This window comes from Salinivibrio sp. IB872, from assembly GCF_001995345.1.
Taxonomy (GTDB): Bacteria; Pseudomonadota; Gammaproteobacteria; order Enterobacterales; family Vibrionaceae; genus Salinivibrio; species Salinivibrio proteolyticus.
In genome coordinates this window covers 115,343-222,754 of the sequence record NZ_MUFO01000004.1, presented here as the reverse complement: position 1 = coordinate 222,754, position 107,412 = coordinate 115,343, and the positions used below count along the sequence as shown (strand labels likewise).

Here is a 107,412-nt window from a genome sequence, read left to right as displayed (position 1 = left end):
AATCGCTTTGCGGACCTGTTCTGGGTACTTGAAGTACACCGATAGATTTTCCCATTTGCTGCGCCACGACTTTATGACCAGTGGATATTGAGCACCCCATTTACTTTCCAGTTCATCTAACGCTTGCTCTGCGGCGTTTTGGGTCGTCGCGCGGTAAACGCACTTCAGATCGGACATAAAGGCTTTCTGATTCTTGCTAGCCACGTACTTCACGCTGTTGCGGATCTGATGGATGATGCAGAGCTGAACCTCCGTCTTGGGATAGACAGTTTCAATGGCTTCAGGGAAGCCCTTTAATCCATCGACCGAGGCAATAAGGATGTCTTTGACGCCACGGTTTTGTAGGTCTGTCAGTACATTTAACCAGTAACGGGCACCTTCACTTTCTGAGAGATAAAGGCCAAGTAATTCCTTTTTACCCTCGATATTCAGCCCTAAGATTGTGTACAGGGCTTTAGAGACAAAGCGGCCATTTTCTTTGATTTTGTAATGGATAGCATCTAGCCAGACGAAGGGGTAAACCGCCTCTAATTCGCGCTCTTGCCAGGCGCGTAGCTCAGGCACCAAACGGTCTGTAATGGCGTTTATCGTGCCATTGGACACTTCAGTCCCATACATYTCAAGAAGGTACTCACGAATGCTTTTGTAGCTATTCCCAAGTGCAAATAATGAGATGATATTACGCTCCATCTCATCGGTTAACCGAGTCTGATACTTCTTAACGGTCTGMGGCTCGAAAGAGCCGTTGCGATCACGGGGCGTGTCTAGTTCGAACGAGCCAGAAGCGGTTTTGATGGTTTTCTGAGAGACACCGTTTTTGCGGTTAGGCTGACCCTCTTTGGTCAGGTGCTCATCCATCTCAGCAGCCAAAGCAGCTTCGGTGATCTGTTTAATCAACGGCGTTAGCAGTCCATCTTTCCCGTTGAGGCCCTGTCCAGATTGCAGTGCCTTAGCAAAAGCTTGAATATCAATTTCGTATTTGTCGGACATTGATGTATCACTCCCTGTTGAGGGTTAACTATAGGAGTGACACAGACTTTTGAACACTACCNCCATCTCAGCAGCCAAAGCAGCTTCGGTGATCTGTTTAATCAACGGCGTTAGCAGTCCATCTTTCCCGTTGAGGCCCTGTCCAGATTGCAGTGCCTTAGCAAAAGCTTGAATATCAATTTCGTATTTGTCGGACATTGATGTATCACTCCCTGTTGAGGGTTAACTATAGGAGTGACACAGACTTTTGAACACTACCCATTGATGACATCGATACCATCCGCGAACGCCTACTTGAAAAAGGCTATCAACCCAATGGTTCAATGGCGCACGAAACTTACCGTAAGCGGATGTACTTCTATGATAAAGCCGGTTTTGAGTGGGAATTGGTCGCTTATTCATCCGACAAAGCGGAAGAAAGATATCTCTACGAGTAACGCACAAAGTCGCACTGCTCGCTTTCCCAGATAGAAACACACCGCGCCATATACAACGGGGCGGTGTATGTTTATCCCAGCTTTATTACATCATAGCTTTTTCTATAAGAGAGAGGCTAGGAACAAGAAACCATCCCCAGATTCCGATGCAGTTGACCCACATAAACAACCTAAACTTTTTAGATTTAGTTGTCACTCGATGTCTTATGAACGGGTAGGCTAGCCAGTAGCCAAATAATCTAGTCCCAATAGAATAGGACATTTGATAGTTCCATCTCATATAGCCTTTTTCGTCATAGTATTTATCTAGATTCTTGGCTAACTGCTTATCGATGAGAACAATTCTTTCAATGCTTCCTCGCGAGACCATTGCGCTCATAATTACTGCAGGAACAGACCATATGATCACATATGCAGCAAATATTCCTGTAATAATAGTATAAGCGTGCCCAAAAAAGTTATTCAAAGCCAATCCTCTACAAACTATTCACTCAGCTCTTTAAGGTCGATAACCTTTTCATAAAGGATATTCTGCAACCAAAGCTATCGATAAGCCTCATGTTACAGGAATGGCGGCTAAAGCCATTCCTACCCGAATTTACATGGCTATTTTTCATTAACCTAGGGCTACAATAATTTTGCTATAATCGTTATACATAATGTTAAAAAAAACAACCAAAATCCAATGCAATTCAACCACATAAATGCATTAAACTTCCAAGAATAAACTTTCGCCCTATAACGTATAAAAGGGTACTTTAAGCAATACACCATGAATCTTGTCAAGATATTATAAGACATCATATTCTGATAATCAGAGTGAAGTTTATCAACATCTTTTGCTAACTGTTTATCCATAAAAACAATGCGTTGAGGATCTCCTAAGCTCAATACGGCTCCCGATATGGCACCTACTACACACCAAATGACAAAGTACCAAAATATGACTATTGACAATAAGGCTAAAACTAATTTAAGAGTGATCATCAAAAACTTTCCTGAATGACTTAGAGTTGCTATTGCCCCCACTGATAAGCAATATAAATAATATCACCGACATTCTTTCCTATAGTAGCACCAGCGACACCACCTACAACAAAAGCCATTAGTAAACCCGACCTCAGCCGTATAGGGTTCAGGCTCACACCCGCTTAAGAGAATCCTTAGTAAAAGAGATAAAAGGGCTGTCCATTTAATCATTGCCGAATACCTGACGTTTGGGTTGGCATCAATTGACAGCTAGATCTATTCCGGAGAGTTTGCCTTTTCCAATTGTTGTGATGTCGCAGCGTCAGCTGAAGGAAAAGGAGTCGGAGAAGATTCGCCTTTGCCATCAAAGAGCACCACGACATCTCTCACTCCTTTAGGATCTTTAACTACCCAGCCATTCGGATCTGCACCAACCTTAGGTGTGCAGTTATCAAGTGTTATAGAGCAGTCTTTGGTATAAAACACTCGCACTCTTGGGCCATCGACGATAACTTGCATCGAGCCATAGTCACGATCGAGATTTTGGTAGTAATTATCCATTGTTTTCATTTTGGCTTCGGCATCATTTGGAATGGGTGTAGATATGCGGTGATAGGAGATTAAACCGCTACTCGGCTCTGGGTTACCTTTTGCCCACTCACCTTCGATGTAAGCGGGGGCATCTATTTTTCCTCCGCCTGAGTGGGCCCCAGGATAACCACCGACAGAACCCATAGCGAAGTTTGCTCGGCCTCCTGATATCGTTGTAATCGTCATTTTGGACACGATATGCCGACCGGTAGTACTGCCATTAGTAAAGCCAGCCTCAACGGTGTAAGGTTCGGGCTTGCAACCTAAAACAGCCACTGATAAGAGCAGTGGTAAAAATGCTTTCCATTTAGTCATTACCGAATACCTGGTGTTTCGAAAATGCATCCTTGAGTGCACTCAAAGCCCCCAGAAAAAAATGGAAAACACGATTAAACTGGTAAAAGTTACATTGCCAAGATAAACAATTGATTTATACCATGTGCTCCATGATCCAAAAATATCTAAGATGCTTTTTTTCCAGTTATTCACTTCTGACTCTGGAATGCGCCAAGCATATTTTAGCATTGCTTTTCCAAACCAATAAAACGGGAAGCAGCTTGCAGCAATCCAAGATAAGTTACTTTCCATCATCATCCTAGATCTTGTAGAAAATGAGTTCGGAGCAGATAGAGAGATTTTCAATATTAACTCATACTTCTTTTTTCTCAATTTCATGGATAGGTATACTATTACACCTATCCAAGGAAAGAATGATAGTAGAGAAATCATAATGCTAATTTCGGATACGAGCTTAATCAAAGACTATCTCCTCGACAAATAAACCTACTTGCTGAGATAAGTCACCACCATACATCCCCCAGAATAAAGAGCCTCCACCAACTAAAGCCATCGATAGCCCCCCAGTTACAGGGATTGCAGCTAGAGCAATGCCTACACCAATACCTCCCAATACGTTAAAAAAACCACTTGCAGTATTGTTTACTATATTTCTATTACAAGTATCCTCAAACCAACCACTACTGTTACATGTATTTACAACGTCAGCAGCGTTTCCATATAACCCTGCTCCAATTACGAGACCGTTAGCGATACCTAATGAGCGGCTGAATGACATCGTTTGTTTATACAATGCGGTCATTTCAATACCGGAAATTGCTTTAGAAAAGTCTCTTGCTCGGTAAAGTTGGCGCTTGCCGACATTTAGGTAGTTGTTGATACGTTTTGTCTGTATGTTTCTAATATATCCAGGTTTTCCGACCTCGGTAAGTATTAACTTCATGTCTTGTTGAAACGTGCGAGCTTGTTTTCTCCATGCTTTGTAGTCGGGGTGAGAGTATAGCTTGGGGCCTGACAGTCCTTCCGTTCGAGAAGCAACGTAACGAGAGTAGTCAGCAAAAGACTTCATCTTTTTGCTTATTTTATCACCTTGGACTTGAGCACCAGCGATCACGGCGCCAGAGCCAGCCAAAAGATGGTTTAGATCTAGCTCGGCCAGCATAGATGTGTTTGCGTCCTGCTGATGAATATCTAGGCCAGATGCCGCACTCATAAGTAGTGCATTCGTTGTTGTTTCGTGATGCTCTGCGAACCACTTTTTCTGTTCGCTTGAGAGAGTGAGAAATTCACTCATTAAGTCGTCTGCCTGTTTGATGGCAAACTCTTCATCTGGGTGTTGCTCAGACCAAGGTGATATGACTAGAGGCATACCTTCAATAATCTGGCTAAAGCTACGTTTCAAATGAGGGTTTGAATTAAGAACATGTTCGACTATATGCTTTTGGTTTGATAAATATGTTTCAAGCGCAAAATCGTCCACGCTCATTCGTTTATCAGCAAAAACAAGATACACATCATCAACGTCTTGAGGGGATAACTGAGTTAAATTGACCACAGAAATTTCTGCGTTAACCATATCGTCTCGATTTATTGGTTTAACAGATGTCCCCTGTAATATTCCATCAAACGTATAGTGGGTATTGGCCGCTAAGTTGTATGTTTTTGGTTCTTCTGGTGGTAAAGAGCGAGCTATTGATTTCTCTTCGCTTTTCGTGGCTGGCTGAATAACCGTTAGGCTATCACCCACGGCTAACGACATCGGTTCAGCGTGATAGTGTGGATTTAATTCCAACAGCTGCTTAGCGGACAAGCCATATTGAGCGGCAATAGCAGGCCATGATTCACGCTGGCGGGTAGTCGGATCAAACTTAACGGTATGGGTTAATGGTTGCGCTGAGTCACGAGTTTTATCGCTATCCGACTCTGCCGGTGAGTCGTCTCGATTCGCAACGGCTTGCTTAGGGGCGGCGAGCAAATCGCTGATAGATAGCTTTACGCCGTTTTCTGCTAGCCATTCATCATCTAAATTATCGAGCTCTTCACGAGTAATGGCTTCTTTAAGATAGACGAGGTGTTGATCTTCGACGTTTTTACCACCTAACTTCCAGTAAACCAAAATAGCACTCTGGTGCTTGTTAAGGCCTTGGTCATGATTGAGTTTTTCATGGGTAGAGCGCGTGGCATAAAACTGCCACTTGCCATTGCCTAACAGCTTATATTCTTGAACAAGGCGCTTTTGGTTGAAGTGATAATAATATCCCTCTGTGGGTAAACCGAGTCGTTCACCTAACTGAATAGAGGGTGTCACCGGAATGAAGGCCTCTCGGACCACAGCGGAGCCTTCAGGCTTCATCACTACGTGGTCAGGAACACTCACWCCCATGGTGTCGGCAGAGATTTTAGCCACTAGYTTTTTAGGCTCATCAAATGCGGCGTAAGCGGTGTACTTAGTACCGTGTTCGGTAGGCTTAGTTTGCCACTGGCCAATTGTGCCTTCTTGCTCAGTTTTCGCTAATTGGAAAGTACAGCCTACGGCCTTACGAAACGTGTCGTCAGAGGCTGCAATCTCAAAGCAGTACTCATATTTCAAGGCTGGCGGCACGTCTGAACGGTCAGGCTTTACTGGCTCAGGGACATAGGTATCTTCGATACTTGTTGTCGCAGATTGCGAGCTATTACTCGCGCTACGCGAACCACTCGCTCCCGCTGCAACATTCCCAGATTGGTTCGCTCTAGCAGAAAGAGCTGATTGGGCTTGTGGCGAAAGCGTTGTGCTAGTGCTCGGAGCAACGGACCATATCTTGTTAACGCTATCATGCACCATCGCTGATTGTTTCGGCGCATCGGTCAGTAATACATATTCACCGCTATCAAGCTTTTCCTTAAACTGAGAAAAGCTCACGCCATCAGGGATGATACTGCTGACATCGCGCTCGGTCAGCGAGCTGATATCGCCCTCTACTTGACTAAACTCATACGCCATAAGTTCGGTCAATCGCACTAATTTGTAAGCCACCTTTCTGTCCGCCAGTAAATGATCATGACGCAGCATTCTACGCAACAGGCCAGAAATATGGATAGGGTTGTTGTCATCGTTAGGTTAACTCTGACCAAATCGTGAAGTGGCTCCAATAGATTATTGAACGAACCTTTAATAATCAGCGAACGTTACGGCGCATACACATGTAAGCGATTCTAATCACGCACTCAGCCACAATGAATGTGGAGAGGCGTTAGCAGAGCTCGCCTTGTCTGCAACTGCGCACTTTCCCCCTTCAAAACTGCGCAGTGTTTTGCGCACTTTTTGACTCACGGCCCGCGCCCCACAAAGGTTAGCGACGCAAAGATGTCATCGGTGTTCGGTTTTTCTTTTTTGTCTACAAGTACGCAATTCTTCGGTTTGAATTTAACCCGGCTGATACCATAACGTTTAGCCTGGTCGGGCCTATACCGTTTCCCTTTGTCGTTGGCTTTGCCGCGTACTTTAGCGAGATAAGAGAGCCAGTAGATGATCTCAGCTTTGGCGTGTAAGTCTCCTCTGGGTAGCACTTTGAAACCGCATCCTTGTACATGGCCTCCTTCAAAGGCAGCCCAGTAACCGTCAATGGTGGTTTGAATGGTATGGAAGTGATTCACTTTTGAGCCATCCAAAAAGAGCACACAATGGTAATGCTGTTGTTTAGCCTTTTCATGCTCTCTCACCCATAGATAGCCCATGTTAGGGGTTTTGTAGCGCCGCTTTAATGCTTGCACCACCAGCGAGAACAAGCGACTCACCGTTGTACTATTGTCTGTGTATTCGGTTAGGTGCAAATCAAAACGAAAACAGAACACTCTCGCGTAGAGAGATTCCATCGCCTCCAACTGGTTTACCAAACGCTGGAGAATGTCGGTGTAGAGTGGCGATAAATCTGGCCCTGTATTCACTTCCCAGCAGCGACCGTCTTTGGTTTTAAAAAATCCCGTGTTAGTGGAGTAAGCCAATGCCTGAGGCCCTTTTCATTACGGTTTGCGGTTTCAACAATACTCGTCACGCTATCGAAATTCTGACCAACCAAAATGTATTGCCCTGACTTCTCTTATCCGTGAGTGGGAGATGGCGGGAGATATTAATAAAACCCGACTCGATTTCGATATTTGAGTAAGTAATCACTATCAACTTGATATCAATTCCACCAAGCCACTCGTAGTAACCCACATCTTCGGCAAAAGCAGAAAAGCGCTTAAAAAACCTTAAAAACATATCTCACCTCATCTCACGCTTTTTAAATCAAAGAGTTAGGCGATAGTGGTCACTTACTTGTGTCATTAAAAATAAAAATGGCTGCCAACACTGACAGCCACTGGTTTGGATAACTTGCTACTATCGACGGCGCAGAAGAATATCGTCTCGACTGGCCTGCAAGTGACGTTTAGCCGTTGTAGCGAGTTCCTGGAGTGCCCATATAACTCCTTTACAATGTTGGTTATCAACCTCCTCAAAATGAGCAGTGCCAAGTACAACAGTAAGGCTTTCTAGCTGGCATAAGGCCTTATCTGCCAGTTCAGCGTGATCAACGGGATGCTTGGTTATACTCGTCATTATGCTACCTCGCCTAACGCTTGCGGCTCCGGCTGAAAAGCGGCTAGCAGCGCATTGCAGTCACGCCTTGATAGGGGCTCTGCTCCTCGTTTGGTTCGCCAGCTATTGAGCAAATCAATCGCACTTTTTGCCGCATCGAGATCAGCCAGCCAGTAGCGTTTAAACATGGCCTTGTAGCCGTGCACACTGGTAAACGGTGCGGGTTGATCGGCGATACGCACACCATGACGAATGCGGAGAAGACTCATATCCGTCGGTAACGTAATACTCCAAAACTTACCAGCTTCGTCCAGCCAATTGGCATGGGTAAGATCTCGGATATTCACATCTAGCGGATGTAGGCCAGCTCTACCACGGCGTAAAAGCTCTAATAGGCACAGTTCGGCTTTGCTTGGTGCTGGGAGTTTGCTCATTGTTGCCACTCCCCATTTAGCCACGCCTGATAGTCTGCTTCGCGCCAGCCAATGGTACGTCCGTTGATTTGAATTGGGGCAGGGAAAGACTTCTCCTTGCGCCACCAGCGCCAGAGGGTTTTTCTATTTCTCCCAACCATAGACTCCATTGCATTAGGAGCAATAATCACTTCATGCCTCATCACTTCACCTTTGGGTTACTCTTGGAATTGATGAGCCCATTAGAAACTGTGTGAGACTTGCAGTATCGACGATAGCGTTAATGTCTAAGACATTAACGCTGGTGAAGTAGATTTCTAAAAGTGTTACAAAGGGGAGATGATAGCCTAAGCTATTGTTTTACTTTGCGCCAAGCCATCTGGCGACACTTCGCGCTACATCTGTGTCTTTTCCAATGTTTCGTCTTGCTTCTTCAAACTGAGGAATTTCTAAAAGTAGCGCTTCTGCCATTTTGTGAGGGTTTTCAATCTCGTCAACGCCAAGAAGCTTCTTTGCCAGCTCTCGGATAATTAACTTTTGCGGAGCGCTAACTCTAGAGGAGGCAGTCACTTGTTTTTCTTTTTCTTTGGCTGCCATCTCTGCAGCTATATCTGAGTCATTGTATCGGTTTGGGAGAGGAGCTAAGCCATGTATTGCTTTATGCAGCTTATCTAGGTCTGATTTCATCACTACCAGTCTGTTTTTCAGGTCCGGCACTTGGATGCCCACTAACTCTGCATTTTTCAGCCCCCCTTCGTAGCCAACATGCTCTGTTTTGCTACTGCTTATTAAGTTGGGCCCTGCGATCTCCCTCGTGTCATCATCTGCCTCTATCCACACCCCATCAGCGACAGCATCATAGACGACCATTGGATTCAGTAGGCTTTCATCGATTTCCATCGGGCCAAGTCCAATCACATGTCCCACATCCATCTGAAAATTCTCACCTTCTTCTGGTTCGTAGACTTTGGATAGTTCTTCTTCAAATTTCATGTTGATTATAGTTTCCTCGTCTTCTTCACCATAAAGAAAACTAGGTTTAACGAACGCTTTGCAAGGCTCTTCATTGAGAACCGCACATAGCTTTATCGCTCCGATTTCACGCCAGTGATAGATGTCCTCTACCTCACAACCTAACAACCTCGCCGCTCGTGCCACTGAGCAGTATTCAAGAGGCAATAAGGGGGGTAACTGGGTACCTGTTTCTTTCTGTGATGACATGGCTTAATCTCTCCCTGCAAATGCTACTACATTGGTGACAGTGGTGTTTTCGTTCAGTCGTTGCTCCCATGATTCCAAAGCCCTTCGTTTCTCAGGCAGGTATTCATAGCGGTCATAGTGTTTGCTAGATACGTCATTTAGCGCATGGTTCTGAATGCGGTCTCGGAGTGATTTAGAAATGCCAATCTCGCCCATCAGGGTTTTACAGGTGCGGCGAATGTCACGGGGGATGAAGGACGAAACAAAAGGCGTTGCGTCTCGGTATCGGGTAACTGCCTGAGAGAGCGAATCCAGTCGAATATGCTCATTACGGTTTAAGCGGTGTGGAAAGATAAAGTCAGAGTCTTGGTTTACCTCGCGCAGTTGGCGAAGAATCGTCAGCGCAGATTTAGTCAAAGGAATGATGTGCTCTCGCTTATTTTTAGACAAATCACGACTTACCAATAGTGACTTTTGTTCCCAATCTATGGCCTCCCACTTAGAAGCCGCCAGTTCATAAGGTCGCTGTCCTCCGGTATAGAGGCAAAGTAAAATCAGGCACCGGATGGTATCGCCCATCTTAAACCGCTCATATTCCCCTTTTAGGTCAGCGATTAGCTGGATCACTTCGCCCATTTTCAGGTAGTGATTACCCACACGCTCTGCATCTTTCTGTTTGGGGATGGCCGTCATCGGGTTAAACACTAAGCCAAACTTAGCTTCATCAATGAAGTTAGCAGGATCGTTATCGTGTTTTAGCCCATAGTTAAACGCTGCCATTAGATAGCTGCGTACACGATTGGACTGAGTTTTCGCTCCACGCCTTATCATTTCCGCCAACACCAGTTTTAACTCGTGTGTGGTTACATCCTTGGCTTTCGTAGCAGGTGGTATAACCGGATACACTTCCTTCTCAAGAGATGCCAGAACGGCTTTGTGAGTGCGCTTACCGTCCCTTACCATTTGCGCGACATAGGCTTCAAACAATTGCTGTATAGACCCCTTCCTTGCTTCCTCGCGCTTTGCGTTTTCTTGGTCACGCTTTTTCGTCTCTATGTGCTCTTTCGGATCAATCCCCTGAATAAGCAAGTCACCCAGCTCTTTCTGTTTGGCTCTTGCATCATTCAGTGACAGAGCCGGGAACTGGCCTAACGTAATGAAGTTCGCTTTGCGGCCCACAAAGTAACGAAACACAAAACGTTTACTGCCTTTTGGGGTCACTTGTACTGCCAGCTTGCCCGTTCCGCGCTCACTATTGCTGTCCCACTCATAGTAGGGTTTAGCTTTGGGTTTTAGTCCACGAATGGCACTTACCGTTAACATCGCACACTTCCTCACTCAAAGATTCTCTTGTTTGACTACAGCGATTTTTAGTCAAACACTTAGTCAAACAAGAGCGTACCTGAACGAGACTATACGAGAAAAGATGAGTTGAAGAAATGTTTTTAACTCTCTGAATTAAAACATAAATAAACTAATTTGAGATGATGTGAGATTTTATCGAAAACAGTCATATCACGACTCATAATCGATTGGTCCCCAGTTCAAGTCTGGGAGGGGCCACCAGATTCTAGAAGGTTAGTAAGCGTAGTGTTTACTAACCTTTTTTTGTACCTGACGATTTTGGGTCAGGTAAGCCCCGATCACGCACTCTTCTCTGTCTGTTGCCAAATGTGTCCTTTTGGCAAATAAATCTCTCCCATAGCGCACAAAGATAGATTGAACTCGCAAACCAATCATAAGTAACTTAAATTGCACTTATAGGTGATTTCGTATACATTTATCGCAAAAGTGAGTTATAGTGAACTTATGTGGTGAGGCGAACTTAAAAGTAACAAAAGTACATTTAAAGGCACTTATGAAAAAAGGCAAGATGGTAAAGGCACAACCTATGCCTGATTTGAATACTGAGTTCAGTATGGAAACGCTGGGGAGCGCTATTCGCTCAAAGCGCACGGATAGAGGCTGGCGTATTGATGATCTCGCTTCAAAAGCCAACTTATCTCGTAGAACAGTCATGAAGATAGAAAAAGGCGATACCAGTGTCACCTTTGCCAATGTACTTGTCCTCATGGATATCTTAGGGCTGTCGTTACGCCTTATCGACTTAAACCTATTTGCTCGTCCACATAGCCAAATAACCTCCCAAGCTGAAAACAGCGTGATAAGCACTGAGGACGGTTGGTATGAGTAAGTTACAACAGTTAGACGTGTTTATCGGTACGAATACCAAAATTGGTCGTTTGATTCTGCCCGTCGGAACAGAAACAGAGTTCTCATTCATCTATGAAGATGAATGGAAACACACGGGGTTCCCGATTTCACCACACATCCCTTTTGATGATCAGGCTTCGCCACGTAGTATCGAGAACTATCTTAGAAACCTTCTTCCTGAAGGAGAAGCCTTTGAGGAAATGATACAAAACACCACCATCTCCAAAAGCAACACGTTCGGACTAATTCGTAAGCTTGGTGCGGAAACATCTGGTGCATTATCTTTTCGAGTGCCAGGTTCGGAGCCTCAAGAAACCAGCTTTAGACCTGTACCTAATGAGGAGTTGGTAGACCGATTAGAGCGTAACTTAGCGCCATTGGTTTATTGGGATGGCAAGGTTCGCCTTTCGGTTGCAGGTGTGCAAAATAAGTTAAACGTACTTAAGCGCGGCGATGAATGGGGGTTTGGGGAAGGCAAATTAAGTTCAAACTACATTCTGAAGTTTGAAAGCGGTAAAGCACCGTGTATTGCTGTTAATGAGTTCTTCTGCATGACATTAGCCAAGCTAGCTGGTTTGGACGTCGCTAATGTTGAGTTAACTCGCATTGGGAAGACGAGGACACTGAGCATAGAGCGGTTCGATCGAGCCTATATCGCGACTCGTGATGTCGTTCAACGAAAGCATGTGATTGATGGTTGTCAGGCAACTGACTTACCTCCAGGCTACAAATACGAGCGTCAGAATGGGGATGAAGGCGATGGCGTGTATATGCGTGATGGCGTTTCTTTCCCGCGTCTACTGAGCGTCAAAACCATAGACACGGTAACCACCAATCTAAAACTTACCCAATGGATGCTCTTTAATCTCGCAACGCTAAACTATGACGCTCATGGTAAAAATATTAGCTTCTTCGTCACCCCTAAAGGCCTAGAGCTGACCCCTTTTTATGACTTAGTGAACATAGAAGCCATTGCTCAAGAGGGAGCAAAGCGCAATTCGCGAAGCGGTAAGTTGTCTGCTGATGAGGGGCGGGCCGCCAGTATCCCTCAATATTTTGCAATGTCGATTGGCGATTGGAAAAGTGAAGACTTTCAAAATCCGCCGAAAGGCAACTTCCAACGTCCAATCACCAGCTATGATTTAGCTGAGTTCGGTGCTCTGCTCGGTTATTCAGGCACCAAAATGGCTTCCATAACGGTAGAAACCGTTGGTGCTATAAAAAATGCCCTGAAGGAAGCGGTTGACCTTACCGAAGCTCAAGGAATCGACGATGGGGAACGTGAACACATAGAGCTATGTGCGTCACTCATCCAAACAGAGTGTGCATACTTGCTAACGCAAGCCGACAGTGTTCCTGAAATGAGTGAGCTTCTTTAATGGCGAATGCAGAGTAACCAAACTCGACAAGTGCGGCTTGATGATTTTGTAACGACTTCTGTTCAGGGGTCGAGCTCAGTATGCATTCCCACGCGGGAGCGTGGGAACGAGTAAAGGTGTTTGGGTAAACGTCATTTGCACAACTTTACGCTTGTTGACCGCAACATACATTCCAAGCAGTAGAGTATAGGCTCAACTAGGAGCCAAGACCATGAAAAAACGCTATCTCACCGTTGTTACACTCGTCGTAACTTGTACGCTAATTTGGCTGCAAGCTGAGCAAAATCTATTTAATTACGACCAATTTATGCAGTGGCGTAGTGCCCTCATTCAAGGTACTGGTATTGCCTCTCTGTTATTGTTAACCCTGACGATGTTATTGGCTCTACGTTTGCCAATTATCGACCGACTCACAGCCGGATTAGATAAGTCCTACCGCTTGCACAAATGGGTCGCCATCTACGGTGTAATCCTCGGTGCGGTACATTGGCTGCTGGCTATCGTGCCGAAAAAACTGGTCCAATATGGTGTGCTAGAGCGTGGCAGTCATTCTCGACCACAGCTCGAAGCTGAATCATTCCAAGCGATGGTGATGGGCTTACGTGGCGGAGCTGAATCAATAGGCGAAATGGCGCTGTATACTTTTATTGCTTTGACACTGATTGCGCTATTTGCCCCCATTCAGTACAAACGCTTTAAGCTAACGCACAAGGCAATGGCGGTCGCGTTTGTGGTGATCGCTTATCACGCCGTCGTGTTATTAAAGCCTGCCTACTGGGGGAGCTCAATCACCCCAATCGTGCTGTTACTGGCGTTGGTTGGTATTGCCTGCGCAGTCTGGAGCCTACTTGGCAAAGTCGGCAAAAAGCGCCGCTATCAAGGTCGCGTTGAAGCACTACAATTAGATGCAGCAAATCAAACTCAGACATTACGCCTAAATGTACCTAACTGGCGTGGACACAACGCGGGGCAGTTTGCCTTCCTTAAAGTAAAAGGCGAAGAGGCACATCCGTTTACCATTAGCTCAATCAACGCCAACCCCTATATTGCGTTCACCATTAAGGGTCTGGGTGATTTCACCACTAACCTCAGCCAATACGTTGCCGTCGGTGACGATATTGAAATTGAAGGTCCTTATGGCCATTTCGAGTTTGATGATGACAAGCAACAAGTATGGATAGCAGGCGGCATTGGTATTGCGGCGTTTAAAGCGCGCTTGCAACAACTCGCTATCAATAATGCCAAGCAAGATGATGTCGAGTACCGTGAAGGAAAGCCCGTACATTTATATTACTGCACCCAAGCACCATCACCTGACTTGGTGACAGAATTGGAGCATCTCGCTAAACAAGCCAACGTGCATTTTCATCTTATCGACAATCGCACTATGCGTTTTTTGACCATTGATAAAATCAAAAGCCAGCTTTTCGGTGGCACTTCAGGCTCACTCGATAACCTGAGTTTTTGGTTCTGCGGTCCGACTGGGTTTAGCCAAGCTCTCAAAAAGCAGTTAAAACAACAACGCTTTGACTTGAACGGTTTTCATAGCGAACTATTTAACTTCCGTTAATCTCGCCAGTAAAGAGACACAAAAAAGGAGCTCAATTGGGATCCTATCACTAGTGTTCTTTGCATTTGCCTATATAACGCGCATAAAAGTGTTGAAAGCTGCATTTTTACGCGCATTTTTGTGTAATAAAAAGTCAGTTAGATAGGCACTTAAACGAGGGTAGCTTGATGAAACGATCACTTCTTTTATAGCGCTTTCCAAGTATGGCGGGGTCCGTGCGTGTAAGAACAGTGATCCGTTCAGCAGAATCAGAGTAACCAAACTCGACAAGTTCGGCTTGATAATTTTGTAACGATTTCAGTTCATGGTTCAAAATCCGTATGCATTCCCACGCAGGAGCGTGGGAACGAGTAATAGAGATCCAGGGCAGTAAAGTCACAGTGAAAAAACGCAGCCCCACGGCTGCGTTTTGTCTATCTAGCTCAATGAAACCAAGCCTGTGTTATTGAGTCGGCTCGATAGTCAGTGGCTCCCAGGTCGCGATGGCATTGCCGCCGGCGCCGTATTGATCTGGGTATGCGCGGCCTTTAAGCAGGGTGTAGTATACGTCGACAAAGTCATCATCGTTGGTGAGCCAGCCATCGGGGATGGCCTCGATGATTTTGCCGGTGATTTGCGTGACCACGCCATAGGCTTGCACTTCTAAATCAGGGATTGCTGCAATGATATCGCTAGCAATTTCGTTGAGTTTAAGCGCCAGCTCTTTGTAGTTGGTGCCGTCGTCTTGCTCCATTAAGATCACGTCTGCCGCGCCCCAGCGATAACGATCCCAATGGATCATCACTTGGTTGGGGTAATAGGTGGTTTTGTCGTAATCCAAATAAGGCATATCCACAATGTCGAGCGTCGGTTCGTCACGACTTGGGTTCACACCGGTCACAATGGCATACACTTCCGCCGCACCTGAGATCCAAGGTTCTTTGTCATCTTCAAGACGAATCGTTTTTAGCACCGTGGTGTCAATGGGTTGGGCTGGGGCTTGTGCCATCATGCGTGCACTTCGGCGCATCTGTGGTGCTGGGTTCTGCTCCGCCAAGGTGCGGCGCATCACTTCTAGGCCAGCTTTAAGTGAGGCTTTGCCATTGGTGTCGACCACTAAAACAGGACGGTCTGGCATTTGGTGGACGTCGAGCCAGTGGGTGTTGCCCTCAGTGTCAAAGGCCTCAATCTGGGTCCAGCTTTTTTCATCACCGGCCGGCTCAAAGGCAAACAAGGGCGCTTGGCCGGCTTGCCAGCGTGCGAGCATGCTTGGGTCGGCCAAGCGAACTTCGAGCAATTGGTCAGCCACTTCTTCGACGCCTTGCGCTTCACGCAATGCACGGTCGGCGCTGTATAGCTGCGAGTCAATGCTGCGTTTACTGCGCGCGCTACGCGTTTGGGGCTCGGTAAGTGATGAGAGTGACGCGCTTAAGCTGTAGCTGTTAATGCTACGGTGCAAGGTCGGCGCAATCAGCTCGTACTGTTGGCTCAGTTGTTTGGCGGTATCGCGCTTGATCGTAACCACTTGGTGATCGACATTGCCGGCAAAAGCAGGAGCAAGAACTTGAGTAAGACCGGCAAATAGCAGCGAAATCAGTGTTTTTTTATTCATCGCATGTCCTTTTTGTTGTGTTCCAACTGACGTTAGCGAGGCTAACGCTTTGTATCTTGCGATGCTTGTCTTCAAACATGCTATCCCAAATAAAAAGGGCTGTGAGTACAGTTCACAAAAAACATGAAACTCTAATGCGAAATTAGTAATTTTTGGCAGTAGAGTAAACACTCAATACAAAAAAGGAATGATAAAAGTGGGGTTTTTGTCTGGATGTTAAAAGCGAAGTGGTGATAATAACGTACTGTATTATTGAGTAATTCAATAGTTATTGGGTGATAAATCTGGCCAAAAATAAATGTCAGAAATGAGAAGGCACGCTGAGCGTAAACATGATGGTAGACGGTAAAACAGTAAGCGGTGGCCGAAGCAATCGGCCACCGTCTCGGCGCGAAAAGCTTAGAAGGTGTAATTCACACCCACAAAGGCTTGATGAGCATCATCAAACGTAATGCGCTTCTCAAACAGGTACTTGTCGTCATTTTCGAATTTTTCGTAGCGGTAGCCAAGCTCGAGGCTTAAATGATCAGTAAATTCGTGACCGATAGTAGCGCTGATCCCTGATGTTAGGCCGGAAAAATCAAGCCGTCCTTTGACTGTGTCATATTCATCACTGATCGAGTAGTTCAGTTCATTTTTGTAGTGACCGACACGGCCCCCAATGGTGAGATAGTTCCTAGGCAGAAAGCGATATAAATAATCGACGCCAATACCATATTGGTAGCCTTCGTTGCTCATGGTAAATTTGGTACCAGCGCCTAAGAGGTTGTAACAATCGAATTCAGTTGTACCGTTACCTTGAAAATAACCATAAACACGTAAGTGTTCACCAAATTGGCTGCCGATTTTAAGTGTCGTCATGTAAGCATCATCAATACTATCTATCTGTTCTTTGATGAATTTGCTTGAAGAGTCGCTGCCATAACGTAGTTCGCCGATTTCAGCGCCAATATAAAGTTGATCTGCAAAGCTTGGTGTTGCGGCGATGGCGGCTAATAGTGCAATTAGAGAAAGGGGGTTTTTCATAATTAGCTTCTTTCGTAAAAGTTAGTTTTTTATTTTCCCTCCGTTGGATGTTTACGACTGATTAAAATTTAATCCCTGTCAAGGAGGCGGGATTCTATGGCGATTTGTCGCTTTGCGCAACATATTTTTTCTATCTTTGTTAACTTCTTGTTTTTAGCCGCCGACGAGGCAGCGGCTAAACTGAAATCGGCGAGAGTTAGATACCGTCGCGTTCAAGCGGGCAGCTCATGCAGCGCGCGCCGCCGCGACCTCGTCCGAGCTGATCTCCGGGCACAGATAATACCTTGATACCGGCTTTATCATACTTTTCATTGGTGTACGTATTGCCTTCGTAGCCAATGACAACGCCAGGACGTACGGTTAGCACGTTGTTGGCGTCGTTCCATTGCTCACGCTCGGCCGCGTAGCTATCACCACCGGTGGTAATGATATTGAGTGGGCCGACATCCAGCGCTTTTTCAATCGCAGTGAGGTAGCAAGATTGCGCTTCCACGTTCAGGCTATCTTCCCCTTTGCGGGTTAAGCGCCAGCATGGCAAATCAGGACGCATCACGGTGGGGTAGACCGAGAAGGTATGCACATCCATATGGGTCATTACGGTATCAAGGTGCATACAAGAGCGGCTTTTTGGCAGTTGTACCGCAATCACTTCTTTGGCTTGTCCACTAAACAGCAGGCTTCGCGCCAATTGTTCAACCCCTTGAGGCGTGGTGCGCTCCGACATGCCAATTAAGACGGCGCCGCGGCCAATCACTAATACATCGCCGCCTTCAATCATGGCGTTGTCGTAATCACGCACTTCATCACCGAGGTAATTAATAAACTGGCTTTCTGCAAATTCGGGATGCCAGCGATAAATGGCGCGCAGGTGATTGGTTTCACGTTGGCGCGCAGATTTTGCCATTGGATTGAGTGAGACACCGCCATATACCCAGCAGGACGTATCTCGGGTAAATAAGTGGTTCGGTAGCGGCTCAATCACGAAATCGGTTTTCTCGTGCATCGCTTGCATCATTGAGGATGATTGCACGGGCAAATCAATGTAGCTTAATCCGCCGAGTAAAATGTCGGCGAGTGCATTGTGATCGATATCGGCCATGTAGGCGCGCACGTCGTTGGCAAATTGGTAGCCGAGGCGGTATTGGTTGAGTTGGGTGTCGAGTAGCCATTGTTTTGCTTCTGGCACGGCGAGGGTTTCAACCAGCAAATCATGAAGCAAATAAACCTGCACCCCTTCGTTGGTTAAGGTGCGGGCGAACATATCATGCTCTTCTCCGGCTCGTTCCACCGCCAGAACATCATCAAATAACAGCTCATGGCAGTTCGATGGCGTCAGGTGGTTTAACGCTCGTTCAGGGCGGTGAAGCAATACCCGCTTCAGTTGCCCAACTTCTGATCCAACGTAAAACTCACTCATGGTAGGTCCTCTTTTTCCTTTCTACGGGCCAGGCAATGAGACAGACTACATCGCCTTACACACGTCATTGTGTGTCACCAGTGGTGCGGGGAGTGCAGGTCTTGCTCGAGGGACGGGCGTGTCTCATGTCCTCCTTGGATGGTCGAATAATGACAACCTTCTGAAAGCAGGTCAATGTTACAATTCACTAACAATCCCAGCGAACTAGCAAGGTCACAGAAAATTCATCAACTTGGCGACTTTCTGGTCAGTTTGCCTTTTTATCAACGTGGCATTTTTTGCTAAACCGTGCCATATTGCGCCCCACATTCACTATTTGGAGTCGCGGCATGTCACTGGCAGAAATGATTCAAGAGCAACAAGAAGATACTCGCATGATTATTGAGGAGCTTCTGGCGGATGGAAGCGATCCGGATGCGCTTTACACCATTGAGCATCACCTATCGGCTGCCACGTTTGCTGAGTTAGAAGATGCCGCTGTTGAGGCGTTTAAACTGGGCTTTGAAGTGGCGGAAGCCGAAGAGCTAGAGCTGGAAGAGGGCGGAACCATCGTCTGCTTTGATGCGGTGATGGAAACGGCACTCAATGCCGAGCGTATTGATGAGCAAGTCGAAAAGCTAATGACGCTTGCTGAAAAACACGATATCGATTACGACGGCTGGGGCACGTACTTTGAGTCGGGTGAAGACGAAGACGGCGACGACAACGAATAAGTCGGCCATCCATCCTGTTTTAAAAGCCACGATATATCGTGGCTTTTTATTTAATGATGATGCCCCACATGAAGCGGTGCGGGGTTTACCGTATGACGACGCTGCCATACCTTTTCGTGGAAGAAGTAGGCAAGGGTGTTGATGCTTGGCTCAACCAGTGCCAGTGCGCCACCGACCAACCAATCGCCACTGATCACATAGCCCACTAAGAAGGCAACGTTAAAGTGCACCACCGCAAAGCTGGCGGTTTTCACCACGGGACGTGCGCGGCGGCTCAGTTGCCAGAGCTTTTCATGAAGATAAAACGCGCCGGTATTGACGGTGGGCTCTGTCATCGCAATCAAGCTACCGATGATGATATCGCCCGTCAGCACATAGGCCACGGTAAAGGCGATAGAAAAGTGGATAGCGGCAAAGCTTAATGTCTTCTTCATGGTGTAGCTCCTTCGCGGCAACACGCGTTTAATCAACACTGACAGTATGTCGTGTCTGTGTCGATAAATAAAAACGGTTCTCACTATCTTTTAGATAGGGCGGAGCTATCAAGTGTGGTGGGTTTTGGCTGCGGCGTGCTGAGTTGCGGATGGGAGAGAATAAAAAAACCACGCCAGATGGCGTGGTTTATTGCGAAGGTCTATCGATGTAAAACGTCCGACGTCAACGCTTGATTTATAGTGCCGCAATCGTGGTTTTTTGCTCACCCAGTTTGGTGAGGCTGACACGATAGTTGTCGAGTTTTTCGCGCTCTTTGGCGACCACTGCTTCAGGGGCTTTGGAGACAAAACTTTCGTTGCCGAGCTTCCCTTCGATGCGCTTTATCTCGCCTTCCACTTTGGCGATTTCTTTATCCAAGCGCGCCAGTTCGGCATCTTTGTCAATCAGACCCGCCATCGGGATCAAGATTTCTGAGCTACCGACCAAGGCAGAGGCACAGGCTGGTAAAGATTCACTGCCATCCAGTACCTTGAAGCTGCCAAGTTTGGCAAGGGCGTGCAAGGTCGCGCTGTTGGTGTTCGCACGAGTGGCATCGCGTTCATCAGCGGCTTTCAGCATCACCTCAAGCGGCTGGCTTGGCGCAATATCGTACTCAGCACGTAGGTTACGGATGCTAACGATAAACTGCTTCACCCACTCAATGTCTTCTGACGCTTGGGTGTTCACGCGGCTAGCATCAAATTGCGGCAGTGGCTGCTGCATAATGGTATCGCCTTCCACACCGTCAACCAGCGGTTTAACACTTTGCCAAATCGCTTCGGTGATGTAAGGGATCACCGGATGGGCCAGACGCAAGGTTTTTTCCAAGACCGTGATCAGGGTATAGCGGGTGGCACGTTGTTGTGCTTCGTCGCCTTTCCACAGGACAGGCTTGGTAAGTTCCAAGTACCAGTCACAGAATTGGTGCCAAATAAACTCATACAACACACCCGCCGCCATATCGAGACGATAGTTGTCGAGGTGGGTGTTGAAGTCTTTCGCCGCTTGCTGGAACTGAGATTCAATCCACTGATCAGCCAGTGAGAATTGCATCTCGCCGCCGTTCATGCCGCAATCTTGATCTTCGGTATTCATCAGCACATAGCGGCTGGCGTTCCAAAGTTTGTTACAGAAGTTGCGGTACCCTTCAAGGCGCTTCATGTCCCAGTTGATGTCACGACCGGTAGAGGCCAGCGCTGCGAGGGTAAAACGCAGTGCATCGGTGCCGTGGGCTTCGATGCCGTTTTCAAACGTTTTACGGGTCGCTTTCTCAATTTTTTCAGCCAGCTTTGGTTGCATCATGTTGCCGGTGCGCTTCGCCACCAACTCATCGATGCCAATGCCGTCAATCATGTCGAGAGGGTCAAGGACGTTACCCTTAGATTTTGACATCTTGGCGCCACTTTCGTCGCGGATAAGGCCGGTCATATAGACCGTCTTAAAGGGCACTTGTGGCTTACCATTTTCATCTTTGATGAAGTGCATGGTCATCATGATCATGCGCGCCACCCAGAAGAAGATGATGTCAAAGCCTGATACCAACACGTCGGTCGGGTGGAAGGTTTTCAGCGCATCGGTGTTCTCTGGCCAGCCTAGGGTACCGAACGTCCAAAGTGCCGATGAGAACCACGTATCCAGTACGTCATCGTCTTGGCGCAGCGTTACGTCGTCTGCCAGTTGGTTTTCACGACGGACTTCGTCTTCGTCACGGCCAACATAGACATTGCCTTGGTCGTCGTACCAGGCAGGAATGCGGTGACCCCACCAAAGCTGACGAGAAATACACCAGTCTTGTACGTCACGCATCCACGCAAAGTACATGTTCTCGTATTGCTTCGGTACGAATCGAATGTCGCCATCTTCTACCGCTTTTACGGCAGGCTCTGCCAGTGGTGCAGTACGTACGTACCACTGGTCGGTAAGCATTGGCTCAATGACGACGCCGCCACGATCGCCGTATGGGACAGTGAGATCGTGATCTTTGATTTCTTCCAATAAACCCAGCGCGTCAAATTCGGCCACGATCGCTTTACGCGCGGCAAAACGCTCCAAACCTTGGTAGTTGGCTGGAATATCGGTTGGGTAAGCATTGTTTGGCTGACCTTTGTGATCAAACACTTCAGCACTGTCGCGGATATCAGCGTTCAGCGTGAGAATATTGATCATTGGCAGCTGGTGGCGCTGGCCCACTTCATAGTCGTTGAAGTCGTGCGCTGGGGTGATTTTTACACAGCCGGTGCCTTTTTCCATGTCAGCGTGCTCATCGCCCACGATAGGGATACGACGATTCACCACTGGCAGTAACACGTGCTGACCAATCAGGTCTTTGTAGCGCGGGTCTTCTGGGTTAACCGCAACACCAGTATCGCCCAGCATAGTCTCCGGACGGGTGGTGGCAACCACAATGTAGTCTTTACCTTCGGCTGTTTTCGCGCCATCGGCAAGTGGATAACGGAAATGCCACATGTGGCCTTTCTTATCTTTGTTTTCCACTTCGAGATCGGAAATCGCGGTGTGCAATTTCGGATCCCAGTTTACCAAACGCTTACCACGATAGATAAGGTCTTCTTGGTAAAGGCGAACAAAGACTTCTTTAACGGCATTGGAAAAGCCTTCATCCATGGTGAAGCGCTCGCGATCCCAATCGACAGAGGCACCGAGACGACGCAACTGTTGCGTGATCGTGCCGCCTGATTCGCCTTTCCATTGCCAGATCTTGTCGACAAACGCGTCACGACCGTAGTCGTGCTTGGTCTTGCCTTCTTCGGCTGCGATCTTACGTTCCACCACCATTTGTGTTGCGATACCGGCATGGTCGGTACCCACTTGCCACAAGGTGTTTTTGCCTTTCATACGCTCGGCACGGATCAAGGTATCCATAATGGTATCTTGGAACGCGTGACCCATATGCAAGCTGCCAGTGACGTTTGGCGGCGGGATCATGATGCTATAGGCATCTTTGCTGGTATCACCATGAGGTCGGAAATAGCCCGCCTCTTCCCAGCGCTGGTACAGCGCTTTTTCAATTGATTGTGGGTTATATGTCTTTTCCATAGCGCTCTTGAAAGATCGTCAAGGTTTGGGCGATTGGTCGATGGCAAGGGTTTGAAGTTGCAGGCCTGCCAGTCGGTATGCTTTATATCGGTGACGCGCGTGCTGTTTGAGCGTCTCATCGCAAGGGACGAAGTCTACCACTTGTGCAAACGAAGGCGCAAAATTTGATGCCTCTGTCGCCAAATTGATTAGCACGCTGCGGTGCCCGGAGTGACGTACACCGGGCCAACCGATTTCTACGGGTGCACCACCTCGTGGTCCTTCTCCTACCAAATTATGGGGAACAAACGTATCGGCGTCGCGCTGCCATAAGGCATCATCAAGTTGATGGGCCTGTTGCTGGTCGCGGGCGGCGAGATAAATACGTTGTCCCTGTTGATAGTAATAGAAGGCCAAATGAATCGCGGTGTCTATTAACGTTTGTTGTTCGCGCGCTTGTTGTTCGGGCGTCAATCCATCGTCAGATGACGCGCCGTCGGGTGGCGCCAACAAATAAAAGGTGGCGGTGGACATATACGCTCCTAAAGTTGAGAAACGGCCTCCGTCCCAAAAGTGTGGTGTCCGGTCAAGCGCGGGATAACCAACATAGCGGATTGTGCGCGCTGACACCAGCGTCGATTAAAGTTCAGACAAAAAAAGGAGGCCGTTTGGCCTCCTTGGCAATTACTCGACCACTTCGAGGCCAGAGCGATTCAATAAGAACTGCACCAGCAAAGGCACCGGGCGACCGGTTGAGCCTTTTTCCTTGCCGCCGCTTTTCCATGCGGTACCGGCAATATCTAGGTGTGCCCAGTTGTATTTCTTGGCAAAGCGCGACAAGAAACAGCCTGCAGTGATGGTGCCACCACCTTTGCCACCAATGTTGGCCATATCGGCAAAGGGACTGTCGAGCTGCTCTTGGAACTCGTCAGTCATCGGCAGACGCCAAGCGCGGTCACCCGCTTGCTCAGAGGCATTGATGATTTCATGCGCCAGTGGGTTCTGGTTGGCAATCAAGGCACTGATGTGATGGCTAAGGGCCATGATGCAGGCGCCGGTTAAGGTGGCCACATCGATCACACAGTCTGGCTCATAGCGTTCAACATAGGTCAGGGCGTCACACAAGACTAAACGGCCTTCGGCATCGGTGTTGAGCACTTCCACGGTTTGGCCTGACATAGTGGTGAGAATATCGCCGGGACGATAGGCTTGGCCATCAGGCATGTTTTCACAGCCGGCGAGCACACCGACGACGTTAAGCGGTAAGTTAAGCTCGGCAAGGGCACGCATCACCCCAAAGACAGACGCGGCACCGCCCATGTCGTACTTCATTTCATCCATGCCTGCACCGGGCTTAATGGAAATACCGCCTGAATCGAAGGTCAGTCCTTTACCGACCAATACAATCGGTTTGGCGTCTGGGTCAGGATGGCCTTTATATTCCATGATTGACATCATCGACTCGTTTTTCGAGCCACGGCCAACCGCAAGGTAGGAATGCATGCCGAGCTTTTCCATTTCTTGCTCGCCGATGATGCGCGTGGTGACGGTATCAAAGTCGTCGGCCAAACGACGGGCTTGTGAGGCGAGGTAAGCCGGGTTTGCCACGTTGGGTGGCATGTTGCCCAAATCTTTACACGCGTTGACACCAGAAGAAACGGCTAAGCCATGCGCAATCGCACGTTCACCCAAATTCAATTCACGACGGGTTGGTACATTGAACACCAATTTGCGCAGTGGGCGACGGATTTCTGGCTTTACACTCTTGAATTGGTTGAAGGTGTAGAGGGTGTCTTTGGTGCTTTCAACGGCTTGACGGACTTTCCAGTAGGTGTCACGGCCTTTCACGTGCAGCTCGGTTAAGAAGCACACTGCTTCCATCGACCCGGTTTCATTGAGGGTGTTGATGGTTTTTTTGATAATCTCTTTGTATTGGCGCTCGCCGAGTTCGCGCTCTTTACCGCAGCCGACCAGCAAGACACGCTCAGACAGGACGTTCGGGACATGGTGTAGCAGGAGCACTTGGCCTGGCTTGCCTTCCAAGTCACCGCGGCGCAGTAAGGCACTGATATAGCCGTCACTGATTTTGTCGAGTTGCTCGGCGACGGGTGATAGGCGGCGAGGTTCAAATACGCCCACGACAATACAGGCACTGCGTYGCTTTTCGGGGCTACCGCTCTTTACACTGAACTCCATTTGTACTCCTAGATCCTAAAGACAATTGAGACCAAATGTTGGATAATGCCGCCTCTATGTTGTTGAACGCTCTATTGCGCCCGGATCAGCCGGCGGTCAACAAATGGCCGAAAGATTAGAAAACAACTAATTAAACCAGAAACTATAGTTATTCGAGTAAAAAAACAAGTTTTCCATAGGTGCCTTCGCTTTGATAATTGTTCGATATTTGATCCGGGAGACGGTTAAGACACAAGTTGCAGTTTTATTTGTGTTATTTCTGGTCTTTTTTAGCCAAAAGTTTATCCGTGTTCTTGCCAATGCGACAGAAGGGTCGATTCCAAGTGATCAAATTATCACCTTGGTGGGACTCTACATGCCGTCCATGGCCATGTTGATGTTGCCGCTAAGTTTGTACATTGGGATATTGATCACCTTTGGTCGCTTGTACGCGGAAAGTGAAATCACGGTGATGAATGCCACCGGGATTGGTAACGAATTTTTGATCCGCGCTGCACTGTATTTGGCACTGATCACAGGTTCTGTGGCCGCCTTTAATGCGCTATGGCTTACACCTTGGGCCAATAACCAAGAGCTCAAGGTGATGGAGCAACTGGAGGCAGAGTCGGGACTGGAGCTCTTAGTACAAGGCCAGTTCCAGAGTGCACCGTCTGGACAAGCGGTTATTTTTGTCGACAACATCGAAAACGACGGCAAGACCTTGAACCGTATTTTTGTCGCTCAGCCTGTGCCGCGCGAGTCGCTACTGCCTAACGTGGTGGTAGCGGATAAAGGCTATATCTCGGAGCTGCCAGATGGGCGTCAGGTGCTCGATTTAGTCGATGGCACCCGCACCGAAGGGATCCCCAGTCGCCTTGAATACGGGGTAACGACCTATAAAAACTATCAGGTATTGATTGGTCAGCGTGAAGTACGTGAAAAAAGCCGAGATTGGGACGCGGTGCCGACCTTGCAACTGTTTGGGGAAAGCAGCTTAAAAGCCCGTGCCGAGCTGCAATGGCGGATCTCACTGGTCCTGTGTATCCCGCTGATGACCATGATTGTGGTCCCCTTGTCATCGGTGAACCCTCGCCAAGGGCGCTTTGCCAAGCTCTTCCCGGCGATATTGATTTATCTGGCCTATTTCTTGTCTATCAGTGCAGCAAAATCCGCGGTCGAAGATGGTGACTTACCCGCGCAAATTGGGTTGTGGAGTGTTAACGTCGCGGCCTTGTTACTCGCGGTTATTTTAGCCAGTTGGGACTCATTACCTATGCGTAAACTCAAAGCCAGTTTGAAAGGAGCCGCCTGATGTTTCGCATCCTAGATTGGTATATCGGCCGCACCCTGATCGGCACTTCGTCACTGTGTTTGGCCACACTGGTTGGGTTATCCGCCATCATCAAGTTCGTCGAACAGCTGCGTTCGGTCGGGGATGGCGCTTACACCATGGGCAAAGCAATTTTCTACGTGCTGCTGAGCATGCCGCGTGACATTGAAATGTTTTTCCCCATGGCTGTATTGCTCGGCGCCCTGATTGGACTTGGGATGCTAGCGTCCAGCTCTGAGCTGGTAGTAATGCAGGCGGCAGGCGTGTCGAAACTGCAAATCGGTATGTCGGTGCTGAAAACCGCGATCCCCTTGATGCTGATTGTCATGGTGCTTGGTGAATGGGGCGCGCCTGATGCGCAAAAAGCCGCGCGTGAGCTGCGTTCGATTGCCAAATCCGGCGGGAATGTCATGTCGGTACGACGCGGGGTATGGGCCAAAGATGGCAATGATTTTATTTATATTGCTCGGGCCGACGAGCAAGACAACCTCAATGGCGTAAGCATCTGGAAGTTTGATGATAACCAAGTGATGACCAATGTGGTGTTTGCCGAACGTGCCGACTACCTCGATAAAGACAGTTGGATGCTCAAAGATGTCACCATTACGCGCATGCAAAATCACACCGCCTTTACCAATGTGAAGCAAGACCAACTGGTGTGGAAAACCACGCTCACCCCCGATAAATTGGCGGTGGTGACGGTAAAACCGGAAGAGCTGCCGCTATCTGGCTTGTATAGCTATGTCACCTATCTGAAAGCCTCGCAGCAGGATGCGTCGCGCTATGAGCTCGCGTTGTGGCGAAAAGCGGTGCAGCCGCTGTCGATAGCGGTGATGATGCTGTTGGCACTGAGCTTCGTGTTTGGTCCGCTTCGCAGTGTCACCATGGGCGCTCGGGTACTGTCTGGGGTGATTTTTGGGTTCGGTTTTTATATTGCCAATGAAGTGTTTGGGCCGATGAGCTTGGTGTATAAGCTGCCCCCAGCGTTAGGAGCCGTGACGCCGAGTTTGATTTTCTTGGCCGTCACCTTGCTACTGCTTAGACGCAAATTGTAGCCACCGCATCGATACATGACGAAGACAAAAAAGGCCAAGGTATGATTCCTTGGCCTTTTACTTGGATAAGAGCGCAGATACATGAACTAGCGCTGGTCCGTGTACTGAAACGCTTTAATCACCTGATTGACGCCGCGAATATTGCGGGCGATATCGGCGGCTTTATCCGCTTGTGCTTGGGTCACTGCACCAAGAAGAAAGACTTCTCGTGCCTCGGTCACTACTTTGATGTTCACGCTGCGTAGGGTGTCATCGGCAACAAGCGCGGCTTTAACGCGGGTCGTAAGCCAGCTGTCGGTACTAATATCAGCCAAGCCCAGCATCGGCGCTTGGCGAATTTGGTTGTAGACCACATTCACATTGTCGAGCGCACGAATGCGGGCAACAAACTCCTCGGTCAATGCCGGATCGGCACTTTGTCCCACCAAGAGAACCTGACCTTGGAAAGCCGCAGCTTTCGCGCGGATCTTATTTCTAAACGGCGGTTTATTGACAATGCCAGCGGTATTGAGACCGATTTGTGTATCTTGCCATTCTTCGCCAGTGGTGCGCGGGTCAGAAGAGTAAACGGCGGAACAAGCCTGTAAGGTAAAGGCGAGTAAAACGGTCAATAACACACGCATGTTTATTCTCCGTGAGAAGGGAAAAGCACCTGATCAATCAAGTCACACAGGCAGTGCACGGCAAGCAGGTGACCTTCTTGAATACGCGCCGTACGCTGTGAGGGAATACGAATTTCGACATCTCGCTGGCCAAGCAAGCCTGCCATTTCGCCGCCGTCTTTGCCTGTCATGGCAATAATGGTCATATCACGCGTTACCGCGGCTTCCATTGATTTAATGATGTCTTTGCTGTTTCCGCTCGTTGAGATGGCGAGGAGCACATCCCCGGCCTGGCCGAGCGCGCGCACTTGCTTGGAAAACACTTCATCGTGGCTGTAATCGTTCGCAACCGCCGTTAACGTGGTGGTGTCTGCGGTCAGCGCTAACGCCGGTAAGCTGGGGCGTTCGGTTTCGAAGCGGTTTAGCAAACAGGAGGCGAAATGTTGCGCATTAGCCGCAGAGCCGCCATTGCCACAGCAAAGAATTTTATTGCCATTCAGCAGGCTTTGTACCATCACTTGTGCCGCTTGTGACAGATGCTCTGGAATCGCTTCTGCGGCCGCGATTTGTGTTTGAATACTCTCGGTAAAGCTCTCTTTGATGCTTTCTAGCATTACTTACCCTTCAACGATGTTTTTTATCCAGTTGATTGCTTCAACGTGGCCATCAAAGGTCACAGCGTCAAAGCGAAACTCGGTGTGGTGACTGTGAAAGCCGTGACGTTGCATCCAACGTTCGGCAGCAAGGTACAAGCGGCGGCGTTTGGTGGCGGTGATGCTTGCGGCCGCGCCGCCAAAACCGCGCCCTCGTCGGAAGCGGACTTCGACGAAGACTAAGCACTTGCCCTCTTGCATGATTAAATCCAGCTCGCCTCGGCGGCTATGGGCGTTTTTATCCAGTAAGGTCAGCCCTTGTTGGAGCAGGTATTGGCAAGCATATTGCTCATAGGCTTGCCCCGTCTCCTTAGTTGGCTGACCTTGCATTACTGGCTTGCTCCGTTATCCGTCGGGGCAACCGGCTCGATGTCGGTTTTGCCAAAGCGTGCCCACCGCATTTTACGGTTAATGACGCAGTTGTCACCGAGTGATAGCTGTCCCGATTGACCATTAACCTGATAACCGGGCAGCGCTTGCATTTGGGGCAGGCCGGTTAGGAGGGCGTAAGCATCGACCCCCAGCGCATGTAGACGCGCGGTATTATTACTTTGCGCTGGGTGGCGACGCGCATGTTGCTGGTGCGCTTCGCTATCTGGGCTGATCAGAAGGGGGACATCGCTAAACTCAATGCCTTGTAACTCGCCCAGTTGTCCCATGCCATCGGCGCGGTTGTTACTGCGTGAGCTGGCATACAGTTTAGGCGGTACCACATCAGGATTAATCGCCACTTCGATGAAAGGTTTCAACAAGGTCAGATCAGCGGCACCGGCTACCATGTACACCGCATCAATATCGCGGCGACTTCTTGGCTGCGATAACAAGGGCAGATCGGTCAGTTGTTTCATTTGCTGAATACGGCGCTGACTCCCGTCTAATCCGAAAATGGATTGAATGCGGGCTTGCATGCCACTGCGATCCCCAAAGGCGGCTTGCTCCGCCTGGGTGTCCGTCAAAGCCTGCCAGCGGGTGGAAAACGCTTCGCTCATTCGACGCCCAAAGGTGGAGTCAGGATACAGCACCATCGGGAACTGATAGCCTTGGTTATAAAGATGATCGGCGGCTTGTGCCGCTTCTTGCTCGGGAGAGAGGGTGAAATAACACACTCCGGGAGTGAAACTATCATCGTTGGGCTGATTCAATGCCAACAAAGGTACTTGACCGGCGATTGCCTCACTCACTGCGGCGACCATGTGTTTTTGGAGTGGGCCAACCACAAAGTCGAGGCGATCATCTTGCACGCGCTGTTCAAGGGCCTGCATATCGAGCGCATTGGTGTCGTAGAAAAATACCGTCGGCTTTTGCTCACTCTTGTCATCGAGCATGGCTTCGACAAAGCCGTCGCGAATGGCATCCCCTTGTTCGGCAAATTTGTCGCTCAGTGGCAGCATCACACCGACACGCGTTGGTTGGGTGATGGTGAGCGACTGAATATCCGCCAAGTTGTCGGGCAAGTACCGATTGGCCGGATGCGCGGGATGTTGGCTTAAGTAATCGTTAAGTGCGGTTTGCATTTGAGCCGGATCGCGGCTGTGGCGCCGTGCAATGTCTAGCAAGCGAACCCAACCGGCGAGAATGTCATCATCGCCGCTTTCAATCCGTTCCACTTCGCGCTGGTTTAATTGCTGCAAATCTTGCCACAAAGTATTCCACGCTTGGCGAGCCTCGCTGCCGTCCAAATAGCCAGCGGCCAAGCGTTGGTTGGTCACCGCGGCGAATGCATTGCTTTGCTGACGCGCAATGGTAGCTTTTTGACGATAAAAACGCGCGCGTTGCTCGGCACTCAACTGCCAATTTGGGTTGAGGGTGAGTGCTTCATCGGCCTGAGGGAGCTTGCCGGTTTCCGCTAAAAAGCGCGCCCGTGTCAGCGTCCACTCGATCTGTTGATCGGTGGTAAGAGGGCGTCGCTCCAAGCGTTGCAGCAAAACGTCTGCTTGGTTGAACTGTTGCTCGTTAATGAGCGCCTTGATCGCCAGTAAAAACCAGTCATTTTGCTGGTTGCCTTCACTGGTTTCTGCTTGCAGCAGGTAGAAGGTTGAGTTCTCCTTCGCCGGTTGACTGATCGCATGGCGAGCTGTGGGTCCTGTGGTTGGCGCGCTACAGGCCGCCAGTGCCAACGCCAAGGCTACAGGCGTGACAAGTCGTGTTACACTTTGACGCTTCTGGGTAAGTTTAAGCATGAACATGTTTCAACCGTGACAACGTTGCCCCTATCTTAATCGCCGAAGGGTTGTTAAACAAATGACTGATGCAAATCTATCCGAGCGGGCACTTCCCACGCTATATATTGTACCGACGCCAATCGGCAATTTGGCTGACATCACGCAACGTGCGTTAGAGGTGTTAGCCAATGTTGACCTGATTGCCGCCGAAGATACGCGGCACACGGCTCGATTATTGTCGCATTTCTCGATTAGCACCAAAACGTTTGCCCTGCACGAACATAATGAGCAGCAAAAAGCGGCTGCGCTGATTAATCGCTTACAGCAAGGTCAGTCGATAGCTCTGGTCTCCGATGCGGGCACGCCGCTGATCAGTGACCCAGGCTATCACCTTGTGACGCAATGCCGCGACGCTGGGATCCGAGTGGTTCCGCTGCCGGGCGCGTGTGCGGTGGTGACTGCATTGAGTGCATCAGGCTTGCCTTCAGACCGCTTTAGTTTTGAAGGGTTCCTGCCGCCGAAAACGAAAGCCCGCCAAGACACGTTCCGTGATTTAGCCGATGACCCGCGCACCTTGATTTTTTATGAGTCGCCGCACCGTATCCGCGATAGTTTGGCCGATATGCTGGCAGTGCTTGGGCCAGAACGCCGCGTGGTACTGGCGCGCGAGCTCACCAAAACCTTTGAAACCATTCACGGCGCGCCCTTGGGGGCATTAATTGAATGGTTGAATGAAGATCCCAACCGCTTAAAAGGCGAGATGGTGTTGCTAGTGGCCGGCCACCGTGCGGATAAAAATGCGTTGCCACAGTCCGCCTGTCGCGCATTAGGGTTGCTTGCCGCTGAGTTACCTCTTAAAAAAGCGGCGGCGTTAGTCGCGGAACTGTATTCGGTTAAAAAGAACGCACTCTATAAGTGGGGCTTGGAGAATCTGTAACTGGGCGTGATTTTGGCTGGCTTGCGCTAACAATCTTCTATATACTCCCCCGCTCGAGTTGGCCGGGTAACCGCTGCTTTATTGATGTCCTTTGGGAGACTGATAAAGGGGAGGAAAGTCCGGGCTCCTCAGGGCAGGGTGCCAGGTAACGCCTGGGGGGCGTGAGCCTACGACCAGTGCAGCAGAGAGTAGACCGCCGATGGCTCTTCGGAGCACAGGTAAGGGTGAAAGGGTGCGGTAAGAGCGCACCGCGCGTCTGGCAACAGTTCGTGGCACGGTAAACTCCACCCGGAGCAAGACCAAATAGGTCCCTATTGGCGCGGCCCGCGTTTGGGGACGGGTAGGTTGCTGGAGCCTGTGAGCGATTGCAGGCCTAGACGAATGGTTACCGCCGTTTTTACGGTACAGAACCCGGCTTACAGGCCAACTCAACCGCATTTATAGGCGAGCCTTTTTGGGCTCGCCTTCTTGTTTTCAGCGATTGGTCAGATGATTTAGTTATATTGCTATCAATAGTCGATAAGTGAACACAGACTAACCAGCTGAATTGCCTCTTTTATTTCATAATATGTGATCGGAATCACTTTCGTGACTCGCTTGACTTTCTTTTTACCTGCTACGTACACTTCTGGGTGGGAAAATGTGGTGTAAAGTGGATAATTTTGGTGAAAAAGGGAAAATAACGCCATGTTACGAGGCGTCAGCGCCATTTCGGTCGATAAAAAAGGACGGCTTGCCTTGCCGACCCGCTATCGTGATGCGTTAGTCGCGCATTGCGAAGGCCGCTTTGTGTGCACCATTGATCACCAACTCCCTTGCTTGGCCTTATATCCGGTCCCTGAATGGGAAGTGATTGAAGACAAGCTCTCAAAATTATCCAGCTTTCAGCCTGCAGAGCGACGCCTACAGCGTTTATTGCTCGGGCACGCATTTGATTGCGAAATGGACGGACAAGGGCGACTGCTGCTTGGATCCACGTTGCGCCAATATGCCGGACTGGATGGCAAAGCGATGTTGGTCGGCCAGCTCAACAAATTTGAAATTTGGGATGAGCAAACTTGGCAGCAGCAAATTCGTCAGGATATGGATACACAGGCGGAGTCAAACCACCTCATCAGTGAACGATTAGCAGATCTGTCACTGTAATTAATGAAGCGAATTTATGTCAGAACAATATACCCATGTATCCGTCCTTTTAAATGAGTCTGTGGACGGCCTTGCCATTAAACCTGACGGCATTTATGTCGACGGCACCTTTGGCCGTGGCGGCCACTCGCGACATATTTTGTCTCAGTTGGGCGAGAACGGGCGCTTGTATGCGATTGATCGCGATCCTCGAGCCATCGAAGAAGCCGGCACCATCAAGGATCCGCGTTTCCAAATTATCCATGGGCCATTTTCGGGCATTGAAACCTACCTCACCGATTTAGGATTGGCAGGAAAAGTCGATGGTGTGTTGCTCGATTTGGGCGTGTCTTCGCCACAGCTGGATGATCCGACCCGTGGCTTTAGTTTTTTGCGTGATGGTCCGCTCGATATGCGTATGGACCCGACCGCCGGCCAGTCTGCGGCGCAGTGGTTGGAAACGGCAAGCGCCGATGACATTGCTTGGGTGCTAAAAGTTTTCGGTGAAGAACGCTTTGCTAAGCGGATTGCCCATGCGATCGTCAAATACCGTGAAGATGAAGAGACCCCGCCACTTGAAACCACCAGTCAACTGGCCAAGTTGATCGACAACACGGTGCCGTTTAAAGAGAAGAAAAAGCATCCCGCGACCCGCAGCTTTCAGGCGATCCGTATTTATATCAACAGTGAGCTCGATGAGATAGAACTGGCCTTGCAAGGCGCATTGACGGTGTTGGCGCCTCAAGGACGCTTATCGGTGATCAGTTTCCACTCACTCGAAGATCGCATGGTGAAACGCTTTATTCGCAAACAAAGCAAAGGGCCAGAGGTGCCGAGAGGGGTGCCGCTGACCGAGGCGCAGATTGCTGAACTTGGTTCGGCGGCGATGAAGCCCATCGGTAAAGCGATCAAACCATCGTCACAAGAAATTGAACACAATGCCCGTGCTCGTAGTTCGGTGCTGCGTGTAGCAGAAAAGCTTGGATAAACCATGGAAAGACGCCCGAGCCTCGCTAAACAAATTCGCCACGACCTACTGGCAGTAGGCAAGGTGCCTTTGTTGCTGCTCGGCGCCGTGCTGGTCTCGGCAATTGCGGTGGTATTGATGACACAATCCACCCGCAACTTGATTGCTAAACAAGATGCGTTGCTCGACCAGCGTGAAACGTTAGAAGTGGAATGGCGAAACCAACTGTTGGAGGAAAACTCCTTGTCGGAACATAGCCATGTCGAATCTGTGGCGCGAAACGCGTTTGGTATGATTCGACCCACGCAAAAAAATGAAGTGATCGTTAAACGACCCTTGAGTACGAATCCGTGAAAAAGCGTACCCAGAAGCCAGCAAATCGACGCACGCCAAAAGCGCCACCTGTTTTTATCAAGTGGCGCTTTGGCCTTATTTGTGTGTTTATTGGTCTCGCGTTCGCCGCACTGGTGGCTCGGGCGGCTTTTATTCAGGTGATTGAGCCCGACCGTTTACGCTACGAAGGGGACTTACGTTCGGTCAGGGTGGAAGAAGTACATTCCGCCCGTGGGATGATATCCGACCGCAATGGTGAGCCTCTGGCGGTCAGTGTGCCTGTCCAAGCAGTCTGGGCGGATCCTGTCACGGTATTTAAGCATCAGGGATTAGCGAAAAAAGATCGTTGGTACGCACTTGCGGATGTGTTGGGACTGGATCGCCAAGCTCTGATCGACAAAATTGAAGCAAACCGCAACCGCCGGTTTATCTACCTGCAACGCCAAGTCCGCCCGGCCATGGCGTCTTATGTCAATAAGCTCGACCTGCCCGGGGTGGGCTTAAAAGAAGAATCTCGTCGTTTTTATCCTAGTGCCGAAGTAAGTGCTCACTTAGTGGGTGTGACCGGTATTGACGGTCACGGTTTGGAAGGGATTGAACGCCGTTACGATGAGTGGCTTACCGGTGAACATGGCAAACGTACCGTACGCAAAGACCGCTTTGGTCGCGTGGTAGAGCACATTGCCACCGAAGATAAAAAAGAAGGCCAACCTATCGCATTGAGCATTGATCAGCGTCTGCAAGCCATTGCTTATCGCGCGATTAAGCAAGCGGTCGCAGATTACCGCGCGACGTCTGGTTCACTGGTGATGGTAGATGTCAAAACTGGTGAAGTACTCGCCATGGTCAATGCGCCTTCCTATAACCCCAATAACCGTGGTGATCTGAAAAGCTTTAATATGCGCAACCGTGCGATCACCGATGTGTTTGAGCCCGGCTCTACCATGAAGCCTTTTGTGGTGCTGACGGCGTTGGAAAATGGGGTCGCCGACATGAATACCGTGATTGATACCGGAAACGGCATCATGCAAATCGGCGGCAGCCGCGTGCGTGATGTGTCGAAAGTCGGAAAAGCCAATCTGGCGCGCATTCTCAAAAAATCCAGCAACATCGGTGTCAGTAAGCTGTCACTGGCGATGCCGGTCGAAACCTTACTTGGCGAGTATGGCAGCTTTGGTTTGGGGGCGAGCACAGGCGTTGAGCTGGTAGGCGAGTCGGTGGGTATTTTCCCGACGCGTCGCCGTTGGTCCGATTTTGAACGTGCGACCTTAGCGTTTGGTTATGGCTTGTCAGTCACGCCCGCACAACTTGCCCGTGCTTATGCCACCTTGGGCTCACTGGGTGTGAATCGTCCGTTGAGTATCATCAAGCATGAAGGGGTGACGGAAGGCAAACAGGTCGCCACCCGCGACAATGTCTATAAAGTGCTGCAGATGCTAGARGGTGTCACCCAAGAAGGTGGCAGTGCGCGTCGTGCGGCGGTGGATGGATATCGTGTTGGTGCTAAAACCGGGACGGCAAAAGTCGCAGTCGCGGGAGGATACGGTGACGAATACATTGGCTACACCGCGGGGCTGGCGCCGATCAGTAACCCACGACTCGCGATGGTGGTGGTGATCAACGAACCCCAAGGTGACAAGTATTACGGCGGCCAAGTGGCAGCCCCTGTATTTTCGAGCGTGATGAAAAGTGCGCTTCAGATTTTAAATATTGCTCCGGACGCTCAGACCGGCCCGGGGCTTCAAGTAGCTCAGCGTTCTAACCAAGTGGATGCGAATGAATGATTTAAAGCAGTGGCTAAGCCCATGGCTAGCTGATGCACCGAGTATCACAGTAAACCGACTCACGTTGGACAGTCGCCAAGTGACGTCAGGGGATGTGTTTGTTGCCATTGCCGGCCATCAAGTGGACGGTCGTCGATTTATTCCTGCGGCCATCGAGGCCGGTGCGGTGGCGATTGTTCAGCAAGCCGATGATGCAATGGCGCGTCTTGATTGGCACCACGAGGTGCCGGTTATCTCTTTGCCGGATCTCCCCGCCTTGTTGTCAGCGTTGGCGGCTCGGTTCTATCACGACCCGCAGCAGCGAGTAGGCTTGATTGGCGTGACTGGCACCAACGGTAAGACCACGGTGTCGCAGCTGATTGCACAATGGCTTGATGCGCTAAATGCGCCCACCGCCGTGATGGGCACCACAGGCAATGGCTTTATCGGCCGACTGCAGGCTGCGGAAAACACCACTGGCGATGCCATTAGCATTCAAGCGCAGCTAGCGGCATTTGCCGACCAAGGTGCCAAGCACGTGGCGATGGAAGTGTCCTCGCACGGATTGGTGCAAGGCCGCGTGGCGAGCTTGGCCTTTGATGCGGCGGTATTTACTAATCTCAGCCATGACCACCTTGATTATCACGGCACCTTAGCGGCATACGCTGAGGCGAAAAAGCAGCTTTTCTCATTGGGTAACCCGCTCAAAGTCATTAATGCCGACGATAAGGTGGGACGCCAATGGCTGCGCGAGTGGCCCAAGGCGATTGCGGTCGCGCTGCACGCTGATTCTTTGCAACACCACGACGGCCCTTATGTGCGTGCCACCCAGATTAATTTTGCCACCGACGGCGTACGTGTGATGGTCGAAACCAGTTGGGGACAAGGGGAGTTGAATGCTGCCTTGGTGGGGGATTTTAACGTCAGCAATCTCTTGGTCAGTTTGGCGACCCTATTAGGCTTGGGCTATTCACTGGATGCCCTGTTAGCGACTAGCGATCAATTAAACGCCGTCATTGGCCGGATGGAGGTTTTTCTTGCCCCTGACAAACCGACCATGGTGGTTGACTATGCTCACACGCCCGATGCGCTGGAGAAGGCTCTGATCGCACTGCGCCGCCACTGTCGGGGTAAGTTGTGGTGTGTCTTTGGCTGCGGCGGCGATCGTGATACCCGCAAGCGTCCGGTGATGGCTCGCATTGCAGAGCAATATGCCGATCAGGCGGTACTGACCAACGATAACCCGCGCAGTGAAGCGCCCAATGCGATTACCGATGACATGCTTGCTGGGATGCAGGCCCCCGATAACGCGTGGGTTGAGCACGATCGCGCGCGTGCATTGTCACGGGTGATGCAGGCGGCCAAAGCTGACGATATCGTGCTGGTCGCGGGCAAAGGCCATGAAGACTACCAAGTCCTTGCCGACGGCAAAGTGCATTATTCCGACCGTGAAACCGTGGCTGCGTTATTGAAGGAGTTACCATGATTACCACCGCACTCACAACCTTTGCTGATGTTTTGGCCGCGCAATGGCACGGTGTGGACACCCCACCGGCGCTTGACGTTGTCGCGATCACCACAGACACCCGACAGGTGACTAAAGGCGCGCTATTTGTGGCGTTGAAAGGCGAACGGTTTGATGGGCACGACTTTGCAGAACAAGCCAAGCAGGCGGGCGCTGTGGCACTGGTGGTATCGACACCACTGGATATCGACTTGCCGCAATTGGTGGTCGACGATACCCGTATCGCGCTGGGCCAGCTGGGCGCGTGGGTTAAAGGGCAGTGTCAGGTTCCTACCATCGCGATTACAGGCAGCTGTGGCAAAACCACGGTCAAAGAAATGCTCGCGTCCATTTTGTCGCGCAAAGGGAAGACCTTGGCGACCGCAGGCAATTTTAATAACGATATCGGGGTGCCGCTCACCTTGTTTCGTCTCACGCCCGATCATGACTATGCCGTGATTGAGCTAGGTGCGAACCATATCGGTGAAATTGCGTACACCACATCGCTTGTCAAACCGGATATTGCCATGGTGACCAACCTTGCGGCTGCCCACCTTGAAGGGTTTGGCTCGCTAGAGGGGGTCGCGACCGCCAAAGGTGAAATTTATCAAGGCCTACCTCAAGGCGGTATAGCGCTGGTTAACGCGCAAAGCCATGGCGGTGAGAAATGGCAAGCCGTGCTGGCAGAAAAAAACGTGATTCAGGTGACTGAGCAAGCGGCTGCGCCTTTGCAACTGGTGGAGAGCGAGCTGGTCGAGGCGGGCTGCTACCGCTTAGTGTTCAGTGACGGCGAGCAGCAATCTACGGTGACGTTACCGCTGCCCGGCAAACACAATATTACCAACGCATTGATGGCCGGTTGTGCCGCGATGCAGTTACCGGGCGTGACCTTAGAGGACGTTACTCAAGGACTTGCGGCGATGAAAAATGCCGCAGGCCGCACCGAAGTGAGTGAGCCGCGTGCCGGACTCCGCCTGATTGACGATACCTACAATGCCAGCGTTCCGGCGATGAAATCCGCCATCGACGTGCTTGCCAGTTATTCTGGCGAGCGTTGGTTGATTTTAGGCGATATGGCCGAGCTAGGGCAGTACAGCGAACAAATGCACCGAGAAGTGGGTGAGCACGCCGCCAAGGCGGGGCTGACGCAGGTGTTTACCACAGGAACCGATAGCCGTGTGATCAGTGAATGCTGTCACGGCCGTCATTTTGACTCAAAAGACGCGCTGATCGCGCATGTAGTAACCATGATGAAAACACATAATCCCGACACCATTTTGGTCAAAGGCGCCCGAGGTATGGCGATGGAGGCGGTTGTTGCCGCCATTAAGGAGGCCTGCTGATGCTGGTATGGTTAGCTGAGGCATTGCAGGGCTTTTTCCCGTCGATGCGACTGTTTGAATATTTGACCTTTCGCGCCATTGTGAGTGCGTTAACTGCGCTTGTGTTCTCGTTATGGATGGGGCCGCGACTGATTAAATATCTGCAATCGATGCAGATTGGCCAAGTGGTACGAGAAGAAGGGCCCGAATCGCACTTTAGCAAGCGTGGTACACCTACTATGGGCGGGGTGCTTATCCTGGCCGCCATTACCCTGACCGTCTTTTTATGGGCAGATTTATCGAACCCCTATGTATGGGCGGTGATGGTAGTGTTGCTCGGGTACGGCACGGTTGGCTTTGTCGATGATTATCGCAAAGTGGTGCGCAAAAACACCGATGGCTTAATTGCACGTTGGAAGTATTTTTGGCAATCCGCTATTGCGCTAGGTGTGGCCTTTGCGCTGTATGCGCATGGTAGTGACACCGCTGCGACGCAACTGGTTGTGCCCTTTTTCAAAGATGTGATGCCTCAACTGGGGCTGTTTTATATCGTCTTTACCTATTTTGTGATTGTTGGCACCAGTAATGCGGTGAACCTAACCGATGGGTTGGATGGTCTCGCGATTTTGCCGACGGTGATGGTCGCGGGAGGCTTTGCGTTTATTGCGTGGGCAACGGGGAATGTGAACTTTGCCAGCTATCTGCATATCCCTTACATCAAATACAGCAGTGAGCTAGTGGTGGTGTGTGCTGCCATCGTCGGTGCTGGCTTAGGCTTTTTGTGGTTTAACACCTATCCAGCTCAAGTATTCATGGGCGATGTCGGCTCGTTGGCCCTTGGTGGCGCGCTAGGCACCATTGCTGTCTTGGTACGCCAAGAATTGCTGTTGATCATCATGGGCGGCGTGTTTGTGATGGAAACCGTGTCGGTGATCTTGCAAGTCGGCTCTTATAAATTGCGAGGACAGCGTATTTTCCGTATGGCACCGATTCATCATCACTATGAATTAAAAGGGTGGCCGGAGCCACGAGTCATTGTCCGCTTTTGGATTATTTCTTTGATGCTAGTGTTGATTGCACTGGCAACGCTGAAGGTACGTTAATCATGTCAACCGTGAGCCAGCGTTCGTTAACCGAGTTTGATCATATCGTGGTGATGGGCTTGGGGGTGACTGGATTATCCGTGGTGCGCTTTATTGCCCGCCACCATCCTCAGGCAACGATTCGCGTGATGGATTCGCGTCTTCAACCTCCGGGGTGTGATCAACTGCCGGCTCAGGTGACATTACATACCGGCAGCTGGCAGGAACAGTGGTTAGCCGACGCCGATCTGGTGGTGACCAACCCGGGCATTGCGCTGACGACGCCCGCGCTTGGCCCAGTTCATCAAGCGAGCATCCCCATCGTTGGCGACATTGAACTCTTTGCGTGGTATTGCGATAAGCCGGTGGTCGCTATCACCGGGTCGAACGGGAAAAGCACTGTCACCGCCTTAGTGGGCGAGATGGCCAAAGCAGCGGGTATCCGTGTGGGTGTGGGTGGCAATATCGGTGTCGCGGCGCTTGATTTACTCGACCAAGGGCATGACTTATATGTGCTGGAGCTGTCGAGCTTTCAACTGGAAACCACGGCGTCATTGGCGTTGAATGGCGCCGCGTTTTTAAACTTTTCTGAAGATCACATGGATCGTTACGACAGCTTGGCCGATTATCGCGCGGCCAAGTTACGTATTTTCGCTCACGCACACACCCGGATTGCCAACGCTGATGATAAAGCAACGCACAGTGAGCAACCTCTCGTTTTATTTGGTTTTCAGCACGGCGACTATCGTCTGATCAGTCATCAAGGCCAAGAGTGGCTCAGTGTGGAGGGTGTTCCTGTCCTGCCCGTGACCGAACTTGCGCTCGTTGGGCGTCATAATGTTGCCAATTGCTTAGCGGCAATGGCACTGGCAGACAGTGTCGGTATCGGTCGCGATGGACAAGTTCAGGCAATGCAAACCTATACTGGCTTGCCTCATCGTTGCCAGACGGTGGCAACGATCAACGGCGTAACTTGGGTGAATGATTCCAAAGCGACCAATGTGGCCAGCACGTTAGCCGCTTTGGATGGCTTAACGCTGCAAGGGAAGCTCCATCTGTTGCTCGGCGGTGATGGTAAAGGTGCGGATTTTCAGGCGCTTCAACCTGTGTTGGATAAGCTGTCTGCCCAGCTATATTGCTTTGGGCGGGATGGTGACAAACTGGCTGCATTGAGCCGCTCGTCGCAGCGTTTTGAAACCTTGGAGCAGGCGATTGATGTCATTGCCCAACACGTTGCACCGGGTGATATGGTGCTATTGTCACCAGCCTGTTCGAGCCTCGATCAGTTCGCCAACTTTATGGCACGTGGCGATGCCTTTGCCGATGCCGTCAAACAACTTACCGTGAGTGATGTCCGATGATACGCACTTGGCCCAAACAGTGTTGGTCTTGGCTGCGCACCCCATCGCCGGGTGTGCTCTATGATCGCCAACTTGTCTGGGTATCACTGCTATTGATGGTGATTGGGCTGGTGATGGTGACGTCAGCGTCTATCCCGGTTGCCCTTCGCTTGGCCGATGCCCCATTTTTATTTGCGAAACGGCACGCGATGTATCTCACGGTAGCCGTGATAGCGGCTGTGGTGGTGATGTATATTCCCGTGCGGCTTTGGCAAAAATACAGTGGTTGGATGCTATTGCTGTCATCGGTGTTGCTGCTGGCCGTATTAGCCATCGGGCGCTCGGTCAACGGTGCAGCGCGCTGGATCTCCATTGCTGGGRTCAATGTTCAGCCTGCCGAGATTGCCAAGTTATCTCTGTTTGTTTTTTTGGCAGGATACCTCGTCCGCCGTCATGGTGAAGTGCGCGAGCACTTTCGTGGCTTTGCGAAGCCGCTTGCGGTGCTGTTGTTATTTGCCAGCTTGCTCCTTGCCCAGCCCGATTTAGGCTCAGTGGTGGTGATGTTTGTGACCACGGTGGGCATGTTGTTTATTGCCGGCGCCAAATTGTGGCAATTTATCGCGCTGCTGGTGGCAGGGCTAACGCTGGTGGGAGGCTTGATCATTGCAGAGCCTTATCGGGTGCGGCGTGTTACCGCTTTCCTTGACCCTTGGCAAGACCCGTTTGGCAGTGGCTATCAGCTTACCCAATCGTTAATGGCCTTTGGGCGCGGTGATTGGTTTGGGCAAGGCTTAGGCAACTCGATTCAAAAATTGGAGTACTTGCCTGAAGCGCATACCGACTTTGTTTTTGCCGTGATTGCCGAAGAGCTCGGGCTGGTGGGCGTTAGTGTCATTTTGGTTTTAATTTTCTGCTTGGTCTTCAAAGCCTTATTTATTGGCAGACGTTGCCTTGAACAAGAACAATTGTTTGGTGGCTTTCTCGCCTTTGGTATCGGGATTTGGTTTGCGTTTCAAACCATGGTGAATGTGGGCGCTGCCGCGGGCATGCTGCCGACCAAGGGGCTGACGCTGCCTCTGATCAGTTATGGCGGTTCCAGTCTTTTGATCATGGCAATGGCGGTCGCCCTGCTGTTACGTATCGACCATGAGTACCGTTTAGCCACGGCCCAAGCCCATCAAATCAAGCATTATCAGGATAAAATTCAACACGATGAGCAGTAAACGTTTATTGGTAATGGCGGGGGGAACCGGTGGACATGTGTTTCCCGGCCTCGCGGTCGCGAAATATTTAGAGCAACAAGGCTGGCAGATCCGTTGGTTGGGGACTGCGGATCGTATGGAAGCCGATCTGGTTCCCAAACACGGCATTGATATTGAGTTTATTCGTGTCAAAGGCTTGATTGGTTCGGGCCTGATCCGCAAGCTGCGTGCGCCGTGGATGATCCTTAGCGCCATTTGGCAAGCGCGCCAAATCATTAAGCGCTATAAACCCGATGCGGTGTTGGGTATGGGTSGATACGTGAGTGGCCCCGGTGGCATCGCCGCTTGGCTCAGTGGTGTACCTGTGGTGCTTCATGAACAAAATGCGGTGGCTGGGTTAACCAACCAATGGTTGGCAAAAGTGGCTAAGCAAGTGCTGCAAGCCTTTCCGGGAGCGTTTGAGGGTCAGCCTGTGGTCGGCAATCCGGTGCGCCGTGATGTGTGTTCCTTGCCGTCACCGACAGCGCGCTTTCGTGATCGCAACGGACCATTGCGTATTCTGGTGATGGGCGGCAGCCAAGGTGCGCGCATCTTAAACCAAACCGTGCCTGTTGCGGTGGCACAAACGGCGCAGCCAGTCATGGTGCGTCACCAAGCCGGTAAAGGAAACGCGCAAAGTACCGAAGCGGCCTATCACGCTGAGGGCGTTACCGATGCGACCGTGACTGAATTTATTGATGATGTCGCCAGTGCTTATGCTTGGGCCGATGTGGTGATTTGTCGCAGTGGCGCGTTGACGGTCTCGGAACTCGCGGCAGCCGGTGTGGGGGCGATCTTTGTGCCCTTTATGCATGCCGATCGTCAGCAAGCACTAAACGGTGATTACTTGGTTGAACGTGATGCAGCACTGATGATTGAACAGCCATCACTGACAGCCGCCACGCTGGCTGAGACAATTGACGGCTTAGACCGAGCGCGCCTCCTTGCGATGGCGAACGCCGCGCGCGATGCCGCGATCATTGATGCGGATGCACGTGTGGCACAAGTGATTGCCGAACAAGCAAAATAATAGAGAAAAGATGAATGGGTAAATTGGATAATCAGCAGCTAGAAAAACTTCGTACCATGATCCCGGAAATGCGTCGGGTGAAACGGATCCACTTTGTGGGCATCGGCGGTGCGGGTATGTGTGGTATTGCTGAAGTGCTGATTAATGAAGGTTACCAAATAACCGGCTCGGATCTTGCACAAAATGTGGTCACCGAGCGTTTGGCGTCCATGGGGGCAGAGATCTTTATCGGTCATCAAGCCAGTCATATTGAGAAAGCAAGCGTGGTGGTGGTCTCTACCGCCATCAAGCCCGATAATCCGGAAGTGGTCGCGGCAAAATCGCTCCGCATTCCGGTGGTTCGTCGTGCCGAAATGTTGGCCGAATTGATGCGATATCGGCACGGTATTGCCGTTGCCGGCACTCATGGTAAAACCACGACCACTGCATTAGTGACACAGATTTATTCGGAAGCCGGTTTAGATCCCACCTTTGTTAATGGGGGATTAGTGAAAAGTGCTGGCACCAACGCGCGTTTGGGGAGTAGCCGATATTTGATTGCGGAAGCGGACGAAAGCGATGCCTCTTTTTTGCATTTACAACCTATGGTCGCCATCGTCACCAATATTGAAGCCGACCATATGGATACCTACGGCGGTAACTTTGAAACGCTAAAGCAAACCTTTATTGATTTTCTTCACAATCTACCGTTTTACGGGTTAGCGGTGGTGTGTATTGATGATCCTGTGGTACGCGCCCTGATCCCATCGATTGGTCGCCAAGTGATCACCTATGGCTTTTCTGATGATGCCGATGTGCGTTTGCACGATTATCACCAAAAAGGTCAGCGCGGGATCTTTAAAGTCACCCGTCCGGGACGCGAGACCTTGACCATAGAGCTCAATATTCCGGGACAACACAACGCATTAAACGCCAGTGCCGCGATTGCTGTCGCGACCGAAGACGGTGTGGATGACGCTGCCATTGTGCGTGCGCTTGCCAGTTTTGAAGGAACAGGACGTCGTTTCGACCAACTGGGAGAATTCCCTGTCGAGCAAGGAACGGCGTTATTGGTTGATGATTATGGTCACCACCCTAGTGAAGTGGATGTCACCATTAAAGCGGCACGCGCTGGCTGGCAAGATCATCGTTTGGTGATGATCTTTCAGCCGCACCGATACAGCCGTACCCGCGATCTCTACGATGATTTTGCCAATGTGCTGGAAAACGTGGATGTGCTGTTGATGTTGGATGTCTATTCTGCGGGAGAAACACCGATTGCTGGGGCTGACGGTAGAAGTTTGTGTCGTAGCATTCGGGCGCGAGGTAAGCTCGATCCGATTTTTGTGCCAAATGCCGAGGCGTTACCGGCCGCATTGGCCAATGTACTGCAAGCGAATGACTTAGTTTTAACACAAGGCGCGGGTGACATTGGTAAAGTAGCGCGAAATTTAGCGGCAATGGCGCTGGATAAAGCAAAAATGGCACAACAAAAAATAAACTGATGTGATAAAAAGCTGTGTCATAATCGGACGATCCGAATAAAAAGGCGGCTTTTTTCGCATCACAGAGCAAAATTGCTCGGAACAGATCTCAGCTTATTGATACAAAGCGTCAATCAAGTTGGAGCACGAGGCGCGGGATCGCTATAATCAGTCGGTTTTTTCGCTGGGTGTGTCAAGCTTGCTCGACACAAGGCGATAACAAAGGTATGAGCATGGTAAATGCGCTCACACGCATACAAGAAACGGTGAACCTTGAACGTCAGCAATGGGCGGGATTGGTGTTTCTTACCGCAGTCATTCTTTTGATGGTGACCGGCTTTGTGCGAGTGATCGATTGGATGAGCGATGAGCAGCAGCTGCCTTTGTCTCAGTTGGTCATCGAAGGCGATCGGACTCAGGTCAGTGATCAGCAAGTGCGCGACGCTGTGTTGTCGGTCGGCACCTTGAAAAGTTTTATGTTGCAAGATGTGAATAGCATCCAGGCAAACATCGAGGCGCTGCCTTGGGTTAAGCACGTGGCGGTTCGCAAACAGTGGCCGAACACCTTGAAAGTCCATATTACCGAGTATCAAGCGCGAGCTATCTGGAATGGACAGAAGCTGTTAACGCCTGATGGCGAGATTTTTGATGGCACGCCGGCGGATGTTGCAGGACAGGATCTGGTGTCTTTGCACGGTATGCCAGAGAGTGCAAAAGAGGTGCTTGCCGCCAGTGAGACTTTAAATGCGCAGCTCAATCGCATTGGCTTGTCGATTAAAGCCTTATCACTGAACGAGCGACGCTCTTGGCGTATCGTGACACGCAGCGGCATACGGATTGAGTTGGGTCGAGAAGCACGAGAAGAGCGCTTAGCGCGGTTTGTGCACCTTTACCCTGAGATACAGCAACAACAAACACCGATCGCTTACGTGGACTTACGCTATGACACAGGTGCTGCCGTAGGTTGGAAAACAGAGACGGAAGAGACGACTAGCCAAGATTAAGAGATGGTGTGAATGAATAAAGCGACAGATAAATCACTGATTGTTGGACTGGATATCGGTACGTCCAAAGTGTCTGCGCTGGTCAGTGAAGTGCTGCCAGACGGCACCATCAACGTATTGGGCGTGGGGACCAGCCCGTCTCGTGGCATGGATAAAGGTGGCGTCAACGACCTAGAATCTGTGGTCAAATCCGTCCAGCGTGCGGTGAATGAAGCAGAAATGATGGCGGATTGCCAAATCAGTTCTGTGTATCTTTCTTTGTCAGGAAAGCACATTCACTGCCAGACTGAAAGAGGGATGGGTACGATTTCCGATGAGGAAGTGACCCAAGATGACGTTGACAATGTGATCCACACTGCCAAGTCAGTGAAGATTAGTGATGAGCAACGCGTGCTCCATGTGATCCCACAAGAATATAAAATTGACTATCAAGAAGGGATCAAAAACCCAGTGGGGTTGTCAGGTGTGCGTATGGAAGCCAGTGTGCACCTCATCACATGTCACAATGACACGGCAAAAAATATTGAGAAAGCGGTTGAACGCTGTGGTCTTAGAGTTGATCAACTGATTTTCTCCGGCTTGTCAGCAAGCCATGCGGTGATTACACCGGACGAACGTGAGCTGGGTGTCTGCGTTGTCGATATTGGCGGTGGTACCATGGATCTCGCAGTTTGGACGGGAGGCGCGCTGCGCCACGCAGAGGTTATCCCTTATGCGGGGAACGTGATTACCAGCGACATTGCTTACGCGTTCGGAACACCGCTTGCCGACGCAGAAGACATTAAAGTGAAGTACGGCTGCGCACTTAGCGAATTGGTCAGCAAGGATGCCAAAGTCAATGTGCCCAGTGTGGGCGGACGCCCGTCACGGACATTGCAGCGCCAGACACTGGCAGAAGTGATTGAGCCACGTTGTTCTGAGCTGTTGGGATTGGTCAATCAGAAGCTGGTTGCCATTCAAGACAAGCTACGCAGTGAAGGCGTGAAGCACCAGTTAGCCGCAGGCATTGTACTGACTGGCGGTGCGGCACAGATGCACGGTTTGGTCGAATGTGCTGAGCGTGTGTTTCAGAATCAAGTACGAGTTGGGCAGCCTGTGGGTGTCACCGGATTAACCGACTATGTACAAGCACCATGTTATGCAACAGCGGTTGGGCTTTTGCATTACGGCAAAGAAAACTTGCTGACAGAAACGAGTGAACCAGAGCAAAAGCGGGCTGTTGCCAGTTGGGTAAGCAAGCTGAGTAGCTGGTTTAAGAAAGAATTTTAACCCTGATGCGAACAGGAAGGACGGAGAGAACTCATGTTTGAACCGATGATGGAAATGTCTGACGATGCGGTAATTAAAGTCGTTGGCATTGGCGGTGGCGGCGGTAACGCTGTCGAGCATATGGTACGTGAGTCAATCGAAGGCGTTGACTTCATTAGTATTAACACTGACGCCCAAGCGTTGCGTAAAAGTAGCGTTGGCACCGTCATTCAAATTGGTGGCGACATCACCAAAGGCCTAGGCGCGGGGGCAAACCCTCAAGTAGGTCGAGATTCTGCCCTTGAAGATCGCGATGCGATTAAAGCTGAGCTCGAAGGTGCCGATATGGTATTTATCGCAGCAGGAATGGGCGGCGGTACTGGGACAGGTGCAGCACCTATCATCGCAGAAATTGCGAAAGAAATGGGTATCCTCACCGTTGCAGTGGTCACCAAACCATTTAGCTTCGAAGGTAAGAAGCGACTGGCCTTTGCTGAGCAAGGAATTGAAGAGCTGTCTAAGAATGTTGACTCGCTTATCACGATTCCTAACGAAAAACTGCTCAAAGTACTGGGTCGTGGCATAACCTTACTAGATGCGTTTGCGAAGGCGAATGATGTACTTCGTAACGCGGTGCAAGGTATTGCTGAGCTGATTACCCGTCCGGGCCACATTAACGTCGACTTTGCGGATGTCCGCACTGTGATGTCAGAGATGGGGCACGCCATGATGGGAAGCGGGGTTGCTACGGGTGAAGACCGAGCAGAAGAAGCGGCTGAAATGGCCATTTCTAGCCCGCTACTTGAGGACATCGACTTAGCAGGCGCACGCGGTGTGCTGGTGAACATTACCGCTGGTTTCGATATGCGTCTTGATGAATTCGAGACGGTCGGTAACACGGTTAAAGCGTTCGCCTCTGATAATGCGACTGTCGTGATTGGTACCTCGATGGATCCGGAAATGAGCGACGAGCTGCGAGTGACTGTGGTGGCAACGGGGATTGGCAACGAACGTAAGCCAGATATTACCTTGGTGACCAACGCACAGTCTGGGCAAGCACCGGCCGAGCCGAAAAAGGCACAGCCTTTGCAAGAAAAACCTCAGGCGGCAACGCCTGCGGCAAAAGAGCAGCCAGCTGCGTCGTCGTCAAACGCGGCGCCAAAATCGCAGACCGAGCATGATTATCTCGATATTCCTGCGTTTTTGCGTAAGCAAGCTGACTAGTGCCAGTGCTTGGTTTGTAGCCAGCGATGTGCTATCATCACGCTCCCTTTGTCTAAGGTGACAGGGTAATGAGTGACGCAGAGCACACTTTTTTGAGAAAAAGTTGAGATAAGCCGATGATAAGACAGCGAACATTAAAAAGTATTGTCGAAACGACCGGTGTGGGCCTCCACTCTGGGCGTAAGGTTACGCTTACTCTGCGTCCGGCTCCTGCGAACACCGGCGTGATTTATCGCCGTACCGATATGGAGCCGCCGGTTGACTTTCCGGCTGATCCAGCGGATGTACGCGACACTATGCTGTGTACCGCGCTCGTTAATGACGAAGGCGTGCGTATCTCGACTGTCGAGCATTTAAGTGCCGCGATTGCCGGTATGGGCATCGATAACATTATTATCGAGGTCAATGCGCCAGAAATCCCGATTATGGATGGTAGCTCAAGCCCATTCATCTTCTTGCTGCAATCTGCCGGTATTGAAGTACAAAACGCACCAAAACGATTCATTCGCATTAAAAAACCTGTTCGCATTGAAGACGGCGACAAATGGGCAGAGCTGGTGCCGTATAACGGCTTCCGCCTCGATTTTGCCATCGACTTCAACCATCCTGCGATTGAATCAGAGCAACAAAATTTGGTGATGGACTTCTCGACACAGTCGTTTATCAAAGATATCAGTCGTGCGCGAACCTTTGGGTTTATGCGCGACATTGAATACCTACAATCACAGAACCTGTGTTTGGGCGGCAGCTTTGATTGCGCCATTGTTCTGGATGACTACCGCATCTTGAACGAAGAAGGTCTGCGCTTTGATAACGAATTAGTGAAGCACAAAGTGTTGGATGCAATTGGTGACCTATACATGTGTGGCCATAGCATCATCGGTGAAATGCGCGCCTATAAATCGGGCCATGCACTGAACAACCAGCTGCTGCGTGCTGTGTTGGCGGATCAAGAAGCGTGGGAGTGGGTAACGTTTGAAGAAACGGAAAAATCACCGGTTGCCTTTGCTGACCCAGATATGGTGCTTGCCTAACACTTGCACCTAAATAGGGCAGAGCTGCCTCATCATGGTAAGTTGCTCAGCACCCTATTAAATCAAGCCAGAGTCACGACTCTGGCTTTTTTGTGTCTGTCGCTAGCTTGGCTAAGGCCTCTAAACGCGCTTTTAACTTTGGTGAGGCACTTTGCCCCAGCTCATGCAGTAACTCACCCGAGGCTTTGCTCAAATGGCGCGCGGGTGTGGCGGCATCTTCTTCTCTATCCACGGCGGCCAAGGCTGGATTAATTTTCACTTCAATGGTGGTGAGACTGGCGAGGCCTTTTTGCCGTAATACGGACAAAAGGTGTTGGCGCTCGTAATTGAGCCGCATAGCCCAAGCGCCGCTGCCAGCTTCAACCACGAGCACGCCCTCACGATAGTTTGCTACCCGGCAAGCCTTAGAGGTTTCGCCCGGCAACAAGGCCAAGATCAACTTATTTAGCTTGGCGAGCTCAACAGCGCGTTGAGCGATATTGTTGTTGTCGCTCTCTAACAAGTGCAACGTAGAGCGGGGTCGGTGATCTCGCATGGCTATTGTCTTTTTTATCGTCAATTCGGTGCGTGAACAGTCGCACAGCGTCTAATTTTTCCTAATTGATCCTATCTGTCCCTGATTATTCATAGGATGTCGGTCCAATTTCCCTTATTATAAGTGACCGAATCATTCACAGGTAAGTGTCGCATGGGTAGAGCGACAGGCATAGTGTTTTCAATGCAGCCTGTTAATTTCACAATCAGCTTCGCGGAAAATAAGTTGTTAAGCGGCACTGTCCGCCCTTGAATTCTTTCCGATTTGGCTCCACCTAATAAAGATGCGCGCATTGGCATCTTCTGTCGAATCGATGAACCATAGCCTATCCGCGTTGAACTGAATGCACACCAGCATCATTGCTGTGCAGCTGCCGCCCATGTGGGAAGACCATTAAAAAGAGTACCGGCAACGCCATGTTATCGAAAATCCTGACTAAAGTTATCGGAAGCCGTAATGACCGCACTTTGCGTCGGCTGCGAAAAGTCGTTGATGAAATCAACAAGCTAGAGCCCCAATTTGAATCCCTCAGTGATGATGCGCTAAAAGCGAAAACCGTCGAATTCCGTGAGCGTCTCGACCAAGGCGCAAGCTTGGACGATCTGCTTCCTGAAGCCTTTGCCACCGTCCGCGAAGCATCTAAGCGTGTGTTTGGTATGCGCCACTTCGATGTTCAGCTGATCGGGGGCATGGTGCTGCACAGTGGCCAGATTGCAGAAATGCGCACCGGTGAGGGTAAAACCCTGACGGCGACCTTGCCGTCTTATTTGAATGCACTGACAGGCAAATCCGTGCATATCGTTACCGTCAACGACTACTTGGCGCAACGTGACGCGGAAACAAACCGTCCGCTATTCGATTTTCTTGGCATGACGGTCGGCGTGAATGTGCCGAACATGCCACCGGAAGCGAAGAAAGCCGCTTACGCGTGTGACATTCTTTACGGAACCAACAACGAATTTGGTTTCGACTACCTGCGCGATAACATGGCGTTTCGTGCGGAAGATCGCGTGCAGCGCGATCGCTACTTCTCAATTGTCGATGAGGTGGACTCCATCTTGATTGATGAGGCGCGTACACCACTGATTATTTCAGGGCCAGCAGAAGATAGCTCAGAAATGTATCAGCGGATCAACGCGTTGATCCCTCAGCTCGAAAAGCAAGACGAAGAAGACTCAGAAGAATATCGTGGCGATGGGCATTACACCGTCGATGAGAAAGCCAAACAGGTCTACATGACCGAAAACGGCCAAGAATTTGTCGAAGAGCTGCTAAAGAAAAACGGCTTGATGGCAGAAGACGATACACTGTATTCGCCCGCGAATATTAGCTTGTTGCACCATATTAACGCCGCACTCCGTGCCCATGTGCTGTTTGAGCGCGACGTCGATTACATTGTTAAAGAAGACGAAGTGATCATCGTTGATGAGCACACCGGCCGTACCATGCCGGGACGTCGTTGGTCTGAAGGGTTACACCAAGCGGTGGAAGCCAAAGAAGGGGTGAAAATCCAAAACGAGAACCAGACACTGGCCTCGATCACCTTCCAGAACTTCTTCCGACTCTATGAAAAGCTGTCAGGGATGACAGGGACTGCGGACACCGAAGCCTTTGAGTTCCAGTCGATTTATGGATTGGATACCGTGGTTATTCCGACCAACCGCCCGATGGTGCGTAAAGATCATGCTGATCAGGTTTATATGACCGAGCGTGAGAAATTTGCCGCGATTATTGAAGACATTAAAACGCGAGCGAAAGCTGGCCAGCCGGTACTTGTCGGGACCGTCTCGATTGAAAAATCAGAGCTTCTTTCTAATGCGCTGAAAAAAGATGGCATCAAGCACCAAGTCCTCAACGCGAAATTCCACGCCCACGAAGCCGAAATCGTTGAACAAGCCGGTTATCCGGGCACCGTGACGATTGCAACCAACATGGCCGGTCGTGGTACGGATATTGTTCTAGGCGGTAGCTGGAAGCAGGTACTGGGTGATATTGACGAGCCGACAGACGCACAAGTCGAAGCGGCGAAAGAGAAATGGCAGCAACTTCACGACCAAGTGGTTGAGGCGGGTGGCCTGCACATTATTGGTACGGAGCGTCACGAGTCACGCCGTATTGATAACCAGCTTCGTGGCCGTGCTGGTCGTCAAGGTGACCCAGGTTCGACGCGTTTTTATCTGTCGATGGAAGACTCACTGATGCGCATTTTTGCCTCAGAAAAAGTTTCTAACATGATGAAACGCCTCGGGATGGGTGAAGGTGAAGCGATTGAACACCCTTGGGTGAACAAGGCGATTGAAAACGCGCAACGCAAAGTAGAAGGACGTAACTTCGACATTCGTAAGCAGCTGCTGGAATTCGATGATGTGGCCAACGATCAGCGTAAAGTGGTCTACGAATTGCGTGACGCGCTGCTGGTTTCCAGCGATATCAGTGAAATGATTGAGCATAACCGTGAAGATGTAGTGAATGCACTGGTTAGCCAATATATTCCGCCGCAATCGTTGGAAGAAATGTGGGATATTGCCGGCCTAGAGCAGCGCTTAAAAGCAGATTTTGATATCGAATTGCCTATCCAACAATGGTTGGATGAAGACGACAAGCTGTATGAAGAATTATTGCGTGAGCGAATTCTGTCATCGCTGATTGATGTCTATAAGAGCAAAGAAGCGGCGGTGGGTGCTGAAACACTGCGCAACTTCGAAAAAGCGGTCATGCTGCAAACTTTGGATACGCTGTGGAAAGAGCATTTGGCGGCGATGGATCACCTGCGCCAAGGTATCCACCTGCGCGGCTATGCGCAAAAGAATCCGAAGCAGGAGTACAAGCGTGAATCGTTCGAGCTGTTTGAAGACATGCTAGAAGCGCTAAAAACCGACGTGATCACCACACTCAGCCGCGTTCGTGTGCAACAGCCTGATGACGTTGAGCGTATGGAAGCGGAGCGTCAAGCACGTGCAGAGCAAGCAGCTCGCCAGCAGCAAGTGAATCATGCCAAAGCCGATAACCCACTCAGTGACGGCGAGGCGAACGCTTCAGGCAACGAAACTGTGGTGCGCGATGGACGAAAAGTTGGCCGTAATGAGCCGTGTCCATGCGGATCAGGGAAGAAATTTAAACAATGTCACGGTAAAATCTAACCCTGACTATGTATGACTAAAAAGGCCGTTCAGCGGCCTTTTTTTATACCCCAAGACGCGCGTTCGCTGACGTGCTTGCATCCATATCAACAGACAGTGGATAGCGCGTAGGCGGTAGTAAGTAGGAGTATTCATGAAACGGGTAAGTATTGCCGCTGGCGTGATTGTTAATGCCGCGCAAGATAAGATATTTATTACACGTCGCCATGCGGATGTGCACCAAGGCGGAAAGTGGGAATTCCCCGGCGGAAAAATTGAAGCCAACGAAACCCCGCGCCAAGCCGTGGTGCGGGAGCTGCGTGAAGAAGTGGGGATTGATGCCACCGACGTCAGCCCCTTTATTTCGCTAGACTTTGATTTTCCAGACAAAGCGTTAAGCTTTGATTTTTTCTTAGTCAGTCGCTTTGAAGGGGAACCGCAAGGGCAGGAAGGTCAGCATGGTGAATGGGCACCGATTGCACGTTTATCCGAGTATACCTTCCCTGAAGCGAATGACGCGGTGCTTGAGAAAATCCGTGCTCGATTTTAAGCACGGATCGTTCGTCTTGGCAGGTGGAGATTACTCCGCCTGTCCTTCTGACCATAGGTCGTCATCAGAGCTGTCTGGTGCACCGGGAATCGCCTTTTCTTCATTGGCCCACTCCCCTAAATCAATCAACTGACAACGTTTGCTGCAAAACGGGCGATGCGGGCTGATTTCGCCCCAAACAACAGGTTGTTGGCAGGTTGGACATTTCACCACCGCGGGGGTATCACTCACGCTCATCTCCTTAACAGACACTGATAAATACCGGCATATTGTCGGCGACCTCGCGATCATCGTCAAATGGCATAAAACGGATCGCAAAACGGTTTTTGTGTCCTGAAACCAACGGATAAACGCCCAGATCGGGGTTAACCTGAATCCGGATCAGGCACGCGCCATCAGCGTCTTGTTGATAGAAGCCTTGCTTAACCTCGACATGCCCACCTTGTGCGCTTTCTCGGGTCAGTTGCAACCAAAATGCTAGGGCATGACGTAGCGGTGATAGCGTGGCGAGCCAGCCATTAATCGCGTTTTGGCGGGCGACCAAAGGCTGATGTAACCAATAGTGGAAAATGGGTAAATCAAAACTACAGCTGCCACCGGGAATGGAGAATCGCTGTTTGATGCTGGTCAGGAAGCGATCTTCGCGTAGCGCTTGGCCAAAACGCTTGGCTTGTAAGACCGCACGTTGGTGCTCGGCCAATTGCTCGAGCAGTTGTTGTAGCTGCTGTTGATCGACCTGTGGCACATGCGCCCAAGCGTTGAGCTTTTTCTTGAGCTTATCCAAATCCTTGGCAAGATCCGCTTTCACTTGCACTTGTTCGAGAATTTCCAGCAAATCAAATAGGCTGCGGAAAAATTGAATATGGTGGCAAGGGGCCGATAATCCGCTCACTTCGTCCAATTGATCGAGCAGGTACTCTAGGCGCAAATAAATTCGCACCTGTTCATTGAGTGGGTGTTCATACAAAGTGAGGCTGGTCATAAATGTTTCGCGATCCTATCCGGTTACTCCCCGGTGTGATGTTGGGCGGCCAAGGTTAAATACGTCTGGTGTAAGGCATCAATCTGGTGTTGGAGTTCCGTCTCTGGTTGATCATTGTTGATGATGTCGTGGGCGACCGCAAGTCGCTGCGCACGGGTTGCTTGGGCAGCCAGAATGGCATCGACTTGCTGGCGGCTCACGCCGTCTCGCTTTAATGTCCGCGCAATTTGGGTTTGCTCATCAACATCGACCACCAAAATGCGATCCGCTAATGCCATGAGGTTATTTTCCACCAATAACGGCACCACAAGCAAACAGTAGGAAGAGCGTGCTTGCGCGCAAGCGCTGATCATCTGGGTACGGATCATTGGGTGCAGTAAGTCATCCAACCAACGTTTGTCGTCTGGGTGTGAAAAGACCCGCTCTCTGAGCCAAGCGCGATTCAATTGCCCATCGGACTGCAAGGCTGATTCACCAAAGCGCGCGGCGATTGCCGCAAGCCCTTCACTGCCAACTGCCACCACATCGCGTGCAATCACATCTGCATCAATCACCTCAATGCCTTTGGCCGCAAACTGGTTGGCAACCGTGGTTTTGCCGCTACCGATACCGCCAGTAAGCCCAATCACTAATCCCATTAACGCACTCCCAATAGTTGTGAAAGGTACCAGTGTAACAGGCCATCACCCCACAGGAGGCAGACCCAGCCGGCGATCGCAATAAAAGGACCAAAGGCGAAAGGTTGCTGCAGTCCTTGCTGCTGACGGCGGAGTACGATAGCGCCAATCACGGCGCCACTTAATGAGGCCAGCAGGATCAATAGCGGCAGTACTTGCCATCCCAGCCACGCCCCCAAGGCGGCAAAGAGCTTAAAGTCGCCATAGCCCATGCCTTCTTTGCCGGTGGTGAGCTTAAAGGCCCAAAAGAGGCTCCAAAGGCTGACATAACCGACCATGGCACCAATGACACTCTCACTGAGTGTGACGGGGCTAATGCCGATCAGCGCAAGGCCGATGCCGGACCACATCAAGGGTAAGGTGAGTTGATCGGGCAGCAGCAGGGTTTCCCAATCAATCAAGGTTAAGGCTAACAACACTAAACTAGCCGCCATCACCGCGATGGCCCATGTCGGGGAGGTGAAAAGCCATGCGGGGAGCATGCAAAGTATCGCGCTGGTCAGCTCCACCAATGGATAGCGTTTACTGATGGGATGTTGGCAATGGCGGCAGCGGCCTTTTAAAGCCAGCCAACTGAGCAGCGGAATATTGTCATACCAGCGAATGGTTTGCTCACAGGCCGGACAGTGAGACGCGGGAAGGCACAAATCAAAACGCTGCCCATCGGGGGCCTCAATGTTTGCATCAGGAAAGGTGGCTAAGCATTCTTGGCGCCAACGACGCGCCATCATGATCGGCAAACGTGCGATGACCACATTTAAAAAGCTACCGATAATCAGGCCGAATAGGCCGGCAAGAACGATGAATAACGGCGATGAGAATATCAACATGGGACCTTCTGGGTATAAACCTTGTGCGCATCATAGCGCCTTGTGGCGAGAGACTCTATCTTGGCTAGCCAAGAACGGACATCAGATTGAAAATCGGTAAATACATGGCCACCACCAAGCCGCCAATCAATAGCCCCAGCACTAAAATTAACAGGGGCTCGATGATTTTACCGAGGTTGTCCACGGTGTTATCGACTTCGGCTTCATAGATTTGCGCGATGCGGTTGAGCATATTATCGAGTGAGCCCGACTCTTCGCCAATCATCACCATTTGGGTCACCATCACAGGGAAGCTGTCGCTGTCACGCAATGCTTGGTGGAGTGGAATACCCGTTGCGGTGTGCTGATACACTGCATTAAGCGCGTGAACATAATAAGCGTTGGTCATGGATTTTGTTGCCGCTTGTAAGCCAGAAAGTAACGGAATACCAGCACTAAAGGTGGTGGCGAGGGTACGAGAAAACTTGGCAATGCAGGCTTTACTCACCACTTCACCGATGACGGGCAGTCGCAGTAGCCAGCGGTCATAGTAATAGTGGTAGGTCGCGTTTTTACGCTGCAGTAGCTGGTGGGCAGCGGCAAGGCCCGCCATTATCAGTGTGATGGTCAATGCGTGTTGGCTCACGATGTCGGATAAGGCGAGAACTTGTTGGGTCAGCCAAGGTAGCTCGGCGCCGAAGGAGTCAAAAATATGTTTAAATTTCGGGATCACGAATACCAGCAGATAGGCACTCACTCCCAAGGCCACGCTGATCACTATGCTGGGATAGATCATGGCTTTAATCACTTTACTGCGAAGCTGCGCCTGCTTTTCACGATACAAGGTTAACCGGGCAAAGACCTGCGGCAATTGCCCGGTTTGCTCGCCTGTTGCGACCAGATCGCAGTAGAAGCGATCAAACAAGGGACTCGCTTGCGCCAACGCATCACTCAAACTGGTGCCCGCTTCGAGTTGCTGGCGAATATGACGCACTAGCAAGCGCATCTCGGCTTTGACCTGATTGAGCGCGATGAGGTTGAGGGCCTGTACGATGGGGATCCCAGACTCTAGCAGAGTAGTGAGATCGCGGGAAAACTGAGTGATATCCGCCGCTTTGGCTTTGTGACGGCGCTGCTGAAAGCTCGATAGTCGACGGCGAATGATGCGTGTGGGCAAGATCGATTGGCTCGCCAACTGTTGGCGAGCATCCTGCTCGGTATAGGCGAACACTTGGCCTTTTTTGTCGCCGCCTGCAGCGGCTTGGCGCCAATGAAAGAGAAACAGCGTGGGTTTGGCCATGAAGACTCCTTAGGCAAGCTGAATAACGCGAGTAAGCTCTTGAATGCTGGTGATCCCTTGATTGAGTTTGGCAATCCCGGATTCGGCTAATCGCCACATCCCTTCCTCCGTCGCCAGTTGGGTCAGTTCGATGGCACTGGCATTGCGGTAAATGGCGCTGGCAATAGTCTCGGTAACAGGAAGCACCTCATACACCCCTGTGCGACCCTGATAGCCTTGATAACACTGATAGCAGCCGTGAGGATGAGCTTGGTACAAGGTGTTTGGGGTTAACGTCGGATAGAGGTTAGCTAAGTGCTGAAGGTGCGGATCATCAGCTGGATGCGGCTGTTTACACATCGGGCATAAACGGCGGACTAAACGTTGGGCCACCACCAAAGTTAGAGAGCTGGCAAGGTTGTAGGGGGCAATACCCATATGGGACAAACGGGTGATGCTTTCGGCGGCGGAATTGGTATGCAGGGTTGATAACACCAGATGACCGGTTTGCGCGGCTTTGATCCCGATTTCAGCGGTGTCGAGATCGCGAATTTCCCCCACCATGACTACATCGGGATCTTGGCGCAAAAATGCACGGAGTGCGGTGGCAAAATCTAAACCAATGGCCGTATTAACGTTGACTTGGTTGACGCCTTCTAGCTGGATCTCAACCGGATCTTCGACGGTGGCAATATTACGCTCGGGCTGATTGAGATACTTTAACCCACTGTACAAAGAGACGGTTTTGCCGCTGCCGGTTGGGCCGGTAAACAAAATCATGCCTTGCGGTCTATCTAATGCGTCTTGATAGTGCTGGCGTTGCCACTCGGTTAAGCCTAAATCATGCAAGGTTAATTGCTGCTGGCCATTATCTAGCAGACGAACCACTACTTTCTCGCCCCAAATGGTTGGCAGGGTAGAGACGCGCATATCGACGGTATGGTCGGCGGTGAGGGTCAGCTTGATGCGCCCGTCCTGTGGCAAACGTCGTTCGGCAATATTGAGTTGGGCTAAGATTTTGAGTCGAGTCGACAGTCGCCGCGAGACCCCTGCCGGAGGATGAGCATAGGTTTGTAATAAACCGTCTTGGCGAAAACGAATTTGGTAGTGATGCTCAAAGGGCTCGAAATGCACGTCGGAGGCTTTTTTGCGCACCGCATCCACTAAGATCTGTTGAATGTAACGACTGATGGGCGCCTGATCACTTTGTAGCTCGGCACTGTCCTCCTGTGGGCTATCGGTGACGGTCAGGGCCGCCAAGTCCTGATCACTGATGGTGATACCATCGCCAGTGCCATCGATATCTGCCCCGTATAAGTGGCGCAACGCAGCATCCAAATCTGGCTGACTGAGCACCACTAACCGGACATTGAGCCCAGTAGAAAAGCGAAAGTCGGCGACAGCTTCTGCGTTATCTGGATCACTGACCCCCAGTAATAGCTCTTGGCCTTGCTGAGCCAGCGGTAACACTTGGTGACGCTGAATTAAATCACGCCGGTCGAGGGCATAGCAGGTGTCTTTAAACGGATATTGATGGCTCTCTGCGAACGGAAGATGGTGCAGGTTAGCGAGGGTGTTGGCGAGCGCGGTGGGGTCAACCCCAGCATCGAGTATATGCGCAAGACTGAGCGAGGTATTGTCGCCAATGCCCAGCATATCGCGCTGGGCATCAGTCAATAAACCGGCTTGATACAACTGAGCGGTTAGGATCATTGGCTGCTTATGCTTTTTTACAGCCTTTAATATCACCAGCTTCGAAAGCTTCACTCGTTGTGTATTTACATACCCAAGCAAGGTCGCTTTTCTCAAAGGTAATTATTGTCCCGTTAATAGAGCTATTTGGAGTAAACGTGACTGTAAGCTCAGTCGATGTGGCATCTTCGCCTTCTCCACTAGTAGCACCCGAGACGTTGACTGTCGCCAGTTCTCCGAGGTTCGCAGCGTCACCTAAGGCTGTTTTAAAGTCACTCGCTGAAGAGCTACTATTTTCATCCAAATAAAGATCTAACCGTGTAAGGAGAGCACGGCCTGATGCTAACCCTGAATTAAATTCAGCAATTTTCTGTTTATTTACATAAGCGGGGACGGCGATGGCAGACAGTGCTGCGATAATTCCGACGACGATCAGTAACTCAATCAAGCTAAACCCTTGTTGCTTTTTCATCCTATTTCTCTCCTCGTAATCATGAGTTGCCGCAAAGTGAGTGGGCAACAATCAGTGCCAGCACTTTACGCTCGTGTGTGGCGCAAAAAAGAGGGGAAACATGAGTTTGAGAGTCAAGGATAAAACCTTGATGTAACAGTGGGTTTTTTCTGTTGTAGTGTTCGACAGACGACAAATTTTTTGTCACAGAATTGTTATAAAAAAGGCCGCGGGTAAGAGGCGGCCTCATTATCTTGCGAACAGGTGGATTACTGAAAGCGCATGGATAAATCGAGCGCGGTAACATGCTTGGTCAGCGCGCCCACGGAAATATAATCGACGCCTGTGGCAGCATAGTCGGCGAGGGTGTCCAAGGTGACGTTTCCAGACACTTCGAGGGCGACACGGCCTTGGTTGAGCGCAACCGCTTCACGCATCATGGGGATGGTAAAGTTATCCAGCATCACCACATCGGCCCCCGCATCAATGGCTTGTTGCAGCTCGGCCAAGGTTTCTGTTTCTACTTCCACAGGCTTGTCGGGGTTAAGGCGACGGGCTTCTTGCACGGCATTAGCAATGCCCCCACAGGCACGAATATGATTTTCTTTAATCAAATACGCATCGAACACCCCAATCCGATGATTATGGCCGCCACCACACGCGACCGCGTACTTCAACGCACTCCGCATTCCCGGAATGGTTTTGCGGGTGTCGAGTAATTGGGTGTGCGTGCCATTGAGCGCCGCCACATAAGTCGCCACCTTGCTCGCACAACCGGATAGCGTTTGAATAAAATTCATCGCATTGCGCTCGCCGGTCAAAATAATCCGCGAGGGGCCGTGCAGGGTGCACAGGGTTTGGTTTGGTGTCACTGTGTCGCCATCTTTGACATGCCAAGTGAGCGACACGGCCCCGCCGAGTTGACGAAATACCTCATCGGCAAACGCCTGACCACAAAATACCCCAGCTTCTCGGGTGATCAAAATAGCGGTAGAGGCCGAGTCGGCAGGGATCAAGCTTGCGGTAATGTCCTGACTGGGATCAATCTCTCCTCCCAAGTCTTCTCGAAGTGTCTCAGAAACTAGACGTTTCACGTCCGCATCAAGGTGCGAGGTGAGATAAGCAAAGCGGCTATCGCTATCGTGTACCGCGCGAAATGGAGAAGTTGTCGACGTCATCTTGGCTCACTGGTGCAGTCAAAAGTTGCCGAAATGATAACCTCACTGGTGATGAAATGCAGCCACTGCAGCGGTAAACTTTTTTATCGCCTTGTTTTTTGTGCATGACCTGTCTAAACCTTGACTATACTTGGTGTCAGCACACACTTATGAGGCGCAACAATGAAACGACTACTTGCATTATGTGCCATGTTAGCCATCGCGATACTGGGGTATTGGGCGTGGCAAGGAGTGCGTGCGCCTGTCAACAACAGCAGTCCGACCGTGACGATTGCAGTATCGCTCACACCGCTTGCCGCGCCCATTATCATCGCGAAGAAACAGGGTTTTTTTGCCGGCCACGGTGTGAATGTTAGCCTTTTACCGGTTCATGGTGGGGTAAAAAGTTTTAATACGCTGATGGCGGGAGAGGCCGATCTCGCGACGGTGTCGGAAACCGTCGCGATGTTTAATAGCTTTCAACGTGATGACTTTAATATCCTCGCCAGTTTTGTAGAGTCCAATAACGACGTCAAACTCTGGTCATTGACGTTGCCGATTCACCAATCGCTCGATGTGCTGGCGAACGCGCGTATTGGCGTAGTGCAATCGAGCGCCAGTGAGTTCTTCTTAGACTTAATGCTCAATCTGAATGGTCTGTCTGAGTTGCCGATAAGAAAAGCCTACTATTCCCCAGACCAACTCCCCGGCGCGTTATTGCGTGGAGAAGTCGATGCGATTTCAATTTGGGAGCCTTATGGCTATCAAGTGATGCAAGAGGCGCAACAGCGCGTATCGCAATTTAACAGTAAGGGGCTACACAACCTCTCTTTTTTACTGGCGAGCCGAAGCCCGTTAAACATTCATCAACACCAGCGTATGCGTCAGGTAATCGCAGGGCTGAATGATGCGATTGACTATATTCATCTCCATCCCGATGAATCAAAGACAGTCGTGGCCGACTACTTGTCAATGCCCGACAACCAGCTGGCATGGCTTTGGCAAGACTATCTTTTTCGACTTTCCTTGAGCGACGCTTTACTCCTGAGCTTAAAAAATCAAGCTATGTGGGCACGAGAAGCCGGGCTAGTGGCAGGGACGGAACCGGGCTTTCGTCGTTTGCTAAATCCTGGCCCTTTAACGGAGGCGACGCATAAGGCGAGCTTATTAAAATGAAGATAGGACAACAGTTAAGTGTCGTTGTGTACGCCTGTGCTGCGCTCACCATGATCACCTTACTTATCACCGTAGAGTTGTTTTATAAACAAACGCAGGTCCAACATCGTCTTGATGCCATTGTTTCTTTGCATTCACAAATTGATGCGGTGCGGGGAAGGCTTTGGTTATATCAACAGTACCATAGCGCGGAAACACGCCAAGATGCGTATCATGCCAACCAAACCTTGCTGCAACGCCTTCGTGAAAAAAATCGTGAATTGCCGCTCCAAGCGATTCGCCAAGCGGCACAAAGTATTGACACTTTATTAGTGTTATCGGCACGGCGTCAGAGCGATATCAATACCACGGAAAGTGCGCGATTGATGGTGTTTTCTCGCTATAACATGCTACTACAAACCATGAGTGAGGCGGCCTTCTCCATGCGTCAAGAAGCGATGCACTCTGCTGGGCAGCAACAAAAAGCCTTGCTTCTCCTCCATGGCGGGGTGCTGATCTTATTGGCGCTGTTAGTGACCGCATTAGCCACCAATACACGGCGGCGTTTCTTTCAGCGGCTTGAGGAGCTGCATGACGATGTGGCGAAAATCAAGCAAGGGGATTTAACCACTCAGCTCTCACTCGACACTTCTGATGAAATGTCTGATCTTGCCGCCCACGTTAACGAGATGAAGCGCACGTTGAAAAATACTATGGTGCGCAAAGAACAGCTTGCCGAAGAGATTGCCCAACAAACTCAGCAACTGCGAGAGCAACAGCAGCAGCTAATGTACTTAGCTGAGCATGATGAACTCACTCGACTGTTTAATCGCCGCGCGTTTGAGTCACATGTGGAGGTTGCCTTGATGCGTGCTTCACGCGCGCAAACCAAAGCCGCGTTGCTGTTTATCGATGTAAACCGATTTAAAGAAGTGAACGATACCTATGGTCACGGGGTGGGGGATGAATTGCTAAAAGTCGTTAGCCAGCGGTTAAAGCTTGCGGTGCGACGTTCGGATTTAGTCGGGCGTTTAGGTGGGGATGAGTTTATTGTTTGGCTCGATTTATTGGCGGATAAACAGGCACTGCAAGAGGTGATTGAGCGTATTATTCAAGAAATGCGCGCGCCAATGGTGACCAATGGTGCAGAGCTGGAGCTTTCTCTGAGTATCGGGGTGAGCTGTTTCCCAACCGATGGACTGGAATTGCAACAATTGATGAATCAAGCTGATTCAGCCATGTATCATGCCAAAGCGAACCCAAGCGCGGGTTGCTGCTTCTATTCCAATCTGAACACTCGCGAGATAGAGTAATCGTCCAGTCCAACCATGGATAGCGGCATGTCTTTTTCAAACATCAACGATCATTGGCTGGTGGGCGCGCGCGCTTGCCCATCTCCCCACTACAACCAACGACCCGATGGGGAAGAGATTTCCTTACTGGTCATCCACAATATTAGCCTCCCGCCAGGACAGTTTGATGGCCCCTATATCGAACAGTTTTTTCAAGGTCAGCTCGACGCGAGTGAGCACCCTTATTTTGCTGAGATCGCCGATCTTCGCGTCTCCGCGCACCTACTGATCCGACGAGATGGAAGTGTGATCCAGTTTGTACCATTCAACGAGCGTGCGTGGCATGCTGGCGCTTCGTGTTTTGATGGACGCGAGCAATGCAATGACTTTTCGATCGGTATCGAGCTCGAGGGCACGGATGACCTACCTTATACCGATCCGCAGTACCAAGCTTTAGCGACGATCACCCGTACGCTGATGCAGTATTATCCAGCCATTACCTGTGATCGCATTACCGGCCATGAACATATTGCGCCGGGGAGAAAAACCGATCCGGGCCCTGCATTTGATTGGCCCTACTATAATTCGCTGATCGCCAAATAGTGTGGCGGCATCACGCGCTTGTTTAGGCTCGTGGGGCTGTAAAAAGGCGGCTTGTTAATAAAATGTTTATTGGTCAGACCAATTTTTGCGAGCCAGACTGTGCCGACTGTCACCTTAAAGATACAGTCGTTTCCATGATGTCAATCAAACTTCTGGTGGACACAATATCTGCTGTCTGGTAACTTTAAAGGATTATAAAAAATTGGTATTACCAATTGACAACCAGTCAGTTTCTGTCGAAGGCAGTGAAAGCTGCTAAGACGGATGGTCAACAAAAACAATGGCATATCAAAGAATTCGTCAACCCAAACTCTCAGATGTTATCGAGAAAGAGCTCGAAGGTTTAATTCTGGAAGGCACTTTATCGCCGGGCCAGAAGTTACCGCCTGAGCGGGAGTTGGCAAAACAATTTGATGTGTCGCGTCCGTCAGTGCGCGAAGCGATCCAGCGACTTGAAGCTAAAAAGTTGCTGACGCGTAAACAAGGTGGCGGCACTTTTGTCAGTGAACGACTGTGGCAGCGATTCTCTGAACCCCTGCTAGAGTTATTGGCGGACCATCCTGAAACCCAACTTGATTTGCTGGAGTCACGTCATGCGCTGGAAGGCATCTCTTCTTACTTTGCCGCCCTCCGCGGCACGAAAGAAGACTTCAAGCGGATATGTGACTGCCATGATGCGATTCGTCATGCGCAGCAACAAGGGGATTTAGAGGCAGAAGCCTCGGCTGTCATGCAGTATTTAGTTGCAGTAACGGAAGCGGCACACAATGTGGTGCTGCTTTATATTATGCGCAGTCTTGCGCCGCTGCTGGAGCAGAATATTCTGCAAAACTTTGAGCTACTTTACCGCCGCCAAGAAACGGTGGAAAACGTCAGCCGACACCGGGCTGAGATCGTGGATGCGATTACTGCTGGCGAACCAGAAAAAGCCAGACAGGCGTCACATGCACACTTAGCTTACATTGAGGAAACTCTGTTGGATCTTGGCCGTGAAGAAAGCCGTCGAGAACGGTCTCTGCGTCGAATTCAACAACGCAAGGACGAGTTGGAGTAATACCGGATTCGCCCAAAAGAAAGGGCAAGCGGTGTCTCCAGCTGCGACAACGTTTGTTTTGTATGAGTCAATCAACGAAAGGATAGATCGCCATGTCTGAAGTCATGAAACATGACGTGGACGCACTTGAGACTCAAGAGTGGCTACAAGCCCTCGAGTCAGTCGTTCGTGAAGAAGGTGTAGAACGTGCCCAGTTCCTTCTGGAGCAAGTACTGGGACAAGCACGTTTAGACGGTGTTGACATGCCAACTGGCGTGACCACCAACTATGTAAATACCATTCCTGCCGATCAAGAACCTGCTTACCCAGGTGATGTGAATCTGGAACGTCGTATCCGTTCTATCATTCGTTGGAACGCAATCATGATCGTGTTGCGTGCGTCCAAGAAAGATTTAGAGCTGGGTGGCCACATGGCATCATTCCAGTCATCGGCTGCTTTCTACGAGACCTGTTTCAACCACTTCTTCCGTGCGCCGAATGAAAAAGACGGCGGCGATTTGGTGTATTATCAAGGTCACATCTCTCCAGGTATCTATGCGCGTGCGTTTGTTGAAGGTCGTCTCACTGCTGAGCAGCTCGACAACTTCCGCCAAGAAGTAGACGGTAAAGGTATTTCTTCTTACCCACACCCGAAACTGATGCCTGAATTCTGGCAATTCCCTACCGTTTCTATGGGTCTGGGTCCTATTGCGTCTATCTACCAAGCGCGTTTCCTCAAGTATCTGAACGGTCGCGGTCTGAAAGACACCTCAGAGCAACGCGTTTATGCGTTCTTGGGTGATGGTGAGATGGATGAGCCAGAATCACGTGGTGCGCTGTCGTTTGCGGCCCGTGAAAAACTGGATAACCTATGCTTCTTGATCAACTGTAACCTGCAGCGTCTTGATGGCCCTGTAATGGGTAACGGTAAGATCATCCAAGAGCTAGAAGGCCTATTCAAAGGTGCAGGCTGGAACGTGATCAAAGTGGTTTGGGGTTCTGGCTGGGATAAACTGCTGGCGAAAGACACCTCAGGTAAACTGCTGCAGTTGATGAACGAAACCATCGACGGTGATTACCAAACCTTCAAGTCAAAAGATGGCGCCTACGTGCGTGAGCACTTCTTCGGTAAGTATCCAGAAACAGCTGCTTTGGTTGCTGATATGACCGACGAAGAAATCTTTGCACTGAAGCGTGGTGGTCATGAGCCATCAAAACTGTTTGCTGCGTTCAAAGCGGCACAAGAGTGCAATGATCGTCCAACCGTGATCCTAGCGAAAACCGTTAAAGGTTACGGCATGGGTGAAGCGGCAGAAGGTAAGAACATCGCGCACCAAGTGAAGAAAATGGACATGACGCACGTCATTGCCATGCGTGATCGTCTTGGCCTGCAAGACTTGCTGTCTGATGAAGACGTACAAAACCTGCCTTACCTACAGTTGGAAGAAGGTTCTGCGGAGCATGAGTACCTGCACGCGCGCCGTAAAGCGCTGCACGGTTACACCCCGCAACGTCTGCCTAACTTTACTAAAGAGCTAACACTGCCAAAACTGGATGATTTCTCAGCCCTGCTGTCTGAGCAGAAGCGTGATATCTCCACCACCATGGCCTTTGTACGCTCTTTGAATGTATTGCTGAAAGACAAAAACATCGGCAAAAACATTGTACCTATCATTGCTGACGAAGCGCGTACTTTCGGTATGGAAGGTCTGTTCCGTCAAGTAGGTATCTACAACCCACATGGTCAGACTTACACCCCTGAAGACCGTGGTGTGGTGTCTTACTACAAAGAAGACCAAGGCGGTCAAGTACTGCAAGAAGGGATCAACGAGCTAGGCGCGATGTCATCGTGGGTAGCGGCGGCGACCTCTTACAGCACCAATGATCTGCCAATGATCCCATTCTACATCTACTACTCAATGTTCGGCTTCCAACGTGTTGGCGACATGGCGTGGATGGCAGGTGACCAACAAGCACGTGGTTTCCTATTGGGTGCAACTGCCGGTCGTACTACCCTGAACGGTGAAGGTCTACAGCACGAAGACGGTCACAGCCATATTCTGGCGAGCACTGTACCTAACTGTGTTTCTTACGACCCAACCTTCGCGTACGAAGTGGCGGTGATCATGCAAGACGGTATCCGTCGCATGTACGGTCCTGACCAAGAAAACATCTACTACTACCTGACGCTGATGAACGAAAACTATCATCAGCCGGCCATGCCTGAGGGTGCGGAAGAAGGTATCCGTAAAGGTATCTACAAGCTAGAAACCTACACGGGCGACAAAGCGAAAGTTCAGCTAATGGGCTCTGGCACCATCATGACTGAAGTGCGCAAAGCGGCGAAACTGCTTAGCGATGAGTACGGTGTAGCGTCTGACGTATACAGCGTGACCTCGTTTAACGAGCTGGCACGTGACGGCCAAGATGCAGAGCGCTTCAACATGTTGCACCCAGATGCGGACGCACAAGTTCCTTACATCCAAACTGTAATGGGATCTGAGCCTGCGATTGCTGCGACTGACTACATGAAGAACTACGCTGACCAAGTTCGCGCGTTTATCCCAGCGGAATCTTACAAAGTTCTTGGTACTGACGGCTTTGGCCGTTCTGACAGCCGCGAAAACCTACGTCGTCACTTCGAAGTGAACGCAGGCTATGTGGTTGTTGCGGCGCTTAACGAGCTGGCTAAGCGTGGCGATGTTGACAAGAAACTGGTAGCGGACGCTATCAAGAAATTCGACATCGATACCAACAAAGTAAACCCGCTGTTCGCGTAAGAGGCTGAAATAATGTCAATCGAGATTAATGTACCTGACATCGGTGCTGATGAAGTAGAAGTGACTGAGATCCTTGTTAGCGTTGGCGACAAGGTCGAAGAAGAACAGTCGTTAATCACCGTTGAAGGTGATAAAGCATCCATGGAAGTGCCTGCATCACAAGCGGGCGTGGTCAAGGAAATCAAAATTGCTGAAGGTGACAAAGTGACCACGGGCTCTTTGATTATGATCTTTGAAGCCGATGCGCCAGCGCAAAGCGCACCAGCTCAAGAGGCGGCGCCAGCCGCCCCTGCTGCACCAGCGGCTGCGTCAGAAATCAAAGAAGTACACGTGCCTGATATCGGTGGTGACGAAGTCGAAGTTACCGAGATCATGGTTGCGGTTGGCGATACCATTGAAGAAGAGCAGTCACTGATTACTGTTGAAGGCGATAAAGCCTCAATGGAAGTGCCTGCACCGTTTGCGGGTACCGTTAAAGAAATCAAGATCGCGGCGGGTGACAAGGTGTCAACTGGCTCACTGATCATGATGTTCGAAGTGGGTGGCAGCGCGCCAGCGCAAGCGCCTGCAGCTGCCGAGGCACCAGCAGCGCCTGCAGCAGCACAAGCTAAAGACGTTCACGTTCCTGATATCGGTGGCGATGAAGTTGAAGTTACCGAGATCATGGTTGCGGTTGGCGATACCATTGAAGAAGAGCAGTCACTGATCACCGTTGAAGGCGACAAAGCGTCAATGGAAGTCCCTGCACCGTTTGCGGGTACAGTGAAAGAAATCAAAGTGGCCGCGGGCGATAAAGTCTCGACGGGCTCGTTGATCATGGTCTTCGAAGTTGCCGGTAGCGCACCAGCAGCGCCTGCACCAGCAGCGCCTGCACCTGCAGCGGCACCTGCTGCTGAGAAGGCGGCACCCGCGCCTGCAGCCAAAGCTGGCGCCCCAGCGGCTAAAGCTGACGCAGGTAAAGACGAGTTTGTAGAGAACAAAGAATACGCGCATGCGTCTCCTGTTGTTCGTCGTCTTGCCCGCGAATTTGGCGTGAACCTTGCGAAAGTAAAAGGTAGTGGCCGTAAAGGACGCGTACTGAAAGAAGACGTTCAGAGCTTTGTAAAAGAAGCGCTGAAGCGCCTTGAATTAGGTGCAGCATCGGGTTCAGGCGACGGTAGCGCACTGGGTCTGCTTCCTTGGCCAAAAGTGGACTTCAGCAAATTCGGTGAAACCGAAGTTAAACCACTGTCTCGCATTAAGAAAATCTCTGGTGCGAACCTAGCACGTAACTGGGTGATGATCCCGCACGTGACGCAGTGGGACAACGCTGATATCACTGAAGTGGAAGCGTTCCGTAAAGAACAAAACGCGATCGAGAAGAAGAAAGACTCTGGCATGAAGATCACCCCATTGGTGTTCATCATGAAAGCGGCTGCTAAAGCGCTAGAAGCTTTCCCTTCTTTCAACTCGTCGCTATCTGAAGACGGTGAAAGCCTGATCCTGAAGAAGTATGTCAACATCGGTATCGCCGTTGACACGCCAAACGGTCTGGTTGTGCCTGTGTTCAAAGACGTGAACAAAAAAGGCATCTACGAGTTATCTGAAGAGCTGATGGCGGTTTCTAAGAAAGCTCGTGCAGGCAAACTCACTGCCTCTGATATGCAGGGTGGTTGCTTTACCATCTCTAGCCTAGGTGGCCTAGGCGGTACGGCATTTACGCCAATCGTCAATGCACCAGAAGTGTCTATCTTGGGTGTGTCTAAGTCAGAAATGAAACCAGTATGGAACGGTAAGGACTTTGAACCTCGCCTAATGCTGCCATTGTCTCTGTCTTACGATCACCGTGTGATTGACGGTGCCGAAGGCGCGCGCTTTATTACTTACCTCAACGGCTTGTTGTCAGACATCCGCCGTTTGGTACTGTAATCGCGTCACCGACAACACCCTCCGGCCCGTTACGGGCCGGTTGGGAATTGTTGTGCAGCTCACAGGCTATGGGTTTTTATTTTTCAGCCCATTAACATGGCTGTAAACTGTGGCTTCCAAACTCCCACAACAATAAAAAATTACCGCTCTTAGCCTGTCAGGGAATAAGACTACAACGAGGTCAGAATGAGTAAAGAAATCAAAGCGCAAGTCGTCGTCCTTGGCGCTGGTCCTGCTGGATACTCCGCCGCCTTCCGCTGTGCCGACCTAGGTTTGGAAACAGTATTGGTTGAACGTTACAACACCCTAGGTGGTGTATGTCTAAACGTTGGTTGTATCCCTTCTAAAGCCCTACTTCACGTTGCCAAAGTGATCGAAGAAGCCAAAGCCATGGCGGATCACGGTGTGGTTTTCGGCGAGCCACAAACCGATATCGATAAAATTCGCACTTGGAAAGATAAGGTTATCGGTCAACTGACCGGTGGTCTGGGTGGCATGGCCAAGCAGCGTAAAGTGACTGTTGTTAACGGTAMAGGCCGTTTCACTGGCGCKAACACCCTAGTGGTTGAAGGTGATGAAACCACCACTATCAATTTTGATAATGCCATCATTGCGGCGGGCTCTCGTCCWATCGAACTGCCATTTATCCCGCATGAAGACCCACGYATCTGGGACTCWACSGACGCGCTTGAGCTCAAAGAAGTACCAGAGAAACTGCTGGTAATGGGCGGTGGTATCATCGGTCTAGAGATGGGTACGGTTTATCACTCGCTAGGTTCACAAATCGACGTTGTTGAAATGTTCGATCAAGTGATCCCTGCTGCGGATAAAGATGTGGTGAAGGTCTTCACCAAGCGTATCAGCAAGAAATTTAACCTGATGCTAGAAACCAAGGTGACCGCGGTAGAAGCCAAAGAAGACGGCATCTACGTCACCATGGAAGGCAAAAAAGCGCCAGCAGAGCCTGTACGCTATGATGCCGTTCTGGTTGCTATTGGCCGTACACCAAACGGTAAGCTACTTGACGCTGGTCAAGCGGGCGTTGAAGTTGATGACCGTGGCTTTATCCGTGTTGATAAGCAAATGCGTACTAACGTGCCACATATCTATGCGATTGGCGATATCGTTGGTCAGCCAATGCTTGCGCATAAAGGTGTGCATGAAGGTCACGTTGCCGCAGAAGTCATTGCTGGTAAGAAGCACTACTTCGATCCTAAAGTAATCCCATCAATCGCTTACACTGAGCCAGAAGTGGCATGGGTCGGTAAGACCGAGAAAGAGTGTAAGGAAGAGGGCATTAACTACGAAGTGGCTACCTTCCCATGGGCAGCGTCTGGTCGTGCGATCGCGTCTGATTGTGCCGACGGTATGACTAAGATGATCTTCGATAAAGACACTCATCGCGTGATCGGTGGTGCGGTTGTTGGTACTAACGGTGGTGAACTGTTAGGCGAGATTGGCCTTGCTATCGAGATGGGTTGTGATGCCGAAGATGTCGCATTGACAGTACACGCTCACCCAACCTTGCATGAGTCTGTTGGTCTTGCCGCAGAAGTGTTTGAAGGCTCAATCACTGACCTGCCAAATCCAAAAGCAAAGAAAAAGAAATAAACCGCGCGTTTATCGTTTTCTGATTAAGCCCCGTCATGCGGGGCTTTTTTATATCTGTTAGGTACCGCTTAAGAATAAAAAAAGCGGGCCAAAGCCCGCTTCGTGCGTCAGAAGATAGCGTTTAAAGCTTAAAGCTCCCAACCAAGGTATCAAGACGTTTAGAAAGATCACGTAGTGACTCACTGGCTTCTGCCATGGTGTTGGCGGTATCAGCGGTTTGCTGCGAGCTGTGATTAATCTCTTCAATATTTTGATTAATGTCATTCACCACGGTGGACTGCTCCTCGGTAGCCGTTGCCACTTGGGTGTTCATATCCGAGATCTGGACAATTTGCTCGTTGATCAAATTGAGTGCTTGTGACGCCTCGTCGGAAGCATTGACCCCTTCGGCCGTCATCGCTCGGCTTTGCTCCATGGCTTGCACGGCATTGCTCGCTTCTTGTTGGAGGCGATCGATCATGGTTTGGATTTCATCGGTAGAGTCAGATGTACGACTTGCCAAGCTGCGCACCTCGTCGGCAACAACCGCAAATCCGCGTCCTTGTTCGCCCGCTCGTGCCGCTTCAATCGCCGCATTGAGTGCCAGTAAATTCGTTTGCTCGGAGATACCGCGGATCACATCCAAAATGCCGCCAATCGAGTCAGTATTCTCTGCTAGTGCACTGACGACCTTGGACATGTTCTCCATGTCATCGGCTAGACGTGCAATGGTATCTCGCGCTTGGGTGACGACTTGTTGGCCACTGGCTGCACCATCAGAGGCTTGATTCGCAGCGCTGGCGGCATTGGCCGCATTCCCAGCAATCTCATTGACGGTAGCGCCCATCTCGTTGATCGCGGTTACCACCTGAACGGTACGATCTCGCTGATGTTCACTTTGCGATTGCGTGGCGCTGGCTTGTGCTGAGACCTGTTCGGCGGCGCTTCTTAGCTCACCACCCGTGGCGGCTACATCTGAGACTAAGCGGTGGATTTTTTCCACAAAGCTATTGAAACCAGATGCGAGTTGGCCAATTTCATCTTGGCTGTTGATGTCCACACGTTGGCGCAGATCGCCTTCGCCTTCACCAATTTCACGGAATACATTGGCGACATATTGGATAGGCTTGGTAATGGTCGCGGCAAGCCAGATGGCGACGACAACGAACAAGAGCCCGACGACGACAGAGACCATTAAAATTTGGTTGCGCGTTTGATTCAGCGGGGCATAGACTTCGTCTGCTGGGACGTCTGCGATCACAAACCAATCCATGGAAGGCACATAGCTGGAGGCGAGTAAAAGTTCATCACCATTGATTTGGGTGTCGAGTAAATTGAAATCCCCCTTATTGAGAAGGCTACGTGCTTGGGCACCATACGAGTCGGTGAGGTTCTTCTCTCCCATTAGGCCGGTGTCGCGATGGAGCTGCACTTCGCCCTGTGCATTGACGAGAAAAACAAAGCCGGATTGCTCAATCTTGAATTGATTCAGAAATTGCGTCATGTCATCCAGTGAGCGTGAAAACCCAGCGAGGCCTGTCCCGTTAAGTTGCTGGAAGTTCACGAACAGTTTGAGATCCCCGTTATCCTCTTGGAACACTTGCGCCATGGTGGCATTGCCACTGTCTAGGAAGTTATAGAACCACCCGTCTTTATCGCGGGTCAGGACCCGCAAGAAGCCATTCTGATTCCAGTACTGCCCCGTCTTACGGTTCGCAATACTGGCGTCATTCAGACCATATTGTGCTCGCAAAATATTGAGTTGCTCGATGACACGCGCTTCTTCACTGGCACTCATGTCGCTACTGATCATATCGAGCATCACAGGGTTTGAGGCTAACTGGTGTGCGGCGGATTGTAGCTGGTTTACTTCACTATCAATCGTATCGCGAAATTGGGTGAGGGTGGTTGGCAGCTCGTTCTCCAACAGCCGCTTTTCCATAATATCTCGAGCTTGGCTTAAGCTCATTTACTGATAATCGCCGTGGAGGCGATAACGGCTGACACAAAGGCCAAGATGAGTTTTTGTTTAATAGTGAGTTGGTTTAGCTTCATGCCCTTCTCTCTACAAGTCAATGAATACAGAGTCTGCCACGCAATAGGGTGACAAAGACTGAGATATTTTTATGGTACTAATGTCTAAGTTAGTAGAAGTGTGTGAATGGTTAACGACGTATCGGCGAGAACCCCACAAACTTAACGGAACATGTCGGTTTTATTGATAAAAATAACACCTAGTGCGCAGTTTCAACAGCAAAGGGGAATAATACCTCTCTACCGCGGATGTGAAGCTGTGAACTTGATAACAGACTGATTACTGCGTCATGGAAAAAAGCGGTGTAGAATCAGTCACAACCGCGACACATGCTGTGAGTAGTGTGAGAAGAATAGGGATTAGCGCGCTGCGTCACTAAGACCTAAGTCGTATGTTTCATAAAAGGGGTAGATTTTAATTTTAAGTTAAAAATGCTATCCTCACGCAGCGGTTACGTGCTCGAACCCTCGTCTTGCTGGAAAATTTTAATAAACTTCGCCGGATAAGCGTGATACGAGTACTAACACTTTCCAAGGATGTTGGATCACACGATCTGACCGAGAAAAGAGGAAATAGTCGTGCTTGAAGCCTACCGTAAACACGTCGAAGAACGTGCCGCTCAGGGCATTGTGCCTAAACCGCTGAACGCTGAGCAAACCGCCAGTCTGATAGAACTGTTGAAAAACCCGCCCGCTGGCGAAGAAGAAACACTGGTCTACCTACTTGAAAATCGAATTCCGCCCGGCGTGGACGAAGCGGCTTATGTAAAAGCCGGCTTTCTTGCCGCGCTTGCGAAGGGAGAAGCAAGCTCTCCGCTCATTAGTCGTGAACGCGCGACTGAGCTGTTAGGGACCATGCAAGGCGGTTATAACATCGAACCGCTGATTGCACTGCTTGATGATGCCACGTTGGCACCGATTGCGGCAAAGGCCTTGTCTCATACTCTGCTGATGTTCGACGCGTTTTATGACGTTGAAGATAAAATGAAAGCAGGGAATACCTACGCCAAGCAAGTGATGGAATCTTGGGCTAACGCCGAGTGGTTCTTAAACAAGCCGCAAATCCCTGAAAAAGTGACGCTGACGGTGTTCAAAGTATCGGGTGAAACCAATACCGATGACTTATCGCCAGCCCCCGATGCTTGGTCGCGCCCTGATATTCCTCTCCACGCACTGGCCATGTTAAAGAACGAGCGCGAGGGCATTCAGCCGGATAAGCCCGGTGAGATTGGTCCGATTTCGCAAATGAAAGCGCTGGAAGAAAAAGGTCATCCACTGGTTTACGTGGGTGATGTGGTCGGTACGGGTTCGTCACGTAAATCAGCGACCAACTCTGTGCTGTGGTTTATGGGCAAAGACATTCCTAATGTGCCGAACAAGCGCTTTGGTGGTTTTTGTTTAGGCGGAAAAATCGCGCCGATTTTCTTCAATACCATGGAAGATGCGGGTGCCTTGCCGATTGAGCTGGATGTTAGCAAGCTCAATATGGGCGATGTGATTGACTTGTATCCGGCCGACGGCAAGGTATGCAAGCATGGCACCGATGAGGTTCTGTCTACCTTCCAACTGAAAACCGATATCTTATACGATGAAGTGCGTGCCGGGGGGCGTATCCCTCTCATCATCGGTCGTGGTCTGACCGATAAAGCGCGTGAGAGTTTAGGCCTTGAGCCTTCGGACGTATTCCGTCGTCCGCGTCCTGTTGCGGACTCTACCAAAGGGTTTACGTTGGCACAGAAAATGGTCGGTAAAGCCTGTGGTGTCGAGGGTGTCCGCCCCGGTACCTATTGCGAGCCAAAAATGACCACCGTGGGTTCACAAGATACCACGGGTCCGATGACGCGTGATGAGTTAAAAGATTTAGCGTGTCTTGGCTTCACCGCCGATCTCACTATGCAGTCATTCTGCCACACATCCGCTTATCCAAAGCCTGTGGATGTCGAAACTCACCACACACTGCCGGACTTCATTATGAACCGTGGTGGTGTGTCATTGCGTCCGGGTGATGGTGTTATCCACTCATGGCTAAACCGAATGCTGCTGCCCGATACCGTGGGGACTGGCGGTGATTCACACACGCGTTTCCCGCTGGGTATTTCGTTCCCTGCCGGTTCAGGTCTGGTGGCCTTTGCGGCCGCGACCGGCGTGATGCCACTGGATATGCCAGAGTCAGTTCTGGTGCGCTTTAAAGGCGAAATGCAGCCTGGGGTCACCTTACGTGACTTGGTACATGCCATTCCATATTTTGGTATTAAGCAAGGTCTCCTGACGGTTGAGAAATCCGGCAAAATCAACGAATTCTCAGGCCGTGTCTTGGAAATTGAAGGGGTGGAGCACCTGACCGTTGAGCAAGCCTTTGAGCTGTCGGATGCATCCGCAGAGCGTTCAGCGGCTGGCTGTACGGTCAAGCTGTCACAAGACTCGGTGGCAGAGTACCTTGAGTCGAACATTGTGATGTTGAAGTGGATGATCGCCGAAGGCTATGGCGACCGTCGTACCATCGAGCGTCGTATCCAAGCAATGGAGCAATGGCTGGCTAATCCAAGTTTGATGGAAGCCGATAAAGATGCCGAGTACGCGCATGTGCTTGAAATCGATCTGGCAGACATCAAAGAGCCGATTCTGTGTGCGCCGAACGACCCAGATGATGCTCGCACCTTGTCGGATGTTGCTGGCGATAGCGTCGATGAAGTCTTTATCGGTAGCTGTATGACCAACATCGGTCACTTCCGCGCGGCCGGTAAACTGCTGGATAAATTCGGTGGCAGTTTATCGACCCGTATGTGGGTGGCACCACCGACGAAGATGGATAGAGATCAGCTAACAGCAGAAGGCTATTACGGTATTTATGGCCGTGCTGGGGTGCGGATTGAAACGCCAGGGTGTTCATTGTGTATGGGGAACCAAGCACGTGTGGCAGAGAAATCGACCGTATTGTCGACCTCGACCCGTAACTTCCCGAACCGTTTGGGAACCGGCGCCAATGTGTATCTTGCATCAGCGGAGCTTTCGGCGGTAGGTGCGATCCTAGGACGCATTCCCACCAAAGAGGAATACCTCGAATACGCAGAGCACATTAATGCGACAGCAGCAGATACCTATCGCTATCTGAACTTCCACCGTATGGACGAATACACGCAAAAAGCGGATAACGTCATTATCAAAGCCGCGGTCTAGCCGGCTTTATCCAACGCCCTCTTCGGAGGGCGTTTTTTTATCCCAGTGATGCTGTCGGTCTGAATGGCTTATTGTTCACTTTGCGCGGCAATCAGGCGGGCGACATTCTCTGCTGTGCGGCGCAGATTCTCCGCAGTGTGTTCAAAAGCATGTTGTAAATCACAGGGACCTGATTGAATCGGCAAGATAGTGGTAACCCCGCGTTCGTATAAGGCTTCACAATCGTCGCCAACGCGGCCCGTTAGTACTACCACAGGAACATCAAATTGCTTTGCGACCTGTGCCAAGGCGGCGGGCACCTTACCATGCAGCGTTTGACCATCGACTTTTCCTTCGCCTGTCACCAACCAATTGGCTTTTGCTATGTAAGGGGTGGCTTGGCTGCGTTCTAGCAAGAGCGCCACACCGGGGACCAATTGTGCTCCCAGCAAGCCACCCAAGGTGGCACCAATTCCACCGGCCGCGCCGGCGCCTGCAAATTGTGCAATCGATTTGCCGAGCTGATAGCGACAGAGGCTGGCAAAACGATGCAGATGTTGCTCCAGTTGACGAACCTGCTCCGGTGACGCGCCTTTTTGGGGCGCAAATACGGTTGCCGCACCTTGCGGACCACATAGCGGGTTATCCACATCACATGCAGCCGTTAATCGGACGCGTTTAAGTCGAGGATCGAGCTGGCTCAGATCAAGGTGTGCGAGCTTACCTAAGCCATCACCGGTTGGCGAAATGGGTGCATCCTGACTATCAAGCAATTTTGCCCCCAAGGCCACCAAGATACCTGCGCCCGCATCTGTGGTGGCGCTGCCGCCTAAGCCGATAATGATTTCATCGACCTCATGTGCGAGGGCGGCACGAATAAGCTCTCCAGTCCCTAGGCTGGTGGTGTGTAGTGGGTTGCGTTGATGGTGAGCGAGCAGGGGCAAGCCAGAGGCGCTGGCCACATCGATGATCGCGAGTCGCTGCGAAGGGACGACAACATAGCTGGCGGTGATCGATGAAAAATCGGGACCAGTCACTTGGCAAGTGTGAAAATCGCCGTCTAACTGCTGGGCAAAACTTTGCGCCGTCCCTTCGCCGCCATCGGCCATGGGGAGCAAAGTAAAATGCGCCTTGGGTAGTATACGCGCCATGCCGTCATGGATGGCTTGCGCCGCCTTGCCAGCTGAAAGGCTTTCTTTGAACGAATCAGGGGCTATCACTATATGCATCGGCTACTCCTTTCCAGACGCGACCACGTTGATGAGGCTGATATACCCTTCCTACTTGAAGCCGCAGCGGTGTTGACTACGTTCGTTTACCCCAATCACATAATCTATGCTCATGGGGACTCACTCACTTGTCGCCTACCTGCACAACGCCAAGTTGTTTGGGTATCGTATTTAAGTATGGCGAAGGTGGCAGTTTGATGACAGTCTCGAGTTGGCAATTGAAAGAAAAACTCGGACAATAGCCTCTCATTTTGGAGGTGGATGTGGATTACGAATTTTCCCGCAATAGTTTTGATGACAGCTATCGCATTGTGTTCTCAATGGGGCATGAGGCCATGGGGCGTTGGTTGCTTGATGAGTTGGGGACCGAGCTGAGTGAGGTGGATGCGTGGTTAGCCACCTTTACCCAATTGCGCCAAGAGCAGCAATGGCGAGGACATACCTTCACGCTGACGGCCAATCCTGAAGAAGTGGTGGTGATGGCCAATGCGATGTTGCAAACGCCCTCTGACGAGGCGACGGATACGTTGAGCGCACAAGACCTACAGTTTTACGATCAAGAAAGCAGCGCCGCTTGTGGTTATGAAGACTTTCTGGCCATGCTCGAAGCGTATCGTGATTTTATTGCTCGCTACGGACGCCGTACGCGATAACCTGCCGGCGAGTGACGCTGACACTCGCCTCCTTCCTGCAAGACATCTAATCATGGCTCGCTTTGGTGCATCGTTCTCCTCGCGATGAATCTATGCGTCGAGATGGTGAATAGTTTGCACTAAAAAAGTGCAAATGCGCGTTTTCCCCCAGTTTATTTCTGTAATGTGCTGATTTTTATCTAGTTAATAGTTGGCATGTCTCTTGATACTTATTGACTGATGCAAACATAAGGACTCAGGAGAAGGATATGAAACTGATTAGCGCCATTATCAAGCCTTTTAAGCTTGATGACGTCCGTGAAGCACTATCCGACGTCGGCATTGACGGCATGACAGTGTCAGAAGTGAAAGGGTTTGGCCGCCAAAAAGGGCACACCGAACTGTATCGCGGTGCCGAATATCAAGTCGATTTTTTGCCGAAGGTAAAACTCGAAATCGCCGTCCAGAGCGATAGTGTTGATGCCGTGGTGGAAGCGATTTCCAAGGCGGCACAAACCGGCAAAATCGGCGACGGTAAGATTTTTGTCTTTGACCTCCAGCAAGCTGTGCGGATCCGCACTGGCGAAATGGATCTGGAAGCAATTTAATCACAGGGAGTAATCACAATGGAATTGGTCAATACGGTTACTGAGTTACGTTACGCACTAGACACCTTCTTTTTCCTTTTATCCGGTGCGTTGGTGATGTGGATGGCGGCTGGGTTTGCCATGTTAGAGGCAGGGCTAGTTCGCTCGAAAAACACCACCGAGATCCTCACCAAAAATATTTGCTTGTACGCGATCGCCTGTACCATGTATCTGTTGGTGGGCTACAACATCATGTATGTCGATAACAGTGCGGGTGGCTTTATGCCCTCGTTTGGTTCACTCATTGGAACGCAAGCGGCCGACGCGGATCACTCTCTCGAGTCGGACTTCTTTTTCCAAGTGGTGTTTGTTGCTACCGCCATGTCGGTGGTCTCAGGGGCCGTGGCAGAGCGTATGAAGTTATGGGTGTTCTTGCTGTTTTCTGTGGTACTCACCGCAGTCATCTATCCGGTAGAAGGCTACTGGACATGGGGTGGTGGTTTCTTATCCGAAGCAGGCTTTAGCGATTTCGCCGGCTCAGGCATCGTGCATATGGCGGGCGCGTCAGCTGCATTAGCGGGCGTGATCTTGCTGGGGGCACGTAAAGGTAAATACGGCAAGAATGGTCAAGTGAATCCGATTCCTGGCTCGAACCTACCTCTAGCGACTTTGGGTACCTTTATCCTGTGGTTCGGTTGGTTCGGCTTTAACGGCGGTTCGCAGCTGATGGTGTCAGACTTTGAAAACGCCACGGCGGTAGGACAAATTTTCTTGAACACCAATGCGGCGGCGGCAGCCGGTGCGATTGCTGCCTTACTGGTGTGTAAAACACTGTGGGGCAAAGCCGATTTGACCATGATCTTAAACGGTGCATTGGCCGGCTTGGTCGCCATTACCGCTGATCCCTTATCGCCCACGCCAGTCGCTTCGCTTATTATCGGTGCGATATCAGGTGCCATCGTGGTGTTTAGTATCGTCGGCCTCGATAAAATTAAAATCGACGATCCCGTGGGTGCGATTTCGGTGCACGGTGTGTGTGGTTTCTTTGGCTTGATGGTTGTGCCGCTGAGCAACGCAGACGCAAGCTTTGGTGCACAATTGTTGGGTGCAGCCGTGATCTTCGCTTGGGTCTTTGGTGCGAGCTTTGTGGTGTGGTTGGTACTGAAGAAAACCATGGGCATTCGTGTTACCGAAGAAGAAGAAATGTCAGGCATGGATTTGCATGACTGCGGTATTGATGCATATCCCGAATTCGTTAGCGTGAAATAGTCACTCGTACGACACTTCGTTAAACTCTGAAACGAAACCTTACATTTTTGATGTTGGGTTTCGTTTTTTTTTGCGTGGCAGAATATTGAGCCCAAAATCATTAGCTGTATACTAACGAAACTGAGAAACGTTATCATTTATCGTCTAATTTAAGGACTGTTACGATGAAAAAACTGCTAATCGCCTCTGCTGTTACGGCTAGCTTATTAGGAACGAGCGCCGCCTTTGCCGCTGAAGAAGTGAACGTCTACTCGTATCGTCAACCTTTTTTGATTGAGCCTATGTTCGATGCGTTTACTGAAGAGACAGGCATCAAAGTCAACGTGAAGTTTGCTAAACAAGGCATGGCGGAGAAGGTGAAGCAGGAAGGCGAATACAGTCCTGCAGATGTATTGCTGACCGTCGATATTTCTCGCCTTAAAGATTTGGTTAATCACGATGTGGTTCAGCCAGTGCAAAGCGATGTGATCGATCAAAACGTTCCTGAGCAGTTCCGTGACAGTGAAGATAAGTGGGTTGCGTTAACCACTCGTGCTCGTGCCGTTTACTCATCGCGTGAGCGTGTCGGTAAACTGGGTGATGATTTTGATTATCTCGACTTGGCAAAACCCGAGTGGAAAGGCAAGATTTGCACCCGTTCAGGTAAACACCCTTACAATGTATCTTTGGTGTCTGCCATCATCGAAAATCACGGTGAAGCCACCGCTAAAGAATGGCTGAAAGGGGTGAAAGCGAACTTGGCGCGTAAACCTCAAGGGAATGATCGTGCACAAGTTAAAGCGATTAAAGAAGGCTTGTGTGACGTTTCTTTGGGGAACAGCTACTACCTTGGTAAGATGCTGAACGACGAAGAACAAAAAGCGTGGGCGGAAGCGGTATACATTAACTATCCTGGCCAAAATGCGCACGGCACCCAAGTGAATGTGAGCGGCATGGCGATGGCGAAGTATGCGCCGAATAAAGAAAACGCTCTTAAACTCATGGAATTCCTAACGTCAGACAAAGCGCAGCACATGTATGCTGAAGTGAACTTTGAAGAGCCAGTGAAACCTGGTGTAGAAAAGTCTGAGCTAGTGGCATCGTGGGGCGAGTATAAGCACGATCCTATGCCGCTAGAGGCTATTGCTGATAACTACAGCAAATCAGTGAAGCTACTGGATGAAGTCCAGTTCGATCTGTAAGCCTCTACACGGGGTGTATAACACCCCGGTTGTTTTTCTCTGACGCCTGAATGTTGTAGGCTATGCAAGACAGATTACCCGTTATTAAAACCAGCAGTTGGGGCCTTGCTCTGCTGCTGGTTTTGCCGATCTTGGCAATCTTCTACACCGCAATCGGTGATACAGATGATATTTTCTCCCATCTGTTTGAGACGGTTCTGCCGACGTATACGCTCAATACCAGCTTACTGGTGGTGGGGGTCGTGGTTATTGCGATCGCCTTGGGTGTGCCGACGGCTTGGATGCTTGCCATGTATCAAGTGCCGGGCAGCCGGCATTTGCAATGGGCGATGGTACTGCCATTAGCCATGCCCGGTTATATCATCGGTTATATCTACACCGATTGGTTTGATTATGCAGGGCCGTTACAGCGCCTGCTGCGCCATTGGTTTGAATGGCAAAGTGTCAATGATTACTGGTTTCCTGATATGCGTACCTTACCGGGGGCGTGTTTTGTGCTGGCATTGGTGCTGTACCCGTATATCTACCTGCTGACTCGCGCCGCGTTTATGGAGCAAAGTGTCACCTTGACGCATTCTGCGCGTCTACTGGGATGCTCGCCACTGCAAAGTTTTCGCCGTATCTCCCTGCCTTTGGCCCGTCCCGCCATTGCCGTCGGGGCATCGCTGGTGGCAATGGAAGCGCTGGGAGATTTTGGTACGGTTAATTATTTTGCCGTGAGTACATTAACCACCGCGGTATATGATACTTGGTTGGGTTACTCAAGCTTAACGGCAGCGGCTAAAATTTCTGCCATTATGTTGGTGGCCATTTTTGTATTGATCAGTGCCGAGCGTTATGGACGACGTAAGCAAGCGCAATTTACGCCGTCATCAAGCAGTGATGCGATAGAGAAACCCCCCCTGTCCGGTTGGAAGAAAGTGGGCGTGGTTGTCTGGTGTTGGGGCTTGCTATCGCTGGCGTTTATGTTGCCGCTGCTTCAACTGATCATTTATGCGTGGCACTACTATGCGCAAAATGCCATCGACGATTTTCTCACCTTTAGCTACAACAGCTTTTATACTTCCAGCCTTGCGGCTTTGGTTGCGGTCGGCATTGCATGGACCGTCAATGTGTATCGCCGCTTACGCGGTCATGGTTTGAGTGTCGCGCCCATGCGTCTCGCCTCTATGGGGTATGCGGTGCCAGGCACGGTATTAGCGATTGGGGTGATGCTGGTATTAACTCGAGGCGATCACCTGATCAATGATATCGCCAAGGCGTATGACTGGGGACGCCCCGGTTTGGTGCTTTCTGGCACCATGTTTGCCTTGCTCACTGCCTTTGTGGTGCGTTTCAGTGCGGTCGCGATCGGCAGTATTGAGTCTAGCATGGCAAAAATACCGCCTTCACTCGACATGGCGGCGCGTACTATGGGATGCACGACCAGCGGCGTGATTCGTCGTGTTCATCTCCCCTTAATTCGTCGGGGGACTTTAATTGCGATGCTGTTGGTCTTTATCGAGTCGATGAAAGAGTTGAATGCGGCGATTTTACTGCGTCCGTTTAACTTCGAAACCCTTGCCACCTACGTGTACAACTTTACCTCGGATGAGCACCTCGAATATGCGGCCTTACCTGCCATTTTGCTAGTGGCGGTGGGGCTGATACCGCTTATTTTGATTAACCGTTCGCTGGAGCAGAAATACCAATGAAGTGCGCCCTGTCGATAGAAAACCTGACCTGCAGTTATAACGGCACGCCAGTGCTCAAAGATTTGTCTTTGCAAGTCGCACCGGGTGAGATTGTGTGTTTGCTCGGCGCCAGCGGCTGCGGCAAGACCACCTTGTTGAAAGCCATGGCTGGGTTAATCCCTCTTAGCGCGGGCATGCTGTCGATTGGGTGCAACATCATGGAAGATGGCCAGCATTCGGTGCCACCTGAGCAGCGCAATATTGGTATGATTTTTCAAGACTATGCGTTGTTTCCGCACTTGACCGTTGCCGAGAATATCGGCTTTGGTCTTACGTCTCTGGCCGCGTCTGTGCGTCATGAAAAAGTGGTTGATATGCTCAAGCTCGTGCGCCTTGAAGGGCTGGGCGAGCGCTATCCGCACCAGTTATCCGGTGGTCAACAACAACGGGTTGCGATTGCGCGTGCGCTGGCTTATGAGCCTGATCTGCTGCTGTTGGACGAGCCGTTTTCCAATATTGATACCCAAGTGCGTCATGACTTGATTGAAGAGATCCGCCGGATCTTTAAATCACAGGGAGTGACGGCGATTTTGGTCACGCATAGCCGGGAGGAAGCCTTTGCCTTTGCGGATAAATTGGCGGTGATGAATCAAGGGATTATCGAGCAATTCGGGGATACGACTGAGGTGTATTACCAGCCGAAAAGCCGATTTGTGGCCGATTTCTTGGGGCAAGGCTCTTATGTACCTGTGACTGTGTCGGCGCAAGAACAAATGCAGACGCCGCTGGGACCTTGGCCAAGGCCAGTGTATTGTCATCCCGGTCCACATTGGTGGTTGCTTCGCCCACAATTTTTGAGTATCCGTGCGGATGCGCAAGGCGAGGGGCAGGTATTGTCGCAGCAATTTATGGGTGATAGCAGCCGGTACACCATTGATATTCACGGTCAAAAATTGTCGGTGCATGCCCGTGAACCATTATCGGTGGGGGATACGGTAAGTCTAACCATTCGCCCTCATGAGCCGGTGTTATTTAACGATGGGCCCAGCTTTATTGATGCTTAAACGAAAAAAGCCAACCGCGAGGTTGGCTTTTCGTCATCAGCGCACAATTTAAGCGCCTTGCTGGCACAGTACATCGATGTACTTTTGTGCCATTTCGCTTAATGCCGCTTTATCGGGTTGCTGGTGCGCTTGTAAAAACAACACATAGCAAATCCCTGCAAGCATGCTTGCCAGCTCGCGAGGTTGGTGACGGTGAGTGAGTTCACCTTGTGCCATGCCTCGCTCAAACACGTGCACAAATTGCTCGACGGCATCACGACTGCCTTTTACAAAGCGCGSCCAAATGTCTTCGCGAATAGACGTACTCCATTCAAACCAGACTTTCATCCATGCTTTGTCTTCCAGTGCGGTATCGATAATCTGCGATGTAATGCAGTTAAGCGATGCTCGCATTGATTGGCTATCACGGGTGCAATCATTAATTAACGCAATGAAATGCTTTTCTGTTTGGGCCAAAATTTCCTCGACCAGATCTTCTCGGGTCGGGAAGTAATTGAAGACGGTTGCCACAGAGACATTTGCCATATCAGCAATATCAGCGTGACCGGCACGACCAATTCCCCGTTTTGCAAACACATCCAAACCACAAGTAAACAACTGCTCTTTGCGTCTCTCTGGTGACAGTCGCGTCCTTGTTCTTTCATTTGATTGAGCCATCCTAAAACCTGCCAACTTATATTTAGTTTGTACAAATTAATTATTGTTTGTGCTAATAATTTTCTTAATTAGCGAATTGAGTTTATACCAGCTCTCCGTGGCGTGACAACGGCTGGAAGGCCGATCTGGGCCGTAAATCGGTAATTTTGTCTGCAAAAAAAGTCATCTATTAATAAAAACACAGGCAGGGATTATTTTTTCTTATCAATCAGTGTGATAGTTAACTAGTGTAAGGGTACGCATCAAGGTCAATCGGTGGAATTGGGATCCGCAATCGATTTAGTGCTAGACTATGCCACCTTTGTTATTGACCCCCGCAAACGTGGGGACAAACCATCGGGGCAGATATGAAACACACCGTTGAAGTGATGATTTCAGAACAGGACGTACAGGCGCGAGTAAAAGCCCTGGGCGCCGAGATCAACGAGCATTATAAAGAATCAAAAGACCTAGTATTGGTTGGATTGCTACGAGGCTCGTTCGTCTTTATGGCTGACTTATGTCGTGCCATTGACTTGCCACACTCGGTCGATTTTATGACCGCATCAAGCTATGGCAATAGCATGGAAAGCACACGTGACGTGCGCATCCTCAAAGACTTAGATGATGATATCAAAGGAAAAGACATTCTTTTGGTCGAAGACATCATTGATACTGGCAATACGCTTAGCAAAGTGTGCGAAATTCTATCGCTAAGAGAGCCCAATTCCGTGCGTATTTGTACCTTACTTGATAAACCAGAACGTCGTGAAGTGGATGTAAAAGTCGATTGGCTTGGCTTTACTATCCCAGACGAGTTTGTGGTTGGCGTAGGGATTGATTACGCGCAGAAATATCGCCACTTGCCATTTATCGGTAAAGTGGTGCCGCTCGATTAATCGTGACGGCATTCTCTGAGCGCTGAGCCTTTTTGGCTGTCAGGCGATGATAAGCCATAAAAAACCGAGCAGACGCTCGGTTTTTTTGTCTCTATAGTGAGTTAGTAGGCGCCTTCTCGTTCGGGAGCCGGCGCGCGCTGATAATGCGCGGGAGACAATCCCAGCATTTCTTGTAGACAAGATGCCACCGCGACCGATGACCAGGTGCCAGTGAGCACGCCTACAAAAAGTGTCAGCGCAAAGCCGTACAAGGCATCGCCACCTAATACCAACAAACATCCGATGGTAAATAGCGTCGTGCCGGCGGTGATCATGGTGCGCGAAAAAGTCTCACAGACCGCAATATTGGTGCTGACATATACACATTGATTCGGTTTGGCTCTGAGCACATCTCGCAGCCGATCGCCGATCACAATCGAGTCATTGAGCGAGTAACCGATAACGGCGAGAAGGCCAGCAATGACATTGAGATCCATCGGCACCGCAAGTATCGCCAATAGGCCTAAGGTGAGAGTCACATCGTGCACTAGCGCCCCTATCGCCGCTAGAGCAAGACGCCACTCAAAGCGAATTGCCAAATAAAGCATGATGGCCAACGAGGCAACCAGCAGTGCCAACCCCCCTTGCTCAAATAGCACCTGACCCACTTGAGGGCCGACGACGTTCGCTTGAACCAAGGTGACAGGCATGGCGAGTGCGCTGCTGATGTGGGCGATGACCTGTTGCGGATCTTGCCATTGGGGCGCATGAGGTAAAATAAGCTGCCACTGGCCTTGAGTGGTACTTGGCGTGAGTGTTGCCAGTTCGCCGAACTGACTGTGTAGGGCGGCGAGCAGCGTATCACTGCCCGCTAGGCTGGGTAAGGCGAAATCAATCACGATGCCGCCGGTAAAATCGATGCCCAAGTTTAGGCCATAATAAGCGATCGCCCAGAGACTGATTACGGTGAGCAATCCCGAGAGCGCGAAGCTGGTATAGCGGACTTGTGTAAGTTTCATGACTGTAGCTCCTTAAATAGTCACGGCGCGGCGGCGGTCGCGTCCCCAAATTGGGTTGATGATGGCTCGCGTGCCGACAATGCCGCTGATCATGCTGGCGCATAATCCCAGAATTAGCGTGGTGGCAAACCCTTGTAATGGACCTGAGCCGACCGCATACAAACAGACCGCGGAAATTAAGGTGGTGATATTGGCGTCAAAGATGGTGCTAAAGGCCGCTCGATAACCTGTATCAATGGCATTGGCTAGGCTTGCGCCAGCACGTAAGCGATCGCGAATACGCTCAAAGATAAGCACATTGGTATCGACCGCCATGCCCACGGTTAACACTAAGCCAGCGATGCCCGGTAGGGTCAACACTGCACCGTGCAGCAGCGCGAGTAGGCCGACTTGCATCATCAAGTTGGCAACCAGTGAGACAATCGCGACCCAGCCGAAGCGGCGATACCAAAGCATCATGAAGATAGCCATACCTATCATGCCAACGGCCAGTGCAGAAAATCCTGCCTTGATATTATCGGCGCCCAAGGTCGGACCAATCGCGCGTTCTTCGACGATTTTAATTGGCGCGGTGAGTGCGCCAGCGCGCAGCAACATCGAGAGGTTACGGGCTTCTTCTGGGCTCGACAGGCCCGTGATCCGGAATCGATCGCTGAGCGCACTTTGAATTGTCGCGACGTTGATCACCCGTTCATTGGCAACCAGATCACCCTGCTCATTGGCTTGATACTCACGGTACACAGTGGCCATGGGATCGCCCAAGTGACGTCGGGTAAAGGCCAACATGGTCTCGCCACCGGGGCCATCCAAGCGAATATCAACTTGTGGACGACGCATTTCATCAACGCTGGTACGTGCATCAATAATGTGTTCCCCACCCAAAATGGCGTGACGTGCTAACGGCACCACATTGTGCTGTGCGTCATACAGGCGTTTCGGGCTTGTGGCATCGAGGGCATAGAACGCGAGTGAGGCTGTCGCGCCAATGACATTTTTGGCTTGCTTAGGATCGTGCACCCCGGGCAGTTCGATACGAATATAGTCTTTACCCTGACGTTGTACACTCGCCTCAGCCACGCCTAAGGCGTCGATACGTTTGCGCAGAATATCGATATTCTGACGCACAGCTTGATGGCTCATCGCGTCTTGCTCGGTATCTGTCATCTGCCAGCCATTTGCGGCGCTATTGAATCGCCATTGCGGATAATGCTCGGTAAACCAAGCGCTGGCTTTACTGCGATCGCTGGCACTGAGCATCGGCAATTGCACCGTGGTGTTATCTTTGGTGTTGACCGTGGCGCTGGCCGGCAAGTGCTGGCTGTCTAACCATAAGTTGAGGCCTTGTACTAACGCTTCGGCTTGATGAGCGAGTGCTTGGTCGGTATCAACCCAAAGCAATAATTGCACACCGCCGCGTAGATCGAGCCCTAGTTTTACCGGCTCGGCGCCGAGGCGCGACAGCCATGTGGGTGCTGCGGATAAATAATCGAGGGTGATTTCCGCGTCGGGTCCTAGAGTGCCTTTTAATTGCTGTTGTACGTTCTGTTGCTGGCTAATATCGGGCGTGATTAAGGTAACCGTCCCTTGCGAGTCATAACGCACTTCACTCACGGCCTCAGGATGGGCTTTAAGCCAGTTTTGCAGTCCCTGATGCGAGTGATGCGACACGCTCACCACTGGGTGGTCGCCAAAAAAGCTTGGTAACGCCTGCACGGTCAGGACGATCAGCATCAGGACTAATGCGGCGTAGTGCCATAAAGAATAGCGATTAACGGGGGATAATTTATTCATTCGTTCTCCTTGGCTGTGCATCACGCACAGCAAAACCTAATACCAAGCGCCAGCTCGATATTGTGATTGTGGGAAAGGCGCGACGGCCTTTAGGAAAGCGAACGATTAACGCGAATGAATAAAGCGATATTGCAGGTTGTGTTCTCGCCAGCCACCAAGACGGGGGAGCGAAAAGGTAAGATACTGGCGTGGCAGACACACCCCAAATGCGCACAAAAAGGCAATCAGGTGCCAAGCAAGGCGAATGTGCGGGGGAGGAAGAATCGCGACTAAGTGTGGCGGTTGGGTATCGTCATCAGGCAATGCCGCAGGCAAGGCAACACTGGCTCTCGCGGTAGAAACGAGCGCCGGAGTTTGCTGAAGGGCATGGACTTGGCTGCTGGAGCGAAACGGTGAAACCTGAGCATGCGCTGCCACATTGACCAGCACCGCAAACAGCATCATGCCCGCCATCAGCCACATGGTGAGCGGAGAGCGGTGCATTGTTGATGATGAAGCGTGCGCGATCGGAGTCATAGCGGTGTTGTACGACGATTAAGTCGCGATCACAAGTGTGACTGTGTCAGCACTGTGTCAATTCTCACAACAAACCGGCGCGGCAGAGTCGGGCACTAGATGACTCATCGCCGCTTGGTAGTTCACTTCCAGCGACTCGCGGCTATCTGCGGTCATGCCTAAATCGCGCAAAATACCGTCGGTGGTGTTGTAGAACCAACCATGTACTTTCACGTCTTGGCCGCGCTCCCACGCTGCACGCAAAATGGTGGAATTGCCCAAATGATACACTTGCTCAGCCACATTAATTTCGCACAGGCGATTACCGCGTTCTTGTGGTGGCAGGCAGCCGAGATAATGTTTGTGTTTGAGGTACAAATCGCGAATATGGAGTAACCAGTTATTGATCAAACCAAGCTCCGGGTTATCAATAGCCGCGTGGACACCACCACATCCATAATGACCACAGACAATAATGTGCTTGATCTGTAGGACATCGACGGCGTACTGCACCACGGATAAACAATTGAGATCGGTGTGAATCACTTGATTGGCGACATTGCGGTGAACAAACAACTCACCCGAGTCTAATCCTGTCAGGCGCTCGGCGGGTACGCGGCTATCAGCACAGCCAATCCAGAGGTATTCGGGATGTTGTTCTTGGGCCAAGTTGGCAAAAAACTGGGGGTTACTGTCGCGAATATCTTGCGACCATGCTTTGTTGTTAGCGAATAAAGCTTTGATTTTGGCCATGGGCAACGTGTCTTTTGGCAAACATATCAATTGCCACTATACCTCAGTGTTACGCCGTGAAATATACTGAGATCAATATTCACATATTTTTACATTTATGACGCCCGAGGGATCACGCTGTTAACGGTGCGATCTACTGCTCGGATAGGTTAATGCGAGAAAATTCGTATACTGTCCGCTCCATGATGATCTTAACCGCAGTAGAGGTAGTGCGTGTTTGATAAAGGACGATTTGCACAACTGTCATTAAAGGGCGATCTATTCGGCGGCGTGACGACTGCCATTATTTCATTGCCTTTGGCGTTAGCCTTTGGTGTCGCCTCAGGCGCCGGTGCAGAAGCTGGACTTTGGGGAGCCATCTTAGTTGGGCTTTTTGCATCGCTGTTTGGTGGTTCGTCCACCCTGATCTCAGAGCCGACCGGCCCGATGACGGTGATCATGACGGCGGTATTAACTGCCATGATGGCGCGCTACCCTGAAGGCGGCTTGGCAATGGGCTTTACCGTGGTGATGATGGCCGGCGCGTTCCAAGTACTGATTGGCAGTTTGCGCTTGGGTAAGTACGTGACCTTAATGCCCTACAGTGTTGTTTCTGGGTTTATGTCGGGTATTGGCGTGATATTGATTCTGCTCCAACTTGCGCCGCTATTAGGGCAAGCTGCGCCATCGGGTGGTGTCCTCGGTACCTTAAAAGCCTTGCCGGATTTACTGGTTAATGCCGACATTAAAGAAGTCTTTCTCGGCGCGCTCACGCTGGGGATTTTGTTTTACTTTCYCGCTAAGTACCGCCGTTTAATTCCCGCGCAACTGGTGGCACTTGTCAGTATTACCTTGGTGTCGGTGGTACTCTTTGATACGGACAGCATTCGTCGAATTGGTGAGATCCCAACCGGCCTGCCGTCGCTCGTGATCCCCCATATCACCCCCGAGCATTTTACCGCTATGGTCATTGATGCACTGGTACTCGGGACGCTCGGCTGTATTGATACCCTGTTAACCGCCGTGATTGCGGACTCGCTGACCAGACAAGAGCATGACTCGGATCGTGAGCTGCGCGGACAAGGCATTGCCAATATGATCGCAGGGCTATTTGGCGCCTTACCCGGTGCGGGGGCCACCATGGGCACTGTAGTCAATGTCCAAGTGGGGGCGCGTTCGCCGTTATCGGGCATTTTGCGGGCGCTTATTCTGGCTGCGGTGGTGTTGGTGGCCGGTGCGTTGACCGCGCCCATCCCGATGGCAGTGTTGGCGGGCATCGCCTTGTATGTCGGCTTTAATATTTTAGATTGGAGCTTTTTGCATCGCGCCCACAAAATCAGTTTGCAGCAGACGGGGATCATGTATGGCGTAATGGCACTGACTGTGTTCGTTGACTTAATCGTGGCGGTGGGATTAGGGGTCTTTATCGCTAACTTACTGGTAATAGAACGACTCAGTCGCGAGCAAGCGAAACAAGTGCGCGCAATCAGTGATGCCGAGGATGACGAGGTACCGCTTAATGATGAGGAGCGTGCCCTTTTAGATGCCAGTAATGGACAAGTACTGTTCTTCTATTTATCCGGGCCCATGATTTTCAGCGTCTCTAAAGCCATTGCGCGTCAGCATGCGCATATCAATGAGTTCCGTGTGATGATTTTGGACTTAAGTGATGTGCCTATGCTGGATATGACCGTTGGGCTCGCGCTCGAAAACGCGATTAAAGATGCACGAGAAGCGAATTGTACGGTGTTTTTACTGTGCCCGCATGACGAAACGCGTGAGCAATTGCAGCGCTTACACATAGGTGATTGGGTTCGCGATGCGCACATTTTCACCACACGTAAGCCGGCGCTCGAAGCGGCTAACCGGTTAGTTGAAGTAATGCCATAACCTCATAGCGCGACGTGGCCTTGACGGTGATGTCGCGCTTTTCGCGATTTTTTAGCGATGCTAAGTTTTTGACAAACCTTATTTTACAACGCTTTTATTTTAAATTTGCCACATTTCTACGCATTTCGAATCATTTGCTTGAAACTTGACCACGTGTTTTCCTACCTGATTTGATCTTACACACATTCCTATATACTGGCGCCCGCGCACCGGGTGAGTCCCGTGCCAGTGAGTAAAGCCGTCATGGCCGTGAAACTGCATACGACTTGAAAGGATCAAAGGTTTTGAAATTCGAACGATTCAAAAACTGGACCCTCAAAGGGGACCTGTTTGGGGGCGTCACCACGGCGGTTATCTCTTTGCCCCTCTCGCTGGCGTTCGGGGTAGCGTCAGGAGCGGGGGCGGAAGCCGGAATGTGGGGCGCCATTTTAGTGGGCTTGTTTGCTGCTTTATTTGGTGGCTCTTCAACGCTTATTTCTGAGCCAACTGGGCCGATGACGGTGATTATGACCGCGGTGCTCACTACCATGGTGTCGCGCTATCCTGAGGGCGGCATGGCAATGGGCTTTACCGTAGTGATGATGGCCGGCCTGTTCCAAGTGATATTGGGGACACTCAAACTGGGCAAATACGTGACCTTAATGCCCTACAGTGTGATCTCCGGTTTTATGTCGGGGATTGGCGTTATCCTGATTATTCTCCAACTACCACCCTTGCTGGGCCAAGCCACGCCTGATGGCGGGGTGTTAGGCACGCTTAAAAGTCTTCCCGATCTGATTGCTCACACTCAGCAAAGCGAATTACTGTTGGGGCTGGTGACACTGGGTATTTTGTTCTCCTTTCCACAGCGTTATCGGCGCTATATGCCGGTGCAGCTGGTTGCGCTCGTTGTGGTCACCTTACTGTCGATTACATGGTTTGATTTGGCAGCGATTCGCCGGATTGGTGAGATCCCAACCGGGCTGCCGACCTTGGTGTTGCCTCAATTTAATAGTGAAATGCTCACCACCATGATGGTCGATGCCTTGGTACTCGGGACCTTAGGCTGTATTGATACCTTATTGTCAGCAGTGATTGCCGATTCACTCACTCGCGAGGAACATGACTCGGACAAAGAGTTACGCGGCCAAGGGTTAGCGAATATGGTTGCTGGGTTATTCGGCGCGTTGCCAGGGGCTGGCGGTACCATGGGGACGGTCGTCAATGTGCAGGTGGGGGGACGCTCTCCGTTGTCGGCCATTATCCGTGCACTCTTGCTCGCGGCGGTCATCTTAGTCGCCGGCTTTCTGACCGAGCCCATTCCGATGGCGGTATTGGCGGGTATCGCTATTTATGTCGGTTTTAATATTCTTGACCGCACCTTCATCCAACGTGCGCATAAAGTCAGTTTGCATCAAACCGTTATCATGTATGGTGTGATGGTGCTGACCGTACTGGTGGACTTGATTGTCGCAGTTGGCGTTGGGGTGTTTATCGCCAATATTATCGCGATTGAACACCTGAGCCGAGAGCAAGAAAAGCAGGTGAAAGCGATCAGTGATGCTGATGAGGACGATGTACCGCTTAACGATATGGAGCGTGCCTTATTAGACAGCGCGAACGGAAAAGTGTTGTTTTTCTACCTCTCAGGCCCAATGATATTCAGTGTCTCAAAAGCGATTGCACGTCAACACAGCAAAATTGAGGAATTTGATGTCATGATCCTCGACCTTAGCGACGTGCCCATGATTGATATGACTGTCGGTCTAGCGCTGGAAAATGCCATCAAAGATGCGTTAGACGTGAATTGCCAAGTCTTTTTGCTCTGTCCCCACCAAAAAACGCGGGACCAATTAGAGCGCTTGCATGTAAAAAATTGGCTCACTGACGACCACACCTTTGATAGCCGTTATGACGCATTACGCGCCGCGCACAAAGTGACCGAAGTTATGGCTTAAACGTAACGGGAGCTTATGAAAGCAATCGAAATTAAGGACCTGGTGAAAACGTACGGGTCCAATGTCAAGGCGCTTAAAGGGGTATCGCTCTCCGTGGAGGAGGGCGATTTTTATGCGCTATTGGGGCCTAATGGGGCGGGAAAATCGACCACCATTGGCATATTGAGCTCACTGGTCAACAAGACCCAAGGTCAGGTGAGCATTTTTGGCTACGACTTAGACACGCAAAAGGTGGAAGCCAAAAAGCAAATTGGCCTTGTGCCGCAAGAGTTTAACTTTAATCAGTTTGAAAAAGTGCAGCAGATTGTGGTGAACCAAGCTGGATACTACGGTGTGCCGCGTGCTCAGGCCAAAGAGCGTGCGAAAAAATACCTCTCTCAGCTCGACTTGTGGGATAAACGCCATGAGCCAGCACGGAACTTATCGGGTGGGATGAAGCGTCGCTTGATGATTGCCCGCGCATTAATGCACGAGCCTCGCTTATTGATCTTGGACGAGCCGACAGCAGGGGTGGATATCGAGCTGCGTCGCTCGATGTGGGATTTTCTCAGTGAGATAAACCGCCAAGGGATCACCATTATTTTGACCACCCACTATCTCGAAGAAGCGGAAATGCTGTGTCGAAACATCGGTATCATCAATCGAGGTGAGCTGGTGGAAGACACGTCCATGAAAGCACTGCTTGCCAAGTTGGACGCGGAAACCTTCATTCTTGATTTGCAGCCCGGACATAAGCTCAGCACCTTAGACGGCGTGAATTGGCAAAAAACCGACACTAACACTCTTGAAGTGGAGGTGAATAAATCAGTCGGGCTGACGCCGGTATTCGAACAATTGTCGCAACAAGGTGTACAAGTGCTGTCGATGCGAAACAAGGCGAATCGTCTTGAGGAGCTGTTTGTCACCTTGATTCAGCAAAACGGGGAGGGCCACGCATGAATGCCTTGTATTGGGTCGCTTTTCGTACCCTGATCCACAAAGAAGTGGTCCGCTTTACGCGTATTTGGGTACAGACCCTGGTGCCACCAGCGATTACCATGAGCCTCTATTTTATTATTTTCGGTAACCTGATTGGCTCTCGAATTGGTGAAATGGAAGGCTTCACTTACATGGAGTACATCGTGCCCGGGCTTATCATGATGTCGGTGATAACCAACTCTTACTCGAATGTGGCATCGTCCTTCTTTAGTGCCAAGTTCCAACATAATATTGAGGAGTTGTTGGTCGCGCCGATTCCAAACTACGTGATCATTGCCGGCTACATTGGTGGTGGGATGTGTCGCGGCTTGGCTGTGGGTGCCTTGGTGACCATGACCTCCCTGTTTTTCGTCGACTTGCAAATCGCGCACCCACTGATTGTTATTACGACCGTGGTGCTGACGTCGGCGGTGTTTGCGCTGGGGGGATTAATCAATGCGATCTTCGCCAAAACCTTCGACGATATAAGCTTGATCCCAACCTTTGTCCTCACGCCATTGACCTATTTAGGTGGGGTCTTTTACTCGCTATCACTGTTGCCAGAGTTTTGGCAGGGCGTGTCAAAACTGAACCCGATTGTGTATATGGTTAACGCCTTCCGTTACGGCTTTTTGGGTGTCTCGGATGTGGGGATTACCACCTCGTTTGGCGTCTTACTGCTGTTTATTGCGGGGCTGTATGCCTTGGCATGGGGATTAATTTCTCGAGGCACCGGATTGCGCAGCTAAGCGAGGGTTAATTCATCGCTAAGATGACGCTATCTAATTGATCGTTAAAAAAGCCCCAGCTATCCAAACTGGGGCTTTTTGGTTTAGTTTAACAAGCCTTTCAGCCATCCGACTGGGTCTGGYTTATCACACCGTTTCGCTAACTCACCACTCGGATCCCACATAGGGAGTTTTTGGTTACCGTAACAGTCCAGTTGATAGCGACTCGCGTTATGCTGCACCGTGACCGTAGTGACTTGTGCAGGCCACGCGACGCTGAGGTTGCTCGCACCGCGGCGCGTGAGGTAATCGTCATAGACACGCAACGCCCCTGATGCACCGGTCAGTCCCGTTGATTGGTTGTCATCACGGCCCAACCAAATAGTGGTGACTTCCTTATCATCCATGCCAACAAACCAGCTATCACGGTTATCGTCGGTTGTACCTGTTTTACCGGCGAGTGCAAACTGGCCATGATGTTGCCGTAAGTAGCGGCCCGTTCCTTGTTGAACGACTTGTTTCATCGCATATAAGGTTAACCAACCGGCTTGCTCTGGTACGACACGCTCTGCTTTGGGCCAGTTGCGATAAAGACTATGGCCTTCTTTGGTGGTCACAGCCCGCAGTGCGGTGAGAGGCGCGCGCTGACCAGCACTGCCGAGGGTTTGATACATCTGAGTAACGTCAAACGGACTCATGCTAAATGTACCAAGCAGCACGGATGGCACGCGTGGAATGGCATCAGTATTGGCACCCAGCTTGCCGAAGGTGTCAATCACTTCACCTAAGCCCAGTTGCATGCCGAGATTCACCGTGGGCACGTTATACGACTTGGCCAGTGCCGTGAGCAAAGACACACTGCCTCGGTATTGACGGTCATAGTTTCGCGGTTGCCAACTGCTGCCTTGACTGCCCTCAAGACGAATAGGTTTGTCGTCAATGTCGCTGGTAAGCTGAAAACGGGTCGGATGGCTTAATGCCGCGAGATACACCGCCGGTTTAGCCAATGATCCGATCGGGCGTTTTGCGTTCAGGGCGCGGTTAAATCCGGCGAAACCGGGCTTTGCGCCGCCGACCATGGCGCGAACTTCGCCACTGCGACGGTCGGCAATTACTGCGGCTGCTTCCAGTTGGTTACCGGCCCGTCCTTTTAATGCTTTGACCTTAGTGGTCACCGCTCCTTCGATGGCCTGTTGAGAGACAGGATCGAGGGTGGTGAATATGCGCAGGCCAGCACCAGCAGCGTATTTGTCGCCGACCTTTTGACGAATTTCTTCTTTGAGCTGATCAAAGTAAGCCGGTTGGGGGCTTGCCAGCGAGGGCGTGCTTTGAATATCTAGCGGGCGGCTGGCGGCCGCATCATAGTCTGCGCTGGTGAGTAGGTTTTGCTCCATCATTAACCGTAAAACGAGATCGCGACGAGTTTTCGCGCGCTCGGGATGACGGAACGGGTTGTAATAAGACGGCCCCTTGACCATGCCAACCAACAACGCAAGTTGGTCAACGCGCAGCTCGTTGATGGGACGTCCAAAGTAGAGTCTGGCGCCCAATGGAAATCCATGCACAGGTTCACCGCGGTTTTGACCGAGATACACTTCATTGAGGTAAGCCTCGAGGATTTTGTCTTTGCTATACCGAAAATCGAGCAACAGTGCCATGTAGGCCTCTTGGACTTTTCGCCACAAGGTGCGGTCACGGGTTAGGAACAGGTTTTTGGCGAGCTGTTGGGTGAGGGTTGAGCCACCTTGTACAGTGCGACCTGCACGAATATTGGCCACCAAGGCTCGCAATATTCCCGTTGGCGAGACCCCCTCGTGGTGGTAAAAGTCGCGGTCTTCGGTTGTGATCAGGGCTTCTACCAGAAATTCAGGAAAGCGCTCCCGGGGTAAAAATAAACGCTGTTCGTGGATCCCAGACTCCATCATCCCCAATAACTTGGGTTCGATACGCAACAGCCCAAGCGGTTGGTTGCTGCTTACCTCGGTGATTTTGGTCACTTGGTTGCCGTTAAAGCTTAGCATGGCGTGCCGAGCGGTGGCCGGACCGTCTTCAAAGTCGAACGGACGGCGGATGATTTCTAACCGTGTCTGCGACGCTGAGTATTCACCGGGGCGCTTGGGGGTACGCACTTTTTGGTAGTTGAGTGCATCTAGCTGCTGGCGCAACTGAACCAAGGAAAAATCGCTCCCCGGTGACAGGCTAATCACACGGCCATAGACAACGCCCGGGAGCTGCCAAATTTGACCATTAAACTTGTCTTGGATTTTGCCATCTAAGTAAATACCGAGGATAACGATAGCCGCTATACCGACCAAACTGCATTTAAAGCCGAAGGCAAGCAAGCGCTTGGTCCAGCTTGGCTTGGCGGTCGCTTTTTTAGTGCGACGGGTCGGCGCGGTGCGTTTCTTAGTGCTAGTGCGTGTTTTTTTATTAGCCATACAATCGGTTAACTCTGGTTAAAATGGCGTTTCGTTTTGCGYGTGGGCACATGATTGGCTGGGTCATCCGGCCAAAGGTGTTTAGGGTAGCGTCCCTTCATTTCTTTTTGCACCTCTTTATAGGCCCCTTGCCAAAAGCCCGCTAAGTCTTGGGTTATTTGTAACGGTCGTCCGGCAGGGGACAACAGCTCAAGCTGGACCGCTACCTTACCATTGGCAAGCGTCGGTGTTTGCGCTTGTCCGTACATCTCTTGCATCTTCACCGCCAAAACCGGTGCCTTGTTAGACTCGTAGCGTAGTCGATAGCGAGAGCCAGTCGGCACCGTTAGGTGAGTGGGTAGGGCGGCGTTAAGCTGTTGCGTCGTCTCATACCCAAACCAAGCTTCGAGTACTGGTTTTAGATCTAACTGTTTAAGTGCTTGCCAACGCGACAGGCCATGCATAAACGGCGCAAGCCATGTATCGAGGGTGTTAAGCAAGTCCGCATCGCTTAAAGGCGGTAACCTAATGTCGAGTCCCCACGCCTGTGCGCAGCGCGCCCGTGTGAGTAAGGACTGACTTTCTGGCTGCCAATTCAATGCATGAAGGCCWTTTTGACGAACCGCATCAAGCAACCCTTGCACTTTCTGCTCCGCGGTAAGCGTATCAAGCGGTTGGCGGCTAAGCACCAGCTCTCCCAAACACTGCTGTTTTTCTGCACGTAGCGTGCCACGCTGTTCATCCCACGCGATCACTTCTCGGTGTGTAAACAGATCGGGACGAGCCTCACTCAAGGTCGTCAGGGATAACGCAATGGCGCAGTAGGCCCGGCTATCGCTACGCTCGCTGGCCATTACATCACAGATCACCAGCGTGTCGGCATGGCTCAGGGGATCTTGGCTGTCGAGTGTGACGCCGTGACCATTTGCCATCACAAAGCGCCCCGATTGCCCACGTGATTGCGCAATGCGATCGGGCCAAACGAAAGCGGCCAATAACGGCAATGCCTGCTCATCGAGTGTATGGGTCAAACGGATGCCAAGTGCGTGAGCCAGCGACTTGGCCCGTGATTGATGCTCTCGCGATGACATCGCGGCGCGCACCTGATCGATAAGCGATAATGATCCGTTTCCTCTGACCGGTTTATCCACCCAAGCGGCTAACCAGCAAGCGGTCGATTGCACCGATGTGGCGGCCGTTTCCACGCGTGCGAGCATCGCTGCAGCGCGAGGTTGGGCGGCCAATTGGCTAGCCCGTTGCCCGAGCGCGGTGAATGTCTGTCGTGTATCCGTCAGGCCCAATTGTGTCAGTCTTTGGCAGGCAGCTTGCCAATGTTTCGCGGGGGGCGCGTCAAGCCAATGTAAATCTTGGACGTCACAGCCCCATTGGATCACATTAAGCGCCAAGTCGGTTAAGTCTTCGCGCAGAATCGGTGCATCAGGGGCCGCTGGCAGGCGCTGGAATTGCTCCTCACTATAAAGACGTAAGCAATGTCCCTCGCTGAGTCGTCCGGCCCGTCCTGCGCGCTGTACTGCAGAGCTGCGCGCAATATGCCGAGTGACGAGCTTATCGATACCCGTCTGCGCGTGGTGGGTCACCAAACGTTCAAGACCCGTATCAATGACCAGCTGGACCCCATCAATCGTCAAACTGGTTTCTGCAATATTGGTGGTCAGTACCCACTTTCTCCTTCCCTTGGGTGCAGGTGCGATAGCCGCTTGCTGCGCTGAAAAGTCGAGGCTACCGTGAAGCAGATGTAAATCCATGTCATCGGGAAGCGTGTTTTGTAGCGCTTGATGGACGCGGCGTATTGCCTGCATCCCGGGCAAAAACATCAGTGCCGAGCCTGAGTGTTGTCGGATAAAGTCGAGACTGGCGCGTGCCACCGCACTTTCCCACTGGTCACGGCGAGCGATTGGCTGATAGTGATAATGAATTGGAAAGCTTCGCCCTTCGGTGGCGAGTACCAATGCGTCAGGCAGACATTGACATAAGGCGTGATTGTCTAAGGTCGCTGACATCACAATTAAACGTAAGTCGTCGCGCAGGCCCGCTTGGCTGTCGAGACTTAGGGCCAGCGCTAGATCGGCGTGTAAACTGCGCTCGTGAAACTCATCGAATAGGATCAGGCTTACGTCTTCTAGCATGGGGTCTTGTTGCAGTAAGCGCGTCAGGACACCTTCGGTAACTACTTCTAAGCGGGTGTTGGCACTGACTTGTGTGTGGCCACGCATTCTCAGCCCCACGGTTTGTCCAACTGGTTCATTTAACTGTTGCGCTAAAAAAGCAGCGATGTTTCGCGCAGCTAAACGTCTTGGTTCAAGGAGTAGGATTTTGCCGGTTAAGGCGGTGCGTTCGAGCAGTGCGAGTGGCAGGCGCGTTGACTTACCGGCGCCCGGTGGCGCCGATAAAATGATTTGTGGGTACTGGCGCAAGCCGTCAATTAACGGCGGAATCACGGCATCAATCGGAAGCTGAGACAAGCGTTTGCCCTTTGTGTCAGAATCAAAGCGGTTATTTTAACGAACCAGACGCAAAAGGAGACCCCATGCGAGTATTTTTCGCGCTGGGCTTGAATGAGAGCGTGAACCTTGCTGCCAGAGAGGCGCTGGCTGACTATAAAAATCAGCTATCAGGGGAAGGGCGCGCCGTGCCTGACGCCAACTTGCACCTCACGCTAGCGTTTTTAGGGGACGTGCCGAAGGTGGTGTTACCAGCGTTGTGTGAAGAGGCCAACGCTATTTGTCTCTCCTCATTCTCCCTGACATTATCACAATTAGCCATCTGGTCAGGGCCAAACATCGCTTGTGCCACCGTCGCGACGCCGCCCGCTATGTTGTGCGATCTGGCCCATCGCTTAAGCCAGTTAGCAGCTTGGCCAGCACAGCGTGATAGTCATGCGTTTACTCCTCACATCACGTTACGTCGAGGGGTTAAAACCGTTCAAGGTTTGGACGGACCGTCGCTACCGTCGCTAACATTTACTTGCCAACGCTTTGGTCTCTACGCTTCGCCTTCTCATCCAGCCACACATGGCCCGCGTGATAGTGAGGGGATAGCCTTATACCAATGCTTACATGCGTTTGATCTTACTAGCAGGAATTGAGCATGCAGTTTTCGCCACCACTCCAGTCGGCCACTTTAGTGCGCCGTTATAAACGCTTTTTAACCGATGTCACGCTGGCCAATGGCGATACCTTGACGATGCATTGTGCCAATACAGGCGCTATGACGGGTTGTGCAACTCCCGGTGATACCGTGTGGTATTCCACGTCGGACAATACAAAGCGTAAATATCCGAATAGCTGGGAGCTCAATTACACTCAGCAAGGTCACTGGATTTGTGTCAATACGGCCCGCGCCAACACCTTAGTGGTCGAGGCGATTGAGGCTGGGCGTATTCCTGAACTAGCCGGCTATACACAATTACAGACAGAAGTACGCTATGGCAGCGAAAACAGTCGCATAGACCTTCTATTACGTGACGATGACAAAACGGACTGCTATATAGAAGTAAAGAGTGTCACCTTATTAGAGGAGGATGGCTGGGGAGCCTTCCCAGATGCGGTATCAACCCGAGGGCAAAAGCATCTGCGTGAACTGATTTCAATGGTCGAACAAGGCCATCGTGCCGTATTACTGTTTGCTGTTTTGCATTCAGGGATTGAAAAAGTCACCGGTGCCCCCCATATCGACGCGGACTATAATCAGTTATTAAATGACGCGGTGGCGGCGGGTGTGGAAGTAATTTGTTACCAAGCTGAGTTGTCGCCAAGTGAGCTAATACTGGTTAATTCCGTACCTTTTGTTGCGAATACAGCAAAAGTGTAGACATGTTCACACTGGGCGTAGCAGGGCGTAAATCAAAGATTGCCACCCTATAGGCTTTCTGATATAGATAGCGCCCTCATTTGACTGACACGGGTCATGTCAAGGTGTTTTTAGGAGAAGCTGAATGCCAGAAAGCAAAGAAAAGAAATCGCTGGGCATCCTGGCCATTGCCGGATTAGAGCCATACCAGGAGAAGCCTGGTGAGGAATATATGGGCGAGCCACAGCTCGAGCATTTCCGTAAAATCCTCAACGCGTGGCGTAATCAGCTCAGGGAAGAAGTCGATCGTACGGTTAACCATATGAAAGACGAAGCGGCAAACTTTCCCGATCCTGTTGACCGAGCGGCGCAGGAAGAGGAGTTCAGTTTGGAGCTGCGTAACCGCGATCGTGAGCGCAAGTTGATCAAAAAAATCGACAAAACCCTACAACGCATTGAAGACGATGACTTCGGTTTTTGTGACTCGTGCGGTGTGGAAATCGGTATTCGTCGCCTTGAAGCGCGTCCGACCGCCGAGCTATGTATCGACTGCAAAACGCTTGCTGAGCTTAAAGAAAAGCAAATGGCGGGCTAATTGCCCCGACAGCCAATGCAGTGAATTGGCGGTATACCCAATTGGATAAAAGGGAGCTTCGGCTCCCTTTTTGTGTCTTGGTATGCTTGTGTTCAGGCTATATCCCCGTACAATTTGCGCTATTCCTTGTTGCCACCAGGCTTATGCCCTTGATTGCCCGCTTATCATGACCTCGCACACGCACTATATTGGCCGCTTTGCGCCTTCACCGTCCGGCCCTTTGCATTTTGGTTCCTTGGTCGCTGCGCTAGGCTCCTACTTAGATGCACGCGCTCACGATGGACAATGGCTGGTGAGAATCGAAGATATTGATCCGCCGCGAGAGGTTGCAGGGGCGGCGAGTGATATTTTGCAAACACTCGAAGCCTATGGGCTGCATTGGGACGGTGCGGTGCGGTATCAAAGTGATCACTTGCTTGATTATCAAGCGCAGATTGATGCGTGGTTAGCCTCGGGCGAGGCGTACTATTGCACGTGCACACGTAAACAAATTAAAGCGGCAGGTGGCATCTATTTAGGGACATGCCGAGAGAAGCATCACGGGCCAGAGCAAGCGGCGGTACGTTTAAAAAGCCCGGCAGCAATCCTCGCCTTTGAGGACCGGCTTCACGGTACGCTAGACATGGATGCGGCACTTGCCCGTGAAGACTTTATTATCAAACGGCGTGATGGTCTGTATGCCTATAATCTCGCGGTGGTCTTGGATGACATTGACCAAGGCATTACGGATGTGGTGCGCGGCGCGGATTTAATTATGCCCACAGGGCGTCACATTGCCTTATATCAAAAGCTGGGTAAGGTGGCGCCACGCTATCTACACTTGCCCTTGGCAGTCAATGCCGATGGGAACAAATTATCTAAGCAGAATCATGCTCCCGCGATTAATCGCGCCGACCCAATGCCAGCGTTGCTAGCCGCATTAGCGTTTTTGGGAATGCCATTTTATCCGGATTGGCGCTCGGCGAAACCGGGAGAATTATTGGCAGAAGCGGTAAAAAGATGGTCAATAGCCACCCTGCCACGGGAAACAGAGGTAAAGACAGCATTCTAAAATTTCCCACCCTGATATATTATATGCCGCTGTTTCATGGCCCGAACTGTAAATGACGAGGTGAGCTATCTTTAATCGAGTGACCAGCTTTTGCCGTAAGGTTCTGAATCGTGATAATAAATCACGAGCAATAGAGGATCTTAAGTTGGAAGTTATCCCCCGCAAAGCACATGGCATTTCGCGAAAAGGTATCAGCGAAAATGCGCTGAAAGTGCTCTATCGCCTGCATAAAGCGGGCTATGAGGCGTACCTCGTCGGTGGCGGTGTGCGTGATTTACTCTTGGGGCGTGACCCCAAAGACTTTGATATCGCCACCAATGCCACGCCAGATGAAGTGCGTAAGCTATTCCGAAACTGCCGCCTTGTCGGACGGCGATTTCGTCTTGCCCATATTCTGTTCGGCCGTGATGTGATTGAAGTGGCGACCTTCCGAGGTCATCACACTGATCCAAAGAAAAGTAAGCACACGGCGCGTTCAGAAGACGGCATGCTGCTAAGAGACAATGTCTATGGCAGCATTGATGAAGATGCACAACGTCGCGATTTCACCGTTAACGCGCTGTATTACAACATCGCTGATTTTTCGATTCGAGATTACGCCGGTGGTGTGGACGACCTGAACAACCGCATTATTCGTTTGATTGGTGATCCTGAAACGCGCTATCGCGAAGATCCGGTGCGGATGTTGCGTGCGGTACGCTTTGCCGTCAAACTCGACATGACCATCAATCCGGCCACGGCCGCACCGATTGAAACCTTGGCCCCGTTGCTACAAGAAATCCCGTCGGCGCGCATGTTTGAAGAAAGTCTGAAACTGCTGCAAGCAGGTCAAGGCTTGGCAACCTATAAAATGTTGCGAGAGTATCATCTCTTCGAACAGCTTTTCCCTGCGGTTGCGGCGCACTTTACCGAAGAGCACACCAGTCAAACCGAACAAATGCTTGAGCAGGTCTTAAGCTCCACGGATAAACGGATCGCCAACAGTCAACGGATTAATCCAGCCTTTTTGTTTGCTGCCATGCTTTGGTATCCCGTGGTAACACGTGCTGAGGAGATGACGTTCGAAAGTGGCTTGAGTTATTACGATGCCTTTATGGTAGCCGCTAACGACATCCTGGACGAGCAAGTGAAAACGGTGGCAATTCCACGCCGTTTCACGGCAATGGTACGAGAAATCTGGCAACTGCAAATGCGCATGACGCGTCGCACAGGGGCTCGCGCCTTCAAATTGCTCGACGAATCCAAATTCCGTGCGGCGTTTGATTTGTTAGAAATGCGTGGTGCGGTTGAAGGTGGAGATACCGAGGTGCTAGGTGCATGGTGGCGTGATTTCCAACGTGCCGACCAAGGTGGCCGACAGAAAATGGTCCGCGCCATTAATAAAGTGAGTAATACACGTAAACCTCGCCGTCGTAAGCAAGCGCCACGACGACGTAAACCACAATCGAATTCATCTTCATGAATCGTGTGTATATCGCCATTGGTAGTAACTTGGGGAACCCGATAGAAAAGGCGAACCAAGCGATTGCTGCCTTAAAGCAATTGCCGCAAAGTCAGTTTGTTGCGGCATCTCCGCTTTACACGAGTAAACCTATGGGGCCAGCTGATCAGCCGGATTATATTAACGCGGTGATTGCGCTGGACACCCACCTTGACCCTTTGACACTATTGGATGCAACGCAAGCGATTGAGCTTGATTATGGCAGGGAACGCAAAGCAGAACGCTGGGGGCCAAGAACCTTGGACCTCGACATTTTGCTCTATGGCAATCGCGTCATCGATCATCCGCGACTGACGGTGCCACACTACGGCATGAAAGTGCGCGAGTTCGTGCTTTATCCACTTGCCGACATTGCCCCCGACTTGTGCTTGCCCGACGGCAGCACCCTCGCCGCGAGCCTGACGCGCGTCGATCGTAATGGTTTAACCCGTATTAGCGATCACGCTTAATCGGTGGGCCCCAGTTTCAGGCTTTGGGAGACATAATGAAAAAAATCACAATCACTGATCTGATGACATGGAAGCAGCAGGGCCAAAAGTTTGCATCACTGACGGCTTATGATGCGAGTTTTGCCCAATTGTTCGAGCAACAGGAAGTGCCTGTTTTACTTGTAGGCGATTCGCTTGGAATGGTTCTGCAAGGAAAGAGCGATACCTTATCGGTGTCGGTTGAAGAACTGGCTTATCACACCCGTTGCGTGCGTGCGGGTAGCCCAAATAGCTTGCTGATGGCAGATATGCCATTTATGAGCTGTGCCACACCGGAGCAAGCCTGTGCCAATGCTGCTGAGCTGATCAAAGCTGGCGCCAATATGGTAAAGATTGAAGGCGGATCATGGCTGGTGGACGCAGTAAAAATGCTGACCGAGCGTGCCGTACCTGTTTGTGCGCACTTGGGTCTCACCCCTCAGTCAGTCAATATTTTCGGTGGCTTTAAAGTACAAGGCCGTGAGGAAGATAAAGCCGAGCAGATGGTGGCTGATGCGGTCGCGCTAGAAAAAGCCGGCGCGCAGATCATCTTGCTGGAATGCGTTCCCGCCTCACTGGCTAAGCGTATTACTGACACTGTGTCGGTACCCGTGATTGGAATCGGTGCGGGCGGTGACACCGATGGTCAAATTTTGGTCATGCATGATATGCTCGGTGTCTCTGCCAATTACATGCCTAAATTCTCAAAAAATTATTTGGCTGAAACTGGCGACGCGCGTGAAGCGGTGGCCAAGTACGTCAAAGAAGTAGCAAGCGGTGAGTTTCCGGGTCCCGCACATACGTTTAAATAGAGAGGCCGAGTATGCAGGTGATTTCTGAGGTTGCGCCGCTGCGCGATCAGATTAGCCAGTGGCGAAAAGCCGATAAACGCATTGCGTTTGTACCCACAATGGGCAATTTACACCAAGGGCATTTAACGCTGGTGCGTAAGGCGCGTGAGCTTGGTGAAGTGGTGGCGGTAAGCATCTTTGTGAACCCGATGCAGTTTGACCGAGCAGACGATCTGGCCAATTATCCACGCACTTTGGAAGACGATTTAGCCAAATTGCGTGAAGAGGGCGTCGATCTCGTCTTCACCCCGAGTGCTGAGGTGCTTTATCCTCAAGGGCTTGAGACACACACCACGGTGGACGTCCCAGGGCTCGCCACCATGCTGGAAGGCGCATCGCGCCCCGGACATTTTCGTGGGGTGGCGACCGTCGTCACTAAGCTCTTTAACTTAGTACAGCCCAGTGTGGCGTGCTTTGGCGAGAAAGACTTTCAGCAACTTGCTGTGATCCGCAAAATGGTCACAGATATGGCGATGCCGATTGAGATTGTCGGTGTGCCAACTGTGCGTGAGAGTGATGGCTTGGCGATGAGCTCTCGCAACAACAACCTGACTGTCGATGAGCGCCAGCGTGCGCCAGTGCTCGCGAAAACGATGCGTTGGATGAGCGCACAGATGCGTAATGGCCGTCGTGATCTGGACGATCTCATTGAAGATGCGCACGATCAACTCCGTGCCGCTGGCTTGCAACCGGATGAGTTTTATATCCGTGATGCGTCAACCCTTGGCCAAGTCACTGAAGAGAGTCGTCAAGCTGTTATCTTAGTGGCGGCTTACTTGGGACAGACGCGCTTAATTGACAATCTGGTGGTTGAATTACAGCGTGCTGCGGACAAGACAGAAAAAGTCGAGTCGGCCAGTCACTAGCCATCCCCATCCATAAAGTAGGAAATCCGTGTTCTCGGTTTCAAATAATCTTTAATTTCCTGCGGTAACTTAGAGATAGGCACGGCGGTGTCTATCTCTAGATCACTCTCTCGCATATCAATAATGGTCGCTTGATCCGCTGGAATTTCTGGGTCGTAAAGCATGACGTTGGGTTTCAGCAGAGCACTACTATTGACCGATATGATCATTCCCGTCTCACCACTTGACAGTCTTACCACGGTACCGGGTGGATACACGCCCATCATTTTGACAAACAGTGCTAGCAACCGCGGGTTAAATTTATCTTTGTTGTCTTTAAAAAGATGAGATAGGGCGGCAAATGGCATGCGTGCCGGCGCACCAAATTGAGGGCGGCATAACCGATCGTAAAAGTTCATCATGCTGACGATTTGCGCCATCTCGTCGATATTATCCCCTTGAAGGCCCTCAGGAAAACCACTGCCATCGGCGTATTCATGGTGCTGGGCAAGGATCTTCTCCACGCTCGACGTACACTCATCCATTTCAGTAATCAGCTCCGAGCCGTAAGCGACATGCAAGCGATAGTAATTCATCTCCGGTTCAGTCAAACGCTCTTTTTTACGAATAATCGCCGACGGGACTTTTTTAGTCCCAATATCATGAAGAACGGCGCCGGTTAAAAGAGCGCGGATTTTATCATTGTCGTAACCATGGCTTCTGGCCAGCATCAGGGCCAATACTGCCACATTCAATGAGTGCGCATACATATCTTCCGCAAGAGAAGGGTCGTCCATCAAATGAAGAGTGACGTTTGCTTCGCCGCCAACAACCATCAGACTATCCACCAGCATGCGGACATCCTCATTGGCGGCTTGGGGGCGCTGTGACACCTTCATATTGATA

89 protein-coding genes, 1 other RNA gene and 2 pseudogenes (1 of these 92 running past the window's edge) are annotated in these 107,412 nt (G+C 50.8%); 52 read left to right on the top strand and 40 right to left on the bottom strand.

What is annotated here, in order from left to right; all coding sequences use genetic code 11:
* From BZJ18_RS03755 to BZJ18_RS03695, 10 genes and pseudogenes are all read right to left on the bottom strand, one after another.
* The coding region (locus tag BZJ18_RS03755; RefSeq protein ID WP_077455394.1) for an IS256 family transposase at positions 1-990 on the bottom strand (990 nt) is incomplete at its 3' end.
* Between the two features lie 63 nt (positions 991-1,053).
* Positions 1,054-1,188, bottom strand: a pseudogene (locus tag BZJ18_RS17765) (IS256 family transposase); the annotation flags it as partial.
* Positions 1,189-2,672: 1,484 nt separating this feature from the next.
* Complete coding sequence (locus BZJ18_RS03740; protein ID WP_077455391.1) at positions 2,673-3,302, bottom strand: hypothetical protein; 630 nt, start codon at positions 3,300-3,302, stop codon at positions 2,673-2,675.
* Between the two features lie 42 nt (positions 3,303-3,344).
* Positions 3,345-3,575, bottom strand: a complete 231-nt coding sequence (locus BZJ18_RS03735; RefSeq protein ID WP_077455390.1) for a hypothetical protein — start codon at positions 3,573-3,575, stop codon at positions 3,345-3,347.
* Between the two features lie 163 nt (positions 3,576-3,738).
* A complete protein-coding gene (locus BZJ18_RS03730; RefSeq protein WP_077455389.1) occupies positions 3,739-6,267 on the bottom strand; it encodes an MIX and LysM peptidoglycan-binding domain-containing protein in 2,529 nt (842 codons plus the stop codon).
* A gap of 326 nt (positions 6,268-6,593) precedes the next feature.
* Positions 6,594-7,268: a YagK/YfjJ domain-containing protein gene (locus BZJ18_RS03725; RefSeq protein WP_077455388.1), complete on the bottom strand. Its 675-nt coding sequence runs from the start codon at positions 7,266-7,268 to the stop codon at positions 6,594-6,596.
* A 597-nt stretch (positions 7,269-7,865) separates the two neighbouring features.
* Positions 7,866-8,279, bottom strand: coding sequence for a hypothetical protein (locus BZJ18_RS03710; RefSeq protein ID WP_077455385.1), 414 nt, complete (start codon positions 8,277-8,279; stop codon positions 7,866-7,868).
* On the bottom strand, positions 8,276-8,419 hold the full coding sequence (locus tag BZJ18_RS03705; protein WP_241824907.1) for a helix-turn-helix transcriptional regulator: 144 nt from the start codon (positions 8,417-8,419) through the stop codon (positions 8,276-8,278). Before BZJ18_RS03705 ends, BZJ18_RS03710 begins: the two co-directional genes overlap by 4 nt.
* A gap of 199 nt (positions 8,420-8,618) precedes the next feature.
* A complete protein-coding gene (locus BZJ18_RS03700; protein WP_077455383.1) occupies positions 8,619-9,479 on the bottom strand; it encodes a hypothetical protein in 861 nt (286 codons plus the stop codon).
* Between the two features lie 3 nt (positions 9,480-9,482).
* Positions 9,483-10,781: a tyrosine-type recombinase/integrase gene (locus BZJ18_RS03695; RefSeq protein WP_077455382.1), complete on the bottom strand. Its 1,299-nt coding sequence runs from the start codon at positions 10,779-10,781 to the stop codon at positions 9,483-9,485.
* 535 nt (positions 10,782-11,316) lie between these two features.
* On the opposite strand from BZJ18_RS03695, the gene BZJ18_RS03690 reads away from it, so the two are divergent.
* From BZJ18_RS03690 to BZJ18_RS03680, 3 genes are all read left to right on the top strand, one after another.
* Complete coding sequence (locus tag BZJ18_RS03690; protein WP_077455397.1) at positions 11,317-11,652, top strand: helix-turn-helix domain-containing protein; 336 nt, start codon at positions 11,317-11,319, stop codon at positions 11,650-11,652.
* On the top strand, positions 11,645-13,051 hold the full coding sequence (locus BZJ18_RS03685; protein ID WP_077455381.1) for a HipA domain-containing protein: 1,407 nt from the start codon (positions 11,645-11,647) through the stop codon (positions 13,049-13,051). The genes BZJ18_RS03690 and BZJ18_RS03685 overlap by 8 nt, the downstream gene beginning before the upstream one ends.
* 211 nt (positions 13,052-13,262) lie before the next feature.
* Positions 13,263-14,621 (top strand): ferredoxin reductase family protein, encoded by a 1,359-nt coding sequence (locus tag BZJ18_RS03680; RefSeq protein ID WP_077455380.1) that lies wholly within the window; start codon positions 13,263-13,265, stop codon positions 14,619-14,621.
* 442 nt (positions 14,622-15,063) lie between these two features.
* Here BZJ18_RS03680 and BZJ18_RS03675 read toward each other — a convergent pair whose 3' ends face one another.
* The 3 genes from BZJ18_RS03675 to arcA form a co-directional block, all read right to left on the bottom strand.
* Positions 15,064-16,212: a DUF3103 family protein gene (locus BZJ18_RS03675; protein ID WP_077455379.1), complete on the bottom strand. Its 1,149-nt coding sequence runs from the start codon at positions 16,210-16,212 to the stop codon at positions 15,064-15,066.
* A gap of 399 nt (positions 16,213-16,611) precedes the next feature.
* Complete coding sequence (locus BZJ18_RS03670) at positions 16,612-17,238, bottom strand: outer membrane protein (protein ID WP_077455378.1); 627 nt, start codon at positions 17,236-17,238, stop codon at positions 16,612-16,614.
* 196 nt (positions 17,239-17,434) lie between these two features.
* Positions 17,435-18,655 carry an arginine deiminase gene (gene arcA, locus BZJ18_RS03665; protein WP_077455377.1) on the bottom strand — a complete coding sequence of 407 codons (1,221 nt, stop codon included), beginning with the start codon at positions 18,653-18,655 and terminating at the stop codon, positions 17,435-17,437.
* Between the two features lie 329 nt (positions 18,656-18,984).
* Here arcA and rraB point away from each other — a divergent pair, with 329 nt between their 5' ends.
* Positions 18,985-19,368 carry a ribonuclease E inhibitor RraB gene (rraB, locus tag BZJ18_RS03660; protein WP_077455376.1) on the top strand — a complete coding sequence of 128 codons (384 nt, stop codon included), beginning with the start codon at positions 18,985-18,987 and terminating at the stop codon, positions 19,366-19,368.
* A 50-nt stretch (positions 19,369-19,418) separates the two neighbouring features.
* Here the strand turns inward: rraB and BZJ18_RS03655 are convergent, their stop codons facing one another.
* The 4 genes from BZJ18_RS03655 to pepA form a co-directional block, all read right to left on the bottom strand.
* The gene (locus BZJ18_RS03655) at positions 19,419-19,802 is read right to left on the bottom strand and encodes a DUF2061 domain-containing protein (protein ID WP_077455375.1); all 384 of its coding nucleotides are present in this window, start codon (positions 19,800-19,802) and stop codon (positions 19,419-19,421) included.
* Positions 19,803-20,037: 235 nt separating this feature from the next.
* Positions 20,038-22,896, bottom strand: coding sequence for a valine--tRNA ligase (locus BZJ18_RS03650; protein WP_077455374.1), 2,859 nt, complete (start codon positions 22,894-22,896; stop codon positions 20,038-20,040).
* A gap of 18 nt (positions 22,897-22,914) precedes the next feature.
* Positions 22,915-23,409, bottom strand: coding sequence for a DNA polymerase III subunit chi (locus BZJ18_RS03645; protein ID WP_069587990.1), 495 nt, complete (start codon positions 23,407-23,409; stop codon positions 22,915-22,917).
* Positions 23,410-23,559: 150 nt separating this feature from the next.
* Entirely contained in the window at positions 23,560-25,071 is a 1,512-nt protein-coding gene (gene pepA, locus BZJ18_RS03640) for a leucyl aminopeptidase (RefSeq protein WP_077455373.1), read from the bottom strand.
* A 190-nt stretch (positions 25,072-25,261) separates the two neighbouring features.
* On the opposite strand from pepA, the gene lptF reads away from it, so the two are divergent.
* Together lptF and lptG are read left to right on the top strand one after the other, a co-directional pair.
* A complete protein-coding gene (lptF, locus tag BZJ18_RS03635; protein ID WP_077455372.1) occupies positions 25,262-26,362 on the top strand; it encodes an LPS export ABC transporter permease LptF in 1,101 nt (366 codons plus the stop codon).
* Entirely contained in the window at positions 26,362-27,435 is a 1,074-nt protein-coding gene (lptG, locus tag BZJ18_RS03630; RefSeq protein WP_069586583.1) for an LPS export ABC transporter permease LptG, read from the top strand. Before lptF ends, lptG begins: the two co-directional genes overlap by 1 nt.
* An 86-nt stretch (positions 27,436-27,521) precedes the next feature.
* On the opposite strand, the gene BZJ18_RS03625 is transcribed toward lptG, so the two are convergent.
* Genes BZJ18_RS03625 through BZJ18_RS03610 form a run of 4 tightly spaced genes read right to left on the bottom strand, consistent with a single transcriptional unit; the run spans position 27,522 to position 30,870 of the window.
* The gene (locus BZJ18_RS03625; protein ID WP_077455371.1) at positions 27,522-28,058 is read right to left on the bottom strand and encodes a BON domain-containing protein; all 537 of its coding nucleotides are present in this window, start codon (positions 28,056-28,058) and stop codon (positions 27,522-27,524) included.
* A 2-nt stretch (positions 28,059-28,060) separates the two neighbouring features.
* Positions 28,061-28,651, bottom strand: a complete 591-nt coding sequence (locus BZJ18_RS03620; RefSeq protein ID WP_069586585.1) for a phosphoheptose isomerase — start codon at positions 28,649-28,651, stop codon at positions 28,061-28,063.
* Between the two features lie 3 nt (positions 28,652-28,654).
* Positions 28,655-29,020, bottom strand: coding sequence for a YraN family protein (locus BZJ18_RS03615; RefSeq protein ID WP_077455370.1), 366 nt, complete (start codon positions 29,018-29,020; stop codon positions 28,655-28,657).
* Positions 29,020-30,870, bottom strand: a complete 1,851-nt coding sequence (locus BZJ18_RS03610; protein WP_241824906.1) for a penicillin-binding protein activator — start codon at positions 30,868-30,870, stop codon at positions 29,020-29,022. The genes BZJ18_RS03615 and BZJ18_RS03610 overlap by 1 nt, the downstream gene beginning before the upstream one ends.
* A gap of 61 nt (positions 30,871-30,931) precedes the next feature.
* On the opposite strand from BZJ18_RS03610, the gene rsmI reads away from it, so the two are divergent.
* From rsmI to lpxC, 17 genes are all read left to right on the top strand, one after another.
* Complete coding sequence (gene rsmI, locus BZJ18_RS03605) at positions 30,932-31,789, top strand: 16S rRNA (cytidine(1402)-2'-O)-methyltransferase (RefSeq protein ID WP_077455368.1); 858 nt, start codon at positions 30,932-30,934, stop codon at positions 31,787-31,789.
* 54 nt (positions 31,790-31,843) lie between these two features.
* Positions 31,844-32,224: RNase P RNA component class A (rnpB, locus tag BZJ18_RS03600), an RNA gene on the top strand.
* 252 nt (positions 32,225-32,476) lie between these two features.
* Positions 32,477-32,935: a division/cell wall cluster transcriptional repressor MraZ gene (gene mraZ / locus BZJ18_RS03595; protein WP_069586590.1), complete on the top strand. Its 459-nt coding sequence runs from the start codon at positions 32,477-32,479 to the stop codon at positions 32,933-32,935.
* Positions 32,936-32,951: 16 nt separating this feature from the next.
* Complete coding sequence (gene rsmH / locus BZJ18_RS03590; RefSeq protein ID WP_077455367.1) at positions 32,952-33,902, top strand: 16S rRNA (cytosine(1402)-N(4))-methyltransferase RsmH; 951 nt, start codon at positions 32,952-32,954, stop codon at positions 33,900-33,902.
* Positions 33,903-33,905: 3 nt separating this feature from the next.
* Positions 33,906-34,235 carry a cell division protein FtsL gene (ftsL, locus tag BZJ18_RS03585; RefSeq protein ID WP_069586592.1) on the top strand — a complete coding sequence of 110 codons (330 nt, stop codon included), beginning with the start codon at positions 33,906-33,908 and terminating at the stop codon, positions 34,233-34,235.
* Positions 34,232-35,998: a penicillin-binding transpeptidase domain-containing protein gene (locus BZJ18_RS03580; protein ID WP_069586593.1), complete on the top strand. Its 1,767-nt coding sequence runs from the start codon at positions 34,232-34,234 to the stop codon at positions 35,996-35,998. Before ftsL ends, BZJ18_RS03580 begins: the two co-directional genes overlap by 4 nt.
* Positions 35,985-37,463, top strand: a complete 1,479-nt coding sequence (gene murE, locus BZJ18_RS03575; protein WP_077455366.1) for a UDP-N-acetylmuramoyl-L-alanyl-D-glutamate--2,6-diaminopimelate ligase — start codon at positions 35,985-35,987, stop codon at positions 37,461-37,463. Before BZJ18_RS03580 ends, murE begins: the two co-directional genes overlap by 14 nt.
* Positions 37,460-38,824, top strand: coding sequence for a UDP-N-acetylmuramoyl-tripeptide--D-alanyl-D-alanine ligase (locus BZJ18_RS03570; protein ID WP_077455365.1), 1,365 nt, complete (start codon positions 37,460-37,462; stop codon positions 38,822-38,824). Before murE ends, BZJ18_RS03570 begins: the two co-directional genes overlap by 4 nt.
* On the top strand, positions 38,824-39,906 hold the full coding sequence (gene mraY, locus BZJ18_RS03565; RefSeq protein ID WP_069586596.1) for a phospho-N-acetylmuramoyl-pentapeptide-transferase: 1,083 nt from the start codon (positions 38,824-38,826) through the stop codon (positions 39,904-39,906). Before BZJ18_RS03570 ends, mraY begins: the two co-directional genes overlap by 1 nt.
* Positions 39,907-39,908: 2 nt before the next feature.
* On the top strand, positions 39,909-41,246 hold the full coding sequence (gene murD, locus BZJ18_RS03560) for a UDP-N-acetylmuramoyl-L-alanine--D-glutamate ligase (RefSeq protein WP_077455364.1): 1,338 nt from the start codon (positions 39,909-39,911) through the stop codon (positions 41,244-41,246).
* Positions 41,243-42,448 (top strand): cell division protein FtsW, encoded by a 1,206-nt coding sequence (ftsW, locus tag BZJ18_RS03555; protein ID WP_077455363.1) that lies wholly within the window; start codon positions 41,243-41,245, stop codon positions 42,446-42,448. The genes murD and ftsW overlap by 4 nt, the downstream gene beginning before the upstream one ends.
* The gene (murG, locus tag BZJ18_RS03550; protein ID WP_077455362.1) at positions 42,438-43,496 is read left to right on the top strand and encodes an undecaprenyldiphospho-muramoylpentapeptide beta-N-acetylglucosaminyltransferase; all 1,059 of its coding nucleotides are present in this window, start codon (positions 42,438-42,440) and stop codon (positions 43,494-43,496) included. The genes ftsW and murG overlap by 11 nt, the downstream gene beginning before the upstream one ends.
* A 14-nt stretch (positions 43,497-43,510) precedes the next feature.
* Positions 43,511-44,980 (top strand): UDP-N-acetylmuramate--L-alanine ligase, encoded by a 1,470-nt coding sequence (gene murC, locus BZJ18_RS03545; RefSeq protein WP_077455361.1) that lies wholly within the window; start codon positions 43,511-43,513, stop codon positions 44,978-44,980.
* A gap of 212 nt (positions 44,981-45,192) precedes the next feature.
* The gene (locus BZJ18_RS03540) at positions 45,193-45,963 is read left to right on the top strand and encodes a cell division protein FtsQ/DivIB (RefSeq protein ID WP_108743110.1); all 771 of its coding nucleotides are present in this window, start codon (positions 45,193-45,195) and stop codon (positions 45,961-45,963) included.
* Between the two features lie 12 nt (positions 45,964-45,975).
* Positions 45,976-47,232 (top strand): cell division protein FtsA, encoded by a 1,257-nt coding sequence (ftsA, locus tag BZJ18_RS03535; protein ID WP_069586602.1) that lies wholly within the window; start codon positions 45,976-45,978, stop codon positions 47,230-47,232.
* A 33-nt stretch (positions 47,233-47,265) separates the two neighbouring features.
* Positions 47,266-48,435 carry a cell division protein FtsZ gene (ftsZ, locus tag BZJ18_RS03530; protein WP_077455359.1) on the top strand — a complete coding sequence of 390 codons (1,170 nt, stop codon included), beginning with the start codon at positions 47,266-47,268 and terminating at the stop codon, positions 48,433-48,435.
* A 116-nt stretch (positions 48,436-48,551) separates the two neighbouring features.
* Positions 48,552-49,469 (top strand): UDP-3-O-acyl-N-acetylglucosamine deacetylase, encoded by a 918-nt coding sequence (gene lpxC, locus BZJ18_RS03525; protein WP_069586604.1) that lies wholly within the window; start codon positions 48,552-48,554, stop codon positions 49,467-49,469.
* A 73-nt stretch (positions 49,470-49,542) separates the two neighbouring features.
* Here lpxC and BZJ18_RS03520 read toward each other — a convergent pair whose 3' ends face one another.
* Positions 49,543-50,004 (bottom strand): DUF721 domain-containing protein, encoded by a 462-nt coding sequence (locus tag BZJ18_RS03520; protein WP_108743106.1) that lies wholly within the window; start codon positions 50,002-50,004, stop codon positions 49,543-49,545.
* Between the two features lie 416 nt (positions 50,005-50,420).
* Between BZJ18_RS03520 and secA the strand changes: the two genes are divergently transcribed.
* On the top strand, positions 50,421-53,144 hold the full coding sequence (gene secA / locus BZJ18_RS03515; protein ID WP_077455358.1) for a preprotein translocase subunit SecA: 2,724 nt from the start codon (positions 50,421-50,423) through the stop codon (positions 53,142-53,144).
* Between the two features lie 133 nt (positions 53,145-53,277).
* On the top strand, positions 53,278-53,673 hold the full coding sequence (gene mutT, locus BZJ18_RS03510; protein WP_069586607.1) for an 8-oxo-dGTP diphosphatase MutT: 396 nt from the start codon (positions 53,278-53,280) through the stop codon (positions 53,671-53,673).
* Positions 53,674-53,703: 30 nt separating this feature from the next.
* Here mutT and yacG read toward each other — a convergent pair whose 3' ends face one another.
* The 8 genes from yacG to nadC all read right to left on the bottom strand — a co-directional run bounded on the left by yacG (position 53,704) and on the right by nadC (position 60,741).
* Positions 53,704-53,910, bottom strand: a complete 207-nt coding sequence (gene yacG, locus BZJ18_RS03505) for a DNA gyrase inhibitor YacG (RefSeq protein ID WP_069586608.1) — start codon at positions 53,908-53,910, stop codon at positions 53,704-53,706.
* Positions 53,911-53,914: 4 nt separating this feature from the next.
* Positions 53,915-54,655, bottom strand: coding sequence for a cell division protein ZapD (zapD, locus tag BZJ18_RS03500; protein ID WP_077455357.1), 741 nt, complete (start codon positions 54,653-54,655; stop codon positions 53,915-53,917).
* Between the two features lie 23 nt (positions 54,656-54,678).
* Positions 54,679-55,293, bottom strand: coding sequence for a dephospho-CoA kinase (coaE, locus tag BZJ18_RS03495; protein WP_077455356.1), 615 nt, complete (start codon positions 55,291-55,293; stop codon positions 54,679-54,681).
* Positions 55,293-56,162, bottom strand: a complete 870-nt coding sequence (locus BZJ18_RS03490) for a prepilin peptidase (RefSeq protein WP_077455355.1) — start codon at positions 56,160-56,162, stop codon at positions 55,293-55,295. Before BZJ18_RS03490 ends, coaE begins: the two co-directional genes overlap by 1 nt.
* Before the next feature lie 64 nt (positions 56,163-56,226).
* On the bottom strand, positions 56,227-57,441 hold the full coding sequence (locus BZJ18_RS03485; protein ID WP_077455354.1) for a type II secretion system F family protein: 1,215 nt from the start codon (positions 57,439-57,441) through the stop codon (positions 56,227-56,229).
* Positions 57,442-57,450: 9 nt separating this feature from the next.
* On the bottom strand, positions 57,451-59,133 hold the full coding sequence (pilB, locus tag BZJ18_RS03480; protein WP_077455353.1) for a type IV-A pilus assembly ATPase PilB: 1,683 nt from the start codon (positions 59,131-59,133) through the stop codon (positions 57,451-57,453).
* A gap of 7 nt (positions 59,134-59,140) precedes the next feature.
* The gene (locus BZJ18_RS17685; protein WP_077455352.1) at positions 59,141-59,584 is read right to left on the bottom strand and encodes a pilin; all 444 of its coding nucleotides are present in this window, start codon (positions 59,582-59,584) and stop codon (positions 59,141-59,143) included.
* A gap of 248 nt (positions 59,585-59,832) precedes the next feature.
* On the bottom strand, positions 59,833-60,741 hold the full coding sequence (gene nadC, locus BZJ18_RS03470; RefSeq protein ID WP_077455351.1) for a carboxylating nicotinate-nucleotide diphosphorylase: 909 nt from the start codon (positions 60,739-60,741) through the stop codon (positions 59,833-59,835).
* A 162-nt stretch (positions 60,742-60,903) separates the two neighbouring features.
* Between nadC and BZJ18_RS03465 the strand changes: the two genes are divergently transcribed.
* The 7 genes from BZJ18_RS03465 (at position 60,904) to lpdA (ending at position 71,102) form a co-directional block, all read left to right on the top strand.
* Positions 60,904-61,896 (top strand): ABC transporter substrate-binding protein, encoded by a 993-nt coding sequence (locus BZJ18_RS03465; RefSeq protein ID WP_077455350.1) that lies wholly within the window; start codon positions 60,904-60,906, stop codon positions 61,894-61,896.
* A complete protein-coding gene (locus BZJ18_RS03460) occupies positions 61,893-63,188 on the top strand; it encodes a diguanylate cyclase domain-containing protein (RefSeq protein WP_077455349.1) in 1,296 nt (431 codons plus the stop codon). The genes BZJ18_RS03465 and BZJ18_RS03460 overlap by 4 nt, the downstream gene beginning before the upstream one ends.
* Before the next feature lie 27 nt (positions 63,189-63,215).
* A complete protein-coding gene (gene ampD / locus BZJ18_RS03455) occupies positions 63,216-63,770 on the top strand; it encodes a 1,6-anhydro-N-acetylmuramyl-L-alanine amidase AmpD (protein WP_077455348.1) in 555 nt (184 codons plus the stop codon).
* A gap of 280 nt (positions 63,771-64,050) precedes the next feature.
* The gene (gene pdhR / locus BZJ18_RS03450; protein WP_069586617.1) at positions 64,051-64,824 is read left to right on the top strand and encodes a pyruvate dehydrogenase complex transcriptional repressor PdhR; all 774 of its coding nucleotides are present in this window, start codon (positions 64,051-64,053) and stop codon (positions 64,822-64,824) included.
* Between the two features lie 92 nt (positions 64,825-64,916).
* Positions 64,917-67,583 (top strand): pyruvate dehydrogenase (acetyl-transferring), homodimeric type, encoded by a 2,667-nt coding sequence (gene aceE, locus BZJ18_RS03445; protein WP_077455347.1) that lies wholly within the window; start codon positions 64,917-64,919, stop codon positions 67,581-67,583.
* Positions 67,584-67,595: 12 nt separating this feature from the next.
* Positions 67,596-69,491, top strand: coding sequence for a pyruvate dehydrogenase complex dihydrolipoyllysine-residue acetyltransferase (gene aceF / locus BZJ18_RS03440; RefSeq protein ID WP_077455346.1), 1,896 nt, complete (start codon positions 67,596-67,598; stop codon positions 69,489-69,491).
* 186 nt (positions 69,492-69,677) lie between these two features.
* Entirely contained in the window at positions 69,678-71,102 is a 1,425-nt protein-coding gene (lpdA, locus tag BZJ18_RS03435; protein WP_077455345.1) for a dihydrolipoyl dehydrogenase, read from the top strand.
* A 121-nt stretch (positions 71,103-71,223) separates the two neighbouring features.
* Here lpdA and BZJ18_RS03430 read toward each other — a convergent pair.
* A pseudogene (locus tag BZJ18_RS03430) lies at positions 71,224-73,136 on the bottom strand (methyl-accepting chemotaxis protein).
* A gap of 558 nt (positions 73,137-73,694) precedes the next feature.
* On the opposite strand from BZJ18_RS03430, the gene acnB reads away from it, so the two are divergent.
* Entirely contained in the window at positions 73,695-76,292 is a 2,598-nt protein-coding gene (acnB, locus tag BZJ18_RS03425) for a bifunctional aconitate hydratase 2/2-methylisocitrate dehydratase (RefSeq protein ID WP_069586622.1), read from the top strand.
* Between the two features lie 68 nt (positions 76,293-76,360).
* Here the strand turns inward: acnB and BZJ18_RS03420 are convergent, their stop codons facing one another.
* Entirely contained in the window at positions 76,361-77,500 is a 1,140-nt protein-coding gene (locus tag BZJ18_RS03420) for a glycerate kinase (RefSeq protein WP_077455344.1), read from the bottom strand.
* A 263-nt stretch (positions 77,501-77,763) separates the two neighbouring features.
* Between BZJ18_RS03420 and BZJ18_RS03410 the strand changes: the two genes are divergently transcribed.
* The 6 genes from BZJ18_RS03410 (at position 77,764) to BZJ18_RS03385 (ending at position 83,906) form a co-directional block, all read left to right on the top strand.
* Positions 77,764-78,153 (top strand): YacL family protein, encoded by a 390-nt coding sequence (locus BZJ18_RS03410; RefSeq protein WP_069586418.1) that lies wholly within the window; start codon positions 77,764-77,766, stop codon positions 78,151-78,153.
* A 248-nt stretch (positions 78,154-78,401) separates the two neighbouring features.
* Positions 78,402-78,740, top strand: coding sequence for a P-II family nitrogen regulator (glnK, locus tag BZJ18_RS03405; RefSeq protein ID WP_069586419.1), 339 nt, complete (start codon positions 78,402-78,404; stop codon positions 78,738-78,740).
* An 18-nt stretch (positions 78,741-78,758) separates the two neighbouring features.
* Positions 78,759-79,988, top strand: coding sequence for an ammonium transporter (locus BZJ18_RS03400; RefSeq protein WP_077455342.1), 1,230 nt, complete (start codon positions 78,759-78,761; stop codon positions 79,986-79,988).
* Positions 79,989-80,152: 164 nt separating this feature from the next.
* The gene (locus tag BZJ18_RS03395) at positions 80,153-81,169 is read left to right on the top strand and encodes a Fe(3+) ABC transporter substrate-binding protein (protein WP_077455341.1); all 1,017 of its coding nucleotides are present in this window, start codon (positions 80,153-80,155) and stop codon (positions 81,167-81,169) included.
* 62 nt (positions 81,170-81,231) lie between these two features.
* Positions 81,232-82,863, top strand: a complete 1,632-nt coding sequence (locus tag BZJ18_RS03390; protein WP_077455340.1) for an ABC transporter permease — start codon at positions 81,232-81,234, stop codon at positions 82,861-82,863.
* Positions 82,860-83,906, top strand: a complete 1,047-nt coding sequence (locus tag BZJ18_RS03385; RefSeq protein ID WP_077455339.1) for an ABC transporter ATP-binding protein — start codon at positions 82,860-82,862, stop codon at positions 83,904-83,906. The genes BZJ18_RS03390 and BZJ18_RS03385 overlap by 4 nt, the downstream gene beginning before the upstream one ends.
* A gap of 48 nt (positions 83,907-83,954) precedes the next feature.
* Here the strand turns inward: BZJ18_RS03385 and BZJ18_RS03380 are convergent, their stop codons facing one another.
* The gene (locus tag BZJ18_RS03380; RefSeq protein ID WP_077455338.1) at positions 83,955-84,563 is read right to left on the bottom strand and encodes a TetR/AcrR family transcriptional regulator; all 609 of its coding nucleotides are present in this window, start codon (positions 84,561-84,563) and stop codon (positions 83,955-83,957) included.
* A 347-nt stretch (positions 84,564-84,910) separates the two neighbouring features.
* Here BZJ18_RS03380 and hpt point away from each other — a divergent pair, with 347 nt between their 5' ends.
* Positions 84,911-85,441: a hypoxanthine phosphoribosyltransferase gene (hpt, locus tag BZJ18_RS03375; RefSeq protein WP_077455337.1), complete on the top strand. Its 531-nt coding sequence runs from the start codon at positions 84,911-84,913 to the stop codon at positions 85,439-85,441.
* 101 nt (positions 85,442-85,542) lie between these two features.
* Here hpt and secF read toward each other — a convergent pair whose 3' ends face one another.
* The 4 genes from secF to can form a co-directional block, all read right to left on the bottom strand.
* Positions 85,543-86,439: a protein translocase subunit SecF gene (secF, locus tag BZJ18_RS03370; RefSeq protein ID WP_077455336.1), complete on the bottom strand. Its 897-nt coding sequence runs from the start codon at positions 86,437-86,439 to the stop codon at positions 85,543-85,545.
* A 12-nt stretch (positions 86,440-86,451) separates the two neighbouring features.
* On the bottom strand, positions 86,452-88,230 hold the full coding sequence (gene secD, locus BZJ18_RS03365; RefSeq protein WP_108743104.1) for a protein translocase subunit SecD: 1,779 nt from the start codon (positions 88,228-88,230) through the stop codon (positions 86,452-86,454).
* Positions 88,231-88,335: 105 nt separating this feature from the next.
* The gene (locus tag BZJ18_RS03360; protein ID WP_077455334.1) at positions 88,336-88,713 is read right to left on the bottom strand and encodes a hypothetical protein; all 378 of its coding nucleotides are present in this window, start codon (positions 88,711-88,713) and stop codon (positions 88,336-88,338) included.
* A 90-nt stretch (positions 88,714-88,803) separates the two neighbouring features.
* Positions 88,804-89,478 (bottom strand): carbonate dehydratase, encoded by a 675-nt coding sequence (can, locus tag BZJ18_RS03355; RefSeq protein ID WP_077455333.1) that lies wholly within the window; start codon positions 89,476-89,478, stop codon positions 88,804-88,806.
* Between the two features lie 213 nt (positions 89,479-89,691).
* On the opposite strand from can, the gene BZJ18_RS03350 reads away from it, so the two are divergent.
* From BZJ18_RS03350 to BZJ18_RS03335, 4 genes are all read left to right on the top strand, one after another.
* On the top strand, positions 89,692-91,347 hold the full coding sequence (locus BZJ18_RS03350; protein ID WP_077455332.1) for a SulP family inorganic anion transporter: 1,656 nt from the start codon (positions 89,692-89,694) through the stop codon (positions 91,345-91,347).
* A gap of 284 nt (positions 91,348-91,631) precedes the next feature.
* On the top strand, positions 91,632-93,284 hold the full coding sequence (locus BZJ18_RS03345; protein WP_077455331.1) for a SulP family inorganic anion transporter: 1,653 nt from the start codon (positions 91,632-91,634) through the stop codon (positions 93,282-93,284).
* Between the two features lie 15 nt (positions 93,285-93,299).
* Complete coding sequence (locus BZJ18_RS03340) at positions 93,300-94,223, top strand: ABC transporter ATP-binding protein (RefSeq protein ID WP_077455330.1); 924 nt, start codon at positions 93,300-93,302, stop codon at positions 94,221-94,223.
* Positions 94,220-94,990 carry an ABC transporter permease gene (locus BZJ18_RS03335; protein WP_069586433.1) on the top strand — a complete coding sequence of 257 codons (771 nt, stop codon included), beginning with the start codon at positions 94,220-94,222 and terminating at the stop codon, positions 94,988-94,990. The genes BZJ18_RS03340 and BZJ18_RS03335 overlap by 4 nt, the downstream gene beginning before the upstream one ends.
* 83 nt (positions 94,991-95,073) lie before the next feature.
* Here BZJ18_RS03335 and mrcB read toward each other — a convergent pair whose 3' ends face one another.
* A complete protein-coding gene (mrcB, locus tag BZJ18_RS03330) occupies positions 95,074-97,407 on the bottom strand; it encodes a penicillin-binding protein 1B (protein WP_077455329.1) in 2,334 nt (777 codons plus the stop codon).
* Positions 97,408-97,415: 8 nt separating this feature from the next.
* The gene (gene hrpB / locus BZJ18_RS03325) at positions 97,416-99,869 is read right to left on the bottom strand and encodes an ATP-dependent helicase HrpB (RefSeq protein ID WP_077455328.1); all 2,454 of its coding nucleotides are present in this window, start codon (positions 99,867-99,869) and stop codon (positions 97,416-97,418) included.
* Between the two features lie 65 nt (positions 99,870-99,934).
* Here hrpB and thpR point away from each other — a divergent pair, with 65 nt between their 5' ends.
* From thpR to panC, 8 genes are all read left to right on the top strand, one after another.
* Positions 99,935-100,492 (top strand): RNA 2',3'-cyclic phosphodiesterase, encoded by a 558-nt coding sequence (gene thpR / locus BZJ18_RS03320; protein WP_077455327.1) that lies wholly within the window; start codon positions 99,935-99,937, stop codon positions 100,490-100,492.
* Positions 100,493-100,494: 2 nt separating this feature from the next.
* Positions 100,495-101,217 carry a DNA/RNA nuclease SfsA gene (sfsA, locus tag BZJ18_RS03315; protein ID WP_077455326.1) on the top strand — a complete coding sequence of 241 codons (723 nt, stop codon included), beginning with the start codon at positions 100,495-100,497 and terminating at the stop codon, positions 101,215-101,217.
* Between the two features lie 124 nt (positions 101,218-101,341).
* Complete coding sequence (gene dksA, locus BZJ18_RS03310; RefSeq protein ID WP_069586438.1) at positions 101,342-101,791, top strand: RNA polymerase-binding protein DksA; 450 nt, start codon at positions 101,342-101,344, stop codon at positions 101,789-101,791.
* A gap of 166 nt (positions 101,792-101,957) precedes the next feature.
* On the top strand, positions 101,958-102,842 hold the full coding sequence (gene gluQRS, locus BZJ18_RS03305) for a tRNA glutamyl-Q(34) synthetase GluQRS (protein ID WP_077455325.1): 885 nt from the start codon (positions 101,958-101,960) through the stop codon (positions 102,840-102,842).
* Between the two features lie 103 nt (positions 102,843-102,945).
* Entirely contained in the window at positions 102,946-104,304 is a 1,359-nt protein-coding gene (pcnB, locus tag BZJ18_RS03300; RefSeq protein WP_069588471.1) for a polynucleotide adenylyltransferase PcnB, read from the top strand.
* Complete coding sequence (gene folK, locus BZJ18_RS03295; protein ID WP_069588415.1) at positions 104,301-104,792, top strand: 2-amino-4-hydroxy-6-hydroxymethyldihydropteridine diphosphokinase; 492 nt, start codon at positions 104,301-104,303, stop codon at positions 104,790-104,792. The genes pcnB and folK overlap by 4 nt, the downstream gene beginning before the upstream one ends.
* A gap of 35 nt (positions 104,793-104,827) precedes the next feature.
* Entirely contained in the window at positions 104,828-105,622 is a 795-nt protein-coding gene (panB, locus tag BZJ18_RS03290; protein WP_077455323.1) for a 3-methyl-2-oxobutanoate hydroxymethyltransferase, read from the top strand.
* Between the two features lie 11 nt (positions 105,623-105,633).
* Positions 105,634-106,527, top strand: a complete 894-nt coding sequence (gene panC, locus BZJ18_RS03285; protein WP_077455322.1) for a pantoate--beta-alanine ligase — start codon at positions 105,634-105,636, stop codon at positions 106,525-106,527.
* Here the strand turns inward: panC and BZJ18_RS03280 are convergent.
* On the bottom strand, positions 106,524-107,412 hold the 3' portion of the coding sequence (locus BZJ18_RS03280; protein ID WP_077455321.1) for an HD-GYP domain-containing protein. Its footprint extends 374 nt past the window's final position; the window shows 889 of its 1,263 coding nt (coding positions 375-1,263); the start codon falls outside the window, past its right edge; the stop codon is at positions 106,524-106,526. The genes panC and BZJ18_RS03280 overlap by 4 nt on opposite strands.

Coding starts and splice junctions, on each gene's coding strand:
- BZJ18_RS03740 (WP_077455391.1), bottom strand. CDS start 3,302: ATGACTAAATGGAAAGCATTTTTACCACTGCTCTTATCAGTGGCTGTT.
- BZJ18_RS03735 (WP_077455390.1), bottom strand. CDS start 3,575: ATGGAAAGTAACTTATCTTGGATTGCTGCAAGCTGCTTCCCGTTTTAT.
- BZJ18_RS03710 (WP_077455385.1), bottom strand. CDS start 8,279: ATGAGCAAACTCCCAGCACCAAGCAAAGCCGAACTGTGCCTATTAGAG.
- BZJ18_RS03705 (WP_241824907.1), bottom strand. CDS start 8,419: ATGGTTGGGAGAAATAGAAAAACCCTCTGGCGCTGGTGGCGCAAGGAG.
- BZJ18_RS03700 (WP_077455383.1), bottom strand. CDS start 9,479: ATGTCATCACAGAAAGAAACAGGTACCCAGTTACCCCCCTTATTGCCT.
- BZJ18_RS03695 (WP_077455382.1), bottom strand. CDS start 10,781: ATGTTAACGGTAAGTGCCATTCGTGGACTAAAACCCAAAGCTAAACCC.
- BZJ18_RS03690 (WP_077455397.1), top strand. CDS start 11,317: ATGAAAAAAGGCAAGATGGTAAAGGCACAACCTATGCCTGATTTGAAT.
- BZJ18_RS03685 (WP_077455381.1), top strand. CDS start 11,645: ATGAGTAAGTTACAACAGTTAGACGTGTTTATCGGTACGAATACCAAA.
- BZJ18_RS03680 (WP_077455380.1), top strand. CDS start 13,263: ATGAAAAAACGCTATCTCACCGTTGTTACACTCGTCGTAACTTGTACG.
- BZJ18_RS03675 (WP_077455379.1), bottom strand. CDS start 16,212: ATGAATAAAAAAACACTGATTTCGCTGCTATTTGCCGGTCTTACTCAA.
- BZJ18_RS03670 (WP_077455378.1), bottom strand. CDS start 17,238: ATGAAAAACCCCCTTTCTCTAATTGCACTATTAGCCGCCATCGCCGCA.
- arcA (WP_077455377.1), bottom strand. CDS start 18,655: ATGAGTGAGTTTTACGTTGGATCAGAAGTTGGGCAACTGAAGCGGGTA.
- rraB (WP_077455376.1), top strand. CDS start 18,985: ATGTCACTGGCAGAAATGATTCAAGAGCAACAAGAAGATACTCGCATG.
- BZJ18_RS03655 (WP_077455375.1), bottom strand. CDS start 19,802: ATGAAGAAGACATTAAGCTTTGCCGCTATCCACTTTTCTATCGCCTTT.
- BZJ18_RS03650 (WP_077455374.1), bottom strand. CDS start 22,896: ATGGAAAAGACATATAACCCACAATCAATTGAAAAAGCGCTGTACCAG.
- BZJ18_RS03645 (WP_069587990.1), bottom strand. CDS start 23,409: ATGTCCACCGCCACCTTTTATTTGTTGGCGCCACCCGACGGCGCGTCA.
- lptG (WP_069586583.1), top strand. CDS start 26,362: ATGTTTCGCATCCTAGATTGGTATATCGGCCGCACCCTGATCGGCACT.
- BZJ18_RS03625 (WP_077455371.1), bottom strand. CDS start 28,058: ATGCGTGTGTTATTGACCGTTTTACTCGCCTTTACCTTACAGGCTTGT.
- BZJ18_RS03620 (WP_069586585.1), bottom strand. CDS start 28,651: ATGCTAGAAAGCATCAAAGAGAGCTTTACCGAGAGTATTCAAACACAA.
- BZJ18_RS03615 (WP_077455370.1), bottom strand. CDS start 29,020: ATGCAAGGTCAGCCAACTAAGGAGACGGGGCAAGCCTATGAGCAATAT.
- BZJ18_RS03610 (WP_241824906.1), bottom strand. CDS start 30,870: ATGCTTAAACTTACCCAGAAGCGTCAAAGTGTAACACGACTTGTCACG.
- rsmI (WP_077455368.1), top strand. CDS start 30,932: ATGACTGATGCAAATCTATCCGAGCGGGCACTTCCCACGCTATATATT.
- mraZ (WP_069586590.1), top strand. CDS start 32,477: ATGTTACGAGGCGTCAGCGCCATTTCGGTCGATAAAAAAGGACGGCTT.
- rsmH (WP_077455367.1), top strand. CDS start 32,952: ATGTCAGAACAATATACCCATGTATCCGTCCTTTTAAATGAGTCTGTG.
- ftsL (WP_069586592.1), top strand. CDS start 33,906: ATGGAAAGACGCCCGAGCCTCGCTAAACAAATTCGCCACGACCTACTG.
- murE (WP_077455366.1), top strand. CDS start 35,985: ATGCGAATGAATGATTTAAAGCAGTGGCTAAGCCCATGGCTAGCTGAT.
- BZJ18_RS03570 (WP_077455365.1), top strand. CDS start 37,460: ATGATTACCACCGCACTCACAACCTTTGCTGATGTTTTGGCCGCGCAA.
- mraY (WP_069586596.1), top strand. CDS start 38,824: ATGCTGGTATGGTTAGCTGAGGCATTGCAGGGCTTTTTCCCGTCGATG.
- murD (WP_077455364.1), top strand. CDS start 39,909: ATGTCAACCGTGAGCCAGCGTTCGTTAACCGAGTTTGATCATATCGTG.
- murC (WP_077455361.1), top strand. CDS start 43,511: ATGGGTAAATTGGATAATCAGCAGCTAGAAAAACTTCGTACCATGATC.
- BZJ18_RS03540 (WP_108743110.1), top strand. CDS start 45,193: ATGGTAAATGCGCTCACACGCATACAAGAAACGGTGAACCTTGAACGT.
- ftsA (WP_069586602.1), top strand. CDS start 45,976: ATGAATAAAGCGACAGATAAATCACTGATTGTTGGACTGGATATCGGT.
- ftsZ (WP_077455359.1), top strand. CDS start 47,266: ATGTTTGAACCGATGATGGAAATGTCTGACGATGCGGTAATTAAAGTC.
- lpxC (WP_069586604.1), top strand. CDS start 48,552: ATGATAAGACAGCGAACATTAAAAAGTATTGTCGAAACGACCGGTGTG.
- BZJ18_RS03520 (WP_108743106.1), bottom strand. CDS start 50,004: ATGCGAGATCACCGACCCCGCTCTACGTTGCACTTGTTAGAGAGCGAC.
- secA (WP_077455358.1), top strand. CDS start 50,421: ATGTTATCGAAAATCCTGACTAAAGTTATCGGAAGCCGTAATGACCGC.
- mutT (WP_069586607.1), top strand. CDS start 53,278: ATGAAACGGGTAAGTATTGCCGCTGGCGTGATTGTTAATGCCGCGCAA.
- yacG (WP_069586608.1), bottom strand. CDS start 53,910: ATGAGCGTGAGTGATACCCCCGCGGTGGTGAAATGTCCAACCTGCCAA.
- zapD (WP_077455357.1), bottom strand. CDS start 54,655: ATGACCAGCCTCACTTTGTATGAACACCCACTCAATGAACAGGTGCGA.
- coaE (WP_077455356.1), bottom strand. CDS start 55,293: ATGGGATTAGTGATTGGGCTTACTGGCGGTATCGGTAGCGGCAAAACC.
- BZJ18_RS03490 (WP_077455355.1), bottom strand. CDS start 56,162: ATGTTGATATTCTCATCGCCGTTATTCATCGTTCTTGCCGGCCTATTC.
- BZJ18_RS03485 (WP_077455354.1), bottom strand. CDS start 57,441: ATGGCCAAACCCACGCTGTTTCTCTTTCATTGGCGCCAAGCCGCTGCA.
- pilB (WP_077455353.1), bottom strand. CDS start 59,133: ATGATCCTAACCGCTCAGTTGTATCAAGCCGGTTTATTGACTGATGCC.
- BZJ18_RS17685 (WP_077455352.1), bottom strand. CDS start 59,584: ATGAAAAAGCAACAAGGGTTTAGCTTGATTGAGTTACTGATCGTCGTC.
- nadC (WP_077455351.1), bottom strand. CDS start 60,741: ATGACGTCGACAACTTCTCCATTTCGCGCGGTACACGATAGCGATAGC.
- BZJ18_RS03465 (WP_077455350.1), top strand. CDS start 60,904: ATGAAACGACTACTTGCATTATGTGCCATGTTAGCCATCGCGATACTG.
- BZJ18_RS03460 (WP_077455349.1), top strand. CDS start 61,893: ATGAAGATAGGACAACAGTTAAGTGTCGTTGTGTACGCCTGTGCTGCG.
- ampD (WP_077455348.1), top strand. CDS start 63,216: ATGTCTTTTTCAAACATCAACGATCATTGGCTGGTGGGCGCGCGCGCT.
- pdhR (WP_069586617.1), top strand. CDS start 64,051: ATGGCATATCAAAGAATTCGTCAACCCAAACTCTCAGATGTTATCGAG.
- aceE (WP_077455347.1), top strand. CDS start 64,917: ATGTCTGAAGTCATGAAACATGACGTGGACGCACTTGAGACTCAAGAG.
- aceF (WP_077455346.1), top strand. CDS start 67,596: ATGTCAATCGAGATTAATGTACCTGACATCGGTGCTGATGAAGTAGAA.
- BZJ18_RS03420 (WP_077455344.1), bottom strand. CDS start 77,500: ATGCATATAGTGATAGCCCCTGATTCGTTCAAAGAAAGCCTTTCAGCT.
- glnK (WP_069586419.1), top strand. CDS start 78,402: ATGAAACTGATTAGCGCCATTATCAAGCCTTTTAAGCTTGATGACGTC.
- BZJ18_RS03400 (WP_077455342.1), top strand. CDS start 78,759: ATGGAATTGGTCAATACGGTTACTGAGTTACGTTACGCACTAGACACC.
- BZJ18_RS03395 (WP_077455341.1), top strand. CDS start 80,153: ATGAAAAAACTGCTAATCGCCTCTGCTGTTACGGCTAGCTTATTAGGA.
- BZJ18_RS03390 (WP_077455340.1), top strand. CDS start 81,232: ATGCAAGACAGATTACCCGTTATTAAAACCAGCAGTTGGGGCCTTGCT.
- BZJ18_RS03385 (WP_077455339.1), top strand. CDS start 82,860: ATGAAGTGCGCCCTGTCGATAGAAAACCTGACCTGCAGTTATAACGGC.
- hpt (WP_077455337.1), top strand. CDS start 84,911: ATGAAACACACCGTTGAAGTGATGATTTCAGAACAGGACGTACAGGCG.
- secF (WP_077455336.1), bottom strand. CDS start 86,439: ATGAAACTTACACAAGTCCGCTATACCAGCTTCGCGCTCTCGGGATTG.
- secD (WP_108743104.1), bottom strand. CDS start 88,230: ATGAATAAATTATCCCCCGTTAATCGCTATTCTTTATGGCACTACGCC.
- BZJ18_RS03360 (WP_077455334.1), bottom strand. CDS start 88,713: ATGCACCGCTCTCCGCTCACCATGTGGCTGATGGCGGGCATGATGCTG.
- can (WP_077455333.1), bottom strand. CDS start 89,478: ATGGCCAAAATCAAAGCTTTATTCGCTAACAACAAAGCATGGTCGCAA.
- BZJ18_RS03340 (WP_077455330.1), top strand. CDS start 93,300: ATGAAAGCAATCGAAATTAAGGACCTGGTGAAAACGTACGGGTCCAAT.
- BZJ18_RS03335 (WP_069586433.1), top strand. CDS start 94,220: ATGAATGCCTTGTATTGGGTCGCTTTTCGTACCCTGATCCACAAAGAA.
- thpR (WP_077455327.1), top strand. CDS start 99,935: ATGCGAGTATTTTTCGCGCTGGGCTTGAATGAGAGCGTGAACCTTGCT.
- sfsA (WP_077455326.1), top strand. CDS start 100,495: ATGCAGTTTTCGCCACCACTCCAGTCGGCCACTTTAGTGCGCCGTTAT.
- dksA (WP_069586438.1), top strand. CDS start 101,342: ATGCCAGAAAGCAAAGAAAAGAAATCGCTGGGCATCCTGGCCATTGCC.
- gluQRS (WP_077455325.1), top strand. CDS start 101,958: ATGACCTCGCACACGCACTATATTGGCCGCTTTGCGCCTTCACCGTCC.
- folK (WP_069588415.1), top strand. CDS start 104,301: ATGAATCGTGTGTATATCGCCATTGGTAGTAACTTGGGGAACCCGATA.
- panB (WP_077455323.1), top strand. CDS start 104,828: ATGAAAAAAATCACAATCACTGATCTGATGACATGGAAGCAGCAGGGC.
- panC (WP_077455322.1), top strand. CDS start 105,634: ATGCAGGTGATTTCTGAGGTTGCGCCGCTGCGCGATCAGATTAGCCAG.